The organism is Arthrobacter sp. 01L42, assembly GCF_056400005.1.
Window position 1 is genome coordinate 1 of the sequence record NZ_JBFTSL010000019.1, and the last position, 87,679, is coordinate 87,679.

General features: G+C 67.3%; 75 protein-coding genes and 1 pseudogene. 49 read left to right on the top strand and 27 right to left on the bottom strand.

Features of this window, described 5'->3' with window-relative positions:
* Together AC1DN2_RS16515 and AC1DN2_RS16520 are read left to right on the top strand one after the other, a co-directional pair.
* On the top strand, positions 1–117 hold a 117-nt coding region (locus AC1DN2_RS16515), incomplete at its 5' end, for a transposase (protein ID WP_476851258.1).
* Between the two features lie 675 nt (positions 118–792).
* Positions 793–1,209: an IS110 family transposase gene (locus AC1DN2_RS16520; RefSeq protein ID WP_476851198.1), complete on the top strand. Its 417-nt coding sequence runs from the start codon at positions 793–795 to the stop codon at positions 1,207–1,209.
* 306 nt (positions 1,210–1,515) lie between these two features.
* Here AC1DN2_RS16520 and AC1DN2_RS16525 read toward each other — a convergent pair whose 3' ends face one another.
* Positions 1,516–2,991, bottom strand: coding sequence for a tyrosine-protein kinase domain-containing protein (locus AC1DN2_RS16525; RefSeq protein WP_476851199.1), 1,476 nt, complete (start codon positions 2,989–2,991; stop codon positions 1,516–1,518).
* A 251-nt stretch (positions 2,992–3,242) separates the two neighbouring features.
* Complete coding sequence (locus tag AC1DN2_RS16530) at positions 3,243–3,707, bottom strand: Lrp/AsnC family transcriptional regulator (protein ID WP_018775126.1); 465 nt, start codon at positions 3,705–3,707, stop codon at positions 3,243–3,245.
* A gap of 159 nt (positions 3,708–3,866) precedes the next feature.
* On the opposite strand from AC1DN2_RS16530, the gene pdhA reads away from it, so the two are divergent.
* The 6 genes and pseudogenes from pdhA to AC1DN2_RS16560 all read left to right on the top strand — a co-directional run.
* Entirely contained in the window at positions 3,867–5,090 is a 1,224-nt protein-coding gene (gene pdhA / locus AC1DN2_RS16535; RefSeq protein ID WP_476851200.1) for a pyruvate dehydrogenase (acetyl-transferring) E1 component subunit alpha, read from the top strand.
* Entirely contained in the window at positions 5,087–6,199 is a 1,113-nt protein-coding gene (locus tag AC1DN2_RS16540; RefSeq protein ID WP_476851201.1) for an alpha-ketoacid dehydrogenase subunit beta, read from the top strand. The genes pdhA and AC1DN2_RS16540 overlap by 4 nt, the downstream gene beginning before the upstream one ends.
* A 2-nt stretch (positions 6,200–6,201) precedes the next feature.
* On the top strand, positions 6,202–7,719 hold the full coding sequence (locus AC1DN2_RS16545) for a dihydrolipoamide acetyltransferase family protein (RefSeq protein ID WP_476851202.1): 1,518 nt from the start codon (positions 6,202–6,204) through the stop codon (positions 7,717–7,719).
* 401 nt (positions 7,720–8,120) lie between these two features.
* Positions 8,121–8,609, top strand: a complete 489-nt coding sequence (locus AC1DN2_RS16550; protein WP_476851203.1) for a transposase family protein — start codon at positions 8,121–8,123, stop codon at positions 8,607–8,609.
* 177 nt (positions 8,610–8,786) lie between these two features.
* Complete coding sequence (locus tag AC1DN2_RS16555; RefSeq protein ID WP_476851204.1) at positions 8,787–9,833, top strand: acyltransferase family protein; 1,047 nt, start codon at positions 8,787–8,789, stop codon at positions 9,831–9,833.
* 527 nt (positions 9,834–10,360) lie between these two features.
* Positions 10,361–10,646, top strand: a pseudogene (locus AC1DN2_RS16560) (2-oxo acid dehydrogenase subunit E2); the annotation flags it as partial.
* Positions 10,647–11,006: 360 nt separating this feature from the next.
* Here AC1DN2_RS16560 and AC1DN2_RS16565 read toward each other — a convergent pair.
* Complete coding sequence (locus AC1DN2_RS16565; RefSeq protein WP_476851205.1) at positions 11,007–11,639, bottom strand: TMEM175 family protein; 633 nt, start codon at positions 11,637–11,639, stop codon at positions 11,007–11,009.
* Between the two features lie 222 nt (positions 11,640–11,861).
* Here AC1DN2_RS16565 and AC1DN2_RS16570 point away from each other — a divergent pair, with 222 nt between their 5' ends.
* The 5 genes from AC1DN2_RS16570 (at position 11,862) to AC1DN2_RS16590 (ending at position 16,821) form a co-directional block, all read left to right on the top strand.
* Positions 11,862–12,677, top strand: a complete 816-nt coding sequence (locus AC1DN2_RS16570) for an MBL fold metallo-hydrolase (RefSeq protein WP_476851206.1) — start codon at positions 11,862–11,864, stop codon at positions 12,675–12,677.
* 553 nt (positions 12,678–13,230) lie between these two features.
* Entirely contained in the window at positions 13,231–13,374 is a 144-nt protein-coding gene (locus tag AC1DN2_RS16575) for a hypothetical protein (RefSeq protein ID WP_476851207.1), read from the top strand.
* A 145-nt stretch (positions 13,375–13,519) separates the two neighbouring features.
* Complete coding sequence (locus AC1DN2_RS16580) at positions 13,520–14,794, top strand: MinD/ParA family ATP-binding protein (protein ID WP_476851208.1); 1,275 nt, start codon at positions 13,520–13,522, stop codon at positions 14,792–14,794.
* A 36-nt stretch (positions 14,795–14,830) separates the two neighbouring features.
* A complete protein-coding gene (locus AC1DN2_RS16585; protein WP_476851209.1) occupies positions 14,831–15,568 on the top strand; it encodes a GAF and ANTAR domain-containing protein in 738 nt (245 codons plus the stop codon).
* Between the two features lie 38 nt (positions 15,569–15,606).
* Positions 15,607–16,821: an MFS transporter gene (locus AC1DN2_RS16590; RefSeq protein WP_476851210.1), complete on the top strand. Its 1,215-nt coding sequence runs from the start codon at positions 15,607–15,609 to the stop codon at positions 16,819–16,821.
* Between the two features lie 46 nt (positions 16,822–16,867).
* Here AC1DN2_RS16590 and AC1DN2_RS16595 read toward each other — a convergent pair whose 3' ends face one another.
* Positions 16,868–17,983 carry a phosphatase PAP2 family protein gene (locus AC1DN2_RS16595; RefSeq protein WP_476851211.1) on the bottom strand — a complete coding sequence of 372 codons (1,116 nt, stop codon included), beginning with the start codon at positions 17,981–17,983 and terminating at the stop codon, positions 16,868–16,870.
* Positions 17,984–18,353: 370 nt separating this feature from the next.
* On the opposite strand from AC1DN2_RS16595, the gene AC1DN2_RS16600 reads away from it, so the two are divergent.
* From AC1DN2_RS16600 to AC1DN2_RS16610, 3 genes are all read left to right on the top strand, one after another.
* The gene (locus tag AC1DN2_RS16600; protein WP_476851212.1) at positions 18,354–19,388 is read left to right on the top strand and encodes an o-succinylbenzoate synthase; all 1,035 of its coding nucleotides are present in this window, start codon (positions 18,354–18,356) and stop codon (positions 19,386–19,388) included.
* A gap of 305 nt (positions 19,389–19,693) precedes the next feature.
* Positions 19,694–19,966, top strand: coding sequence for a DUF6993 domain-containing protein (locus tag AC1DN2_RS16605; RefSeq protein ID WP_476851213.1), 273 nt, complete (start codon positions 19,694–19,696; stop codon positions 19,964–19,966).
* Between the two features lie 92 nt (positions 19,967–20,058).
* Positions 20,059–20,862 carry a class E sortase gene (locus tag AC1DN2_RS16610; protein WP_476851214.1) on the top strand — a complete coding sequence of 268 codons (804 nt, stop codon included), beginning with the start codon at positions 20,059–20,061 and terminating at the stop codon, positions 20,860–20,862.
* A 279-nt stretch (positions 20,863–21,141) separates the two neighbouring features.
* Here AC1DN2_RS16610 and AC1DN2_RS16615 read toward each other — a convergent pair whose 3' ends face one another.
* Both AC1DN2_RS16615 and AC1DN2_RS16620 read right to left on the bottom strand, forming a co-directional pair.
* Positions 21,142–22,668 (bottom strand): LamG-like jellyroll fold domain-containing protein, encoded by a 1,527-nt coding sequence (locus AC1DN2_RS16615; RefSeq protein WP_476851215.1) that lies wholly within the window; start codon positions 22,666–22,668, stop codon positions 21,142–21,144.
* Between the two features lie 211 nt (positions 22,669–22,879).
* The gene (locus AC1DN2_RS16620; protein ID WP_476851216.1) at positions 22,880–23,497 is read right to left on the bottom strand and encodes a hypothetical protein; all 618 of its coding nucleotides are present in this window, start codon (positions 23,495–23,497) and stop codon (positions 22,880–22,882) included.
* 297 nt (positions 23,498–23,794) lie between these two features.
* Here AC1DN2_RS16620 and AC1DN2_RS16625 point away from each other — a divergent pair, with 297 nt between their 5' ends.
* The 4 genes from AC1DN2_RS16625 to menD all read left to right on the top strand — a co-directional run bounded on the left by AC1DN2_RS16625 (position 23,795) and on the right by menD (position 30,259).
* The gene (locus tag AC1DN2_RS16625) at positions 23,795–24,268 is read left to right on the top strand and encodes a MarR family winged helix-turn-helix transcriptional regulator (protein ID WP_476851217.1); all 474 of its coding nucleotides are present in this window, start codon (positions 23,795–23,797) and stop codon (positions 24,266–24,268) included.
* A gap of 111 nt (positions 24,269–24,379) precedes the next feature.
* On the top strand, positions 24,380–26,476 hold the full coding sequence (locus tag AC1DN2_RS16630; protein WP_476851218.1) for a PhoX family protein: 2,097 nt from the start codon (positions 24,380–24,382) through the stop codon (positions 26,474–26,476).
* Positions 26,477–26,693: 217 nt separating this feature from the next.
* A complete protein-coding gene (argS, locus tag AC1DN2_RS16635; RefSeq protein WP_476851219.1) occupies positions 26,694–28,529 on the top strand; it encodes an arginine--tRNA ligase in 1,836 nt (611 codons plus the stop codon).
* Positions 28,526–30,259: a 2-succinyl-5-enolpyruvyl-6-hydroxy-3-cyclohexene-1-carboxylic-acid synthase gene (gene menD / locus AC1DN2_RS16640; RefSeq protein ID WP_476851220.1), complete on the top strand. Its 1,734-nt coding sequence runs from the start codon at positions 28,526–28,528 to the stop codon at positions 30,257–30,259. The genes argS and menD overlap by 4 nt, the downstream gene beginning before the upstream one ends.
* An 81-nt stretch (positions 30,260–30,340) precedes the next feature.
* Here menD and AC1DN2_RS16645 read toward each other — a convergent pair whose 3' ends face one another.
* From AC1DN2_RS16645 to AC1DN2_RS16660, 4 genes are all read right to left on the bottom strand, one after another.
* Positions 30,341–31,117 carry an amino acid ABC transporter ATP-binding protein gene (locus AC1DN2_RS16645; protein ID WP_476851221.1) on the bottom strand — a complete coding sequence of 259 codons (777 nt, stop codon included), beginning with the start codon at positions 31,115–31,117 and terminating at the stop codon, positions 30,341–30,343.
* Positions 31,114–32,085 carry an amino acid ABC transporter permease gene (locus AC1DN2_RS16650; RefSeq protein WP_476851222.1) on the bottom strand — a complete coding sequence of 324 codons (972 nt, stop codon included), beginning with the start codon at positions 32,083–32,085 and terminating at the stop codon, positions 31,114–31,116. Before AC1DN2_RS16650 ends, AC1DN2_RS16645 begins: the two co-directional genes overlap by 4 nt.
* 35 nt (positions 32,086–32,120) lie before the next feature.
* Positions 32,121–33,074, bottom strand: a complete 954-nt coding sequence (locus tag AC1DN2_RS16655) for an ABC transporter substrate-binding protein (RefSeq protein WP_476851223.1) — start codon at positions 33,072–33,074, stop codon at positions 32,121–32,123.
* A 268-nt stretch (positions 33,075–33,342) separates the two neighbouring features.
* A complete protein-coding gene (locus AC1DN2_RS16660) occupies positions 33,343–34,749 on the bottom strand; it encodes an isochorismate synthase (protein ID WP_476851224.1) in 1,407 nt (468 codons plus the stop codon).
* A 153-nt stretch (positions 34,750–34,902) separates the two neighbouring features.
* On the opposite strand from AC1DN2_RS16660, the gene AC1DN2_RS16665 reads away from it, so the two are divergent.
* The 4 genes from AC1DN2_RS16665 to AC1DN2_RS16680 all read left to right on the top strand — a co-directional run bounded on the left by AC1DN2_RS16665 (position 34,903) and on the right by AC1DN2_RS16680 (position 39,560).
* Positions 34,903–35,694 carry a demethylmenaquinone methyltransferase gene (locus AC1DN2_RS16665; protein ID WP_084476083.1) on the top strand — a complete coding sequence of 264 codons (792 nt, stop codon included), beginning with the start codon at positions 34,903–34,905 and terminating at the stop codon, positions 35,692–35,694.
* A gap of 12 nt (positions 35,695–35,706) precedes the next feature.
* Positions 35,707–37,086 (top strand): geranylgeranyl reductase family protein, encoded by a 1,380-nt coding sequence (locus AC1DN2_RS16670; protein ID WP_476851225.1) that lies wholly within the window; start codon positions 35,707–35,709, stop codon positions 37,084–37,086.
* A 9-nt stretch (positions 37,087–37,095) separates the two neighbouring features.
* The gene (locus AC1DN2_RS16675; RefSeq protein ID WP_476851226.1) at positions 37,096–38,196 is read left to right on the top strand and encodes a polyprenyl synthetase family protein; all 1,101 of its coding nucleotides are present in this window, start codon (positions 37,096–37,098) and stop codon (positions 38,194–38,196) included.
* A 527-nt stretch (positions 38,197–38,723) separates the two neighbouring features.
* On the top strand, positions 38,724–39,560 hold the full coding sequence (locus AC1DN2_RS16680; protein ID WP_476851227.1) for a DUF559 domain-containing protein: 837 nt from the start codon (positions 38,724–38,726) through the stop codon (positions 39,558–39,560).
* A 130-nt stretch (positions 39,561–39,690) separates the two neighbouring features.
* Here AC1DN2_RS16680 and AC1DN2_RS16685 read toward each other — a convergent pair whose 3' ends face one another.
* On the bottom strand, positions 39,691–40,119 hold the full coding sequence (locus tag AC1DN2_RS16685) for a hypothetical protein (protein WP_243181967.1): 429 nt from the start codon (positions 40,117–40,119) through the stop codon (positions 39,691–39,693).
* A gap of 20 nt (positions 40,120–40,139) precedes the next feature.
* On the bottom strand, positions 40,140–40,805 hold the full coding sequence (locus tag AC1DN2_RS16690) for a trimeric intracellular cation channel family protein (protein WP_476851228.1): 666 nt from the start codon (positions 40,803–40,805) through the stop codon (positions 40,140–40,142).
* Positions 40,806–40,865: 60 nt separating this feature from the next.
* On the opposite strand from AC1DN2_RS16690, the gene AC1DN2_RS16695 reads away from it, so the two are divergent.
* From AC1DN2_RS16695 to AC1DN2_RS16750, 12 genes are all read left to right on the top strand, one after another.
* The gene (locus tag AC1DN2_RS16695) at positions 40,866–41,612 is read left to right on the top strand and encodes a sirohydrochlorin chelatase (protein ID WP_476851229.1); all 747 of its coding nucleotides are present in this window, start codon (positions 40,866–40,868) and stop codon (positions 41,610–41,612) included.
* Between the two features lie 131 nt (positions 41,613–41,743).
* Complete coding sequence (locus AC1DN2_RS16700; RefSeq protein WP_476851230.1) at positions 41,744–43,489, top strand: nitrite/sulfite reductase; 1,746 nt, start codon at positions 41,744–41,746, stop codon at positions 43,487–43,489.
* On the top strand, positions 43,486–44,196 hold the full coding sequence (locus AC1DN2_RS16705) for a phosphoadenylyl-sulfate reductase (RefSeq protein WP_476851231.1): 711 nt from the start codon (positions 43,486–43,488) through the stop codon (positions 44,194–44,196). The genes AC1DN2_RS16700 and AC1DN2_RS16705 overlap by 4 nt, the downstream gene beginning before the upstream one ends.
* Positions 44,193–45,248 carry a sulfate adenylyltransferase subunit CysD gene (cysD, locus tag AC1DN2_RS16710; RefSeq protein ID WP_476851232.1) on the top strand — a complete coding sequence of 352 codons (1,056 nt, stop codon included), beginning with the start codon at positions 44,193–44,195 and terminating at the stop codon, positions 45,246–45,248. Before AC1DN2_RS16705 ends, cysD begins: the two co-directional genes overlap by 4 nt.
* Positions 45,248–46,687: a sulfate adenylyltransferase subunit 1 gene (locus tag AC1DN2_RS16715; protein WP_476851233.1), complete on the top strand. Its 1,440-nt coding sequence runs from the start codon at positions 45,248–45,250 to the stop codon at positions 46,685–46,687. The genes cysD and AC1DN2_RS16715 overlap by 1 nt, the downstream gene beginning before the upstream one ends.
* Before the next feature lie 283 nt (positions 46,688–46,970).
* Positions 46,971–48,146 carry an ABC transporter substrate-binding protein gene (locus AC1DN2_RS16720; RefSeq protein WP_476851234.1) on the top strand — a complete coding sequence of 392 codons (1,176 nt, stop codon included), beginning with the start codon at positions 46,971–46,973 and terminating at the stop codon, positions 48,144–48,146.
* Between the two features lie 44 nt (positions 48,147–48,190).
* Positions 48,191–48,916, top strand: coding sequence for an ABC transporter ATP-binding protein (locus AC1DN2_RS16725; RefSeq protein WP_018775157.1), 726 nt, complete (start codon positions 48,191–48,193; stop codon positions 48,914–48,916).
* Positions 48,906–49,844, top strand: coding sequence for an ABC transporter permease (locus AC1DN2_RS16730; protein ID WP_143264635.1), 939 nt, complete (start codon positions 48,906–48,908; stop codon positions 49,842–49,844). Before AC1DN2_RS16725 ends, AC1DN2_RS16730 begins: the two co-directional genes overlap by 11 nt.
* A gap of 199 nt (positions 49,845–50,043) precedes the next feature.
* Positions 50,044–50,340 (top strand): putative quinol monooxygenase, encoded by a 297-nt coding sequence (locus AC1DN2_RS16735; RefSeq protein WP_476851235.1) that lies wholly within the window; start codon positions 50,044–50,046, stop codon positions 50,338–50,340.
* Between the two features lie 123 nt (positions 50,341–50,463).
* The gene (gene cobA, locus AC1DN2_RS16740; RefSeq protein ID WP_476851236.1) at positions 50,464–51,750 is read left to right on the top strand and encodes a uroporphyrinogen-III C-methyltransferase; all 1,287 of its coding nucleotides are present in this window, start codon (positions 50,464–50,466) and stop codon (positions 51,748–51,750) included.
* Positions 51,751–51,846: 96 nt separating this feature from the next.
* Positions 51,847–53,322: an FAD-dependent oxidoreductase gene (locus AC1DN2_RS16745; RefSeq protein WP_476851237.1), complete on the top strand. Its 1,476-nt coding sequence runs from the start codon at positions 51,847–51,849 to the stop codon at positions 53,320–53,322.
* 194 nt (positions 53,323–53,516) lie between these two features.
* Positions 53,517–54,518 carry a DNA topoisomerase IB gene (locus AC1DN2_RS16750; protein ID WP_476851238.1) on the top strand — a complete coding sequence of 334 codons (1,002 nt, stop codon included), beginning with the start codon at positions 53,517–53,519 and terminating at the stop codon, positions 54,516–54,518.
* Positions 54,519–54,543: 25 nt separating this feature from the next.
* Here the strand turns inward: AC1DN2_RS16750 and AC1DN2_RS16755 are convergent, their stop codons facing one another.
* Positions 54,544–55,125 (bottom strand): hypothetical protein, encoded by a 582-nt coding sequence (locus AC1DN2_RS16755; protein WP_476851239.1) that lies wholly within the window; start codon positions 55,123–55,125, stop codon positions 54,544–54,546.
* Between the two features lie 113 nt (positions 55,126–55,238).
* On the bottom strand, positions 55,239–56,078 hold the full coding sequence (locus AC1DN2_RS16760) for a DUF1206 domain-containing protein (protein ID WP_476851240.1): 840 nt from the start codon (positions 56,076–56,078) through the stop codon (positions 55,239–55,241).
* A gap of 257 nt (positions 56,079–56,335) precedes the next feature.
* On the opposite strand from AC1DN2_RS16760, the gene AC1DN2_RS16765 reads away from it, so the two are divergent.
* On the top strand, positions 56,336–56,872 hold the full coding sequence (locus tag AC1DN2_RS16765) for a hypothetical protein (protein ID WP_476851241.1): 537 nt from the start codon (positions 56,336–56,338) through the stop codon (positions 56,870–56,872).
* A 94-nt stretch (positions 56,873–56,966) separates the two neighbouring features.
* Here the strand turns inward: AC1DN2_RS16765 and AC1DN2_RS16770 are convergent, their stop codons facing one another.
* From AC1DN2_RS16770 to AC1DN2_RS16790, 5 genes are all read right to left on the bottom strand, one after another.
* Positions 56,967–59,735, bottom strand: a complete 2,769-nt coding sequence (locus tag AC1DN2_RS16770) for a cation-translocating P-type ATPase (protein ID WP_476851242.1) — start codon at positions 59,733–59,735, stop codon at positions 56,967–56,969.
* 28 nt (positions 59,736–59,763) lie between these two features.
* Positions 59,764–60,633 carry a polyphosphate kinase 2 gene (ppk2, locus tag AC1DN2_RS16775; protein ID WP_476851243.1) on the bottom strand — a complete coding sequence of 290 codons (870 nt, stop codon included), beginning with the start codon at positions 60,631–60,633 and terminating at the stop codon, positions 59,764–59,766.
* 341 nt (positions 60,634–60,974) lie between these two features.
* Positions 60,975–61,655 (bottom strand): FadR/GntR family transcriptional regulator, encoded by a 681-nt coding sequence (locus AC1DN2_RS16780; protein ID WP_476851244.1) that lies wholly within the window; start codon positions 61,653–61,655, stop codon positions 60,975–60,977.
* On the bottom strand, positions 61,652–62,944 hold the full coding sequence (locus tag AC1DN2_RS16785) for an MFS transporter (RefSeq protein ID WP_476851245.1): 1,293 nt from the start codon (positions 62,942–62,944) through the stop codon (positions 61,652–61,654). Before AC1DN2_RS16785 ends, AC1DN2_RS16780 begins: the two co-directional genes overlap by 4 nt.
* A 168-nt stretch (positions 62,945–63,112) precedes the next feature.
* Entirely contained in the window at positions 63,113–64,555 is a 1,443-nt protein-coding gene (locus AC1DN2_RS16790) for a PucR family transcriptional regulator (protein WP_079550035.1), read from the bottom strand.
* Between the two features lie 146 nt (positions 64,556–64,701).
* Between AC1DN2_RS16790 and AC1DN2_RS16795 the strand changes: the two genes are divergently transcribed.
* Both AC1DN2_RS16795 and gabT read left to right on the top strand, forming a co-directional pair.
* On the top strand, positions 64,702–66,132 hold the full coding sequence (locus AC1DN2_RS16795) for a gamma-aminobutyraldehyde dehydrogenase (RefSeq protein WP_476851246.1): 1,431 nt from the start codon (positions 64,702–64,704) through the stop codon (positions 66,130–66,132).
* Positions 66,133–66,222: 90 nt separating this feature from the next.
* A complete protein-coding gene (gene gabT, locus AC1DN2_RS16800) occupies positions 66,223–67,587 on the top strand; it encodes a 4-aminobutyrate--2-oxoglutarate transaminase (RefSeq protein ID WP_476851247.1) in 1,365 nt (454 codons plus the stop codon).
* A gap of 190 nt (positions 67,588–67,777) precedes the next feature.
* Here the strand turns inward: gabT and AC1DN2_RS16805 are convergent, their stop codons facing one another.
* Complete coding sequence (locus tag AC1DN2_RS16805; RefSeq protein ID WP_476851248.1) at positions 67,778–68,554, bottom strand: AMIN-like domain-containing (lipo)protein; 777 nt, start codon at positions 68,552–68,554, stop codon at positions 67,778–67,780.
* A 192-nt stretch (positions 68,555–68,746) separates the two neighbouring features.
* Here AC1DN2_RS16805 and AC1DN2_RS16810 point away from each other — a divergent pair, with 192 nt between their 5' ends.
* Complete coding sequence (locus AC1DN2_RS16810; RefSeq protein WP_223913727.1) at positions 68,747–69,619, top strand: universal stress protein; 873 nt, start codon at positions 68,747–68,749, stop codon at positions 69,617–69,619.
* On the opposite strand, the gene AC1DN2_RS16815 is transcribed toward AC1DN2_RS16810, so the two are convergent.
* The 4 genes from AC1DN2_RS16815 to rarD all read right to left on the bottom strand — a co-directional run bounded on the left by AC1DN2_RS16815 (position 69,586) and on the right by rarD (position 73,503).
* Positions 69,586–70,407: a class I SAM-dependent methyltransferase gene (locus tag AC1DN2_RS16815; RefSeq protein WP_476851249.1), complete on the bottom strand. Its 822-nt coding sequence runs from the start codon at positions 70,405–70,407 to the stop codon at positions 69,586–69,588. The two genes, AC1DN2_RS16810 and AC1DN2_RS16815, sit on opposite strands and share 34 nt — an antisense overlap.
* A gap of 59 nt (positions 70,408–70,466) precedes the next feature.
* Positions 70,467–71,999 (bottom strand): putative bifunctional diguanylate cyclase/phosphodiesterase, encoded by a 1,533-nt coding sequence (locus tag AC1DN2_RS16820; RefSeq protein ID WP_476851250.1) that lies wholly within the window; start codon positions 71,997–71,999, stop codon positions 70,467–70,469.
* On the bottom strand, positions 71,986–72,390 hold the full coding sequence (locus AC1DN2_RS16825; RefSeq protein WP_223913730.1) for a DUF7793 family protein: 405 nt from the start codon (positions 72,388–72,390) through the stop codon (positions 71,986–71,988). Before AC1DN2_RS16825 ends, AC1DN2_RS16820 begins: the two co-directional genes overlap by 14 nt.
* 93 nt (positions 72,391–72,483) lie before the next feature.
* Positions 72,484–73,503, bottom strand: coding sequence for an EamA family transporter RarD (gene rarD / locus AC1DN2_RS16830; protein WP_476851251.1), 1,020 nt, complete (start codon positions 73,501–73,503; stop codon positions 72,484–72,486).
* A 130-nt stretch (positions 73,504–73,633) separates the two neighbouring features.
* Between rarD and AC1DN2_RS16835 the strand changes: the two genes are divergently transcribed.
* The 7 genes from AC1DN2_RS16835 (at position 73,634) to AC1DN2_RS16865 (ending at position 82,320) form a co-directional block, all read left to right on the top strand.
* Positions 73,634–75,079, top strand: a complete 1,446-nt coding sequence (locus tag AC1DN2_RS16835) for an FAD-dependent oxidoreductase (RefSeq protein WP_476851252.1) — start codon at positions 73,634–73,636, stop codon at positions 75,077–75,079.
* Between the two features lie 115 nt (positions 75,080–75,194).
* Positions 75,195–76,574 carry a GAF domain-containing protein gene (locus AC1DN2_RS16840; RefSeq protein ID WP_476851253.1) on the top strand — a complete coding sequence of 460 codons (1,380 nt, stop codon included), beginning with the start codon at positions 75,195–75,197 and terminating at the stop codon, positions 76,572–76,574.
* 144 nt (positions 76,575–76,718) lie between these two features.
* The gene (gene exaC / locus AC1DN2_RS16845; protein ID WP_230008636.1) at positions 76,719–78,242 is read left to right on the top strand and encodes an acetaldehyde dehydrogenase ExaC; all 1,524 of its coding nucleotides are present in this window, start codon (positions 76,719–76,721) and stop codon (positions 78,240–78,242) included.
* A 163-nt stretch (positions 78,243–78,405) separates the two neighbouring features.
* Entirely contained in the window at positions 78,406–79,416 is a 1,011-nt protein-coding gene (adhP, locus tag AC1DN2_RS16850; protein ID WP_476851259.1) for an alcohol dehydrogenase AdhP, read from the top strand.
* Positions 79,417–79,432: 16 nt separating this feature from the next.
* A complete protein-coding gene (locus tag AC1DN2_RS16855; protein ID WP_223913736.1) occupies positions 79,433–79,843 on the top strand; it encodes a DUF779 domain-containing protein in 411 nt (136 codons plus the stop codon).
* A 174-nt stretch (positions 79,844–80,017) separates the two neighbouring features.
* Positions 80,018–81,574 (top strand): amino acid permease, encoded by a 1,557-nt coding sequence (locus AC1DN2_RS16860; RefSeq protein ID WP_476851254.1) that lies wholly within the window; start codon positions 80,018–80,020, stop codon positions 81,572–81,574.
* A 140-nt stretch (positions 81,575–81,714) separates the two neighbouring features.
* Positions 81,715–82,320, top strand: coding sequence for a TetR/AcrR family transcriptional regulator (locus tag AC1DN2_RS16865; protein ID WP_028276965.1), 606 nt, complete (start codon positions 81,715–81,717; stop codon positions 82,318–82,320).
* Between the two features lie 8 nt (positions 82,321–82,328).
* On the opposite strand, the gene AC1DN2_RS16870 is transcribed toward AC1DN2_RS16865, so the two are convergent.
* The 3 genes from AC1DN2_RS16870 to AC1DN2_RS16880 form a co-directional block, all read right to left on the bottom strand.
* On the bottom strand, positions 82,329–82,979 hold the full coding sequence (locus AC1DN2_RS16870; RefSeq protein WP_476851255.1) for a DUF2461 domain-containing protein: 651 nt from the start codon (positions 82,977–82,979) through the stop codon (positions 82,329–82,331).
* Between the two features lie 189 nt (positions 82,980–83,168).
* A complete protein-coding gene (locus tag AC1DN2_RS16875) occupies positions 83,169–84,668 on the bottom strand; it encodes a catalase (RefSeq protein WP_223913739.1) in 1,500 nt (499 codons plus the stop codon).
* A 22-nt stretch (positions 84,669–84,690) separates the two neighbouring features.
* Positions 84,691–85,158, bottom strand: a complete 468-nt coding sequence (locus AC1DN2_RS16880; protein ID WP_026537503.1) for a Fur family transcriptional regulator — start codon at positions 85,156–85,158, stop codon at positions 84,691–84,693.
* 102 nt (positions 85,159–85,260) lie between these two features.
* Here AC1DN2_RS16880 and AC1DN2_RS16885 point away from each other — a divergent pair, with 102 nt between their 5' ends.
* Positions 85,261–86,532, top strand: a complete 1,272-nt coding sequence (locus AC1DN2_RS16885) for an MFS transporter (protein ID WP_476851256.1) — start codon at positions 85,261–85,263, stop codon at positions 86,530–86,532.
* 70 nt (positions 86,533–86,602) lie between these two features.
* Entirely contained in the window at positions 86,603–87,469 is an 867-nt protein-coding gene (htpX, locus tag AC1DN2_RS16890; RefSeq protein ID WP_476851257.1) for a zinc metalloprotease HtpX, read from the top strand.
* Positions 87,470–87,679 lie beyond the last annotated feature (210 nt).

Consider the following 87,679-nt stretch of genomic DNA (forward strand, 5'->3'; position numbering starts at 1 on the left):
GTCGAAGCCAACAACACCGGAATCAAGCACATCAAACGAACCGCCCGCGGCTACCGCAACCCAGTGAACTACAAATCGATTATTCTCATGAGAAGTGCCGTCCGGACGGCGGCATGACACTCATCCGGGAATCAATTTCCCCATGAACCTTGAAGAGCCGGTTAACCCAGTCCTTGTCGATGCCGCGGCCTTCGCGGACCTGGACGGATCAACTTGTAGCGTGGTGTGTCCTTCAAATGAAGGGGTTCGTAGCCCTGCGGGCAAAGGTGTGTCGTGACACCTATTGCTGAGCGAGGATAATGAGCCTTGTTACAGATTGCGCAGACATGCGATGCCGCGTCGATTCTGTTCAATTTGGAGGGGCACCTTGTGCTCTCCGCCGAGCGTGCCGGCGACGGCCGGATGTGCTTGTCGAGCAGGGAGGGGCCCGCCCTGACTGCGGCGTGTTGTCGGCCCGGATCCAGGCCCGTCCGTCCGTGATCGGGATGTCCGTGCGGCGGAGAGCCCGTGGAAGCTATGGTCCTGAAGCGGCGGCTGGCGCGTCTGGAACGCAATGCCCGCTGCGGCCCTTCGTGCAGACCACCGATGAGGTTCCGTTGCATTCCGGTCTGACAAGCTGGCTGGTGGCTGGCGTTGTCACAGACCTGTCCGCGCAGCTTCCTGCCTTCTCTCGGATTGGCGCCGCCTCGGGTGTGTGATGGACGACCGCCATGGGCGGTCTGGACCGGCGCCTGGTATGGAAATTGGGCGTGGACGAGCATCGCTTCCGGTGGGTCCGGTAGCCGAAAAACGATGCCGGCAGAGTCACCCGAGTGGAACCTTGGTCGATCGGGACACCGGGGCGATCCTGGGCATTGTGGTCTTTCCCGGAAGCAGGTGCTCGGTGCCTGCACGGCAACCGAGCCCTTGCCCACCACGGCAACTGCCATCGGCCGGGCCGTTGCCTGGATGAATCGGGAAACGCACGGGAACGTGCCCGCCGCGATTGAGGGGACCTCCTCCTACGCCGCCAGGCTGAGCCGTGCCCTGAGGACGGCCGGTATCCCCGTGGCGGAGGTGAAGCCACCGCACCGGCAGGTCCGTGCCGCCGTCGGCAAGTCCGATCCGATAGATGCATGGGAGGCCGCCCGGCAGGTTCTGCACAGGGACGTGGATCGTCTCGCAGTGTCCGCGCCGACGGGCTCCGGGCCGCCCTTCGCGTACTGTTGACCGACCGCAGGGGACTGGCTATCGGCGCACCCCAGACCGCAACGCGCTGGTACGTACCACCGACCTCGGCGCGTTACCCCCAAGGCCCTGACCCTCACCGGTGCCCAGGCCACGATGATCGCCGGCCGGGCAGAGCGCGCCTCCGCAGCGGTAGACCGGCAGATCGCCCGACAGGAAGCCACCCCGGGCTTGCAGCCGCGGTCAAGGCCGCCCATCTGGAAATCCCGATCTGCCCGCATCGTGCCGTCCGTCGGTTGCCAACGGGGATTAATGGACCAGTTGCCACGATGAAGGTGCTGCTTCTAACTATTTGCTGCTGAGTTCAGACTTCGGAAAATGAGTCGGAGGGCGGTGCTGCTCTTCGACGGTGGGCTGTCGCGGCGCCCACCTCCCTTCGAGGCCATATTCGCTGGACTCACCTGCACTAGATTGATCAACCTCGTTGGAGGTCTTGGAGGTAGCCCGAGGGGAATCGTCGGCTTGCTTGTAATAGCCGTACGAATATGAGTCTGGCCCCTTCGCCGGAAGCCTGTTAAGCACAACGCCGAGAACTTTGGCACCCACCAAACGAAGAGCATCCAACGATTTTTCAAGATCGTGGTGCTTCACCTTTTGCGTTCCAACAACTACTACGACGCCCCCAACGTGTTGAGAAAGGACAGCTGCGTCAGTGACGGGGAGAAGCGGCGGGGCATCTATCACGACGGTGTCAAACGCTTCCTCAAGCCGTGAGATTAGGTTCCGCATTTCATTGGATCCCAATAGTTCGCTCGGATTAGGTGGGATCTGCCCGGTCGTCAGGACGAAGAGACTATCTTCACCCCAGGGCTGCAGTAGATCGTTGACGTCTATTTCTCCCAATAGAGCAGTCGTGAGCCCGGCGCTGCGATCCAAACCCAGATATTCGTTGACCATGGGGCGACGTAGGTSAGCATCGATCAGGCAGACTGTTTGGCCGGTTTGTGCCAACGCGATGGAAAGGTTCGTCGCAGTGGTGCTCTTTCCCTCACCCGGAAGTGACGACGTAACAAGAACTGTTCGCGCATGTCCTGACACGTTGGCGAACTGAAGGTTGGTTCGAAGTTGGCGAAAGGACTCGGCTCGAGGGCTTTGAGTCTCCCTCTGCGTAAGCAGGGGCTTCCTGACAGCGTCTTGATCGAATGATATGGCTCCGAGGACTGGGGCATCGGTCACGCGTCGAAGATCTGCTTCTCCTCGGATCCGACTATCCAAGGTCGATCGCAACATGGCGCCGCCGAGGCCAAGGCCTAGTCCTAAGATTCCAGCTATCAGCAAATTAACGCGAGTGTTTGGGCCTGAAGGTGCAGAGGGAGCGATCGCTGGTTTGATTACCGACAGTTTGACAGGCGAGGTTCCACCAGTCTGAGGTTTCTCTAAGTTGTCAACTGCCAGGATCAAGCTGTTAGCAACAGCTTGTGCTATCCCGGCTGCTTGAACGGCGGAGAAATCGGTGACGGTGATGTTGATGAGGACGGTGTTCAATTCGGTCGTGGCCTGAACCTTGCTCGCCAATTCTTGTGCGGTCACGGAAAGACCTAGGGCGTCGATAGCAGGTTGCAAAACAGCCGGGGAACTGACCGTCTTGACGTACGATTGGACTCTTGCTTGGCTGAAATTATTGCCTTGCTGAAGTTCCTGAACGGAGCCAGAGCTCTGGATGGCCACGAACAATTGAGTCTCTGCCGTGTACGTTGGCTTGGCCAACGCCGAGGCGGCGCCCCCTGCTAGCAGGCCCGCCAAAGCCGTGGCAATGATTAACATCCAGTTACGCCGAAGGATGCGCATGTAGTCGCGTAGGTCCAAGCCGGGGTCCCCCTGGGTCGATTGCAGCGGGCCGAAATGCGACAAGCCCCCAACACTGCTATTTTAATGCGGTCTGGCCAATCATACCCGGCTGGCGGAGCTCCTGATTCCGGATGCCGGTGTGGTGGGAATCAGTCAATAGCGACCGCGATCACCCAGATGGCAGCTGCGTCGAGCGGCCGGGGCATGCCGCGGTCGGAGTGGATCCACTAGCGCGTGTCCACGTCCTCAAACACCAGGAACGTCTGCGTATCCAGCACCCCGGGCATGGACTGCAGCTGGTCGAAGATCACCCGGCGAAGGTCGATGTTGTCCACGGCGCGCACCAGCAGGATGACATCGAAGTCCCCGCCGACCAGAGCGATGTGATGGACCTCGGGGATCGCGCGCAGGAGTTCGCGCAACTCGCGCCAGGAATGCTGGCGCACTTTCAGCGTGACGTAGGCAGAAGACTTCAGGCCGGCTTTGATGGGATCCACCAGGGCGGTGAACTTGGTCAGGACGCCTTCGCCCGTGAGCCGGGCGATCCGGGTGTAGGCGTGGGCGCGGGAAATGTGGACGTTCTCGGCCACCTGTGTCACCGACATCCGGCCGTCCCGGGTCAGCTCCGCGATGATGTTCCGGTCCACATCGTCCAGCGGTACCGCCACCTGCTCTGATTCGAGCTCTGCCATTCGTCTACGACTCCCGCCGGTAATCCAGCTCACACTTACGATTTGTCTTCCAGATTAGGGCAAATTTGTGGACATCTCCACGATTTGCCGCGGGGCTGGATACGAAACATCGGCTGGAGGCATACTGGGAAAGATTAGTGGCTACAGAAGGACGGACCAATGACGATCTCCGCAGACCACGCTGCGCAGCCAGCTGCGCAGCAGGCCGCGCAACAAGATCCAGCCGGTGATGCCGTGAGCAAGTTCGGTATCACCGTTGAGGACTACATGCTGCCCGCACGCCACCAGATCCAGATGGTGGGCCCGGACGGAACCCTGAATCCCCACACGGAACAGGGCACCCAGCCGGGGCACGAGTACAGCCTGCCCAGCGAGACCGAACTGATGGCCGCCTACGAGCAGCTCGTCGTCGGCCGCCGGGTCAATGACCAGAACTCCGCGCTGGTCCGGCAGGGCCGCATGGCCGTCTACCCCTCCAGCCACGGCCAGGAGGCGTGCCAGGTCGCCGCCGCACTGTGCCTTGCCGAGGGTGACTGGCTGTTCCCCACCTACCGCGACTCGGTGGCCGTCATGGCCCGCGGCGTGGATCCCGTCCAGACGATGACGCTGTTCCGCGGCGACTGGCACGGCGGCTACGACCCCGCCAAGAACAAGGTCGGCATCCAGTGCACCCCGCTGACCACCCAGCTGCTGCACGGCGTCGGCGTGGCCCACGCCGCCAAGCTGCGCGGCGAGGACACCGTGGTCCTGGCCATGTGCGGCGACGGCGCCACGAGCGAAGGCGACTTCCACGAGGCCCTGAACTTCGCCGCCGTCTTCCACTTGCCCGTGGTCTTCTTCGTCCAGAACAACCAGTACGCGATCTCCGTCCCGCTCGCGCACCAGTCCGTTGCGCCCTCGCTCGCCCACAAGGCCGTGGGCTACGGCATGGCCGGCGAACGCGTTGACGGCAACGACATCGTGGCCCTGCTCGCCGTCCTCGGCCGGGCCGTCAAGCTCGCCCGGGAAGGTTCCGGCCCGCTGCTCGTGGAGGCACACACCTACCGGATGCAGGCGCACACCAACGCCGACGACGCCACCCGCTACCGGCAGGACAGCGAAGTCGCCGAATGGGTGGCCAAGGACCCGCTGAGCCGGATGCAGACCTACCTGACGGACCGCGGCCTGCTGGACGATGACCGCGCCGCCAGGATCACCGAAAAGGCGGAGGCGGTAGCCACGCAGTTGCGCGAAGGCCTCAGCGAAGAGGTCCCGGTGGAACCGCAGGACCTCTTCAAATACGTCTTCTCCACCCCCACCCCGCAGCTGAAGGAACAGTCCGCCATGCTCGCCGACGAACTGGCCCGCGACGCCGCATCCACCGCAACGGAGGCCGGCAAATGAGCCCCACCATCACCACGTCCTCCGAGGCGAACGGCAACGTCAGCGCCGCCACGGCGCGCGCCGCCGCGAAGGCTGCTGTTGAGGCCGAAAAGACCGGGCCGCAGACCATCACCCTGGCCAAGGCCCTGAACACCGCGATGGCGGACGCCATGCACGCGGACCCCTCGGTCCTGGTCTTCGGCGAGGACGTCGGCATGCTCGGCGGCGTCTTCCGCATCACGGACGGTCTCACCAAGACCTTCGGCAAGAGCCGCTGCTTCGACACCCCGCTGGCCGAATCCGGGATCGTCGGCATGGCCGTCGGCATGGCGATGAACGGCATGCGCCCGGTCATCGAGATGCAGTTCGACGCGTTCGCCTACCCGGCCTTCGAACAGATCGTCAGCCACGTCGCCAAAATGCACAACCGCACCAAGGGGGCCGTTAAGCTGCCCATGGTCATCCGGGTCCCGTACGCCGGCGGCATCGGGGGAGTGGAGCACCACTGCGACTCCTCCGAGGCCTACTACGCGCACACCGCCGGCCTGAAGGTCTTCACCCCGGCCACCGTGGCCGACGGCTACCGGATGCTCCGCGAAGCCATCGACTCCGACGACCCCGTCATGTTCATGGAGCCCAAGAAGCTCTACTGGTCCAAGGACCAGGTGGACCTGGACGCGCTGCGCGCCGAGCACGCCGCGAACACCGAGCGCGGCACCTCCTCCGAGGGCCGGGCCGCCGTCGCCCGCCCCGGCACCGACGCCACGCTGATCGCCTACGGTCCGTCCGTCCCGACGGCGCTCGCCGCCGCGGCCGCCGCCGCCGAGGAAGGCCGCTCGCTCGAAGTGATCGACGTCCGCTCGATCGTGCCGTTCGACGACGAGACCGTCTGCGCCTCGGTCCGCAAGACCGGCCGCGCCGTGGTCATCGCCGAGGCCCACGGCTTCGCGTCCGTGGCCTCCGAAATCGTCGCCCGGGTCCAGGAACGCTGCTTCCACCACCTGGCCGCACCGATCCGCCGCGTCACCGGCTTCGACGTGCCCTACCCGGCGCCGAAGCTCGAGCACTACTACCTGCCCGGCGTGGACCGCATCCTCGACGCCGTTGACGACCTCCAGTGGGAAGACTGACCATGAGCGAACCGAAAGTATTCCTCCTGCCGGACCTCGGCGAAGGCCTCACCGAAGCCGAGCTCGTGAACTGGCTCGTGGCCGTGGGCGACGAGATCCGCGTCGATCAGCCGATCGCCGAGGTGGAGACCGCCAAGTCCATGGTGGAGGTGCCCTCGCCGTACGCCGGCACCGTGGCCGTGCTGCACGGCGAACCCGGCCAGACGCTCGACGTCGGCAAGCCGCTGATCTCTGTGATGCCGGTTGGTGCCGCCACAGCCAATGCCGCCCCCGCCCCTTCGCCGGAGAGCATTCGTCCTGCGGACGATGCTGCCGGCTCCGACAGGCCCGATGCCACTCCCGGGGCGGCATTGCCTGCGTCGGCTGTTGTCCTTGCTGACTCGCCTGCTGCGGTTGCCGCGGAGGCGTACCGCGAGGAGGAGAAGGCTGGGTCCGGGAATGTCTTGATCGGTTACGGGACGCCGGGCGGGCATGGGGTTGCCCGCCGGACCCGGGCTCCCAAGCGGGCCGGGATGGCTGACGCTGTCAGCGGGGTATCTGCTGCCGAGAAGGCTGCCGATGACCTGGTGCTGATGAGCACCCGGGTTCCCGGGAAGCTGGGGGCGGTTATTTCTCCGCTGGTTCGCCGGATGGCGCGCGATCATGGGGTTGATTTGGGGGAACTCCAAGGGTCGGGGGCCAGCGGGCTCATCATGCGGCGCGATGTCGAGGCCGTCATCAAGCCGTCGCCGGTGGTTGAGCGCCCGGCGGCGGAGCCTGCAGCGCCGGCCGCGGCTTCCGGCACCGACGCGCGCACCGGGCTGGGCATTTCCGGGCGCACAGCGGTCCGGGGCGTGCGGAAGGCGGTCGCGGCGAACATGACGCGCAGCCGCTCCGAGATCCCGGAAGCCACGGTGTGGGTGGACGTGGACGCCACGGCGCTCGTGGAGATGCGTGCGGCGCTGAAGAAGACGGACCCGCACAACACCCCGGGCCTGCTGGCTTTCATCGCCCGGTTCGTCACGGCGGGGCTGAAGAAGTTCCCGGAGCTGAACACCAGGATCGTGACCACCGAGGATGCTGCGGGCGGGGCGATGCAGGAGATTGTGGCGTTCGACGGCGTCAACCTCGGTTTCGCGGCGCAGACCGACCGCGGACTGATGGTGCCCTCGGTGCGGAACGCGGACAAGCTCAGCGCCCGCGAACTGGACGCCGAGATCCGCCGCCTCACCGCCGTCGTGCGCGAAGGCAAGGCGACCCCGGCGGAACTGGGCAGCGGCACGTTCACGCTGAACAACTACGGTGTGTTCGGTGTGGACGGGTCCGCCGCGATCATCAACCACCCCGAAGTGGGGATCCTGGGCGTCGGGCGGATTATCGACAAGCCCTGGGTGGTCAGCGGCGAGCTCGCGGTCCGCAAGGTCACCGAGCTGACCCTCACGTTCGACCACCGGGTGTGCGACGGCGGCGCGGCCGGCGGTTTCCTGCGCTATGTGGCTGACGCGATCGAGAACCCGGGGTCTGCGCTCGCGGACATGTGATCTGCAGTGGGGCCGGCACCAGCGTGTGTTGCTAACCGTGACGATCTACCGTAATGCTCGTATGACTCCTGCCGGTAGAGGCATCCTTGTGCAGCATGTTCTTGAGGGCCGGTCAGTGGCCCATATGGCCAAGGACATGGGGATGTCGCGCACCTGCGCCGTCCGCAAGGTCAAACGCTATGTCGAAGACGCGTGAGCCGGGATGGAAGACGGTCTCCACGTCCGAATTAATGCTTGAACGCCACCTTCGGGGGAGACGGTTGACGCGATCATTGCTGCGCATGAGAAGTACAGCGAATGCCCGGTCGAGTGCGGATAACGTGCCAGGTCCCGCCCGCGGGGTCTCCCCGACCAACGCGACGGTCCTGGGGGAACCCCTGCACGTCGATGTGAAGAAGCGCGTGAAAATCCCCCCGAGGGGACGGCGTGTCCACGGCCGCAGCGAAGCCGTAAAAGGCCGCGGCATCGGCTTCGGACACGTCCATGTCGTTGTTGATGACCACTCCCAACTGGCTTATGTCGAAGTCGTCCCGGACGAGAAGGGCCCGTCCTGCGCCGGGTTCTTGGCCAACGCCGCGGTACTCATGGCCTCGAGCAGGGCACCTGCGCAAGAGCTCAAGATCGACAAGACGCCGACCTACGTCCGATCCGTGGACGTTGCCAAAGCCGCCGCGGATCTTAGTGGCAGAAACCGACGCACGAAATCGCGCAGCCGGTGGCTGAACGGCAAGGTCGAGCAGTTCAACCGCACACTGCATGAATCCTGGGCCTTACAAAGAATGCCTACGACTTCAGCGACCACCGGGCTCGAGCCCTGCGCAGCTGGGCAGACTTTTACAACCTCCGAAGAAATCACAGCGCTTAGGTCGACCACCCATCAGCCGATTTAACCAACTTGGTGGCTGAGTGCACCCATCTCCGTCAAATGTGTGGTGGCCCTCGGGCCGCCTTCCGGGGGCCAAGTAAAGAGCCGCCGTGGCGAGGTTGGTCATTCGGAGGCGCACCTTCCGCCCCGAAGCTGCCATTAGACTTGCAGGATTCATGTCGTGCAACATTCTGGGGGAACTATGGACACGATTAGCGGTCGCTTAGACCCACGGAACAATGCTCTTAACTTCTTGCGGCTGGTATTGGCGGCGCTAGTAATTGTGTCCCACGCAGCCCCCATCGGCGGTTATGGTGAAGCTCTCCGCTTCGGAGGCGTGCAGTTTGGAACCCTAGCGGTCGGCGGGTTCTTTGGGATCAGCGGATATCTGATTACGAGAAGCGGGGTAAATAGTGCGCTCCTGCCATACCTTTGGCGAAGGTTTCTACGAATTTTCCCCGGATACTGGGGCTGCTTGATTGTTGTTGGGCTGGGGTTCTCTGCCCTGGCAGGGGTTTCCCGAGGAGGGTGGTCTCCTGCCATTGGCATGGAGTACGTTCTTTCTAACGTGACGATGGTCTTCGTTGGCGATCCGCTGTCCGGGACTCTCGTTGGAGCTCCGTTCCCCGCGACGTGGAACGGGTCCTTGTGGACACTTCGGTACGAGTTGCTCTGCTATATCGCCGTCGGTTTCGCGTTGCTAATTCCGCGGATTCGCCGGATACGTCTGGTTGTACCCCTCGCGTTCGCCGCTCTGACTGCTGTCAGCGTGTGCGTACAGTTCTTTGGTGGTCCCCTGGCCGTTAGGGATATTGCTTTGCTGGTCCCGTTTTTCCTCGCTGGCGCGACCCTCTACCGTTGTTCGCACCGTATTCTTATCAATTGGAAGCTCGCATCTGGTGCCGCGGCCTTGCTGCTGGTGGTCATGATGTTCGGTTTCGGAAAGAGCCTTGCGGCCCTCCCTGTCGCCTATCTTTGCATCTGGATGGGAGTCGTCCTGCCACCGTCCTTCAGGCGAATCGGGTCACGCAACGACCTGTCTTATGGCATGTACCTTTACGGCTTCCCGGCCCAGCAGATGCTGGTCCTTGCAGGCGCTCACCATTTGGGGCTGCTGGCCTTCATGGTCTTGGGGCTTGCAGCATCGGTCCCGTTGGCGGCTGCAAGCTGGATCTTGATCGAGCGCCCGGCGATGCGGCTCAAAGACCTGGCAGGTATCGCCAAGTCCAAACTTTCCGTTCGGGCCTGACTCCGTCGCGCCACTAACGAGCGATGTTCCCTTCGGCGCAGCGAGGTGTCATGCTGACGCTTTACCGTATATGACCCCCGGAGAGCGGCTTCGATGAGCGCTCGGGTCCCGGCCGGCCCACGCATGGTTGCTTTGGCGAAGTTGCCGAGTATCTGAACGGTGCCGCGGAGCATGGTCTACGGGTAGAAGCCGGCGGGCGTGTTGCAATGTCCCGTTAGCCGTTTTGGAAGCGATCTGGCCTCCGGTCAACGGTGGCGGACGTCGCCGCCGGTCGTAAGGGCTTCAACGAGTTTGGCATCGACAAAGACGCGCAGACTAAGTCGGCTGTGCGCCGGGGGCCGGGGATGCTCAGGTGGAACGTATCCGCCATTGTCAGCGAGAACGGGCCGGCGCCGGACGTGAGCGAATCCATGGAATGGACCCGAAATCTCAAGGCGCGCCCGCACCTAAGAGGTGATCTTTGAGACTGGGCGAACAGACCGTTGGGCCGACAACGCGCGAGTCACTTGAACCCCAGGCTTCAGCCCAACGCGGGCAAGTTCAGCGCCCGCGAACTGAACGCCGAGATCCGCCGCCTCCCCGCCGTCGTGCGCGACGGCCGCGATGATCAACCACCCCGAGGTCGGGATCCTCGGTGTCGGGCGGATTATCGACAAGCCCTGGGTGGTCAGCGGCGAGCTCGCGGTCCGCAAGGTCACCGAGCTGACCCTCACGTTCGACCACCGGGTGTGCGACTGCGGCGCGGCCGGCGGCTTCCTGCGCTACGTCGCGGACGCGATCGAGAACCCGGGGTCTGCGCTCGCGGACATGTGAGCGGGAGAAGCCGGCACCGGAGAACTCCCGCCGGCGTCGACTTCGGATATCGAACAACTCGGGCACGCGGTCCGCCGAACCAAGCAAGTAGTCCGGTGGTGCGAAGACGAGTACTCTCCACTCTGTTTAAGAACGGTCCCAATCTCGCAGGCTTAGTCGCGTGGGTGAGATGCCGGCGCCGTTGGCGACGGCTTCGGGACTGAGTGGGGGAGACGAGATGAGCACTGGCTACAACATTCATGCGCGGGAGGAGAGGCGTGCCTCGAGGCGACGTGCCTGGCGATTCGCGCAGCTTTCCGGGCTCGCTGTCCTGGCGGCCACCACACTGACAGTTGTTTTCCTCGCTCTCTCGCGTCACTACTAGGTCCCCTCTCTGGTCCCAGCGCTTTTCTCCGCCTGTACGGAAAGCCACCGTGCCAGCCAAGACGCTGGTAGGAGCAGCAGCCACATGAACGGCGTGTGGGCGTTGAGGACGAACGCCGCGGGTATCGAGAGCAGGAAGACCAGCGCCACGGCAATCCGCGCATAAAAGATGCGGCGGTGGACGTGGGCGGCCATCTCGCGGTCCATCAGCCCCGCGTGCTTCGCGTAGCCCCAAATGGCCGCCAGCATCAGATAGACCGCGGCAATGTTGGCGGCGTACAAGACGCTGGGCCACGGGGTGGGGTCATCCCCGTAGTCGCTGAGGATCGACGTCGGACCCGGCAGCATGGCGATGAAGAACAAGAGGGCCAGATTTAGCCAGGCCAGGTTCGCATTGAATCGGCGGATGAGGGCAAAGTCGGAGTGGTGGGACATCCACGTCTTGGCGATGATGACAAAGGACAAGGCGTACGCCAGCAGCTGCGGCAGGGCAGCAACCAAGGCGTCGTCCACCTGGTCCGCGGGAAGTCCTTCAGGCAGTTTCAGGTCCAGGGCCAGGAGGGTCAGGGCGATGGCGAAGACGGCATCGCTGAAGAACACCATCCGCTCCAGGGACGTGCCGGATTTCAACGGGAGCCACCCCCATTCGTTCGGTGGAGCACCTGGCTCATCGAGGGAAGTAGCCCACAGGCTACACCCGTGACACTTGCGACGGCGACGGCTTCCGGATACATCCTGCCGGACTTGCACCGATGGGCATGCCCTCCGGGAATTGCCAGCCGGCGCGGGTAGAATCGAGGCCTGCACAGCGCACCAACAACGCCGGAAAAGCGTCGGAAATACGGAGATTCAATGTCACGATGGCTCGAAGTCGGTCCGGACAACTACGTACTGACAACTCAAGGTTCCCTGCTCAACACGGGTCTGGTGGTCGGCACCGAGCGCGCCATGGTGATCGACACCGGCGGCGGGCCCCTCCAGGGCCGCGAGATCCTGGCTGCCGTGCGGGAAAAAACCGGGCTGCCGCTCGTCGTGGTCAACACGCACGCCCACTATGACCACTTCTTCGGCAACGCCGTCTTCGCCAGTGACGGCGTCACGGAATTCTGGGCCCACGAGAACTGCGCTGCGGAGATCGAGGAGAACGGTGACGAGCAGCGCCGGCTGGTGGCCTCCGCGGAACCCGAAATGGCGGCCGGTCAGGGCCCCGACGCTGAGCTGGTGGTTCCGAACGCCATCGTGAAGGACCAGCCGGTTCTGGTGGATCTTGGCGGACAGACCGCCACCATGTTCTACCTGGGCCGTGGCCATACCGACGGCGACCTCTTGGTCGGCACCGCGAGCACCCTCTTCGCCGGCGACCTCGTTGAACAAGGTTCCCACCCGTCCTTCGAGGACTCATTCCCGGAAGACTGGGCCGATGCCCTCCGGCACCTCTCCGCGCTACGGCACCGCTACGAATTCCTGATTCCCGGCCATGGCGAACCGTGCTCGGACCAGTTCGTCAAGACCATGGCCAACACCATGACCACCGCGGTCCGGCAGGCGATCCAGGCCACCCGGGAAACCCCGGACGACGCAACCAAGGCCATCCCGATCCTGCCGTACGGCCCCGAACAGTCGCGCTGGTTCATCAAGCGCCTGCAGGACACGCGGGCCCACCGGTAGGATTTGCGGGTTCTGGCGCGCCGGTTGGCGAGGCTAGGCCCGCCGGTTGGACAACGCCGGTAGCCTGTGAGTAATCTCATCCCGGGCCCCTTTCCGTGGGCCCGCTCTCGCTAGCGACCTGCTAGTCCAGGGGATGGGGATCCCGGGGCCCGCGCCAATGGTGTCGCTGCTCTCAGGAGGTCTCACCTGTGACGTTGCCCGGCTATGTCTTTGCGCTGTGCATTTTGTTGGGGAGCCTCTTGATTCTCTCCGCCGTGTTCTACGTGCTGCTCCGCGCCCGGCGCCGCAGGCACGGGCTCACTTCCGTCACTCACCGCCAGGAGCCTTGACAGTGCCGTACATCGACATCAACCCCCACCGGTCCCGCCCCAAGTGGCGCGCCTACGTGGGCCTGGCGCTCCTGACGCTGGCCACCGGTTGCGTCGTTTTCGTGGCGCTTTCGTCTTTGTAGCTGAGTTTGCGCTGAGGGCTGCCGGCGGCGCAGCTGCCTCGATTTCCGAAATATTCCCTTGACGTGCCCTAACTGGCACAGCGTGCAGGTAGCATCGCCCACATGGGGGCAAACACGGGTGGGTACTACGCCAAGGATTCCAAGCGCGAGGCGCGGAGGAAGCGCCTGCGGGCGCTGGCATATGTGGGGCTGGGGGTTCTGGCCATCGCGACAGCTGTAGTGGTGGTGTTGGCGTTGCAGCGGTAATTCCGCAGCGCTAATTCCGTCAAGAAACGCGGGCGCGCCTTGCCCGCTGGTCCGCCACTGGGCACCTCTGGGCCTAGACTTGCTGTTTGGACGAATTCAAACAAGCAACGCAGCGGCCTGCGCTGAGAGTCCTAGGGGAATAAACATGTCCGAACCGGTGGACACCAAAACAGCCAACGACACGGTGGACGAAGAGCAGCCGGACCTCCGGCGCCGGCGTGACCGCCGCGGCGACGGCTCCGATGCCTGGACGGGAACCATGCCCATCATCACGCCCAACGAAGCGGACCTCCAACCGGTTCGTACCGCCCCCAGCAGTTCGTGGGCAGAAGCGGCCGCCGCGGCCGACGCGCCCGCGGCCCCCACACGCGCACCCGCCGGCGCGGCGGCGCCGTCGCCCGTGCCCGGGGCCCCCGAGGCCGCTCCTGCCGTGCCCGCCCAGCCCACCCGTTCCACCCGGTCGGCCAGCAAAGCGGCGGCCTTGGCCGACGGCCCGGTGCCTGACTTCATCAGTTCCCCGGGCCTCTTTGTCCGCGAGCAAAAGCCGCGGCCCATCGGCGGGTTCCGCGGCGCCCTTTACAAAATGACCGGGCTGAATCTGGGCCCGAGTGCCCGGCAGCGTGAGGAAGACGAGCTGGCCCGGCGCATCTCCCGCCAGCTCCAGGGCAGCTACAACACGGCCGTCCTGAGTCTCAAGGGCGGCATCGGCAAGACCTCCACCACGGTGGGAGTCGGGCTGACCCTGGCCGAGTTCCGTGGCGATCCGCCGTGCGCGATCGACGCCAACCCTGATTCCGGCGACCTCGTGGAGCGCGCCCTCGGCGAGGGGATCTACCAGCAGCAGAGCCCGCGCACCATCACCGACCTGCTCAAGAACATCGAGTCCGTCGATTCCCTCACCGCCCTGGCCCGCTACATGCACCATGCCGGCAGGCTGCACCTCATTGCCGGTGAACAGGACCCCGAGGTATCGGATTCTCTAACGGCCGAGGAATACCTGCGGATCCGCAAGCTCATCTCCGCCTACTACTCCGTGGCACTGATCGACTGCGGCACGGGCGTGACGCACAATGCCATGAGCGGCATCCTGCAATCGGCGGACAACCTGATCATCGCCGCCGGCTACGCGGTCAGCGGCGCCAAGCGGGCCCGCAGCACGCTTCACTGGCTGGCCAGCCACGGCTACGAGGACCTGGCCCGCAACGCCGTCGTGGTCATCACCGACAAGGACGAGGTGTCCACCCGGGTGGACAAGGACGCCATCGAGGAACACCTGTCCGGCATCTGCCGCCAGCTGATCGCGGTTCCGCACGACCGCGGGGTGGCCGACGGCGACCTCGTCACCCTTGATGTGCTTCGCCCCGAAACGCGGCGCGCGTACCGGGAGATCGCCGCGGCAATCGTCGACGGATACGTCTAAGCGGGACCCGTGCCGACCTCCGCGGTACATTTGAGCATGGCCAACAACTCACTCGGGGTCGACGCCGCCCGCCACCTCCAGGACCTGCTTCTGGGGACCGACAACGTCGAGGACTTCCTGGGCCGCCTCGCGGAGTTCTCGGCCGCCACGCTGAGCAGTACGACCGGCGCCGAGATTGAGTGCGGCGTGACCCTGCAGCGTCGGAAGCGGACCATGACGGTCGCGGGCAGCAGCCCGCGGGCGGTCACCCTGGACCGCATTGAGCAGACCCTCGGGAACGGCCCCTGCATCGAGGCGCTGCGGACCAGGTCCGTGGTCCTGCTGGCGGATGTCGACGCCGATCCCCGCTGGCCCGACTACCAGCGGCAACTTGCCGCCAACGGGTGCCGCAGCACCCTGGGCGTTCCGCTGGAAATCGGCGACGACGCCGCCGCGGCCCTGAACTTCTTCGGCGCGGACACCGGGCTGTTCACGGAGGACATCATTGCGGAGGCGGCCGGATTCGCCGACCTCGCCGGCCGCGCCCTCCGGCTGGCCCTGCGGCTCGGAACCTTCCAGTCCCGGGCCGAAGATCTGCAGGCGGCCATGGAACACCGCACGTCCATTGATCTTGCCTGCGGCGTGATCATGGCCCAGAACCGCTGCTCCCAGGACCAGGCAATGGCCATCCTCACCCGGGTCTCCAGCAACCGGAACCAAAAGCTCCGGGAAGTCGCGGCGGACGTGCTCCGGCACCTCACCAGCCAGGAAGTCCACACCCACTTCGACGCGTAGGACAGGGACGGCCGCGGCGCATGCCTAGGATGAAGGGGATGACCACCACACGCCTCGCGCCCTTCAGCCTCCGCAGCATCGCCGTTCCCGCGTTCGGACCGGCCCTCATGTTCAGTCTGGGCGAGGGGGCGATCCTGCCCGTGGTTGCCCTGTCCGCCCGTGATCTTGGCGCCTCCGTGGCCGGGGCCGCGCTGATTGTCACGCTGATCGGCCTCGGATCGTGGTTTTTCAACCTGCCGGCGTCACTGATCACCCTGAAATTCGGGGAACGCTGGGCGATCGTGGGGGCCGCGGCCGCCAGCGCGTTCGCCCTCGCCGCGGCGGCGGTCGCGCCGCTGTTTTCCGGAGGCCTCTGGGTGCTGGCGGCGGCTATGGTGGTGGTCGGCATGGCCGCCAGCGTATTCAGCCTGGCCCGTCAGAAATACCTGACCGAGGCCGTGCCGGTCATGCTCCGGGCCCGGGCCCTGTCCACGCTCGGCGGCGTCAACAGGATCGGGATCTTCATCGGCCCGTTCGTTGGCGCCGCCGTGATGCAGTTTGCCGGCATCAGCGGGGCCTACTGGGCCGGCGTCGTGGCGATGGCCGCCGCGGCGGCGGTGTCGATCACCATCCCGGACCTCGAGGCGAAGCCGCTACCGGCCGACGGCGTTCCGGTGCAACAGCCCACCCTGCGCAGCGTCGCGGTGTCCCACGCCGGCGTCTTCCTGAGCGTGGGGGCCGGGGTGCTGCTGCTGAGCGGGCTGCGCGCCTCGCGCCAGGTAGTCATCCCGCTGTGGGCCGATCACCTGGGCCTGGACCCCACCCAGGCCTCGCTGATCTACGGGATCTCCGGGGCGATCGACATGCTGGTGTTCTATCCGGCAGGAAAGCTGATGGACCGCAAGGGCCGGCAGTGGGTGGCCGTGCCGTCCACGCTGATCATGGGGGTGGCCATGGTGCTGATCCCGCTCAGCACGGGCTTCGTCTCGCTCATGCTGGCGGCGCTCCTGATTGGCTTCGGGAACGGGATTAGCTCCGGCCTGAACATGACGCTCGGGGCCGACTTCTCGCCGGACAACGGTCGCGGCCAGTTCCTGGGCATCTGGCGCTTCATGGCCGACGCCGGCGCCACCGGCGGGCCCGTGCTGCTCTCCGCCGTCACCGCCGCCGCGTCGCTGGGGGCCGGCGTGGCCGCGACCGGTGTGATCGGCTTCGCCGCCGCCGCAGTGTTCGCCGTGACCATCCCGCGGCTCAAGCACCGCCGGAACTACTGACCACCTGAACTCCCGACTGGCCGGGCTGCCGGCGCGGGCTGCGCCGCTACCGGTCCCGCCGTCGTGCGTCCCGCCGTCGTGCGTCCCGCCGTCGTGCGTCCGGCTGCCGGGCGGCCAGGCCGAACAGCCACACGCCGGCCACCGTTGCGAGGTAGCCGGCAATGACGATCAGCGACGAGCCGGCCCAAAAGTAGCTGGTGGTGCTGACCTCCTGGCCGCCCGGGCTGATGCTCAGCAAGACGACGGCCGCCACCCCGGCCGCGGCAAGACCGGTGAGGACGGGAAGCGCCACCCACACCCTGGCCGAGGCCCAGTGTTCGTTGTAGCCGTTCCAGACGTTCCAGCCCGGGCCCCGGCGGATGATCAGCCAGCCGGCCGGGATCATGAAGGACCCGACCACCAGGAAGGCCGCCACCACATCGGCGGGCCGGTGCCACTGGTTGATCAGCGTGGATACCCCGGTGGCGACGGCGAAGCTGCCGCCCAGATATCCGGCCAGCGGCCGCCAGCGCGGCGAAACCATGAGGAACACGGCGGCGGCGGCCGAGGCCGCCATGGTGGTGTGGCCCGAGGGCAGCGAATTCAGTTCCAGCGTCTCCACACCGCGGTACGGCCGGACCGGAAGCCAGTCCTTCAGGATCTGGGTGGCAAGGTTGGCGCCCACGCACGCCGCAATCGCAATCACCGCCGCCGACCAGCGGCGCCGCAGGATGGTGACGAACACGACCACAACCGACGCGATCGCCACGGAGAGCGCCGGCAGCCAGTCCAACAGCTTGGTGGCGGCCTTGCCCGCGGTACCGCTGAGCTCCACGGCTTCCACAAGGGCCGATTCGTCAATGAACTGGCCCGTGGTGGTACGGACAAAGAAGACATAGGTGACGGCCAGCGCGGCGATGCAGGCAACCGTGGCCAGCACGAACAAGGCGGCGGTGGCCCTGCCGGGGGACCACTGCGCCTGCGGATCCGGCGTGGCGCGGTCCCGCGTGCTGCGCTCCGGCCTTTCGGGCGCACTCGCCGGGAGGACTTGTGTTTCCGCGGCCTGTGTTTCCTGGACCGGTATCTCCTGGGCTGGTGTCTCCCGGACCTGGGTTTTTTTAACCTCTGTTTCATAGACCGGGGCAGACGGGTCCCAAGGGGTGCGTTCCTGCCGAAAAGTCATGCCATTAAGAGTCCCATAGAACCCTGCGCGCCAGCTGAAGGGCACGGCACGGCCAGAGAGTAGTGCCCGGTCGAGAAAACGAGTACTCACTACTAGTGCGCCGCCGGACCGGAATTTGTAGAGTCGTGTTTGTGCCGGCGCGGCTTGTCCCCGGCACGGCGCTCCTTGAGCGGGGCCGGCGGAGACGAGTTTCCTGGACCAGGGACTCACCCCCAGTCGACGCCGGCCCAATCAAGGATCCTGCCCGGCTCCCGGTGCCGCGTTCGTGTGCCCCGCGTCCGAGACCGGTGTCCGGGAAAACTCCGCAGTACATTCCCTGTACGTTCTCCTGGGTGCATTCCCCGTAGTGCATTCCCAGTACAGTGGCTCCATGCCTGCCCTCCCCATGGACCCCCCGGAACGTCCCGCCGCGCCCCTGCCCGGCCTCGACGAACTCCTGGCCGGCGCCCACGTGGTGAGCCTGCCGATGCGCGTGAAATTCCGGGGCATCCTGCAGCGGGAGGCCCTGCTGCTCCGCGGGCCGCTGGGCTGGGGCGAATTCTGTCCCTTTCCCGAGTACGGCGACCCCGAGGCCTCCCGCTGGCTTACGGCCGCCATCGAGGCCGGCTGGGCAGGGTTCCCGGCGCCCCTGCGGGACAGCATCCCGGTCAACGCCACGGTCCCTGCCGTACCGGCGCACCGGGTGCCCGAGATCCTGGCCCGCTTCGGCCGGGTGGACGCGGTCAAAGTCAAGGTCGCGGAGCGCGGCCAGAGCCTGGACGACGACGCCGCCCGGGTGGCGGCCGTCCGGGCTGCGCTGCCGGACGCCGCAATCAGGGTGGACGCGAACGGCGGCTGGGATGTGCCGGAGGCCGTCGCGGCACTGACGCGGCTCGCCGCCGTCGGACTTGAATATGCCGAACAGCCCGTACCCGAGATCGCGGGCCTCGCCGAGGTCAGGCGGCTGCTCCGGGCCGCCGGCGTTCCCGTGCTGATCGCCGCGGATGAGAGCGTGCGCAAGGAGGACGACCCCCTCAAAGTGGCGCGGGCAGGCGCCGCCGACCTGATCGTGGTCAAGGTGGCCCCGCTCGGGGGAGTGCGGCGCGCCCTGCGGATCGTGGCGCAGGCCGGGCTGCCCGCCGTCGTGAGTTCGGCGCTGGACACCTCGGTGGGGATCCGGGCCGGGCTGGCCCTCGCTGCCGCCCTGCCCGAGCTGCCCTACGCCTGCGGCCTGGGGACAGTGTCCCTGCTCGCCGCCGACGTCACGGAAGATTCCCTGGTCCCCGACGACGGCGCGATCGCCCTGCGCGACGTCCGCCCGTCGCCCGAGCTGCTGGCAGCGCACGCCGCCTCGCCGGAACGCCGGGACTGGTGGCTGGACCGGCTGCGGCGAGTGCACGCGGTGCTGGCCGCGCGACGCGCTTAACGCAGGGGCCCGGCTGGGGCAGCGGAGCTCCCGCATGGCAGGATGATTCCATGACTCCCCACCCACCTGCACAGGTACGCGCACGCCCGGGCCGTTGGGTGCCTGGAATGCTGGGAGTGGTTTTGCCGGCCATGATCAGCGCCGCCGCGTGTTCGGCTCCGCCTGGACCGGCCACGCCCGCCACCGCTCCCATCCCGGGGGCGAGCCAGCCGGCGCGGGCCGGGGCTTCCGGCTCAGCGGCCCCGAGCGCAGCGCCAACGGCTGCGGGATCCCAGCCGGCTGCCCTGCCTGGCAACGGCAATTCGGTGCGGAGCGCACTGGAAGCCCTGGTCCGATCCTCACCGCAACCGGGCCGGGACCAGGTGCGCTCGGCCCTTGCCGCCGCGGACATTGACCCCGCCAGTGTGGAGGTGTCTGCCTCGCGCACGCCGACGGGACTGGGCGTGGAAGCCGTGGAAGCCGCGGTGCTGACCGCCGGCCAATGTTCAGTGGCGCAGATCCGGTCCGGAACCGTGCAGGTGACCGTGCTGCCGGTTCTTTCGAACGGACGGTGCTTCCTTGGCACTAACGACAAGTAACGGCCGGACCGGGCGGGCGAGCACAATGGACTGCTTCCGTGCGGGATCGGCCTTGACCCCGGCGGCCAGGAAAACCCGGGATGAGGAGGGGTATGTCTGAGGTGCTGACCGGCACGCGTAGGGGGTCCCGCAACACGAAACCCGTACGGCGGAGCCGCGTGCTGATCGTGGTGCAGGTCCTGGGTGAACTGCTGATGACTCTCGGGGTGATAGCCCTTCTCTTCGTCGCCTGGCAGTTGTGGTGGACAAACGTCGAAGCTGACGCCACCCAGGGCGCCGCCGTGAAGCAGTTCGTGCAGGAGCACCCGGTGCCCGGCGCGGCGGCAGCCCCGGCAGCTCCCGCGGCCGGCGCCGGCCAGGGCACAGGATCGCAGGACATACCGGTGGGCAAGGCGCCGGGTCACGGCCAGGCAATCGGCGTCATCTACGTCCCCCGGCTTGGCGCCGACTACAGCCGGCCTGTTGTTGACGGCACCAGCCAGGAGGTCCTGGACACACTGGGTCTGGGCCACTACGAAGCCACTGCCATGCCTGGTGAGGTGGGAAACTTTGTGGTTGCCGGGCACCGCCAAACTCACGGTGCCGTGCTCGATAACATCCACACCCTGGTGCCGGGGGACAAGATCTATGTCCAGACTGCTGACGGTTTCTACACCTATGTGTACCGGAACCAGGAAATCGTCCTGCCGGACCGGACGGACGTCCTGTTGCCGGTGCCCGGCGAACCGGGGGCGAAGCCTCAACAAAGAATCCTCACGATGACCAGCTGCAATCCGCGGTTTGGGTCGCAGGAACGCATCATCGCCTACTCCGTGTTTGAGTCATGGCAGCCGCTCAGCGCCGGGCCGCCGGCCGCCATCGCGAAACAACTGGCACAGCTGCAAGGAAAGGGCTAACACATGTACGTCTGGTTGTTCCGGCAACTTCCCGGCCCCTGGTGGGTCCGGACGCTCATCTCCCTGGCATTGCTCGCAGCCGTGCTGTGGGTACTGGTGGGGTATGGGTTTCCCTGGTTTGCTGACGTAACGCATTTGACCGACGCAACCGTCGGGTAAGACTGGGGACGGTGTACTCAGGCGGGTTCGGCGTCAGCGGCCTCAGCGGCGTGCACTCAGGCGGGTACGGCGTCAGCGGCCTCAGCCGCGTGCACTCAGGCGGGTTCGGCGTCGGCGGCCTCAGCGGCCGGCGTTGAAGTGCGCCTGGACCTGGGCTGCGGTGAGGGCCGTGGGGTAGACCGCCGCGTTGTCGACGCTGCCGGCGAAGAACGAGCTGGTGGCGGCTCCGGGCCAGTCCCTGTTCTTGTCGAAATCCATGCTGTCGTAGCCGACGCGCCAGTAACCGCTGTAGGCGCGCTCTGCAACGAGGCCCTTGTTGGCAGCTACCTGCACACCGTCCACGTACAGGACCGACCCGGCAGGAGTCATGGTGGCCGTGGCCAGATGCCATTGGCCGTCGGTATATGCGGCCGGACTTGTGATGGCGGTGGCTTTGTACTGCTCGCTGTTGCCGTTGCGGGTAGCCGCGCCGAAGCTGATTCCGCCGGTATCCGTCATGTATAGGTGGCGGTCTGAGAGCGTGGACTCTCCGGTCCGGGCGTCCCCGAATCCTAGAAGCCGTCCGCCGGTGGACCCCGGCATGGCTTTGAACCAGATTTCCACGGTGAAGGTATCCGGAGCGCTGATGAGTTGGGGGGTGCTGACGTACCCGGCGGCGTCGCTAAGGGTCAGGGCCGGACTTTGGCCAGCGGCGCAGGATCCGGAGACGCGTGCGGTGGCACCGCGCAAGGTGCCGTTCCTACCGTTTCCGGATGCGTCCTCGGCCACAGTCCCGGCAGCCTCGTTAAACGCATAAAACACGGACGGGTTGTCCTGCACCGTGGGGGACAGGCAAGGGTAGCTGCTCAGTGCCGCAAAGCTGCTGGCCGGGGTGGGGGCGGCGGCCGAGAAGGCTGCATGTGCCGGCGCAGCCATCAACAGCTCAGGGGCCACCAGGATGGGAAGCGCGGCCAAGCACAGCAAGGCGCGGATGGCCCGGGCCCTCCGCGTCGTTGCCCGGGCACGCCGCCGGAGGGCGGGGCGAGCGGTGTGGGCGGTGTCGGCCCGTGGCGACGGCTGCGGGCCGCGCGTCGTTCCCGTCTTGGCGGGGTCCTGGGTCTTGGCAGAGTCCTGGGCGCCGCGGGAAGCTGCGCTGGAACCGGAGGCCGCGGCAAGGGTCAGGGCTGAAACCGCGACGAACACCGCGGCGAGATTGCCCCAGTTCTTTTCGGCCAGCCACACAACAGGAAGTCCCACATAGGGGACGCGAAGTACAGCCACGCCGTGAACTGCCTCCGGCGTGACCGGGGACGAATCGTTGGCCGAGTTCGCATCGCCGCGCAGGATGAGGTTGCCGCCGGGGGCGTCCTCTACATAGCGGTGCAGGCGCAGCTTGTTGGCATGATCCGGGTCATCTACCAGCAGGATGTGGCCCAGTGAGGCCGTTCCGGTGGGGATTGGCCGGGCGATAACCACATCGCCGGCAGAGATCCGGGGCTCCATGGAACCGGTCATCACGGTGGTTGGTTGCCATCCCAGAGCGAAGGGGAGCAAGGCCCACGCCAGCATCCCGAGGAGGGCGAACAAGACTGCCCGTGCCACGAGGGACACGGCCAGCCGGACGGCTCCTACGCCAGCGAGCTCCGGGCCGCCGTCGTGAAGTTCCACGGCGGTTCCGGCAGCTTCCGCGGCCCGGTGGGTACCGGAAGTGGTTGCTGCGGCGCCGTGGTCACGGCGGAACCGTGGGTGCACCCCGGTTCGCCGGAGACCCGGCCTGTGGGTCGTGTTGCTGTCCGGGGTCCCTCCGACGTTTCCGCGGGGCGTCCGGGCATCACGGTGCCCGGACGTCGCGGGCAGTCGGCTCGGTCCGGGCATCGGCTTAGCTGTTCTGTGCTTCCCAGGTGAAGCCCATGGAGGCGGTGCCACCCATGGTGGTGTTCGGTGCAGTTGATTTGACCGTGTACGTGATCTTGTACGTGCGGGTTTCCGTGGCAGTGCCGGTCGGGGCCCAGGAGCCCCAGCCCGTCGCGAAGCCGGTCTTGTCAGTGCCGAAGGCCATGAGAGTGCCGGTGTATGGCGTTGTTGCGGGGGCCAAAACCTTGAAGTCGCCGCAGGTGCTGTCTGCGCCGGTGCCCTCGGTGATGGTCAGGTCGATGTTGGAGCTGAGGTCCTTGGTGGTGCTCGCCGTCGTGGCGTAGAGCTTCACGGTGGAGGCCAGAGAGCCGCTGGAGGTCACCGTGATGCACTTGGCGCCGGTCGAGCCGGGCTTCAGGCCTGTTGCGGTAAACATTGCGGTCGAGGCGTTTGCGCCGGCCCCGCTCGAGACGTTGCCGTCGAGTGCGACGGTTCCCGCCGTCCAGTTGCTGGAGGAGCTCTCTACTTTGGCGCTGAAGGCCGAGTAGGAGGCCTGGGAGACGGCGACGCCGCTCACCAGGAGTGCTGCCGGGACAACTGCCCATTTGGCCCAAGTGGCCGTGCGTGCTGAAATCTTTGCCATGACGTGCTCCTGGTGATGAGGTGGGGCCCCTGCCCCGTATGAGACCTAGCGCCGGCTCCCTGAGCGGAGCCTGCAGAAGTAAACCTACACACGATTGACTTGAAAATCAAGCAAAAAGTTTTTCCCTCTAGTTTTACGGGGGCTGCACCCCCTGCTTCTAGGGGTTTTCAAGGTAATTAGCTTGAGAGTAAAGTAGATCAGGAAACGGATTGAGGTTCGATCCGCAGCACGGTTTGAAGCAGGGCGCCTATGATGGGTTGGCCGCAGAGAGCTGGGCACAGAAACAAGGAGCTGGACATGTCAGACCACGCTGAGGGGTCACCGGGGGACAAAGACGCGCTGCTGCGCATCACTCAGGGCCTGCGGCGCGTTGACGTCGGAACGTACGCCCTCAGAATCCGGCTGGCCGAGAAGCTGGGCATCGGCACCATCGACATCAACGCGATGGCTTTTGTGGGCGAGGTCGACGGCATGACCCCGAAGGCCCTCGGCAATCTGCTGAATATCACCACCGGATCCGTGACCGCCATGGTGGACCGCCTGGAATCCAAGGGCTTCATGATCCGCAAGCCCAACCCCACGGACCGGCGCAGTGTGCTCTTGCACCTGAGCCCGGCCGGGACCCACGCGATGCAGTGGGCCACGGAGCACTTCGCTGAAGCCGCCGCGGCAGTCCTCGAGGGATCGCGCGAAGACAGCATTTCCGACGTCGCCAGCTTCCTTGAAGGAATCGGGCAGCGGCTGCTTGCCGCCGCGAGCACGCCGGAGTAGACGCGGAGCTGTCCGGGGAGTTCACCGGACCTTAACCCGGGAGACGGGCCCGCGTCGTCAGCGGCTGGAAGGGTGGGCGCGACCGCAACTCACCCCATGGAAGGTCTCTCCATGTCTGTCTCCTCCGGACGCACGTTTTCCCTGCTCCCCGTGCTTGGCCACACCAAAGGCAAGCGAAGCCCCGTCACCTGCGCGCTGAAGTGTGACAACGCCTGCTCGGGCGAGGTCTGCAACACCAGCACCAACAGCTACTTCCGGGACATCGCCTCCGCCACCATGTCCCGCCGCGCCGCGCTGGGCTTCGGCGCCGCCGGCGCGCTCGCCGTCGTCCTCGGCAACGCCGTGACGTCCGCCGATACGGCAGTGGCCGACGGCGGCCCGGGCCTCGCCGCCGCGGCCAAGGACGGATTTGGAAAATCCAAGCTGCAGTTCACCGCCATCGCTCCGGTGGACGCCAGCGTGGACAAGCTGACCGTCCCGGCCGGGTTCATCTGGCAGCCGGTCATCCGCTGGGGCGACCCGCTCTTCAACGACTCGCCGGCCTTCGACCTGGACCACCAGAGCGCGGCGGCGCAGACCCGCCAGTTCGGCTACAACAACGACTACACCGACATCCTGCCGATCGATGGCTCCAAGGACCGCCGGGCCGTGCTCTTCACCAACCATGAATACACCAACGAGTCCATCATGCTGCCGGCCGGATTCGACGCCGCCGAGGCCCGCGCGATCGGCCGTGCGGCCCACGGCCTCACCGTGGTCGAGTTGGAGCGTGCGAACAAGAACAAGCCCTGGAGCTACGTCCGGGGCGCCGGGCTGAACCGCCGTTTCCTGACCGACACCATCTACGAGCTCGACGGCCCCGCCGCCGGGTCCCCGCTGCTGAAGACCGCCGCCGATCCCTCCGGCCGGGCCATCCAGGGCACCCTGGGCAACTGCTCCGGCGGCACCACCCCGTGGGGCACGATCCTCTCCGGCGAGGAAAACTTCAACGGCTACTTCGCCGCGCCCGGAACCTCCGACGCCGACAAGCGCTACGGCCTGACCAGCAAGCCCACCGCCCGCCAGTGGGAACTCGATGACCCGCGCTTCGACACCCGCAACCCCGGATATCAGAACGAGGCCAACCGCTTCGGCTGGATCGTGGAAGTGGATCCCTTCGATCCCTCCTCCACGCCCCGCAAGCACTCCGCGATGGGCCGCTTCAAGCACGAGGGCGCCAACGTGATCGTCGCCAAGTCCGGTCACGTGGTGGCCTACATGGGCGACGACGAGCGCTTCGACTACCTGTACAAGTTCGTTTCGGCCGGCACGTACCGGCCCGGAAAGACGGCGGAGGACCGCAGGAACAACCTCACGCTGCTCTCGGAAGGCGACCTGTACGTCGCGAAGTTCACCGGCAATTCCCCGGCCGACGGGTTCGACGGAGCGGGCAAGCTTCCGGCCGACGGCGCCTTCGACGGCGCCGGTGTTTGGCTGCCCCTCGTGGTGGGCGGACAGTCCAAGGTGGCCGGGATGTCCGTGGAAGAGGTACTGGTGTACACCCGCCTCGCCGCCGACAAGGTGGGCCCCACCAAGATGGACCGCTGCGAGGACGTCCAGCCCAGCCCGCACACCGGCAAGGTCTATGTGGTCTGCACCAACAACGCGGACCGCGGCAAGCCCGGCAAGGAAGGTGCCACCGAGGTCAACCCCCGTACCCTCAACCGCGACGGCCACATCGTCGAAATCACCGAGACCGGTGACCAGAGCTCCACAACGTTTGGCTGGAACCTGCTGATGGTCTGCGGCGATCCGGCCAAGAACTCCGCCACCTACTTCGCCGGGTTCCCCGCGAACCAGGTCTCACCGATCTCCTGCCCGGACAACGTGGCCTTCGACTCCGTGGGTAACCTCTGGATCTCCACCGACGGTGCGCCCTCCAGCATCGGCTACGCCGACGGGCTCTTCAAGGTGACCCTGGACGGTGCCGAACGCGGGAAGGTGGAGCAGTTCCTCGCCGTCCCGCGCGACGCCGAAACCTGCGGCCCGGTCATCCACGACGACGAGCGCACCGTCTTCGTTGCCGTCCAGCACCCGGGCGAGGAAGGCACCTTCGCCGAACAGCACTCGTACTTCCCGGACTACGTCGCGGCCGGCTCCACACCGAAGCCCGGCCAGGTGCGCGCCCCGCGTCCGTCCGTGGTCCAGGTGTTCCGCACCGGCGGCTAGCTTCCTCCCGCCACGCTCCCTCACGTTTGGCAGGTTTCCTTCCCACGCTCCCTCACTTCCCTTATTTTGGCGGCGGGAGGTGAGGGAGCGTCGGGTTTTTGGCGGCAGGAGGTGAGGGAGCGCCGGGTTTTTGGCGGCGGGACGTGAGGGAGCGTCGGGTTTTTGGCGCGGGACGTGAGGGAGCGTCGGGTTTTTGCCGAACTGATAATTTGGGACTGTGAATAATCCGGCCGAATTGGTTGTCCCCAGAGTCCAGGCTGCAATTGCCACCGCGTTTGGCGAAGAGTTCCGGCAGACGGATCCGGTGGTCAGGCCCTCCCAGTTCGCCGACATCCAGATCAACGCCGCCATGGCCCTGGCCAAAAAGGCCGGTCTGCCGCCGCGGGACGCCGCCGCCCGGATCGTGGACGCCCTGAACCTGGACGGCATCTGCACCAGTGTGGAAATCTCGGGGCCCGGCTTCATCAACCTGAGCTTTGACGGCACCTGGATCGAGGAGCTGCTCAATGCGGAGTCGGTCCAGGCCGCGTCCCCGGCCACGGCCGTCACGCCCGCCGCGACACCGCAGCGCGTCGTCGTCGACTATTCCTCCCCGAATGTCGCCAAGGAAATGCACGTCGGCCACCTGCGCACCACCGTGGTGGGGGACAGCCTCGTCAAGGTGCTCGAAGCCCTCGGCGACACCGTGATCCGGCAGAACCATATCGGTGACTGGGGCACCCCGTTCGGGATGCTGATCGAACACTGGCTGGAGATCGGCGAGGACTCCCCGGAGGCGGCGCTGCTGGTGGAGGACCCCAGCGCGTTCTACCAGGCCGCCCGGGCCAAGTTCGATGCCTCCGCCACCGACGAGGACGGCTTCGCCACCCGGGCCCGGCTCCGCGTCGTTGCCCTGCAGGGCGGCGACCAGGAGACCTTCGCCGTCTGGCAGCGGCTGGTCGCCCAGTCCAAGCGCTACTTCAACGCCATCTACTCCACCCTCGGCATCAGCCTTACCGATGACCACATCGCCGGAGAAAGCTCCTACGACGCGCATCTGGCACAGCTGTGCCAGGAACTCGAGGAACGCGGCCTGGCCCGGATCAGCGACGGCGCCCTGTGCACCTTCCCCGCAGGATTTACCGGCCGCGACGGGCAGCCGCTGCCGCTGATTATCCGCAAGTCCGACGGCGGCTACGGCTACGGCACCACGGACCTCGCCACCATCCGCTACCGGGTCCGCGACCTGGCGGCCAACCGGATCCTCTACGTCGTGGGCGCCCCGCAGAACGTCCACCTGCGCATGGTCATGGCCAGTGCCCGGGACGCCGGCTGGCTTCCGGAGACGGTCGAGGCCGTGCACGTGCAGATCGGCAACGTGCTCGGCGAGGACGGAAAGATCCTCAAATCCCGTTCCGGCGCACCGGTGAAGCTCATGGCCCTGCTCGAAGAGGCCGTGGACCGTGCCCGCGCCGTCATCGACGCGAGCCGGCCCGAGCTCAGCGAGGCGGAGCGCGCCGTGACCGCCCGCCAGGTGGGCATCGGCGCCGTCAAGTACGCCGACCTCTCCACCGGCCACGACACCGAGTATGTCTTCGACTTCGACCGCATGCTCGCCCTCAGCGGCAACACCGGACCCTACGTGCAGTACGCAGCGGCGCGGATCCGCTCCATCCTGCGCAAAGCCGGGGTACTGGAAGAAATCACCGACGACGGCGGCTCGCCGTCAGCCGGCGCCGCGGGAACTCCGGCGGCCGGCACTCCGGCAGCCGAAGCATCCGGCGGCCCCGCCACGGCGATCGCTGTCGTCGAACCCGCAGAACGCGCGCTGGCCCTGCACCTGCTGGAGTTCGACGCAACGCTGAACAAGGTGCGGGACGCGCTGGAGCCGCACCGGCTCTGCGGCTACCTCTTTGAGCTCGCACAGCTCTTCACCACGTTCTACGACCAGTGCCCGGTGCTCAAGGCCGAGGAATCCGTCCGGGACTCGCGGCTGGCCCTGTGCGCGCTGGCTCTGCGCCGCCTCTCCGGCGGCCTGGAACTGCTGGGCATCGAAACGCCGGAGAACATGTGAGTCCGGCGGATTCCGCTGCCGGCTCATCCGCTCCTGGCGGCCTGACCGCGGTGGAGGCTGCACGCATCGCCGTCGACACGTTGCTCGCCGCCGGTGTGCGCCAGGTGGTGGTGTCCCCGGGATCGCGCTCGGCGCCCATGGCCTACGCCCTGGCCGAGGCCGAAGCCGCCGGACGGGTGGAGCTGCTGGTCCGGATCGACGAAAGGTCCGCCGGCTTCACCGCCCTGGGCCTGGCCCTGTCCGCCGGTGCGCCCGCCGCCGTCCTGACCACGTCCGGGACCGCCGTCGGCAACCTCCTCCCGGCCGTCATGGAGGCCAACCATGCCGCGGTGCCGCTCGTGGTCATCTCCGCCGACCGGCCCGAGGAGCTGCGGGGGACCGGCGCCAACCAGACCACCGTGCAGCTGGACCTCTTTGGCGACCACGTCCGCTTCGCCGTCGACGTGCCCGCGGGCAGCGATCCGCAGCGCGCCGTCGAAACGGCCCTCAGTGCCGCCACCGGAGCTTTCGAGGACGCCCCGCCCGGGCCGGTGCAGCTGAACCTCGCCTTCCGCGACCCACTGGTCCCGGCCGTGGGCGACGGGCTGCCCGCGGCCGCCGGAGGCGGCATCTACCGGGCCGCCCGGAACCCCCTGGCCCTGGACTTTCCGGCCGCGTCGACGGCGCTGCCGGAACGGCGCACCGTGGTGCTGGCCGGGCACGACGCCGGCCCGGTCGCCGAGGCTTTCGCCCGCGCGCACCGCCTGCCGCTGCTGGCCGAGCCGTCTTCCAACGCCCGCTTCGGCCCCAACGCGGTGGGCCCCTACCGGCTGCTGATCGAGCACTTCGGCGCGGACGCGGCACAGCCGATCGAACGCGTGGTCCTCTTCGGCCGGCCGACGCTTTCCCGGCCGGTGAGCGCGCTGCTGGAGCGGGCCGATGTCCCGTCGGCCCTGTACCAGCCGGTTCCGGTGGCCTGGTACGAACCCGGCCGCCGCACCGAACTGCCGCTGGAAACCCTGGCGGACCTGGCGGACTTCGCCGGCCGCGGATCTGCCGCCTGGCTCGATGCCTGGCTGCTGGCCGGAGCTGCCGCGCAGCATGCCGTGGACCTGATCCTGGCCGCATCCCCGGCCGCGACCGGTCCGTCGGTGGGCGCCGAAGTCTGGAAACATGCCCGCGGGCAGCTGGTCCTGGGCTCCTCGAACGGGATCCGCGACGTCGACCTCGCCGGGGCGCCGCCCGCGGAACCCCAGGCCACAATGTTCGCCAACCGGGGCCTGGCCGGGATCGACGGCACCACGTCCACCGCCACCGGGATCGCGCTTGGCGGCGGCCAGGAAACCACCGTGCTCATGGGGGACGTGACGTTCCTGCACGACGCCGGGGGACTCCTGCTCGGCGCCGGCGAGGCCGAACCGCAGCTGCGGATCGTGGTGCTCAATGACGCCGGCGGTGCCATCTTCGGGCTCCTGGAGCACGGCACCGTCGCCGCGGCGGGGCGCTACGGCGACGCCGTCGAACGCCTCTTCGCCACCCCGCAGCGGGTGGACCTCGCCGCGCTGGCCGCGGCATACGGCGTCCCGCACCGCCTGGTCGGCACGACGGCGGAACTCGCCGAGGCGCTGTCCGGACCGCCGGAGGGCCGCAGCATCATCGAGGTGCGCACGGACCGGCACCGGCTCGGGGAACTGCACCGCGCCATCCGGGCCGCGGTGGCCACGGCCGTGGAGGGCCTCCCGCAGACGTAGCGCACGTTTCCGCGACGAAAAGGGACAGCCGCCACGTGGATCCACGTAGCGGCTGTCCGAAATCGGTGCGGAATGCCGGAATTACAGCACGCGGCTGAGGAACTCCTTGGTGCGGGGGTGCTGGGGATTGGCCAGGACCTCCCGTGGGTCGCCCGACTCCACGACGATGCCGCCGTCCATGAAGGTCAGGCGGTCGCCGACCTCCCGGGCAAAGCCGATCTCGTGGGTCACCACAATCATGGTCATGCCCGACTTGGCGAGGTCCTTCATCACGTTCAGGACATCGCCCACGAGCTCGGGGTCAAGCGCGGACGTGGGCTCATCGAACAGCATGAGCTCGGGGTCCATGGCCAGGGCCCGGGCAATCGCAACGCGCTGCTGCTGGCCGCCGGAGAGCTGGGAGGGGTAGTGGCCGGCGCGGTCGCCGAGCCCCACCCGGTCCAGCAGTTCCAGGGCGCGTTTGCGCGCCACGGCCTTTGACTGGCCCTTGACCTGTACCGGAGCTTCCATGATGTTCGCCAGCGCCGTTTTGTGCGGGAACAGGTTGAAGCGCTGGAAGACCATGCCGATCTCGCGGCGCTGGGCGGCGATTTCCTTGGTCTTCAGGTCATGGAGCCTGCCTTTGACCTCGCGGTAGCCGATCAGGTCGCCGCCCACCGAAATGCGCCCGGCACTGATGGTCTCCAGCAGGTTCACGCAGCGCAGCATGGTGGACTTGCCCGAACCGGACGGGCCGATCACAACCGACACCTCGCCCTGGTTGACGGTCAGGTCGATGCCGCGCAGCACGTGGTGTGTGCCGTAGTACTTGTGAAGGCCCTCGATCTTGACCAGGGGCTGCTCTGTGGTGATCGTCATTTCGCCTCCTCCTCGGGGAAGTCCATCTTGAGGTCCGGCTCGGCCCCGGCGCTGGGGGCCACGGCTGCGGACGCCTTGGCGGCGGCGGGGTTGATCGCTGCCGGAACCCGGTTGTCCACGCCCTTGCCGTAGTGCGCCTCAATGAAGTGCTGGCCCACCATCAGGATGCTGGTGATGACGAGGTACCAGAATGCGGCGACAATCAGGAGCGGAATGGGAAGGTAAATCCGGTTGGCCAGGGCGTTCGTCGCGAAGGTCAGGTCCAGTGTGAACGGCACCGCCAGGACCAGCGACGTGGTCTTCAGCATGCCGATTGTCTCGTTGCCGGTGGGCGGCACGATGACGCGCATGGCCTGCGGCAGGATGATCCGCCGCATGATCTTGCCCTTCGTCATGCCCAGGGCCTCGGCAGCCTCACTTTGGCCCTGGTCCACGGACTTCAGGCCGGCCCGGAAAATCTCTGCGAGATACGCGGACTCATTCAGGCCCAGGCCCAGGATGGCCGGGATCAGGCCGTGGGTGGGGTCCGAGGTCACCCAGGTGAAGGTTGCAGGACCAAACGGGATGCCGAGGACGATCGTCGGATAGAGAACCGTGGCGAGCCCCCAGAACAGCAGCTGGGTGTAGATCGGGGTGCCGCGGAAGAACCAGACCCAGGTCCAGCTGGACCAGCGGAACACCGGGTTGTCGGACTGCCGCATGAACGCCAGGAGGATGGCCAGGACGATGGCCAGGACCATGGACGCAAATGTCAGGAACAGGGTCCAGACGACGCCCTGGACCACCTTGGTGTCCAGGATGTAGGTGCCGACGACGTCCCAGCGGAAGTTGGGGTTCGTGAACAGGCTCTGCAGGAAGGCAAGCAGGAAGCCGACGATGATGATGGCGCTGATCCAGCGGCCGGGGTGCCGTACCGGTACTGCATTGTTCAGTACCGGTGCGGCGTGAGGGTCCTGATGGCTGTCCATCTCTGCCCCTGCTGCGGATCCGGTTGTGGGGAGGCTCAAGACGCGACCGCCGGGTTGACCTCGGACTTGGTGATGGCGCCGTCGGTGACGCCCCAGCCCTCAAGGATCTTCTTGTAGGAACCGTCTTCCATCAGTTTGGTCATGGTCTTCTGGACGACGTCCGCCAGGGCCGTGTCCGACTTGGCGACGGCGATGCCCTGGGGAGCAGAATCGTAGACTTCGCCGAGCTTCTCGAGCTGGCCGTTGGTCTGGGTCAGTGCGTAGCCGATGATGGGGGAGTCGGCGGCCATGGCATCGATGCTGCCGTTGACCAGTCGGGTGGTGATGTCCGTCTGGGTCTTGAGGGTCACGATGTTAATGGGCTGCTTGCCCTCGGCGGTGCACTTCTTGTTGCGGTCCGAGAGGTCCGGATCTTCCTGGATGGTGCCGGTCTGCACGCCGATGGACTTGCCGCAGAGGTCATCGAGGGAGATCTTCTTGGGGTTGCCCTTCTGAACGGCCCAGCCGGTACCTGCCTGGTAGTAGCTGACCATGTTCACCGCGGCAAGCCGCTCCGGGTTGATCGTGAAGGAAGAGACCCCGAGGTCGTACTTCGGGCCGAGAGCCGGAAGGATGCCGGTGAATTCGGCCGTCTGGACCTGGACCTTCAGGCCCAGCGCCGCGCCGATCGCCTTGGCGATGTCGACGTCGTAGCCCACGGGGGTCTGGCCGTCGGTGCCGAGGAATTCCGCGGGGGCGTAGGAGGTATCCGAGCCCACGGTCAGGGTGCCCTTTGACTTGATCGACTCGGGCAACATGGCCGCCAGGGCATCGTCCTTCTGGACCGTGCTGGGGTCAAAGCTGGCCGCGGCGCTGCCCGAAGCGGAAGCCGCGCCGGAGGGGCCGGTCTCGGAGGCGTTCGTGCAGGCCGTCAAGGCCAATGCGCCGACGGCGAGCACCGTGGCGACCTTCATTGCGGGGTTGCTCAGGAGCGAAGGGGAGATCTGCATTTTCTTACCTTTTGTTGCCGGAGGGATGCGTAACGAGGCCGATTTATAGTGTATCGCCGAACAAGAGATGTACGTCACAGAAAACTAAGTTTCACTATTGGATAACTAAACCAGACCCGAATGCAATATCTTTAATGCCCGATCTGTCTGTGATCCCGGATTCCTGTCCGTTTCGCCAGTTCCTGCGGTGCAAGTCCGACGGCCGATTCGCCGGCCCGGCCGGCGTCACGGGCCCCACCCGCATCTTGGGCCTCGCGAGCCCCGCACACTAGTTGCTGATGCCGAGCGACTCCAGCATCGGCCGGAACTTCGCCCACGTCTCGGCGAGCTCAGTCTCGGGAACCGAGCCGTCCACCACGCCGCAGCCCGCATAGAGCCGGACCGTGTGCGGGGATTCGATGACGGCGCCACGCAGGGCGATGCCCCACTCGCCGTTGCCGGCCGCGTCGAGCCAGCCGACCGGCCCGGCGTACGGGCCGCGGTCCAGGTGCTCGAGCTTGCGGATGAGCGCCCCGGCCACGGTGGTGGGGGTACCGCAGACGGCGGCGGTCGGATGCAGCGCGTTGATCAGGGCCAGGCACGTGGGGACGTGGCCTTCCACCTCAGCCAGCTCAGCCTTGACGTCCGAGGCCAGATGCCACACATTGGGCAGTTCGAGGATGAAGGGCTCGCTGTGCGCGTTCATGGCCTCGGAAAACGGGGCCAGCTGCGTGGTCAGGGACTGGATTGCGATGTCGTGTTCGTGCCGTTGCTTCTCGGAGCCGGCCAGCACCCGTTCGGCGAATTCCAGCGGCGAGCCCGCCATGCCATCGGCGTCGCGGCGGTCCAGGGTGCCGGCCAGGACGCGCGCCTGCGCGGTGCGGCCCTCCACCTGGATCAGCATTTCCGGAGTGGCCCCCACCAGCCCGTCCACCCCATACGTCCAGCATTCGCGGTACCGGGCCGACAGTTCGCGCAGCACCTCGGCGGCCTTGACGCCGGTGGGGACGGTGGCCACGACGTCCCGCGCCAGCACCAGCTTTTCCAGGGCGCCGGTCCGGATCTCCGCGACGCCGGCGGCAACGGCGGCCATCCAGTCTTCCTCGCTGAGCGAGCCGGTGTGCAACGTTGCCCCTGCGGCCAATGGCAAAGGACGTACGACGGCGCCACCGGCCTGCGCGGGTGCCTGCACCCGGTCATCCACCACGGTCACGCTGGTCCCGGGATTGGCGCTGGCTCGGGGATTTGAGCCGGGATTGGTGCTGGTGCTGTGAAGCCAGCGGTCCAGGGCGGCGCGGGCACCGGATTCGGTGAGGTCGCCGTCGTCGAACGTGAGCTGGGTCAGCCATGCCTGGCCGTCACGGAGCCCGACAACGATTTCCGGGACCAGCAGCCGGGACTCATGGGCGGAGGCCTTGGAGAAGGCGAAGGAGCCGAAGGCGACCGGGCCGGTGCCGGGGCAGCCCACACTGTCCTGGATGTCTGCCTCCAGGACCTGGTGGCGCCACCAGATGTCCGCTTCCAGGAACCGCTCGGGTCCGGTGGCAGTGAAACGGGCTATCTCGCCGAAGCCCACGAGACCGGCCTCGCGGCGGGTCCAGCAGAGGACATCGTCCCGGACCAGAAACGACGGCAGGCCCCCGGGGAAAGTTTCGGCATCGAGGGGGACTGTCAAGGTGCGGAACGTGCTCGTCATGATGGCATAACACTAGCCCGTGATCGCCCATTGGGTGGATATACACGGGCCGGCCGGGCCTGTGCGGGGCCGCCGCGGCCGTTGCCGCAGGTGAAAGCCGCGTCAATTGGCGGCCCGTTCGTGGGAGCGCCGATCATTTGAGACAATGTCAGGGTGAACCGAGCATCCTTGGATAAGCGTCCGGACGAAGTAGCCACGATGTTTGACGACGTCGCCCCCAAATACGACGTCGTCAACGATGTCCTGTCCTTGGGGCAGACGCGGCGTTGGCGCAAGGTGGTGGTGGAGGCGATGGGCGTATCGGCCGGCCAGCACGTCCTGGACCTCGCCGCCGGCACCGGCACCTCCAGCGAGCCGTACGCCGACGCGGGCATCAACGTCATCGCCTGCGATTTCTCCCTCGGCATGCTCAAGGTCGGCAAGCGCCGCCGCCCGGACATCGACTTCATCGCCGGGGATGCCACCCGCCTGCCGTTCGCGGACAACACCTTCGACGCCAGCACGATCTCCTTTGGCCTGCGCAACGTCAACGAGCCGAAGAAGGCCCTGGCCGAGATGCTGCGGGTCACCAAGCCCGGCGGCCGGCTGGTCATCGCGGAGTTCTCCCAGCCAGTGGTGCCGCTGTGGCGCACCATGTACACCGAATACCTCATGCGGGCCCTGCCGGCCATCGCCGTCAAGGCCTCCTCCAACCCCGACGCCTACGTCTACCTCGCCGAGTCCATCCGCGCCTGGCCGGACCAGGACCACCTTGCGGCCTGGCTGCAGGAGGCCGGCTGGGAATCCGTCACCTACCGCAACCTCAGCGGCGGCATCGTCGCCGTGCACCGGGCCCAGAAGCCGGCAGACCCCTCAACCGGCCCTGCCGCAGGCGCTGCGGCGCTGGCCGCCCACACCGGACCCGTGGCCAAGCTGCGCCGCAACATCACCCGGCCCGGCCGGTAGCCGATCCCTGCTGTGAATGTACTGATCGTCGGGGCGGGCCCGGCCGGATCCACCGCCGCCTACTACCTTGCCAAAGCCGGCATTGACGTCACGGTGCTGGAGAAAACCAGCTTTCCCCGCGAGAAGGTCTGCGGCGACGGACTCACCCCGCGCGCGGTCCGCGAGATCCAGAAGCTGGGCCTCGCCCACCCCGAAGCCGACGGCTGGCGGCGGAACAGGGGCCTGCGCCTGATCGCCGGCGGCCGCACGATCGAACTGCCCTGGCCGGAGGTTGCCGACTTCCCGCAGTACGGGCTGATCCGGACCCGGCTCGGCTTCGACGAACAGCTCGCCCGGCATGCCCAGTCCGCGGGCGCCGTCGTGCTGGAACGCCACAGCGTCACCGAGGCGCTGCGCTCCGAGGATGGCCGGGTCACCGGCGTGCGCGCAGCGCTGCTGGACAACTCCGGGCGCAAGACCGGCGAGACGCGCGACTTCAGCGCCGACGTCGTCCTCGCCGCCGACGGAAATTCGACGCGCACCGCCGTCTCGCTGGGCATCGGCAAGCGCGACGACCGGCCGCTCGGCGTGGCTGTGCGGACCTACTTCACCTCGCCGCGGCACGACGACGACTGGATGGAAGGCTGGCTCGAGCTTCCCGGCCGCGACGGCAAGCTCCTGCCCGGCTACGGCTGGGTGTTCGGCGTCGGCGACGGCACCTCCAACGTGGGCCTGGGCATCCTGAACTCCTCGAAGGACTTCGGCAAGCTGGACTACAAACAGGTGCTGCGCGAATGGACCGCCGGCATGCCCGCCGACTGGGGCTTCACCCCGGACAACCAGGTGGGCGAAATCCGTGGCGCCGCGCTGCCGATGGGCTTCAACCGCACCCCGCACTATTCTCCGGGCCTGCTGCTCCTCGGCGACGCCGGCGGCATGGTCTCCCCGTTCAACGGCGAGGGCATCTCCTACGCCATGGAGTCCGCCCGCTTCGCGGCCGAATTCATCGCCGACGCGGCTGCCCGGTCGGCGTCCGCCGGCTGGGGGACCGGGACGGAGGCTTCCAGGGCCGCCGACGCGCACCTTGCCCGGTACGCCGACTACGTGCGCCAGCAGTGGGGCTCACACTTCACACTGGGACGGGCGTTCGCCGCCCTGATCGGCAAGCCGGCCGTCATGAAACTGGCCCTCCGGACCGGTATGCCTGTCCCCGTGCTCATGCGTTTCGTGGTGCGGATGCTGGCCAACCTCACCGATCCCGCCGCCAAGGGCTTCGAGGACCGGGTCATCCGGGTCCTGGAATCCCTGGTTCCCGCCACGTCCAATCAGGCAACGTCCAACAAGGCCGCGTCCACCACGGACAGCGTTCCGCACTCCGGCGCCAACTCCGCGGTTTCCGCAACAAAAAGTTAGGGTTAACCCGTGACCAACTCTGCAGACCAAAGCTGGACGCACGCCGGACACGGCCTGCCGAGCGCTGAACCCAGCCTCAACACCACCGCGATCGCCACCGGCCTCCAACTGCCGGCAGGCTTCTCGGCCATCGCGGGTGACCCCGAGCTGGGCCCGGCGCTCACCACCAACCTGGCGCGCGTCGAGAAGAGGCTGCGCGAAGCCATTGCCAACTCCGATCCCCTGGCTGACGCAACGTCGCGCCACCTCGTGGAAGCCGGCGGCAAGCGGATCCGCCCGCTGCTGACCCTGCTGTGCGCCCACCTTGGCGACGCCTCCCTGCCCGCAGTGGTGCAGGCCGCCGTCGTCGTCGAACTGACGCACCTCGCCACCCTCTACCACGACGACGTCATGGACTCCGCGCCGTTCCGCCGGGGGGCGCCGACGGCCCACGAGGTCTGGGGCAACTCCGTCGCGGTCCTGACCGGCGACCTCATCTTTGCGCGCGCCTCCATCCTGGTCTCGGAGCTCGGGTCCCGGGCGCTTGGCATCCAGGCCCGCACCTTTGAACGGCTCTGCCTGGGCCAGCTGCACGAGACCGTGGGACCGCGCCCGGACGAGGACCCCTTGGCGCACTACCTCTCTGTCATCGCGGACAAGACCGGCTCGCTCGTGGCCGCCTCCGGGCAGCTGGGTGCGATCTTCTCCGGCGCCGACGAAGCCTACGAGCCGATCCTGGTCGAGTACGGCGAGAAGGTGGGCGTTGCCTTCCAGCTCGCCGACGACGTCATCGACGTCACCGGGATCAAGGTCAAGTCCGGCAAGTCGCCGGGAACCGACCTGCGCGAAGGCGTGCCCACCCTGCCCGTGCTGCTGCTGCGCAACGCGGCCCGCGACGGCGACCAGGCCGCCGTCGAACTGCTGACTCTGATAGACGGTGACCTCAGCTCGGATGAGGCCCTGGCCGCCGCCGTGGCCGGACTCCGGGAGCACCCCGTCACTGCACAGTCCTGGGTGGTGGCACGCACCTGGGCCGATGAGGCCATTGCCGCCCTTGCCCCGCTGCCCGAAGGCGTCGTAAAGGCCTCGCTGACCAGCTTCGCCCACGCCGTAGTGGACCGCAGCAGCTAGGTCCCCGGCCTCCAGCCGCTGGGCCCGCCTCCGGCCACACCAGCTAGGCCGGGCCCGGCGGTACAGCCGGGCCGGAGTCACTCCCCGGCCGGTTCTTCCGGCTGGGTGCAGCCTGACGATTAACCTGGCTTCCGGCTTAAACGGAATGGCCCCGGTTCCTCACAACGTCCGAGTCTTCCGTTGTGCCGAACCGGGGCCATTTCTCCGTTCGCATCAGATCCACCGGAGGCATTTGGTGAACCCAAGAAAGAGCATATGACAACTTTGTAATGCTGTCTAGCGGTTTTGTAATTTGATTGTCACAGGTTTCGTCGGCGGCTTGGCGGAGGCGGGGCACATGAGGCGGCCGCTCGCGTGACTGCGGCCCAGCGGGGCCACTTTGCAGCGCTGCGGTCTGCTTCCAGGCTGGTTTCTCGGCGTGTTGGAGTCAAAGTGCCCCACGGCGGGTGTGGATGTCCGGGCTGAGGTTTTCCACATGGCGCAGCCGGGCCGGTCCCTAAGTATCCCCGGCAGGGCACATTGGCGGAATGGACGTTGCCACTTATCTTGCTTCACGGGGCGGAACGGCCGCCACGGCGGACCTTGGCCGGGCCGGATTCAGCCGCCACCGGCTTGCCACGGCCGTGTCCCTGGGCACCATAGTGCGGATCCGCCGCGGGCACTATGGGCTTCCGCAGGATTCCGGCGCCTACCGGGCGGCGCGCGAACTGAAGGGGTTGCTGACGTGCGTGTCGGCCGCTCCGTGCTACGGCTTGTGGACCTTGGCTCCGGCCCACTCCATGCATTTGTGTCTTGGGCACCGGTCGGCACCGCCCGGCACTGTGGCCCATGGCCGCTGCAGGCACCTCCGGCACCCGTGGCTGCCCGTGGCCGGACTCGCCGACGTCCTGATCCATGCACTCCACTGTCTGCCTGAATTGGAGGCCCTTGTCATAGTCCAGTGTGCGGTGGGCCGGGGGGACATCACCCTGGCCTTCCTCCGCAGCAAACTCGAGGGTAACCGCAACGGCCGCGCCAGATCGGTGCTGGACCTTGTCATTCCGCGGGCCGATTCGCCGCTGGAAGTTCTCGCCAACACCGCGTTCCGCAGGGCCGGGCTGCACGTGCGCCGGCATGTGGAGATTCCCGGGGTAGGGGAGGTGGACTTCCTTGTTGAGGACTGCATCGTCGTGGAGACCGACGGTGCCTCGCACCTGGAGCCGCTGCAAGTCAAGAAGGACCGGCGGCGGAACAACGCAAGCCTCATCGGTGGTTACCTTGTGCTCAGGTTCGGGTACGACGACGTCGTCCATCACCCGGAGCGGATGGTTGCGGAGGTTCTGGCGGTGCTGGAGTTGCGGCGCAGTGGGGCCTTCCGGCCGTGATGGGCAGGTCGCGGCTGCCGTCCGGGGCTACATTGGCGCCTCAGCAGGGGATCACCGGACCCGACGACGGCGGGTCCGTGTCAAAGTGCCCCCGGACCGCCGGGCCCGGCCCCAGGGGAGGCCGTGGAGCCTAGTCTTCGTCCTCGTCGTTGAAGGCCCACTCGAACATGTCGAAGACGAACTCGGAGAAGGTCCCTTCCTCGCTCTTCCACTGGCCGCGGGCGTTGTTGCGGCGGTACACGATGGGATCCGGGATGCTGAGGTCCCCGACGCGGAAGCCCCAGGTGAACTGCTCTTCCTCGTCCTCGAGGAACATGAGGAAGCCCTCGTCATCGACTTCGAGCTCTTCGGGGTCCCAGAAGTAGTGGTAGGCCTCCATGATGTCCTCGCAGCCGCCGACTGCCAGGTAGAACTCGCGCAGGACCATCGGGACCTGGAACTGGTGTTCGGCGAGGGCGGCGTCGAGCTCCTCGGCCGGGAGGCCATCTTCTTCCTGCCATTCGTCTTCGAGATACTTCGGGACAAGCGCGCGGAATTTCTCGAGGAACATGTCAGTCATGGTCTTATCCTAGCTAATCCTCAGCGGTCGTTTTCCGCGGTGTCCAGGCCCAGCCGGTGCCAGCCGCGGACCGCCAGCGGAACGTACCAGTGGCGCCGCCAGGCCGTGACCCGGAAGGCGAAGACCACCCCGGCGACGGCGCAGGCGCTCACCGCGGTGAAGGTCCCCGTGAGGGACAGGATCACGGTCGACGCCGACCCGGCGAACGCCGGCAGCGCGTACAGATCCCTGGGGTCGAAGAGCTGCGGGACCTCGTTGGCGGTGATATCCCGCAGCAGGCCGCCACCCACCGCCGTCGTGACACCCAGCAGGACGGCGGCCACAGGATTCATCCCGGCGGCCAGGGCCTTCAGTGTGCCGGTGATGCAGAACAGGGCCAGCCCGCCGGCGTCGAACAGGATCAGCAGCGACGTGAAGCGCTGGACGCTGGAAAACAGGAAATACACCAGCACCGTGGCAAACAGGGGCGGTGCCAGATACGCCGGGTTGGTGAACGCGGCGGGCGGGCCCGCGTTGATGATGATGTCGCGGATGACGCCGCCGCCCAGGCTCACCACCGAGGCCAGGAGCAGCGAGCCGATGATGTCGAACTGCTTCCGCGCCGCGAGCAATGAGCCGGAGACCGCAAAGAAGAACACGCCGGCGAGGTCAAGCCAGACCAGGACAAGGCTGAAGGAGAAGGTCATGAAGCGTCCCGGTCGATTGCAAGGGGCGGATAGGGCGGCTCCAAGGTTACGCTAACGGCTATGAATACCCCCATCCTGATCGCCTGCGCCCACGGCACGTCCAGCCCGCACGGGGCCGCGGAGGTCAACGCGCTCCGGGACGGCATCGCGGGGCTCCGTCCCGGGCTGGACGTCCGCGAGGCCTATGTCGACGTGCAGGACCCGGACCTGCCGGCCGTCGTGGCCGGCCTCCCGGCGGGGGTAACCGCCGTCGTGGTTCCGCTGCTGCTCAGCGTCGGATACCACGTCAAGGTGGACATCGCCCGCGCCGTGAAGAGCCGGCCGGACACCCTGGCCGCGGCGCCGCTGGGGCCGGATCCGCGGCTCGCGGCGCTGCTCGATGCGCGGCTGCGCGAGGCCGGGGTAACGGACAACGACGCCGTGGTCCTCGCCGCCGCCGGGTCCTCCGATCCCAGCGCCGCACAGAATGTCGAGGAACTCACGGACCAGCTCCGTGCCCTGCGTTCCAACCGGATCGTGGCCGCCTACGGCGCCTCCGCCAAACCCTCGGTTCCCGACGCCGTCGCCATGCTCCGCGAGGAGGCCGCCGGCGGTGCCGGCGCGGGGGAGTCGGCCGGAGCGGTGGACCTTGGCGGTCGCGTCGTCATCGCCTCGTATCTCCTGGCGCCCGGTTTCTTCCATGACCAGCTGGCCAAGGCCGGCGCGGACCTGGTGACGGCGCCGCTGCTGCCCTCCCCAGTCCTCGCCGAAATTGCCCTGGAACGCTACGACGCGGCGCTGGCCGGGGCCCCGCAGCCCCGGCCCTGACGGTCCGCGCAGATGCACAGCCGCAGGGCGACTTCAAGGGTTTCCGGCGGTTCGTGACGAAATGTTGCCCTAGGTGACTCCCCGTTTCTGACCCTTTGTGACGGGATTACGGCCGCCCCTACAGTCGATGCATGACTGATACAGCTCTAGCCGGAGCGTCCACGGACGAGGCTGCCGCCGGCCGCACCAAGCGCCCTCCCCGCCCGGCCGCAAAGCCGCACGGCCAGTGGAAAGTGGACGGCACCACGCCGCTGAACGCCAACGAGACCTGGAAACAGGAAGACAACGGACTCAACGTCCGCGAGCGTATTGAGTCCGTCTACTCCAAGCACGGCTTCGACTCGATCGATGGCACCGACCTGCACGGCCGATTCCGCTGGTGGGGGCTTTACACCCAGCGCAAACCCGGGATCGACGGCGGCAAGACCGCCACGCTTGAGCCGCACGAGCTAGAAGACAAATACTTCATGCTCCGCGTCAGGATCGACGGCGGTGCGCTCACCACCGCGCAGCTGCGCGTCATCGGCCAGATCTCCGTGGACCTCGCCCGCGACTCGGCCGACCTCACGGACCGCCAGAACATCCAGCTGCACTGGATCCGGGTCGAAGACATGCCCGAAATCTGGCGCCGGCTCGAAGGCGTGGGGCTGTCCACCACGGAAGCCTGCGGCGACGTGCCCCGCGTCATCCTCGGCTCCCCGGTGGCGGGCATCGCCAAGGACGAGATCATCGATCCCACACCGCTGATCCAGGAACTCGCCGAGCGGTTCATCGGCGACCCGGAACTGGCCAACCTGCCGCGCAAATTCAAGACCGCCATCACCGGCCACCCCAGCCAGGACGTGGTGCACGAGATCAACGACGTCGCCCTGGTGGGCCTGGTCCACCCCGAACTCGGCATCGGCTACGACCTCTGGGTGGGCGGCGCGCTCTCCACCAACCCCATGCTGGGCAAGCGCCTCGGCGCCTTCGTCCGGCCGGACCAGGCCGCCGACGTGTGGCTCGGCGTCACCAGCATCTTCCGCGATTACGGCTACCGGCGCATGCGCACCAAGGCCCGGCTGAAGTTCCTGCTGGCCGACTGGGGGCCGGTGAAGTTCCGCCAGGTCCTCGAAGACGAATACCTCGGCTACAAGCTCGCCGACGGCCCGGCCGCCCCGAAGCCCTCCACGCCCGGCGACCACATTGGCGTGCACGAACAAAAGGACGGCAAGTTCTTCATCGGCGCCACCCCGCTGGCCGGCCGCCTCTCCGGCAGCCAGCTGGTCAAGCTCGCGGACACCCTGGAGGCCCGCGGCTCGCAGCGCCTGCGCACCACCCCGCACCAGAAGCTCGTGGTCCTCGACGTGCCCAAGGATGAGGTGGACCCGCTCGTGGCCGAGCTCGACGCGCTGGGCCTGTCCGCCCGCCCGTCCGTGTTCCGGCGCGGCACCATCGCCTGCACCGGCATCGAGTTCTGCAAGCTCGCCATCGTGGAAACGAAGGTGACCGCGGCGACGGCGGTCGCCGAGCTGGAGCGACGGCTCGCCGACCTCGCCGAGAGCAAGCAGCTGCCCCAGGCGCTGTCCCTGCACATCAACGGCTGCCCCAACTCCTGCGCCCGGATCCAGACGGCGGACATCGGCCTCAAAGGCATGATGCTGCCAACGCCCGACGGCGACCCCACCCCGGGCTTCCAGGTCCACCTCGGCGGCGGGCTCGCGTCCGACAGCCGCGAGGAGGCAGGCCTGGGCCGCACCGTCCGCGGCCTCAAGGTCACGGCCGGGGAACTGCCCGACTACGTGGAACGCGTGGTCCGCAAGTTCGTCGCCGACCGCTCCGAGGGCCAGAGCTTCGCCGAGTGGGCCTTCGCCGCGGAAGAGGGTGATCTCCAGTGACCGTCGCACTCCGCTCCCACGACGAGCTCAAGGCCCTCGCCGAGGCCGGCGCCGCCGAGCTCGGCTGGGACGCCCCGGCCCGCGACGTCATTGCCTGGGTGGCCCGCAATTTCGAGCTGCCGACTGTCGCCGTCGCCTGCTCCATGGCGGATGCGGTCCTCCCGGCGCTGGTCGCGGACCAGCTCCCCGGCGTCGACGTCCTGTTCCTGGAGACCGGCTACCACTTCCCGGAGACGCACGCGACGCGCGCCGAGGTCGCGGCCAACCTGCGCGTCAACGTCGTGGACGTGCTGCCGGAGAACACCGTGGAGCAGCAGGACCGGCTCCTGGGCAAGGACCTCTTCGCCCGCGACCCCGCGCAGTGCTGCGCCCTGCGCAAAGTGGCGCCGCTGCGCCGCACCCTGGCCGGCTACGAGCTCTGGTTCACCGGAGTCCGCCGCGACGAGGCGCCCACCCGCACCAACACGCCGCTGGTCACCTGGGACGAAGCCAACGGCCTGGTCAAGGTCAACCCGGTGGCGGCCTGGACTTTCGACCAGCTGGTGCAGTACTCCGACGACAACCTTCTTCCCGTCAACCCGCTGCTTTCACAGGGCTACCCGTCCATTGGCTGCCAGCCCTGCACCCGCAAGGTAGCGCCCGGCGACGACCCCCGCGCCGGACGCTGGGCAGGAACCGACAAGACAGAATGCGGACTACACGTATGAGCAATGTTGAGACTTTCGTGGCCGTCGACCCCGATGCCGCCCCCGCCCCTTCGCGGGACGGCGATGCTGCAAGCAGCATCGCGTCCCGCTCCGACAGGCCCGATGCCACTCCCTGGGCGGCATCGGGGCCGACGGCGGAGGCCCGCCTGAGCTTTCCGGCTCGCCTGTCGTCTTTGGACACTTTGGAATCGGAAGCGATTCACATCATCCGCGAGGTCGTCGCCGAGTTCGAGAAGCCTGCGCTGCTCTTCTCCGGCGGCAAGGATTCCGTGGTGATGCTGCATCTGGCCACGAAGGCCTTCTGGCCCGGCAAAGTGCCCTTCCCGGTGCTGCACGTGGATACCGGTCACAACTTTCCCGAGGTCATCGACTTCCGCGACCGCACTGTGGAACGGCTGGGCCTGAAGCTCGTTGTTGGCTCCGTCCAGGAGTTCATCGACTCCGGCGAGCTGGCCGAGCGTGCGGACGGAACCCGGAACCCGCTGCAGACCGTACCGCTGCTGGACGCGATCCAGCGCAACAAGTTCGACGCCGTCTTCGGTGGCGGCCGCCGCGACGAGGACAAGGCCCGGGCCAAGGAGCGGATCCTGAGCCTGCGCGACGAGTTCGGCCAGTGGGACCCCCGCAACCAGCGGCCCGAGCTGTGGAACCTCTACAACGGCCGGCACACGGTGGGCCAGCACGTCCGCGCGTTCCCCATCAGCAACTGGACCGAACTGGACGTGTGGCGCTACATCGAGCGCGAGAACATCGAGCTGCCGGGCCTGTACTACGCCCACGACCGCGAGGTCTTCGCCCGCGACGGCATGTGGCGCGCCGTCGGCGAGGTCTCCCAGCCGCGCGATCACGAGGAAGTCATCACCAAGACCGTCCGCTACCGGACCGTCGGCGACATGTCCTGCACCGGCGCCGTGGAATCGGCCGCCGCCACGGTGCGCGACGTAGTCATTGAGGTTGCCGCCTCGACCATCACCGAACGTGGCGCCACCCGGGCCGATGACCGCATCTCCGAGGCCGCCATGGAAGACCGCAAGAAGGACGGCTATTTCTAATGAGCACGGAAACGTTTCTCCCGGGCCAGGACCTCGTTGCCGCGGCGCTGCCCACCACGCTGTTCCGCTTCGCCACCGCAGGCTCCGTCGACGACGGCAAGTCCACACTGGTGGGCCGGCTCCTGCACGACTCGAAGGCGATCCTCGCCGACCAGCTCGACGCCGTCGCCCGCACCTCGGCGGACCGCGGGTTCGGCGGTGAAGGGGCCACCGGCACAAAGGCGATCGACCTCGCCCTGCTGACCGACGGCCTGCGCGCGGAGCGCGAGCAGGGCATCACGATCGATGTCGCCTACCGCTACTTCGCCACGGACCGGCGCAGCTTCATTCTCGCGGACTGCCCCGGGCACGTGCAGTACACCAAGAACACGGTGACCGGCGCGTCCACCGCGGACGCCGTCGTCGTGCTCATCGACGCCCGCAAGGGTGTCCTCGAGCAGACCCGCCGGCACCTGTCCGTGCTGCAGCTGCTGCGCGTGGCACACGTGATCGTCGCCGTGAACAAGATCGACCTTGTGGATTTCAGCGAGGACGTGTTCCGCGGGATCGAGGCGGACGTCCAGCAGGTCGGGCGCGAACTCGGGCTCGGCCGTGACGATTCAAATGCAGGCGGTGTCTCCGATCTCTTCGTCGTCCCCGTCTCCGCCCTCGACGGCGACAACGTGGTGGACCGCTCGGAGCGGACCCCGTGGTACGACGGCCCCGCGCTCCTGGAGGTCCTGGAGACGCTGCCGGCCGCCGACGAACTCGAAAGCCACCTCGAAAGCTTCCGTTTCCCGGTCCAGCTGGTGATCCGGCCGCAGGGCGCGCTGGCTCCGGACGCCATCGCCGGCGGCCTCGATCCTGAGGCCTACCGCGACTACCGTGCCTACGCCGGCCAGATCACCGAAGGCTCCGTGAAACTGGGGGACCAGGTCAGCATCCTGACCCCGGGCCAGGCCCCGCGCACCACCACCATCACCGGGATCGACTTCGCGGGCCGCGAGCTCGCCGAGGCGGCCGCACCGCAGTCCGTGGCGCTGCGCCTGGCCGATGAGTTCGACGTCGCCCGCGGTGACACGATCGCGGCGGCCGGGACGGTGCGCGAGGCATCGGCAGACCTCTACGCCGCCCTGTGCTGGCTCTCGCCCAAGCCGCTCCGGGAGGGCTCCAAGGTCCTGGTCAAGCACGGCACCCGCACGGTCCAGGCCCTGGTGCGGAACGTGACAGGCAGGCTCGACCTCGCCAGCTTCGGCCTGGAGCCGACCACCACCCTGGAGCTCAACGACATCGGGCACGCGCAGCTCCGGCTCGCCGCGCCGCTGCCGCTGGAGAACTACCTGCACCACCGCCGCACCGGGGCGTTCCTCGTGATCGACCCGCTCGACGGCAACACCCTCGCCGCAGGCCTGGTCAACGACCACCCCGGCGACCACGAGGACGAGCGCTACTCGATCTAGGCCACGTGTCACATGGGCGCAGCTTGTTCCCCGGTCGGTCGCCATGGGCGGCAATCCGGGAAACAAGCTGCCGTCTTTTGGGGCCGAATGTGACGCTGCGTGAACCCGCGTGACCCCCGGTTTCCGGGCCGTTGAACCCCGAATATGACACTCCCTATGGTGAACGAATGAAGACACAGGAACGGTTCCCCGGCCTCCCCCGCAGGGACTTCCAGGGGCGATGTCGCCGGCGCTGACCATCCGCCCGGCCCTTCCGCACACACCCCAGAACAGGACTTCACCCATGTCACACACCCCCGAAAACCCCGGGCCCGGCACACAGCCCGGCACCACCCGGATCGTCGCCGGCGAGACCGGCAAACCCAAACGCAAGCGCACCTTGGAGATCGCCCTGGTCGCGGGCCTCGTGCTCCTGATCGGCGCAGGCGCAGCAGTTGCATCCTCGCTGTCCCGCAGCCCCGAAACCGCCCCCGCAGCGGCAACGGCGGACGCCGGCCCGGCCACGGAACTCAGGCTAGGCTACTTCGGCAACATCACCCACGCTCCGGCCCTGGTGGGTGTCAACAAGGGGTTCATCGCCAAGGACCTCGGGGCGACCAAGCTCAGCACGCAGGTGTTCAACGCCGGCCCGGCCGCGATCGAGGCCCTGAACGCCGGCGCCATCGACGCCACCTACATCGGCCCCAACCCGGCCATCAACTCCTACGTCAAGAGCAACGGCCAGTCCATCAGCATCATCGCCGGCGCCGCGGCCGGCGGAGCGCAGCTGGTGGTCAAGCCCGGCATCAACTCGGCGGCCGACCTCAAGGGCAAGACGCTCGCATCGCCGCAGCTCGGCGGCACCCAGGACGTGGCCCTCCGCGCCTGGCTCGGCAAGCAGGGGTTCAAGACCTCCACGGACGGCAGCGGCGACGTCTCGATCAACCCGACCGAGAACGCCCAGACCCTCAAGTTGTTCCAGGACGGCAAGCTCGACGGCGCGTGGCTGCCTGAGCCCTGGGCCTCCCGCCTGGTGCTCCAGGCCGGCGCGAAGGTCCTGGTCGACGAGAAGGACCTGTGGGAGAAGGGCGAGTTCGTCACCACCGTCCTGATCGTCAACAAGACGTTCGCGGCCGAGCACCCTGCCACGGTGCAGGCGTTGCTGAAGGGCCATGTCGAATCCGTGGACTGGCTCAACGCGGCGCCCGCCGCCGAGAAAGCCACCGTCCTCAACGACGGACTCAAGGCTGCCGCAGGCAAGGCGTTGTCGGCCGACGTCATCGACCGGTCCCTGAAGAACATTCTCTTCACCACCGACCCGCTCGCTGGGACGTACAAGAAGCTGCTCCAGGACGGCGTCGACGCCGGCACCACGAAGCAGGCCGACATCAACGGCATCTTCGACCTCACGGCGCTCAACAGCGTTCTGAGCGAGAGTGCCGGCAAGAAGATCTCCGCCGAGGGGCTCGGCAAGGACTAGCGCCCGGGCCCCCAGCCATCCGCCACAACAGTAAGGACCAGACCATGCCAGTCGTACTGGAACACCTGGGCAAGCGCTTCGGCGCCGGCGCCCCGGTGCTGGACGACGTCAACGCCACCATCGGGCAGGGCGAGTTTGTCGCCCTGCTCGGTGCCTCCGGCTGCGGCAAGTCCACCCTGCTCAACATCATGGCGGGACTGGAGGCCCCGACGTCGGGCGCCCTGGAAGTGCCCAGCGACGGCGCCGCCTTCATGTTCCAGGACGCGGCACTGTTTCCCTGGCTGACCGCGCGGGAGAACATCGAGCTGGCCCTGAAGCTGCGCGGCGTCGGGAAAGCCGACCGCCGGGTCCGGGCGGGGGAGCTGCTGGACCTGGTGCACCTGGGCGGTGCGGGGGACAAACGGCCCCACGAGCTCTCCGGCGGGATGCGCCAGCGCGTCTCCCTCGCCCGGTCGCTGGCCCAGGACCGCCAGCTGCTGCTCATGGACGAGCCGTTCGCGGCCTTGGACGCGATTACACGGGACCTGCTCCATGACGAGCTGGAACGGATCTGGAAGGAAACCGGCCGGACCATCGTCTTTGTCACCCACAACGTCCGCGAGGCCGTCCGGCTGGGCCAGCGCGTCCTGCTGCTCTCCTCCCGGCCCGGCCGCGTGGTGCGGGAATGGCACGTCAGCGAAGAGCACCGCACCGACGCCGGACTGGCCGGCCAGCTCACCGGCGAAATCACCGCCCGGCTACGCGAGGAGATCCGCCGCCATGCCAAGTAACCAGCTTCCCGTGGCGGAAGCGCCGGTGGAGACCCGCAAGGTCCACGCGGCCCTGACCCGTTCCTCCACCGGCAAGGAAGACCTCCGCGAGCTCGAAGCGGGCCTCGACTCCCTGCAGTCAGACTCCATCCGCAAGGTCCGCATCGACTGGAGCCGGATCCTGCTGCCGGTGGCCGCGCTCGCGGTGCTGATCATCCTCTGGCAGTTGTACGTCTCCCTCGGCTTCAAGCGGCGCGACGTCGTGCCCGGCCCCCTGGATGTCATCGGCCAGGTCGGAACCCTGTGGGGGGAGGGCAAGCTTCAAGAGGCCGTCTGGACCTCGCTGCAGCGCGGCGTCGTGGGCTTCCTGATCAGCGTGGTGATCGCGACGCCGGTGGGTCTCGTGCTGGCCCAGGTGGCACCGCTGCGGCGCGCTTTCGGGCCGCTGATCTCCGGGCTGCAGGTCCTGCCGTCGGTGGCCTGGGTGCCGGCCGCTATTCTCTGGTTTGGGATCACGGATGCCACCGTGTATTTCGTGGTGTTCATGGGTGCGATTCCCTCGATCATCAACGGCCTGATCTCCGGTGTGGACCAGATTCCGCCGCAGTACCGCAGCGTCGGAAAGGTCCTGGGTGCGTCCCGGCTCCAGCTGGCCTTGCAGATCATCCTGCCGGCGGCCCTGCCCGGGTACCTCGGCGGTCTCAAACAGGGCTGGGCGTTCTCCTGGCGCTCGCTCATGGCGGCGGAAATCATCGCAGTCGGCGGCACCATCGGCTTCGGTCTGGGCTCCATGCTGGACCAGGGCCGCGTCCTGTCCGACATGACCATCGTCATGTCCGCCATCCTGCTGATCCTCGCCGTCGGAATCCTGATCGAGCTGCTCGTGTTCGCACCGATTGAAAAGCGGCTGCTCCGCCGCCGCGGCCTCCTGGCCGGCAGCACCCGCTAGGCAAGCCCCCCAGCTCCTCCAAAGCAACGCGGGGTCACTTACGGCCCATAATCCATTGGTTTATGGGCCGTAAGTGACTCCGCGTTGCTTTTTCGATGGCTCCTTGCCCGGGTACAGGCACGGGCCTACACTCACGCCTAGAGGCCGGGTTGCGGCCCCTTCCACGGCTGATGCAAAGCCCGATTCCTAGGAGGTCGCTGTGGCGGCAAAATTTGGCGTGCTGGCCCTGGTCGAAGCCAAAGCGGGGAAGGAACAGGACGTCTGGGACTTCCTGAACGGAGGGCGCGAAATCGTGCTCAACGAGCCCGGAACGCGCACCTGGTATGCCTTCCGGGTCAACGAGAACACCTTCGGCATCTTCGACACCTTCGACACCGAGGAGGACCGGCAGGCCCACCTCAGCGGCGCCATCCCCGCCGCCCTCGGCGAACACGGTCCCGCCATGCTCGCCAAGGATCCCGACATCAAGCTGATCGAACTCATCGCCGTGAAATAGGGGTGCCCCCGGCCGCCGCAGATCAGGAGCGGCGATTGCCATTATGTGACGCGGCGTTACCTTGCGTGAACTGGTGTTGCCGCACCGTTGTTCCGCTATGTGACGCCGCCCTATCGTCGATGCATGGCAATTCAGGACATTTACCCCACGGCCCTGCGCCTCCTCGGCCGTCCCGTGCTGGTGGTCGGCGCCGGCCCGGTGGCCGCCCGGCGCACCAAGGGGCTGCTCGACGCCGGAGCCCGCGTCACCGTCGTGGCACCGGCCGCCTGCCCGGCGCTCGCTGAACTTGCCGACGCCGGCCTCCTGAACTGGGAGCCCCGCCCGTACCGGCGGTCCGACGTCGACGGCGTCTGGTTCGTCCAGACCGCCACCGGCGACGCCGCCGTGGACGCGCAGGTCTCCGCCGACGCCGAGTCGCAGCGCATCTGGTGCGTCAACGCCTCCGACCACGAAGCCTCCGCCGCCTGGACGCCCGCCGTCGCCGTGGTGGACGACGTCAAGATCGCCGTCAACGCCGGCGGAGACCCGCGCCGCGCCATGGCCCTGCGCGACGCCGTCGCCACCGCCCTGGCCACCGGAGACCTGCCGCTGCGCCGGCACCGAGTTTCCGGCACGGGGGCAACTCCCGGATCCGTGGCCCTCGTCGGCGGCGGTCCCGGCGACACCGGACTCATCACCGTCCGCGGCCGCCGGCTCCTTGGCCAGGCCGACGTCGTGGTGGCGGACCGGCTCGGCCCGCGTGAACTCCTGGCCGAACTGGCCCCCGACGTCCGCATTGTGGAGGTCGGCAAGACCCCCGGCCACCACCCGGTGCCGCAATCCGAAATCAACCGGATCCTGGTCGAGGAAGCCCTGCAGGGCCACCGCGTGGTCCGGCTCAAGGGCGGCGACCCCTACGTCCTGGGCCGCGGCGGCGAGGAAGCCGAATTCTGCCGGCAGCACGGCGTCGAGGTCGAAGTGGTTTCCGGCGTCACGTCGGCCATTTCCGTCCCCGCCGCCGCCGGCATCCCGGTCACGCACCGCGGGCTGGCCAAAGGCTTCAGTGTGGTCACCGGCCATGAGGAACTCTCGGAAGTCCCGGCCCGTGCCGACCACACTGTGATCCTGCTCATGGGTGTGGGCCAGCTGCGCGATTCCGCAGCCTCCCTGGCCCGCGCCGGTTTGCCTCTTCAGACGCCTGTTGGCATCGTAGAGAATGGATACCTGCCAAACCAGCGGGTGACCATCGGAACCCTCGGGACCATCGCGGACCAGGCGGAGGCCGCAGGCGTAGCGAATCCCGCCGTGATCGTGATCGGCGACGTGGTCCGCGTCAGCCCGTTCGCGCCGTCGCACTTCAAGACCGCGGACTACAGCACCACCTCCCCGAACGCTCCCCGCACCACCAAGACCCGCGTACTGACCCCGTAGCCCCACCCAACTAGCTCGCAGCAGAAGCCGTTTTGAGCCCTCATAACGGCCTTAGCTGCGAGTCAGTTGGGCCGTGACAGAAAAAGGAACACAGCCGTGTCAACTAGCACCCCCGTAGGAACCGCCGCCCGCCCGCTGCGCGTCGCCGTCGTCGGCTCCGGTCCCGCCGGCGTCTACGCCGCGGACATCCTGACCAAGAGCGAGGCCGTCAAGAGCGGCGAACTCACCGTCAGCATCGACCTCTTCGACCGCTACCCGGCACCCTACGGTCTGATCCGCTACGGCGTGGCCCCCGACCACCCCCGCATCAAGGGCATCGTCAACGCCCTGCACAAGGTCCTGGACCGCGGCGACATCCGGTTCTTCGGCAACGTGGACTACGGCACGGACTTGTCCATCGATGACCTCCGCACCCACTACGACGCCGTCATCTTCGCCACCGGCGCCATCAAGGATGCGGACCTCAACATCCCCGGCATCGAGCTCGAGGGCTCCTACGGCGGCGCCGACTTCGTGTCCTGGTACGACGGGCACCCCGATGTGTCCCGCGAATGGCCGCTGGAGGCCAAGGAAATCGCCGTGATCGGCAACGGCAACGTGGCCCTCGACGTGGCCCGCATGCTCTCCAAGCACGCCGACGATCTCCTGGTCTCCGAAATCCCGGACAACGTCTACGCCGGGCTGAAGTCCTCGCCGGTCACGGACGTGCACGTGTTCGGCCGGCGCGGGCCCGCCCAGGTCAAGTTCACGCCCCTGGAACTGCGCGAACTCTCCCACTCCAAGGACGTGGACATCATCCTCTACGCCGAGGACTTCGAGTTCGACGCCGAATCGGACCGGCAGATCCAGAGCAACAACCAGACCAAGACCATGGTGGGCACGCTCACCAACTGGATCGCCGAACAGCCCGAGGACCTCTCCGAGCTCACCGCGTCCCGCCGGCTGCACCTGCACTTCCTGCACAGCCCGGTCGAGATCTACGGAGAAGAAACCGACGGCGCCGACGCGCCCGGCCGCGTCGCCGGGATAAAGTTCGAGCGCACCGAACTGGACGGCACCGGCAACGCCCGCGGCACGGGCGAGTTTGTCGAGTACCCGGTCCAGGCCGTGTACCGCGCCATCGGCTACTTCGGTTCCGCCCTCCCCGAGGTCGAGTTCGACCACAGCAAGGGAGTCGTCCCGAACGACGGCGGCCGGGTCCTGGACGCCGCCGGCACCCACGTGCCGGGGATCTACGCGACCGGCTGGATCAAGCGCGGTCCGGTGGGACTGATCGGCCACACCAAGGGTGACGCCCTCGAAACCGTGACCTACCTGCTTGAGGACCGCGAAAACCTGCCGCTGGCCGCGGCGCCCGCCCCCGAGGCGATCGTCGAGCTCCTGGCGGGCCGCGGCGTCGAGTACACCAGCTGGGAAGGCTGGCTGGCCCTGGACGAGCACGAGCGCGCCCTGGGTGAAAAGGCCACCGCTGCCGGCGGGTCGCACGGCGTCGCCGTCCAGCGCGAGCGCATCAAGGTTGTGCCCCGCGAGGACATGGTGGAGATCTCCCGCGGCGCCGCCGTCGAGGTCTAGCCTCAACACAGAGCAACACAGAGCAACACATAGCAACACAGAGCAACGACGCAGACCAGCGCGGGGTCACTTCCCGCCCATCCCGGAAGGGATTATGGGCGCTAAGTGACCCCGCGTTGTTTGATTTACGTGGAAACCTGGGCGGTAGTCAGTAGGCTTACCGTCATGGATGAACACTCGCCCAGGGCCGGCCAATGAGGCTCCGCCACAGCAACGCGTCCGGCCGCGGATACCGCAGGGTCCCCGCCGGGACCGGGTTCAGTTACAAGGACCTGGACGGCTCCACCCTGCCGCCGGGCCCCGTGCGGGAACGGCTCGAGGGCATCGGGATCCCGCCGGCTTGGACCGACGTCTGGATTGCCCCGTACGACAACGGGCACATCCAGGCCACGGGAGTGGACGCGGTGGGCCGGCGGCAGTACATCTACCATCCGAGCTGGCGGGAACGGAAGGACCGGCTGAAGTTCGACCGTTCGCTCCAGCTGGCTGAGACCCTGCCGACCGCACGCCGCCTGGTGACCATGGACCTGCGCTCCGAGGGGCTGACGCGGGAACGCGTGCTGGCGGCCGCCTTTCGGATGCTCGACAGCGGATCATTGCGCGTCGGCTCGGAGCGCTACACCAATGAAAACGGCAGCCATGGCCTCGCCACCCTGCTCTGCGCCCACGTCAAGGTGCGCAAGGACGAACTCCGGCTCAGCTTCCCGGCCAAGAGCGGCAAGACCTGGGAGTCGCGGATTGACGACGCCGACCTCGCCGCCGTCGTGCGCCAGCTCAAGCGCCGCGGCGGCAACGCCCGCCTGCTGGCCTACAAGGATGGCCGCAGCTGGCATCCGGTGTCGAGCGCGGACATCAACGAGTACGTCAAGGAGCGCACGGGGGAGGACTTCACCGCGAAGGATTTCCGCACCCTGCGGGGGACGGTGGCGGCAGCGGTCAGCCTGGCGCAGAGCGGCCCGCAGACGAAGGTCTCGGCCCGGAAGAGCGCGGTGAGCCAGGCCATGCAGGACGCGGCCGCGGTCCTGGGCAACACACCGTCGATCGCCCGGAAAAGCTACGTGGATCCCCGGCTGCTGGACCACTTCGCGGCCGGGGAAACGATCGACCCGAGGCGGCTGGATTCCGCCGAGTCCGAGATCCGCGCCCTGCTGTACCAGGAAGGCGACGTGGTGCCGCTGCGGAAGGCCGCCGGCTAGTTCCCGGGCGCGGCCCGGCGGCACCTCAGAACTCGGCGTTGATGAACCCGATGACAATCGCCGTCCACCAGCACAGCTGCGAGATCACCAGGCACAGCAGCAGATGGACCCGTTGCCCGGCGGTCAGGTCCTTGAACGAGGCATCGGGCGTCAGCCTGGCCAGCCGCCGCATGAGCGGAATGAGCATGATCCCGTTAAGGCTGAGCACAAGCACGGCGGCGAGCTTGAGGTCCGTCATCGGGTTGCTCAGGTGCGGGTTCAGGAACACGCCCGTGGCCAGCATGCCGGCCAGGCCGCCCCAGATCAGCGGTGTCGCCGCGCCGTCGAGCCTGATGGTTTCGGCCAGGTCGCGTCTGCCGATCAGCCACAGGAAGCCGTGCCAGTCCATCAGGACGACGGCGCCAAAGGCCACCACCATCGACAGCACGTGCAGCACGACGGCGATGTGGTGGACATAGGTGTCGACGTGGACCGCAGTGGACAACGTGACCGAGAGCAGCCAGGCCGCGGCGGCCGCGGCGGACAGGGCGGCTACGAGCCGCCGCGTGGACCGCTCAGATTCACGGTGCCGTCGGAGGGTGCGTCTGCTCACCGGAACGTAGCTCATGCCATACCTCTGCGAGACCTGGCGCCGGTGGCCGTCCCAGCCCGACCCGGGGTAGCTCCACGATAGTCCCGCGGGCAGATGCCAAACAAGAAAATCCCCACCCAGGGCGGCGGCTACATCCGGCCGAAACGCGCCCGGACCAGCGCGAACACGCCGTAGGCAATGAACCCGGCCCCGATTGCCAGGAGCAGGTACGGGCCGAAGGGGTGGTCCCGGAGCGCCTTGAGGCTGCCGTCCAGGCCGGTGGAGGAACCGGGATTGTTGGTCGCCGCGGCCACGACGAAGAGCAGCCCGGTCAGGATCAGCGCCAGCCCTTTGGAGACGTGGCCGGTGACGCCAAGCACGCTGATCAGTTTGCCGCGGCGGGTCCCTTCGAAATGCTGCAATTCCTCCTTGAACTTCTTCCCGAAGCCCTTGACGATGAAATACACGCCGATTCCCATGATGGTGAGCCCGAGGCCGACCAGGGCCGGAACCCCCAACGGTGACTGGATCAGGGCCGTGCTGAAATCCCGGGTCGAGTCGCCCGAATCGCCGCGCTGGCCGAGCCCGAAGCCCGCGAAGCTCAGCCCGACGCTCCCGTACGCTATGGCAAGGAAGCCGGAGGAAATGAGTTTGCCCAGCTGCTCCCGGCGCGGCAGGTGGCGGCCCCGGAGCGTCGCCTCGCTCAGCTGCCAGAGCGCGAGGCCCGCGCAGGCGATGCAGGCCGCCCACATCACCGCCGGACCCCAGGGGTTGGCAGCGAGTTGTTCGATGGCGCCGGTGGGTTCGGCCTGGCCCGGCGCGCCCAGGACCAGAGCGACGGCGATGGCCCCGATCACGATATGAAGCAGTGCCATCACCGCGAATCCGGAACGGGCGACGACGTCGAGCGCGGTGCTGTTCGACGCCGCCTCCGCGGTGTCGAACGCGTCGCCGATGGCGGCTTCGATCCCGGACTCTTCTTCTGCCATGGTGATGCGGCTATTCCTCATCTGGTCCGGTGGAACGGTGCCGTGCCTACGGCGGTGTGCCGGTGTTGTGCCTTACGGCGGTGTGCCTATGGCGCCGATTCTACGCGCGGCGAAGTGACATCCGCTTGGACTACCGCGTTTTTGGTAAGTGTGCTTACCATAGCCGGGTCATGGCCCCGCTCGTGGACATGCCGCGGACCGGCAGCCTTGCTGCCCCCTGCGATTCGGATTCGAAGACAGATGATAGGAAGCTCAACATGGCAGGTAATCTTGTTGCCCGATCCATTCACGACCTGACGGCAGCCGCCTGGTTCGGCGGTTCCCTGATGGGTGCCATTGGGCTCAACGGTGCCACGGCTGCTGCCAAGGACCCTGCGGAACGTACCCGCCTCTCAAGCCTGGGCTGGAAGAAGTGGGCGCCGTACCAGGCGGCGGCGTTTGGGGCGCATTTTCTTTCGGGCCTCGCCGTGATGTGGGAGAACAAGGGGCGGATGGCCAAGCAGGACGGCGTCACGCGCCTGAGCGTCTACAAGTCCGTCGTCACCCTCGCCGGTGCCGCTGTGACCCTGTACGCGGGCCTGCAGGGAGCCAAGGTGGACAAGCTGGCCGCCGAGGGCGCCAAGGGTGCCACCGAGCCGAAGCCGGGTGCCTCCGAGGAACTCCGTTCCGCGCAGCAGCAGCTGAAGATCCTGCAGTGGACCATCCCCGTGTTCGCCGGCTGGGTGATCGTGCTCGGCGCCAAGCACGGCGAGATGCAGCGGCCCAAGAACGTACTGAAGGGCCTCGTCCGCTAGCCCCGGCACAGCCGGTATGCGCCACTGTTGAGGGCCGGAACTTCGCGTTCCGGCCCTCAACAGTGGCAGTCGCACTCTCGCCGGAACAGCACTCTCACGCCGGAACGGGGGGAGCCGGGACTGCGGTCCGGCCCTTCGATTGCCGGGCCCGCAGGATGATCTTGAAGATTTCACCGAGGAACAGCAGCACCACGCCCGGCACCAGGCAGAGCAGCCACTGCTGGCCGGAAAGCGGCAGCGTGCCGAACAGGTCCTGCATCACCTTCATCTGGGTGATCAGCATCGAGCCGAGGACGGCCCACGCGAACGCCCAGAGCAGCTTCGGGTTGGACACCGTGGCGGGCCCGAAGGCGCTCTCGGTCGGGTAACGCAGATTGAGCGCCACGAAGATGTTCATCAGCCCCAGCCCCACCACGGCCATGGTCTGGCCGACCTCCAGTGATCCGTAGGTGGTTTTGCCGATCTGCACGAGGATCAGCGTCGCGGCCGCCATGAAAAGCCCGACGACGAACAGGCGCACCATCATCGACCGGACGAGGATCGGCTGGTTGAAGGGCCGTGGTTTGCGGTCCATGATGCCCGGCGTCGCGAGATCCAGGCCCATCACCGCCCCAATCGGGGCGACGATCGCCATGTGGATCCACAGCACCTGGGCCGGGCTGAGCAGGGCCGTGCCGGCTATGGCGAAGGCCGAGGATCCGATGAACGCCAGAATGAACATGAACAGGTTGGCGACCTGGATCCGGATGAACTTCTGCAGGTTGTCGTACACGAGCCGGCCCTCTTCGACCGCCGCCACGATGGTGGCAAAGTTGTCGTCGGCCAGGATCATCTTGGCCGCGCCCTTGGCGACGTCGGTGCCGGTGATGCCCATCGCGATCCCGATGTCGGCGGCCGCGATGGCCGGCGCGTCGTTCACGCCGTCGCCGGTCATGGCCACGATGTTGCCCTTGCGCTTGAGCACCTCGACCAGCCTGACCTTGTGTTCGGGGGCGACACGGGCGATCACGCCGATCCCGTCCACCTGGCTGTCGGCCTCCGCGTCGCTCATCGCCGCGAACTCGGCCCCGGTCACCGCGCGGCCTCTGATGCCCAGTTCGTCGGCGATCGCCGCAGCGGTGACGGCGTGGTCGCCGGTGATCATCCGGACCCGGATGCCGGCGTGCTTTGCCTTGGCGATGGCGGCCACCGCCTCGGCGCGCGGCGGGTCAACCTCGCCGATCAGCGCCGAAATCTCCAGACCCTGCATCAGCGCCATCAGGTCGCCCGAAGGCTGGAACGTCGCCGGGTCGAACTCGCGCTGCGCCAGGGCGAGCACCCGCCTGCCCTGGCTGGCGATGCGTTCGTTCTCGGCAAGCACCTTGCCCCGCATTTCGTCAGTGAGGCGCTCGGCGTGGCCGCCCGGCATCCGGCCGAACGAGGACCTGCTCAGGAGGACGTCGGGTGCCCCTTTCACGTAGGCCCGGATCACGGGCCTGCCATCGGCCCCCGGCATACGGTGGAACGTGGCCATGAACTTGTAGTCGGAATCGAACGGCACCGACGCCACGCGTGGGTTGTTCCGGCGGAATTCCCTGACGTCCACGCCGCCTTTCTGCGCGAGCACGTAGAGCGCCGCCTCGGTGGGGTCCCCGACCACCTCGCCGTCGTTGATATCGGAGTCGTTGCACAAGGCGCAGGAGAACATCACGTAGTCCAGGTCCCGCTCGGCGTCCCCGGTGGTCCGTTGGATCTGGCCGTCGAAACTGTAGCCCTCACCGCTGACGGTGTAGTGGTGCTGCACTGTGGTGATCTCGCGGACCGTCATCTGGTTCAGGGTCAGGGTGCCGGTCTTGTCCGAATTGATGGCCGAGGTGGAGCCCAGAGTCTCGACCGCAGGGAGGACCTTCATGATGGCGTTCTTCTTGGCCATATTGACCGACCCGACGGACAGGATGGTGGTGACGACGGCGGGCAGCGCGTCCGGGATGGAGCCGACTGCCAGCGCCACACCGATTCCGAAGAGCACCGCGAAGGACTCGCCGGAGGCCAGGCCCATCACGACGATGGCGATAAACGCGAAGAGGGCCGCGATAATGATGAAGATGGTGAGCCGGTCCACCTGCTTGGTGAGCGGGGTCTTCTCCACTTTCTGCCCGGACAGCATGTGGGCGATGTGGCCGACCTCCGAGCCCATGCCGGTGGTGGTGACGAGGATTTCGCCGTGGCCCCGCGTCACGTTCGTGTTCATGAACGCCATGTTCAGGCGGTCGCCGATGCCGACGTCGTGCCGGCCGATGGTCTCGGTGTCCTTCTCGACGGCGACGCTCTCCCCGGTCAGGGCGCCCTCCTCGATCTGGAGGGTTGCCGCCAGGATGATCCGGCCGTCGGCGGGGACGCGGTCACCGGCATCGACCACCACGATGTCGCCGGGGACGATCTGTTCGGCGGGGAGCTCCACAACGTCACCGTCGCGGCGCACCTTGGCCATAGCCTTCATCATCTGCCCCAGGGAGGCGGCGGCTTCTTCGGCCTTGCCCTCCTGGTGGTACCCCAGCCACGCGTTGAACAGCGTCAGCAGGGCAAGCCCAATGGCGGTTCCGTATTCCGCAATCAGCAAGCTGACCAGGGCGGCGACCACAAGGACGATCTGCATGTAGTCCTGATAGTGCTTGAAGAACCGTTTCCATACCGGCTCCTGCTTAGCGGCGGCCAGGGCGTTCGGGCCGTACTCCTGCAGCCGCTGCTGCGCCTCTCCCGTGCTCAACCCGCCAGCCGGATCCACCTTCAGCTCGGCCGCCACTTCAGCCGGTGCCAGCGCGTACCAGCTCGCGTCAGCCTCCGCCGGGGCCACCCCAGCTACTGCTCCGGGATCGTCGCTCATGACTTCCTCCTCATCGCCGGGGCGCTGCTTAGAACGGGGTGGGGATGTGCCGCACGGCCAGTGCCGGTTCGGTGTAATCGCCGGCCTTCTGGCGCTTGGGGAGCTCGACGTCGAGCCCCGGGTACGGCTCGTAGGGCACCTGGCTGAGAATATGGCTGATGACGTTGAGCCGGCCGCGCTTCTTGATGTCATTGTGCGCGACGTACCACGGTGCCCAGGCGGTGTCGGTCGCCTCGAACATGGCGTCCCGGGCCCGGGAATAGTCGTACCACCGTTTGTAGGACTTCAGGTCCATCGGAGAGAGTTTCCAGGTCTTGCGGGGGTCGTCCATGCGGCTCTCGAGCCGCCTGGTCTGCTCGTCAGCACTGACCTCGAGCCAGTACTTGAGCAGGATGATCCCGGAGTCGACCATCGCCTTCTCCACCATCGGGGTCATGTCGAGGAACCTCTGGGTCTGGTCCGGTGTGCAGAAACCCATCACCCGCTCGACGCCCGCACGGTTGTACCAGCTGCGATCGAAGATGACCACCTCGCCCGCCGCCGGGAAGTGAGACATGTAGCGCTGGAGGTACATCTGCGACTTCTCCCGCTCGGTCGGTGTGGGGAGCGCGACCACGCGGAACACCCGGGGGCTCACCCTTTCGACGATGCGCTTGATCGTGCCGCCCTTGCCGGCCGTGTCGCGGCCTTCGAAGACGATGCAGATTTTGGCTCCGGTGGACTTCACCCACTCCTGCATGGCGACCAGTTCACCCTGCAGGACCTCCATCTCCGCTTCGTACTTCTTGCGCGGCATCTTCTTTCCGGCGCGCTCGTCCTCTGCGTCGGAGCCCTTGGACTTTTTCTTCTTCTTGCCCACCATCGACCTCCTCGCGACGTACTTGCTGAGGTAAACCACAACACTGCGACACCGGCGAGACTGTCATCCAACGAGACCGGCACCCCGGCCCGGGACTGGGGCGCAGCTGCACTTGTCGCGGGCACCCTCGTGCGGCGTCCTGCCATTCTTAGTGTTGACCGCGGCTCGGGTCCGGTCTACGGCACTAAGACCCTAATGGGCGGCGGCGGAACCGGGTGTCTCGGCCGAGCCGGCCCCTGCTGCTGGGCGCAGGGGCCGGCCGTCCGGGCTCGGCGCTGCCGCCGATGATGACGGAAACCCGCCTGGCCGCGAGGCCGGTGCGCGGGTGGCGGCCGCCACTGAGACAGAGCATCTTCCGCGCACCTTGGGAAAGCCTTGGGTTAATCCTGGAGCCATTCCGCGCAGGAATTCAGATTCCGGGTGACGCTTTCGACGGCGGCCGCCTCGTCGCGGGCGGCAATTGCGGCCACGAGTTCGTCGTGGCCCTCGTGCGGCAGGCCGTTGAAGCCTCCCCGACGCTGCTGGCGGAGCAGGTCGTTGTGGAATACGCTGCCGAAACTGACATACAGCTCATGCAGCAGCGGGTTGGCGGACGCCTCCGCCACGCGCGCATGGAAGTCCCAGTCTGCCCGGGCCCACGCGGCGTAGTCCTCGGCGAGCCAGGCGGTACGGCGGGCGGTGAGCAAACCGCGCAGGGCGGTGAGGTCGTCGGCTGTCGCATGGCGTGCAGCGAGCCTGGCCGCCTGGGTGTCCAGCCCGACCCGGACCTCGAGGATGTGCTCCTGGGAGTGGTCCTCATACATCCGCTGCGTGGCGCCTGCGATCTCGCTCGTGGCGCGGACATACGTGCCGTCCCCGCGGCGGACGTCGAGCATTCCGCTGTGGGCCAGCGCTTTGATGGCCTCACGCAGAGTGCCACGGGAGACCCCAAAGGCGGCCATCAGCTCAGGTTCGGCCGGAATGCGCTGCTGCAGCGGCCACTCGCCCGAGTGGATCAGGGCCCGCAGCTTGGCAGTGATTTCCTCCGCCAGCGGTGGCCGGTGCGAAGTTGTGAGTGTCATCGCCGGGTTCCTTCCGGGGCGTGCGGGGCGGTGGGCCGCAGCTTTTTGGCTGCCAGTTCCTTGGCCCGCAGCTCCTTCGGTCCGGCCGAGAGCAGGTGGCCCACCGCGATCTGGCCGAGGGCCACGGCCAGCAGCAGGGCCAACGGCAGCGTCCAGGAATTGGTGGCGCTGTGCAACAGGCCCATGCCGAACGGGCCGAGCGTCGCCAGCAGATACCCGGCGGACTGGGCCACAGTGGACAGTGCGGTGGTCTCGGCCGTGGTGCGGCCGCTGCGGCTGATCATCACCATGACCAGCGGGAAAATGCCGAGTCCGAATCCCAGCAGCACCGCGGTCAGAGGAGCCCAGTCCGTCGGCACGACCAGCATCGAGAGGACCCCGAGGGCCATGGTCACGGTGGCCAGATAGAACGCGGTCCGCAGCATCCGGGGGCGTGAGCCGATGGCCACCAGCACCATGCCGGCGGGGACGGAGACGAGCTGCATGAGTCCGAACATGAGCCCGCTGTCGGAGGCGGTGAGGCCCATGGTGGCCAGCATGTAGGGGAACCAGCTGAGCACGGCATAGGCCAGGAGTGCCTGCACTGTGAAGCCCAGCGTGATCATCGCGCCGGTGCGGGTCCGCAGCAGGGGCCATGGCGAGACCCGGGCGGCCTTGCCGGGGGACGCGTTGCGGTGGGCGTGCACCGCGATCGGGAGGAAGCCGAGGCACGCCCCCAGGGCCAGGAATCCGATCGCGCCGACGCCCGCCGACGGCGAGCCCAGGGCTTGGGCCACCGGAACGATCAGCACGGCGGTGGCAGTGGCGCCTGTGGTCATGGTCAGCGTGTAGACGGCGGTCATGAGGGACGTGCGGTCCGCGAAGTGCACGCGGATGAAAGAGGGCATGGCCACGTTGCAGATGGCCAGCCCGGACATCCCCGCCACGGTGCCGGCCAGGAGCATCCCGGTGGACGGGACGCCGCGGAGCAGCAGACCGGCCGCCAGCATCACGAGGGAGAGCAGGATGGCCTTTTCCAGCCCCAGCTGCCGGGTGAGCCAGGACGTGGCAGCGCCGGCCACCGCGAAGCACAGCGTGGGGATCGAGGGGAGCAGCGCTGCGATCAGCGGGCCGTAGCCCAGGACAGCCTGCAGGTCGTGGAAAAGCGCGGCGGCGCCGGTGATGCCGGCACGCAGGTTGAGCCCAATGAGCACGAGCGCCACGACGCCGGCCACGATCACGCCCCGCGGGCGGACCGCGCCGGGTGGAGCTGTCTGGGAAAGTGCGGAAACCGCCGTGCTGCTAGCCATAGCTAAAGGTTAGACGTTTGATGTTTGAGACTCAGCCTTTAGTGGCGAATATCTCTGCAGGTGACAGAAAGCAACGCGGGGTCACTTAGCGCCCATCCCGGGCCGCTCAATGGGCGCTAAGTGACCCCGCGTTGCCTGCGGGCCGGACTGGAAGCGCGGTCAGCGCGGTCAGCGCGGGTGCCGGGCGCTGAGCCGCTGCACCGCGAGCGCGAGCCAGAGCTGCACCCGGTCCGCTGTCTGCGCGGGGTCGTATCCGGTGAGTTCGGTGATCTGCGCCAGCCGGTAGCGGACCGTATTGCGGTGCAGCGTCAGTTCCTCGGCGACGGCCGCCACCGAGCCGTTGTTGCCGAGGTAGCTTTCCAGCGTGGCCATGAGTTCGGCGCCGTGCGCCGCGTCGAAGGCCCGCAGCGGGTTCAGTGATTCGTTGGCCATGTCCGCCAGCGGAACGTCCTCGCTCGCGAGCAGCAGCGAGGTCAGGCTCAGCCGCTCGGGCTCGTTGACCGGCAGCCCGTGGCTGGCCGCGTCGCGGGCCTCGAAATAGCTCCAGCGCAGGCCGTTGGGCTTGGTGTACGCCCCGCCTATGCCGATCGTGGCATGGATCCCGGCCTCGGCGAGGTGGTCGCTGAGGCTGCGGGCAAGGGCGCTCGCGCCACTGCCGTCGTCGGCCACCACCACCACGAGGTCCTTCCCGACGACGGAGCCGACCGCCGCAGCCAGCGGCTGGGGCAGCGACGAGCTTCCCAGCTGTTTCTGGTGGGCGGCCGATTCGGCGAGCAGGACCACGTTCTTGCGGGTGCTGTTGATGCCGACGCCGGCCAGACGGCGGGTGGCTTCGGACGCCTCCAGCGTCCCGTGGATAACGTCGTCGAGGACCTGGCCCGCCAGCGCCCGCTGCGCCTGCCGTTGCTTGACCATGTTGTTGAGCTCAACGCTGATCAGGTTTTGGGCGTAACCCACGATGCCCGTGTCCTCGAACGGCTGCTTCACCCACAGGGTGCAGGCATCGCGGCGTCCCGTGGGGATGGGATAGGACGCCCAGCCCTCGGCCTTGGGCGCCGGGTGGCCCGCAACGCTGTTGTACAGCTGGGCGGTGAACTGGGTCAGGACGATCTCGGTGCGCAGCATCGACCCCAGGTGTTTCAGGAGCTCGGCCAGGCCGCCGCCCGTCAGCAGGGCGCGGGCCAGGATCTGGTGCCCGGCGATGAGCCGCTCAAGCTTGACCAGGTGGTCCGCGGACTGGGCGTCGGCCACGAGCTTTCCGATCGCGATGAACGGTGTCTCGTAGGGCACTTCCACCACGGGCAGGCCCCACCGGTTGGCTTCGGCGATCAGGGCCGGCGGAACGGCGTCGTGCGTCAGGCCGACCCCGAACCCGATGCCCACCGCGCCTGCCCGCTGGACCTGACGCACAAACCGGCGCTGCTCCGCGGCACTTTTGAGCCGCATACCGGTCGTCAGGATCAGTTCGCCGCCATTGAGGAACCGCTGCGGATCCTCCTGTTCGGTGACGGCCACCCAAAGAATGTCCTGGTGCCAGGTGGTTTCGGCGAGTCCGGCCTTGGTGAGATTCAGGGACGGAACTCCCAGTAGGGCTGCGAGTGAAATGGCCATGGATTCAGGATAGCCGGGTGCTGGTCAAGCGCACTAAAGTTCTGCGGGGATGGTGTGCAGGTGCCTATTCCCTGCCTTGGCCTGCTGGCATAGGCTCGTGACCAGTCACACATCCGTCATTGGCAGTAAGAAAGAGGTTGTACACCGTGGTTCAAACCTTGCAGAACTTCATCAACGGCGAGTTTGTCACGCCCGCCGGCACAGGATTGCTGCCCATAGTGAACCCCACCAACGGTGACGTGGTGGCGCAGGCGCCGATCTCGGTGCAGGCCGACGTCGACGCCGCCATGACGGCAGCCAAGAACGCGTTCAAGACCTGGAAGCACACCACGCCCGGGCAGCGGCAGCTCATGCTGCTCAAGCTGGCGGATGCCGTCGAGGCCAACAGTGACGAGCTCGTGGAGGCCCAGCACCGCAACACCGGCCAGGTCCGCTCCCTGATCGCCTCTGAGGAAGTGGCCGCGGGCGCCGACCAGCTGCGCTTCTTCGCAGGCGCCGCCCGCATCATGGAAGGCAAGTCCGCCGGCGAGTACTTCGAAGGCCACACCTCCTACGTGCGGCGCGAGCCGATCGGCGTCGTTGCGCAGGTGGCCCCCTGGAACTACCCGTTCCTCATGGCCATCTGGAAGATCGGGCCCGCCCTGGCCGCCGGCAACACCGTGGTCCTCAAGCCCTCGGACACCACCCCCGAATCCACCCTGGTGCTGGCCCGGCTCGCCGGTGAGATCTTCCCGGCCGGCGTCCTGAACGTTGTCCTGGGCACCGGCGAAACCGGCGCGATGATGGTCGAGCACAAGGTCCCCGGCCTGGTCTCCATCACCGGTTCCGTCCGCGCCGGCATCGCTGTCGCCTCGGGTGCCGCCAAGGGACTCAAGCGCGCCCACCTGGAACTCGGCGGCAAGGCCCCGGCCATTGTGTTCGCCGACGCCGACATCAAGAAGAGCGCCGCGGCGATCGCCGAGTTCGCCTTCTTCAACGCCGGCCAGGACTGCACGGCCATTACGCGCGTCCTGGTCCAGGATTCGGTGCACGACGACGTCGTCGCCGCCATGGTGGAGCACACCAAGACCCTGCACACCGGCTCGCAGAACGACGAAGACAACTACTTCGGCCCGCTGAACAACGTCAACCACTTCAACGCTGTCACCTCAGTTGTCGAGCACCTGCCGGCCAACTGCAGGATCGAGACCGGCGGCCACCGCGCGGGCGAGAAGGGCTTCTTCTTCGAGCCCACCATCGTCACCGGCGCCAAGCAGAGCGATGACATCGTCCAAAAGGAAACGTTCGGCCCGGTCATCACGGTGCAGAAGTTCAGCACCGAGGACGAGGCCGTGGAACTGGCCAACGACGTCGACTACGCCCTGGCCTCGAGCGTCTGGACGACGAACCACGGTACCGCCATGCGCCTGAGCCGCGACCTCGACTTCGGCGCAGTCTGGATCAACACCCACATTCTCCTCACCGCCGAAATGCCGCACGGTGGCTTCAAGCAGTCCGGCTACGGCAAGGACCTGTCCATGTACGGCGTGGAGGACTACACCCGCATCAAGCACGTCATGAGTGCGCTCGACGCATAACGCGGATGCATAACGCCGTCGCATAACGCTGCTACCTCAACCTGACGCATAACTCGCGCGCCTCAACCGCACGCTTAGGAAGGCCTTCCCATGACCACCACCGCACATGACATCACCTACCGGCTCGAGCAGAAGCGCCGCGTCCAGGCCGACTTCCCGGGCCCCAAGTCCGTTGCCCTGACCGAACGCCGCAAGGCGGTCGTCGCCGCTGGCGTCGCGTCCAGCGTCCCGGTCTTCGTGGCCGACGCCGACGGCGGCATCATCCACGACGTCGACGGCAACTCCTTCATTGACCTCGGCTCCGGCATCGCCGTGACGAGCGTCGGCGCCTCGGACCCCGCCGTCGTCGGCGCCGTGAAGGAAGCCGTGGAGCACTTCACCCACACCTGCTTCATGGTCACGCCGTACGAGGGCTATGTCGCCGTTGCCGAGCAGCTGAACCGCCTCACCCCGGGCGACCACGAAAAGCGCACGGTGCTGTTCAACTCCGGCGCCGAGGCGGTCGAAAACGCCGTCAAGGTGGCCCGCCTGGCCACCGGCCGGGACGCCGTCGTCGCGTTCGACCACGCCTACCACGGCCGCACCAACCTGACCATGGCGCTGACCGCCAAGGCCATGCCGTACAAGACCAACTTCGGCCCGTTCGCGCCCGAGGTCTACCGCATGCCGATGAGCTACCCGTTCCGCGAGGAAAACCCGGAGATCACCGGTGCCGAGGCTGCCAAGCGCGCCATCACCATGATCGAGAAGCAGATTGGCGGCGAGCAGGTTGCCGCGATCATCATCGAACCGATCCAGGGCGAGGGCGGCTTCATTGTCCCCGCCGACGGGTTCCTGCCCGCGCTGGCGGACTGGGCCAAGGACAAGGGCATCGTGTTCATCGCCGATGAGGTCCAGTCCGGCTTCTGCCGCACCGGTGAATGGTTCGCCGTGAACCACGAAGGTGTTGTCCCGGACATCATCACCATGGCCAAGGGCATCGCCGGCGGCATGCCGCTCTCCGCCATCACCGGCCGCGCCGATCTCCTCGACGCCGTCCACCCGGGCGGCCTCGGCGGCACCTACGGCGGCAACCCGGTGGCGTGCGCAGCAGCGCTGGCGGCGATCGGCTCGATGGAGCAGTACGACCTCAACGGCCGCGCCAAGCACATTGAAGAGATCGCCCTCGGCAAGCTGCGCGAACTCGCCGCTGAGCTTGCTGACGGTTCGGTGATCGGTGACGTCCGCGGCCGCGGCGCCATGCTGGCCATTGAACTCGTCCAGGCCGGTTCCAAGGAGCCGAACCCGGAGCTGACCAAGGCCGTCGCCGCAGCCTGCCTCAAGGAGGGTGTCATCATCCTCACCTGCGGCACCTACGGCAACGTCATCCGGCTGCTGCCGCCGCTGGTCATCAGCGACGAGCTGCTGCTGGACGGCCTCGGGGTCCTGGCCGCGGCCATTAAGGCCAACGCCTAGCCCAAGGCCCAATGAGCTGCCGGGAAGGCGATCCTTTCCCGGCGAGCCGGCGCTACCCGAAAACGGGCGACACAGCGGAGGAGCCGCGGACACCATGTCCGTGGCTCCTCCGCTGTTTCCGGCCTGGCTTTTCCGACCCTGCATCCGGGCCTTGGTTCTCCGGCCCTACATCCGGGCCCTGCATCCGGTCCTACTTCCAGGCGGTCGCGTCCAGCTGGATCGCCACCACGTACAGGTGCTGGCCCTGCTCGATCTTCTCCACCTCAGTGACCCGCACCTTCGTTTCCGGAATCGTGCCCATCGGACGGCCGACGCCGATCCCGTAGCTCAGCACGCCCTCGAAGTCCCCGGCCGGCGCGTAGCTGGTGAGCGCCTGGTATCCGATTGCCGGCGGCGGCGCACTGGTCACGGTGCTGGCCGTGCCGTCCGCGGTGTGTGACTGGGCCCCGCGGAAGGTCACCTCGAGGAGGGTTCCCGTGCCGGGCATCGGGATGGGCAGGCCGCTGCCGTCGTCGACGAGTTCGGGGACCATTTCGACGTCGTAGCTGGGGAAGCCACCGGTGAACCGGAAGCTCAACTGGTCGTACGGCGGCGCGTCGGAGGGGTGCTGGCCCGCGCCGATGGCGGCCAGCGTCGGCAGCGGTGCCGCCGGCGGGGGCGCGATCGGCACAGGGTTCTTGTGGTCCGTATGGAACGGGGTGGTTGGCCCCGGCACGGACCAGTCGTGAGTGACCGTGGAGGAGATCACCTTGTCGCCTGGTTGCGGCGGTGCCGTTTCGTCGGCATCCCCGGTTGCCGACGGCGACGGGCTGGCGGTCGGGCCGGCGGAGGCGGTCGGGGACTGCGACGGCGGCTGGCTGCCGGCGGAGGGCTGCGGGGCCGGCGGCGTGCAGGCAGTCAGGACCAGCAGGAGCGTCAGGGTTCCCAGTCCCGCGGCCCGCGTCCGTCCGTTGCGAATGGCGTCCATGGTGCGCTCCCCTCGACCATTCCAGCGTAGGTCCGGAAGATTGTGCTGGTCAGGGTAATAAGTCACCACCTTTTTGAGGTTCCGCTGGACTAGAGTCGTTCCTATCCACTGCAGGAACGCAGACCGGCCGACGTCGCCCGGAACCCCCGGGGCGCAGCTGGCATCTGCCCCAGACCCAAAAGGGGTTCATACATGCGATACGTAGTCGGCTATACACCCACCGAACGTGGTGCGGACGCCGTTGCCCTGGCCTCAGCCATGGCCCGCGCGCAGGGAGCGCATCTCGACCTGGTCTATGTGGTGGATCGGCACACGCCCTATGTGGCGATGAATCCGGAAGGAAACCAGGTCAGCGCCGCGGAGCAGCAGATCCGCTCAGCGGAACGCCAGGGAATGGAACTGGTCCCTGAGGGGCTGGAGGCGCACTTCCATGTCCGACAGGCCGAATCGTTCGCGGCCGGCCTCATTGAGGCCGCACTCGAGTACAGGGCAGGCTTGATCGTTGTGGGTGCCGCCAGCAGCGGCCTGTTCAAGCGCCATACCGTGGGCAACGTGGCCAACGCCCTGCTGCACGCTGCCCCGGTTCCGGTGGCACTGGCGCCGCGCGGCTACCGCCATACCGAAGCCATCACGCGTCTGACCCTCGCGGTGGGCCAGCGCGTCGGAGCGGAGGCGGCGATCGACGTCGCGATCGAATCCGCCGAGCGCCGCGGGGTGCCGCTTCGGCTGGTTTCCCTCGTGGAACTGGACGTCGAGGGGGACGGCGGGGAGAACGTCAACGCCGCCCACATCCACGCCAACACCGTCCTCGCTGCCGCCGCGCACCGTCTGCCGGAGGGCCACCACGTCAGCGTGGAGGTCGCCCACGGCCGCACGATCGAGGAAGCGATCGATGACCTGGAATGGGACGACGGCGAGGTCATGATCGTCGGGTCCTCCCGCCTGGCGGAGAAGCACAAACTGTTCATTGGCAGCACGGCTTTCAAGGTGCTGCGGGCGCTCCCCGTTCCCATGGTCGTGGTCCCGCGCGACTACCAGCGGGTGGATGCCTTCCCGGAGGTCTGAGGCCCCGGGGCCAGGACCGCCCAATACGCGGGAATGTTGCTGGGCGGTCCACCGGCCTCCATCGGCACCGTCTTCAGGACGGTGGGTCCCTCCGCGATGAGGGTCCAGCGGTCCGGGGGAAACACGCGGGAGCGTTGCCCGGCACCGAAGTGGCCCGGTTTCGGCAACGAGCCTATGGCCTGGCGGAGCGGTCCCGGGATCCGCTTGCCGGTGGCGCCGAGTTCCCTCAGGTAGCTCAGGGCGCCGCCCGGGACGTTCGTTTCGACGAGGTAGATCCTGCCCCGGGTGCCCAGGAGCGCTTCGATGGAGCCTGCGAGGCATGCCTGCCGACGCCGGCTGAGGACATGGAGCACGCCGCGGACAAAGACGTTGGCGTCGCCGAGTTCGCGCGCCAGCGCAGCCGCCGCGGCCGGCTGCGTGGCATCCAGGCTCCGGAAACTGAGGCCCGCGACCTGCGGCTGCGCGGAATGCGCGGCTGCCACGGCCTGGGGTGAGACGTCGACGCCGAGGACCGAGGCGAAGATGGCGGTGAGCCGCCGTGTGATGGTGCCGTTCCCGCAGCCGAGATCGATCACCGGAAGGCTGGTGTCCATCGCGCCGGCCATCACCTGCAGGTGGTGCCGGATCTCTTCGTTCCCGGCGCCCGGGGCTGCGTCCCAAATGACCGGTTCCCGGAGGGACCCCTGGGACACGCCGCGCCAGAAGGCATCCCAGCGCCGGTCCGGGCGGCTCGGACGGTGCAGGGAGAGCACGGCAACCCTGGCCGCGAGCCGGACAGTGTCTGCCACCCTGTGCACGCGTTTTCCTGTCTTGCGTGTTCCTGTCTTGCGTCTGCCCGCCGGAACGCTCACGCGACGGCGCCGTCTCTGTGCCCGAGCAGGTCCGTCATGTCCGCCACCGGGAGCGGGCGGCTGAAGAAATAGCCCTGGCCGAATTCGCAGTTCAGCTGCCGCAGCCTGTTGGCTTGCTCCCTGTCCTCGATGCCTTCGGCGACGGCGCCCAGCCCGGCCGAATGGATCAGCTGCAGGATGGCGGCGACGAAGGTTTCCTGCTGCCGGTCCGTGGTCAGCCCGTCGAGCAGGGACTTATCGATCTTCGCCTGTGCGGCGGGGAGCGTGCGCAGGTAGCTGATGGAGGAATAGCCGGTGCCGAAGTCGTCGATCTCGATCCGGACGCCGAGGTCATTGAGTGACTGCATGGTGGCGGCCACCTCGGGGCCGCCGCGCATGATCGCGGTTTCGGTGATTTCGATCGAGATATGGCGGGGATCGACGCCGTGCTGGGCCAGCAGGCCTTCGACGTAGGGTGCCAGATCGACGTGGTGCAGGTCCGCGGGGGAGAGGTTGATGTGCGTGCTGAAGTCCGCGGAAAGCCCCGGATCTGACTTCCAGCGGCCGGTTTGTGCGATGGCGTTCCGGAGCACCCAGTGGCCGATTTCCACGGTGAGCCCGGCCTCGTCGGCGGCGTCGAGGAAGGTATCCGGCCCCAGCAGGCCCAAGGCGGGGTGGCGCCAGCGGATCAGGGCCTCGGCGCCGGCGATCGCTCCGGTGCGCAGGTCCATGATGGGCTGGTACTCCAGCTCGAGCTGGTCCATCGCCAGTGCCGTCCGCAGCTCCGCCACCTGGTGGACCCGCTGCTTGGCGGCCTCGTGCATGGCCGCGGAAAACACCAGGAGGGTGTCCCTGCCGCGTTTCTTGGCCTCGTGCATGGCGATGTCGGCATCGCGGATGAGTTCCTCGCTTCGCAGGCCCGGTTCCCCCAGCCGGACACCGGTGCCGGCCGTGAGGGCGACCGCCACACCGCCGGCAACGATTCTGTCCTTCAGTGATTCGCCGAGCCGGGCAGCGGTCTGCAGCACGGACTCCGTGTCCTGGTCCGCGACGAGCACCGCGAATTCATCGCCGCTGAGGCGCGCGATCAAGTGGCCCGGTCCGGCCGCGGCGCTAAGCCGCAGGGCCGTCTCGCGCAGCACGGCGTCCCCGGCGGCGTGGCCGAGGCTGTCGTTGATGAGCCGGAAGGAGTCAAGGTCCATCAGGATCAGGGCCGGCTGGCGTCCCGTGCCGGCCCCGGCAACGGCTTCGGCCACTTTTTCCTGCAGCAGCGAGCGGCTGGCCAGGCCGGTCAGCTCATCGGTGTTGATGACGCGCCGGAGTTCGGCTTTGGCCGCCTCCAGGAGCGCGGTCCGCTCGGCGACCCGGACTTCCAGGTCCTCGTACATGCTCTGAAGCTCTTCGGCCAGGAGGTTGATGCCGGTGGTGACTGCGTCTATCCCATCCCGGGCCGGTGAGACCGGCAGCCGGTTCGACAGATCGCCCGAGGACAGTACGACGATGCCGTCCACGAGGTCCTCGAGGCGGCGGTCATCATCACGCCCCGTCATGGCCCTGCGAGGTCAGCCAGCGGACCGCCTCTTCACCGTTGGTGAAAAAGCGTGTCGGAACCGGCGCGGAATTGACGCCGAGGAAGAAGTTGGCGAGGACCCGGTCCACGGCGGAGGAGCCGAGGAGCGCGATTGCCGAGGCGTCGCAGTGCTTGGCGAACACGGCCCGGGCGGCCCGGCTGACGGACTCCGTGGTGGCCATGTCGATCAGCAGCGGCGTGGGCCGGCCGCCGCACAACTCATTGACACGATCCATGGCCAGCTGGGCGTTGGGGGCATCAATCACGACGCCGCGGGCCCACTGAAGGCGCAAGATGCCGTTGCTGTCGAAGTCCAGGGACGAGATGTCGCGCCCGCCCTGAGTTTCACGATCCTCTTGTGGCACCAGCAATCCTCAATTTCGCCCCGACATGTCCCCTTCATGATGACACTAACGCACGGCGGCAGGGGCAAGCGGGCCGCCAACCCGCCGGGGCCGGTAGTGCTAGGCGGCGGCGCGGGCCCGTTTCCGGGTCACGGAGTTCTTCCGGGCCGTGTGCAGCATGTCCACGGTCAGTACCAGCAGCGCCAGCCAGACGACGCCGAAACCGGCCCACCGGTCAGGTGTCATGGTTTCCTTGAACACGACGAGCGCCACGATGAACTGCAGGACGGGCGCGAAGTACTGCAGCAGCCCGATCGTGGTCATCGGCAGACGGCGGGCGGACGCGCCGAAGAACAGCAGGGGCACCGCGGTGATGACGCCCGACGCCACCAGCAGCCAGAAATGGCCGGCACCGTTTCCGGCCAGAGTTGCCGACCCGCTGACCGCGAGGAAGATCATGGTGGCCGCAGCTACGGGCGCCAGGACGATCGTCTCCACGGTGAGGCTTGTGATCGCCTCCGCCCGCGGGCCCACGCGCTTCTTGACGAATCCGTACAGGCCAAAGCTCAGCGCGAGTGTCAGTGCTATCCAGGGGAGTTTGCCGTAGGAGACCGTCAGCACCCCGACGGCCACGAAGCCGATGCCGACGGCGGCCCACTGCAGCGGCCGCAGCTTCTCCTTCAGGACGAAGACCCCCAGCAATACGGAGACCAGCGGGTTGATGAAGTAGCCCAGGGAGGCCTCGACGGCCTGGCCGGTGGTCACGCCGTAGGTGTACGTCAGCCAGTTCACCGCGATCAGGGCAGCGGCGATGGACAGCGGCCCAATCACCGTGCGGTCCCGGAAAGCAGCAGCCAGCACCTGCCAGGACCGTGTGACGGTGATGAGCAGGACGCAGAACAGGAGGGACCAGACCACCCGGTTGGCGACGATTTCGACCGCGCCGGCCGGATGCAGGACGTAGAAGTACAGGGGCAGCAGCCCCCAGAGCCCGTAGGCGCCGATACCGAACAGGATTCCCGCCGTCGTGTCCTTGTCCACCGGTGCCGGTCCGCCCGGCCGGGCCGGCGCCGGCCCAGCGGCCGGGCCGGCCGGCGCTGTCAATGGGGCGGGGGACAAGGATCCTTCGGGCTTAGACACAAGACCAATAACACCACCTGCGCGGCGCCTATTCCTGCCAATCGGAGCGCGAGCGGGCCGGTCACATTTAGAATGGGGGCCTGTGCGCTGTATCTACTGGCGCTGTCCCTAAGACTCAGAAGGGCTCCCGGTGTCCAACTCGGCCGAATCCACATCCTCTCGTCCCCTCCGTGTCGCGATTGTTGGCGCCGGCCCGGCCGGTGTCTACGCCGCGGACATCCTGACGAAGTCCAATGAGGTTAAGGACGGCGACTTCCAGGTCAGCATCGACCTCTTTGAGGCGTATCCGGCGCCCTACGGCCTCATCCGCTACGGAGTGGCTCCCGACCATCCGCGGATCAAGGGCATTGTCAACGCGCTCCACAAGGTCCTGGACCGCGGCGACATCCGGTTCCTCGGCAACGTCACCTATGGCAGGGACCTGACGCTGCATGACTTCCGCGCGTTCTACGACGCCGTCATCTTCTCCACCGGCGCCATCAAGGACGCCGACCTGGATATTCCCGGGATCGGCCTGGAGGGATCCTTCGGCGGGGCCGACTTCGTCTCCTGGTACGACGGCCACCCGGACGTGCCGCGGGACTGGCCGCTGGAGGCCAAGGAGATTGCGGTGATCGGCAACGGGAATGTGGCCCTCGACGTGGCCCGCATGCTGGTCAAGCACGCCGATGAACTCCTGGTCACCGAAATCCCGGACAACGTCTACCGGGCGCTCAAGGATTCGCCGGTCACGGACGTCCACGTGTTTGGCCGCCGCGGCCCGGCCCAGGTGAAGTTCACGCCGCTGGAGCTGCGCGAACTCAGCCACGCCAGGGACGTGGACATCGTCCTGTATCCAGAGGACTTCGAATTCGACGAGGCTTCGGACGAGGCCATTCGCAGCAACAACCAGATCCGGACCATGGTCAACACCCTCACGAACTGGCTCGTCGAGGAGCACGCCGAGGCCGAGGAACCGTCCTCGCGCCGGCTGCACCTGCACTTCCTGCACAGCCCCGTCGAAATCTATGGAACAACAGACGACGCCGCGAACCCCGGCAAGGTCGCCGGCATCAAGTTCGAACGCATGCAGCTGGACGGCACCGGGAACGTCAAGGGCACCGGTGAGTTCCTCGACTACCCGGTCCAGGCCGTCTACCGCGCGATCGGCTACCACGGTTCGCCGCTGGATGAGCTGGAATACGATGCCCGCCGCGGCGTCGTCCCGAACGAAGGCGGCCGCGTGCTCGACGCCGAGGGCAACCCCGTGCCCGGAATCTACGCCACGGGCTGGATCAAGCGCGGCCCCGTCGGGCTGATCGGCCACACCAAGGGCGACGCGCTGGAGACCATCGGCTTCCTGCTGGAGGACCGGCTGACGCTGCCGCCGGCGCAGAACCCGGACCCGCAGGCCATCATCGACCTGCTCCAGGAGCGCGGCATCGAGTACACCACGTGGGAAGGGTGGATCAAGCTCGATGCCCACGAGCTCGCCCTCGGCGCCGAGTGGTCCGCGGCGGAGTCCGCCAACGGCATCGAACGGGAGCGCATCAAGGTGGTGCCGCGCGAGGACATGATCGAGATTTCCCGCGGCTAGGCTGTGACAGCCTGAGGCGGCAGGCCGGTGCGTTTCCAAACGCCCCGCGCGGAACTAGACTGGGCCGGACGAGGCGGCCTTCGGCACGCCGTCGAGCCCGTCCGGTGGGAGTTCAATGAGGAAACTGGTCCATCCCGCAGCACTGTTGCCGCCGGCAGGCGGAGTCACCGCAGCGCTGCGCCAGCAATATGCCAGCGCGGGCCATGAGCAGCTGGATTCCCGTGGAATGGCGTTCTCCGAGGGCCTGCAGTTGCCCGGGATCAGCACCCTGATTCAGGAATCGTGGCAGCGCTCCGTCCGGCTGCAGGCCAACCCGGACAACCCCGAGGCGCCGCTGGCCATGGACCGCGAGGAACTCGAAGAATACCGCCGCCAGCACCCCCTGGCCGCCATCATGCCCGTGATCCACAAGCTCCTGGTCCTGCCCAGCCACGACAGCGGAATGCTGGTAGCCGTGGGTGACGAGGTCGGCAGGCTCCTCTGGGTGGAAGGGGACGCCGCCCTGCAGCGCCGGGCCGAGGGCATGATGTTCGTCCCGGGCGCCGACTGGTCCGAGGCGACGGTCGGCACCAGCGCCCCCGGCACCGCGCTGGCCCTGGGCCGGGGAATCCAGATCTCCGGCGCCGAGCACTACAAGCGCTCCGTGCATCCGTGGAGCTGTACGGCGGTGCCGTTCCACGATCCGGATTCCGGCGCCCTGCTGGGGGTCGTGGACATCACCGGCACGGAGTCGGCCGTGGCCCCGCATACGTTGTCGCTGGTAGAGGCGACGGTCGCCGCGGCCCAGGCGCATCTGCGGGTCGAGCGGCTGCAGCTGGCCGCCGCCGGCCAGTCCTCGCCGTCCAGGCGGCGGAACTCGACGCCGAAAACGGCCGGGGGACCGGGCGCCAGCAGCCTCTACCGCAACAGCCTCCAGTTGCTCGGCCGCGACCAGGCCCTGCTCAGCATTGACGGCCGCACCGTGGCCATGTCCGCCCGGCACAGCGAGATCCTGGCCCTGCTCAGCACCCACCCGGCGGGGCTGAATGCCGAGGAGCTTTGCGCCCTCCTGTACCCCGGGGACGCCTCCACCATGACGCTGCGCGCCGAGATGGTGCGGCTGCGCAAGGTACTTCAGCAGCTCAACCCCGATGCCGTGCCGCAATCACGCCCCTACCGGCTGCCGCTGGACCTGGTCCCCGACGCCGGACAGGTGCTGGACTGCCTGCAGCGCGGCGCCCACCGGATAGCGCTGGAAATCTACCGCGGCGCCGTGCTGCCCCGCTCCGAGGCCCCCGGCATCGTGGAGCTGCGGGCCAGGGTCTCCGCGCTGATGCGCGAGGCCCTGTTGACGGACGGCAGCGCGGAATCGCTCCTGAAATACGCCGCGCTGCCCGAAGCAAAGGACGACGTCGACGTCCGCATCGCCGCGCTGAAGCTGCTGGCGCCGCGCTCGCCCAAGCGCGCCGCCGTCGTCGCCGATCTGGAACGGCTGGACCGCGAGCTAAGCGCCTGACCGTCGCGGACCGCCGGAATGCCCCGCAGTGACCTGGCTCACTCCGGTTGCAACCTGACTGCAACCTTCACGCGCCTACGCTGGGTGCAACGGGGGCCGGAAGCGCCTTGCAGCCCCCCATCTTGCACAGCAAAGGAGCTAGCAATGACTGTTTACGCCCAGCCCGGAACCGAGGGCTCGAAGGTCACCTTCAAGGACCGCTACGAAAACTGGATCGGCGGCGAGTGGGTTGCGCCGGTCAAGGGACAGTACTTCGAGAACATCACCCCGGTGACCGGCAAGGCTTTCTGCGAGGTGGCCCGCGGCACCGCCGAGGACATCGAACTGGCGCTGGATGCCGCCCACAAGATTGCACCGTCCTGGGGCAAGACCTCCGTGGCCGAGCGTGCCGCGATCCTGAACAAGATTGCCGACCGGATCGATGAGAACACCGAGATGCTCGCCGTCGCCGAGTCCTGGGACAACGGCAAGCCGATCCGCGAGACCCTCAACGCCGACATTCCGCTCGCCGCCGACCATTTCCGCTACTTCGCCTCCGCCGTCCGCGCCCAGGAGGGCCGGCTGTCCCAGCTCGACGACGACACCACCGCTTACCACTACCACGAGCCGCTCGGCGTCGTCGGCCAGATCATCCCCTGGAACTTCCCGATCCTCATGGCCGTCTGGAAGCTCGCCCCGGCCCTCGCCGCCGGCAACGCCGTCGTCCTGAAGCCGGCCGAGCAGACGCCGTCTTCGATCCTGGTGCTGATGGAACTCATCGGCGACCTGCTGCCGGCCGGTGTCCTCAATGTGGTCAACGGCTTCGGCGTCGAGGCCGGCAAGCCACTGGCCTCCAGCCCCCGCATCCGCAAGATCGCCTTCACCGGCGAAACCTCCACGGGCCGCCTGATCAGCCAGTACGCCAGCCAGAACCTGATTCCGGTCACGCTGGAGCTTGGCGGCAAGAGCCCGAACATCTTCTTCAACGACGTCGCGGACACCAATGACGCGTTCTACGACAAGGCCCAGGAGGGCTTCACGCTCTTCGCCTTCAACCAGGGTGAAGTCTGCACCTGCCCGTCGCGCGCCCTGATCCAGGAAGACATCTACGAATCCTTCATGGCCGACGCCGTGGCCCGGGTGGAGAAAATCATCCAGGGCAACCCGCTGGACACCGAAACCCAGCTCGGTGCCCAGGCCTCCAACGACCAGCTGGAAAAGATCCTCTCCTACATTGACATCGGAAAGCAGGAGGGCGCCAAGGTGCTCACCGGCGGTGCCCGGGCCGAAATGCCCGGAGACCTGGCCGGCGGCTACTACGTCCAGCCCACCATTTTCGAGGGCCACAACAAGATGCGGATCTTCCAGGAGGAAATCTTCGGCCCGGTTGTCTCCGTGACCCGCTTCAGCGACTACAACGACGCCATGGGCATCGCCAACGACACCCTGTACGGCCTGGGCGCCGGCGTCTGGTCCCGCAATGGCAACGTCGCCTACCGCGCCGGCCGCGAGATCCAGGCCGGCCGCGTGTGGGTCAACAACTACCACGCCTACCCGGCAGGGGCCGCGTTCGGCGGGTACAAGTCTTCCGGCATCGGCCGCGAGAACCACTCGATGATGCTGGACCACTACCAGCAGACCAAGAACCTCCTGGTCAGCTACAACGAGAACAAGCTCGGCTTCTTCTAAGCCGCACTGACCCGGGCGGGGCGGATCGCGCATGATCCGCCCCGCCCGCACCACTTGTGCACCTACACGGAGGGACGCCGGCTCACTGCACACGCCCTTTAGCCACACCCAAGTTTGATGACGCAAGGATTTCGCCATGACGACGACAATGACGACGACGACAATGCAAGCCGCGGTAGTTACCGAATTCGGCAGGGACCTCCAGATCCAGACCCTCCCCGTTCCCGTGCCGGGCCGCGGTGAGGCACTGGTCAAGGTGCTGACCACCGGGGTCTGCCACACCGACCTGCACGCCGCGGAGGGAGACTGGCCGGTCAAGCCGTCCCCGCCGTTCATTCCCGGCCACGAAGGCGTCGGCGAGGTCGTCGCCCTCGGCGAGGGCGTCACGGACCTTGCCATCGGCGATTTGGTCGGCAATGCGTGGCTCTGGTCCGCCTGCGGCGACTGCCAGTACTGCCGCACGGGCTGGGAGACCCTGTGCGAGGCCCAGCAGAACGCCGGCTACAGCGTGGACGGTTCCTTTGGCGAGTACATGCTGGTCGACAGCCGCTTCGCGGCCAGGATCCCGGCCGGCTCAGACCCCGTCGAGGTGGCTCCGGTGCTTTGCGCCGGCGTGACCGTCTACAAGGGCCTGAAGATGACCGAAGCCCGGCCCGGCCAGTGGGTCACCATCTCCGGCATCGGCGGCCTCGGCCACATCGCCGTCCAGTACGCCGTAGCGATGGGCCTGCGGGTCGCGGCTGTGGACATCGCCGATGACAAGCTGGCCCTGGCCAAGAAGCACGGCGCCGAGCTGACGGTCAATGCCCTGCACGAGGATCCGGCCGAAGTTATTCAGCGCGAAACCGGAGGTTGCCATGGAGTCCTGGTCACGGCAGTGCACCCGTCAGCATTCGGGCAGGCCATCGGGATGGCGCGGCGCGGCGGAACGATCGTGTTCAATGGGCTGCCGCCGGGGGACTTCCCGGCGCCGATCTTCGAGATTGTGCTCAAGGGCCTGACGGTCCGCGGCTCCATCGTGGGCACCCGGCAGGACCTGGAGGAGGCGCTCGAGTTCTACGCCCAGGGCAAGATCCACCCCACGGTCTCCACGAGGGAACTCTCCGAGGTCAATGCCGTTCTTGACGAGATGAAGCACGCCAAGATCGACGGCCGAGTGGTCATCAAGTACTGATGAAGGACGGACTCTGATGCCAGCGACAAAGCTCGACGCCGCCGTGACCCTCCCCGGGGAGGACTTCTCCCGGGTGGCTCTCACCCCGGAGGCGGTGGAACTGCTGCTCAAAATGTGGGTGCAGCACGGACCGCTGATGTTCCATCAGTCCGGCGGCTGCTGCGACGGTTCGTCGCCAATGTGCTATCCCGCCGGGGAGTTCATCACGGGGGACTCGGACGTATTGCTCGGCCTGTTCGACATTTCCGACGGCCTGCGGCCCCAGCCGCTGGAATTCTGGATGTCGCGGGAGCAGTTCAACTACTGGAGCCACACGCACCTGACTGTCGACGTCGTTCCTGGCCGGGGGAGTGGTTTCTCGGTAGAAGCGCCGGAAGGCAAGCGGTTCCTGATCCGCTCGACGCTGATGGAAAACTGGCCGGTCTAGGCGGCCTGGGTGGTCTGAAACGGAGCAGCTGCGCGCAAGCGGGCCGTGCAGGATAAACCTGCACGGCCCGCTTTTGCGTCTCACTATGTGGGATAAAAATGGCCGTCCAGTGGATGGACTCTAAGATGGATAGGTCTGTTTCCACCCCAGTTATCGAGATTGCGGACTTTCCTAATGAACCTTTTCCGGACCAAATCCATCGAGCAGTCCATGTCCGACGCCGATGAACCCGGACGCAAGCTGAAGCGCACGCTAAGCACGTGGGACCTCATGATCATGGGGGTCGCGGTTGCCGTAGGCGCCGGGATCTTCTCGGTCGGCGCCAAGGCCGCCGCGAACTTTGCCGGCCCCGCCGTCACCATCTCCTTCGCGATCGCCGCCGTCACCTGCGCGCTCGCCATCATGTGCTATGCCGAGTTCGCCACGGCCATCCCGGTGGCAGGCTCCGCCTACGTCTTCACCTACGCGACCATGGGTGAGATCCTGGCGTGGATCATCGGCTGGAACCTGATCCTCGAACTCTTCACTGCCGGCGCCGTGATTGCGAAGTACTGGGGCATCTACCTCAGCAAAGTCTTTGCGCTCATGGGCGTGGACATTCCGCCGTCGATCTCCCTGGGCGGCGTCGACCTCTACTGGGGCGCCTTCCTGATCGTTGCCATCTTCACCGTGCTGCTGGTCCTCGGGACCAAGCTCTCCGCCCGCGTCGGCAACATCTTCACGCTCATCAAGATCGCGGTGGTCCTCTTCGTGATCGTCGTCGGCTTCACGTACGTGAAGTTCGAGAACTACGCCCCGTTCGTCCCGGCCTCCGAGCCGACCGGAGGCACCGGAACCGCGGATGTCCTCAAGCAGTCGTTCTTCGGCTTCCTGACCGGCGCCGCCCCGGCCCAGTACGGAACCCTCGGTATCTTCGCCGGCGCAGCCCTGGTCTTCTTCGCCTTCATCGGCTTCGACGTCGTCGCCACCTCGGCCGAAGAGGTCAAGAACCCGCAGAAGACGCTGCCCCGCGGCATCTTCGGCGGCCTGGCAATCGTTACCGTGCTGTACATCCTGGTGTCGCTGGCGTTGACCGGCATGGTCTCCTACACCCAGCTGGCTGAGGCCAAGAACCCGACGCTCACCACCGCCTTCGAGGCGGTCGGCAACACCGACGCCGCCAAGGTCATTGCCTTTGGCTCCCTCGTGGGCCTGACCACCGTGATCATGGTGCTGCTCATGGGCCTCTCGCGCGTGGTGCTCGCGATGAGCCGCGACGGCCTGCTTCCGCGCTCCCTGTCCAAGACCAGCTCGGTGCGGGGGACGCCGGCCCGCCTGCAGATCATCTGCGGCGCCGGAGTGGCGCTCGTCGCCGGCCTGACCAACGTGGACCTGCTCGAGGAAATGATCAACATCGGGACCCTGTCCGCCTTCGTGATGGTGAGCCTTGGCATCCTGGTGTTGCGCAAGAAGCGCCCGGACCTGAAGCCGGCCTTCCGTGTCCCGTTCGGCAAGGTGCTCCCGGTCGTCTCTGCGGTCCTGTGCCTGTATCTCATGACGAACCTGGCCGTGGAAACCTGGATCTTCTTCGCCATCTGGCTCGTGATCGGTATTGCGATCTACTTCGCCTACGGCCAGCGCCACTCCCGGCTGAATGAAAAGTTCGCGGAGGCCCGCGCCTCGGTGAACGGCACGGCCAGCGCGGCGGGAGCGCCCGCGGAGGACAACGAGGACGCGCTCACCCGCTCCTGAGAAGGGAGCGATCGGCCCCCCGCATCGAAGTCGCCGGAGCCGTGCGAATACGCTGGAAATTTCCGGCGTATCCGCACGGCTCCGGCGACTTCGGCGTTCGGGCGCCGCTCCGTCTGGGCGGCGCTCCCTAAGATGGACACATGGCCCGCCCAGCAAGACCGGAACGCAAATCAGAGTTGCTGTCGGCAATTCTCGACTACCTCATGGACAAGACCCTGGCGGAGCTGACGTTTCGCGGCCTGGCCGACGGGCTGGGTGTCAGCAGCTACGTCCTGGTCTACCACTTCGGGCACCGCGAACAGCTGATCAACGAGATCATCCGCGGCATCGAATCCCGGCTGGACAGCATCCGCGCCACCGACGTCAGGGACATCGACCGGGACGCGTGGCGGGCCTTCCTGCTTGAGTCCTGGCAGTGGACCATGGCGCAGCGCAACCGGCACCTGGCCCGGCTTGAATTTGAGGCCACGGCGCAGGACATTGTGGCGGCGGTGCCGCGCGGCACAGCGCAGGAGCACTTCCGGATGTTGCACGAGAAGGCCCGGGACTGGCTGGTTATCCAGGGCATCCAGCCGGAATTCGCCGACACCGACGCCCGCCTGTTCACGGCCGCGTTCTACGGGCTGCAGTTCGATTTCGTCGTCAACAACCAGCCAGAGGAAGCCACCAAGGCCTTTGAGCTGATGATGCTGGTCTTCTTCAACAACCTCGACAGGCGCCTCGCCACCGACGGCCAGCACATCTGAGCAGAACCTCAGGGAGCAGCGTAGCGGCCCTCCCACTCCACGAGGGGGCGCAGTTGCTCCCAGCGCTGTGCCACTTCCTCCACCGCCCCGGGACCGGCAAGCCAGCCGGGCTGGCCCACGTTGACGCCGGCCGTGAGGGATTTGTGCTTGAGCAGCTCCCCCCGGGGATGGTCCTTGTCGAAGCCCCGCGGCACCGTCTTTAGCCGTTCGCCCTCCACCGCGAACCCTGCCGTCTCGACCTTCCGCACGATTGCCTGCAGGGCATCGCCGCTGGCGGGATCGTCCACGGCACCGCGAAAGCGTGCCAGCTGGGCCGGAGTGTGGGTGTGGCAGCCGCCGCCGATCAGGAGGCCGTCGGCGCTGAGCTGGATATAGAAGCCCACGCCTTCGTCCACCGCCGCGAAGGCCCCCTGCGCGGTCTTATAGGGTGATTTGTCCGGCGAGAACCGGACATCCCGGTTCGGGCGAAAGAGCTTGGCCGGTCCGAAGCGTGGCTCGAGCTCGGCCAGCAGCTGGGTCAGCGGCCCCTTCACCGCGGCCTCGTAGACCGGCTTGTGCTCGAGCCACCAGTCCCGGTTGTTGTTCTGTTCAAGATTGGCGTAGAACCGGAAGGCGTCACTTGGAATGCCTGCGAATGGAGTGCCAGCGAATGCGGTCATGCCCAAATCCTACGGAGCCGCGGCACGCGGTGGCGAGGGGCACGCGCACCCATGTGGATAACCGCAAAACGCCCCGCCACGGGAGTCCGTGGCGGGGCGTTTTGTTGGCTCCAGCGGTCACCGAATGCCGGTCACCGGCCGCCCAGGCGGCCGTCAAGGCCGGCCGTCAGGCAACGTTCGATGCAACCATCAGACCTTGTTGGCGGCCTCGGCGTCGGACTCAACCTGGCCGGCACCGAGGTTGGCGCGCAGCTTGGCGCCGAATTCGGCGTCGACGTTGGTCCAGTACGCGATGGCGCGTTCCTTGATGCTGGCGTTCTTGACGCCGCTGACGGCGCCGGTGACGGTCTCCAGCAGGCGGGCCTTCTCGCCGTCGTTGTACACCTCGCGGTACAGCGTGCCGGCCTGGCCGAAGTCGCCGTCCTCTGCGTGCAGGGAGTGCGCGGAGAGCGTGAGCTCGCCGTCGTTCTCCCAGCCGCCGCCCGCAACGCCGGGCTCAACGGCAGCCGGGCCGCCCACGGAGTTCGGTGCGTACACCGGAACGGACGGGGCGTTGAAGTGGTAACGCCCGGCGCCGTCCTGGCTGTAGTTGTTGACCTGGCTCTTGGGCAGGTTCACCGGGAGCTGGGCGTGGTTGGTGCCGACGCGGTAGCGGTGCGCGTCCGCGTAGGAGAAGATGCGGGCCTGCAGCATCTTGTCCGGGGAGGCGGCGATGCCCGGCACGAAGTTCGACGGCGCGAAGGTGGCCTGCTCGATCTGCGCGAAGTAGTTCTCCGGGTTCTTGTTCAGCTCCATGGTGCCGACCTTGACCAGCGGGTAGTCCGCGTGCGGCCACACCTTGGTGAGGTCGAAGGGGTTGAAGCGGTACGTCTTGGCGTCCTCGTACGGCATGACCTGGACGTGGAGGTCCCAGGAGGGGAAGTTGCCGGCGGCGATGTTTTCCTGGAGGTCGCGGATGTAGAAGTCGCCGTCGGCGCCGGCAAGGGCCTCGGCCTCGTCGCCGGTCATGGACTTGACGCCCTGGTTGGACTTGAAGTGGTACTTGACCCAGAAGCGCTCGCCCTCGGCGTTGATCCACTGGTAGGTGTGCGAGCCGTAGCCCTGCATTTCACGCCAGGAGGCCGGCAGCCCGCGGTCACCCATGAGCCAGGTGACCTGGTGGGCGGACTCGGGGGAGAGGGTCCAGAAGTCCCACTGCATGTCGGCGTCGCGCAGGTGGGTGCCGGGGAGGCGCTTCTGGGAGTGGATGAAGTCCGGGAACTTGATCCCGTCGCGGATGAAGAACACCGGAGTGTTGTTGCCGACGAGGTCGTAGTTGCCCTCGGTGGTGTAGAACTTCACGGCGAAACCGCGGGGGTCGCGCCAGGTGTCGGGGGAGCCGGCCTCGCCGGCAACGGAGGAGAAGCGGATGAGCATGTCCGTCTCAACACCGGGCTGGAACAGTGCGGCCTTGGTGAACTTCGAGACGTCCTCGGTGGTCTTGAAGGTACCGAAGGCGCCGCCGCCCTTGGCGTGCACGACGCGCTCCGGGACGCGCTCGCGGTTGAACTGCGCGAGCTTCTCGATCAGATAGTGATCGGTCAGGATGATCGCGCCGTCGGCGCCGACGGACTTGGAGTGGGCGTCGGAAGTGACGGGAGCCCCGGACTGTGTCGTGGACACGGCGGGCGCAGAGATGATCTCAGTCATAGTTCTCCTTGGGTTGGGTTTCTTAGTTTCGTTCGGAGGGAAGCTGTTGGGTGCGCTGGCAGTCCTGGCAGATGCCCTGGTACAGCACGTCCGCGATCTGGATGGTCATCGGCTTGGCGTCCGCGTTCCAGTGCGGGGTCAGGCAGGGCGCGTGGCCCACGGCGCATTCGACGTCCTCCACCCGGCCGCAGCTGATGCACACAGCATGGTGGTGGTTGTCCCCGACCCGCGTCTCGTACAGCGCGGGGGAGTGCGGGGGCTCAAAACGGCGCAGCATGTGCAGATCCGTGAGGTCCCCGAGGACCACGTATACGGACTGGGCGGTCAGGTCCGGCAATTCCTGCCGGGCGGCGGCAAGGATTGCCTCTGCCGGCGAATGCGGGTGATGTTCGACGGCGGCCAGCACGGCCAGGCGCTGTTTGGTCACCCGGCGGCCGTGGGCACGCAGGGCGGCTGCCCATGCGTCGTGGGTGCCCGAGGAATCCGTCATACCCTCATTCAAGCACTTATTATGACTGCCTCACAATAAGGCGTGGCTAATATTGTCCGGCCGTGTCACAGGGCACTCCCGGTTCGCCACTAGAGTTGCCCGGTGGAGAAATTGTTGGCGGACATCACGCCGTTGCGTGAAAGTCCGGCCTTCCGCCGTCTGTGGCTTGGGTCCGCCGTCTCCGCCCTGGGCAGCCAACTGACCCTGGTGGCGGTCAGCCTGGAGGTCTACCGGCTGACCCAGGACAGCCTCTACGTGGGCCTGCTGAGTCTCTTCGCCCTCGTGCCGCTGGTCTTTGGGGGCCTCCTGGGCGGCTCGATCGCCGACGCCCATGACCGCCGCACCGTAGCACTCCTGGCCTCGTCCGTCCTCTGGCTGACCACCGCCGCGCTGGCCCTCCAGGCGTGGCTGGAAGTGGGCAACGTGTGGCTGCTCTATGCGCTCGTGGCGGTGCAGAGCGGTGCCCAGGCCATCAACCAGCCGGCCCGCAGCGCCATCATCCCGGTGCTGGTGCGCAAGGAGTTGCTGCCGGCCGCAAATGCCCTGAGCATGATGATTTTCGGGCTGACCATGACCGCCGGCCCGCTGCTGGCCGGCGTGCTCGTGGCGTGGGTCGGGTTCGGCTGGACGTACACGATCGACGTCATCAGCTTTGCGTTTGCGTTCTGGGCCCTCCTGAAACTGCCTTCCATGCCGCCGGGCGAGCACGCCAGGCCGGCCGGGCTGCGTTCCGTGGTGGAGGGGTTCCGTTTCCTTGGCACCCGGCCCAACCTCCGCATGACGTTCGTGATCGATCTCGTGGCCATGATCTTTGCCCAGCCCCGGGCGCTCCTGCCGGCCATCGGCGCTCTGATGATCGGCGGCGGTGAGGCCACAGTGGGGATCCTGTTGGCCTCGATGGCCGTGGGGGCGTTCCTGGCCGGCCTGTTCTCGGGGCCGCTGGGCGGCGTCCGCCGGCAGGGGGCCGCGGTGGTGTGGTCCGTGATGGGCTGGGGCGGCTCGGTGGCGGCCTTCGGCCTGGTGGTGGTCCTGGCCGGTCATTCCGGCGACGACGGCGTGGGCATGTGGCTGCTGCCCGCCGCCCTGTGCTGCGCGCTGGCCGGCATCGCGGATTCCGTGAGCGCAGTCTTCCGGACCACCATCCTGCAGGCCTCCACCCCCGACCATCTGCGCGGGCGTCTGCAGGGCGTCTTTGTGGTGGTGGTCGCCGGCGGACCCCGGATCGGGGACATGCTGGCCGGCGGCGCGACTAAACTTTTGAACGAGGGGTGGGTCCTGCTTCTCGGCGGCGTGCTGTGCATTGCTGTGGCCTGGATATTGGCCCGCCAGCAGGTCGGATTCCTGCGGTACGACGCGCGGAACCCGGTGCCGTAGCGGTTCGTTTTCCTTGGTAGGTCAGTGAATTACAGGGCATCAGCTTGCAGTACACGTATCAGGAGGACCAGTGCACAAGCATCACAACGGACTGAAGACCGCGGCGCTGTTCGGAGTGCTGTGGGCGGTCCTGCTGGGCCTGGGGGCGTTCATCGCCGCGGGGACCCGCAGTGCGGCGCCGATCTGGATCATGGCCCTGATCGGGATCGGCACCACGGCCTACGGGTACTGGAACAGCGACAAGCTCGCCATCCGTGCCATGCAGGCCTATCCCGTCACGGAGGCCGAGGCGCCCCAGCTGTACCAGATCGTCCGGGAGCTGTCCGGCCGGGCCAACCAGCCGATGCCGCGCATCTACGTCTCGCCCACCATGGCGCCAAATGCCTTCGCCACCGGCCGGAACCCGCAGAACGCGGCGGTATGCTGCACCGAGGGCATCATGCGGATGCTGGACGCCCGCGAACTGCGCGGCGTCCTGGGGCATGAACTGATGCACGTCTACAACCGGGACATCCTGACGGCGTCGGTTGCGGCCGCCGTCGCCGGCGTCATCACTTCGGTGGCGCAGATGATGTTGCTGTTCGGCGGCGGGGACCGCCGCAATGCGAACCCGTTCGCCGCGATCGCCATGGCCCTGCTGGCCCCGTTCGCCGCGTCTCTGATCCAGATGGCCATCTCCCGTACACGGGAGTACGACGCCGACGAGGACGGCTCGTCGCTGACCGGAGATCCGCTGGCGCTCGCCTCCGCCCTGCGCAAGATCGAGCAGGGCGTGCAGCTGGCGCCGTTGCCGCAGGACCAGCGGCTGGTCAACGCCTCGCACATGATGATCGCCAACCCGTTCAACGGCGGAGGCGTGGCCAAGATGTTCTCCACCCACCCGCCGATGGCCGAGCGGATCGGCCGGCTGGAGCGGATGGCCGGGCGGCTTAACTGAAGCAGGCTGCGGGTCTGGCGACGCGCGAGTAGTTCCGCGACACGCAAAAGGGCTGGCGACACTTGGGTTCTAGCGGTCGTTGCAACACCCAGAATTTTTGGGAGTTGCAACGACCGTGTCGTCTTTAACGGGTGAACCACGAACCAGCAGGAAATACACGCAGGAGCAGAAGGAAGAGTTCTTCCTCGTGTTTGACCGGCTCAAGAGCAC

Bases quoted from the DNA above. Each gene is read 5' to 3' on its own strand.
- AC1DN2_RS16695 (WP_476851229.1), top strand. From the start codon at position 40,866: ATGAATACCCCCATCCTGATCGCCTGCGCCCACGGCACGTCCAGCCCG.
- AC1DN2_RS16750 (WP_476851238.1), top strand. From the start codon at position 53,517: ATGAGGCTCCGCCACAGCAACGCGTCCGGCCGCGGATACCGCAGGGTC.
- AC1DN2_RS16580 (WP_476851208.1), top strand. From the start codon at position 13,520: ATGTCCGAACCGGTGGACACCAAAACAGCCAACGACACGGTGGACGAA.
- AC1DN2_RS16575 (WP_476851207.1), top strand. From the start codon at position 13,231: ATGGGGGCAAACACGGGTGGGTACTACGCCAAGGATTCCAAGCGCGAG.
- AC1DN2_RS16590 (WP_476851210.1), top strand. From the start codon at position 15,607: ATGACCACCACACGCCTCGCGCCCTTCAGCCTCCGCAGCATCGCCGTT.
- AC1DN2_RS16540 (WP_476851201.1), top strand. From the start codon at position 5,087: ATGAGCCCCACCATCACCACGTCCTCCGAGGCGAACGGCAACGTCAGC.
- AC1DN2_RS16725 (WP_018775157.1), top strand. From the start codon at position 48,191: ATGCCAGTCGTACTGGAACACCTGGGCAAGCGCTTCGGCGCCGGCGCC.
- AC1DN2_RS16520 (WP_476851198.1), top strand. From the start codon at position 793: ATGCCGGCAGAGTCACCCGAGTGGAACCTTGGTCGATCGGGACACCGG.
- AC1DN2_RS16790 (WP_079550035.1), bottom strand. From the start codon at position 64,555: ATGGCCATTTCACTCGCAGCCCTACTGGGAGTTCCGTCCCTGAATCTC.
- AC1DN2_RS16840 (WP_476851253.1), top strand. From the start codon at position 75,195: ATGAGGAAACTGGTCCATCCCGCAGCACTGTTGCCGCCGGCAGGCGGA.
- AC1DN2_RS16690 (WP_476851228.1), bottom strand. From the start codon at position 40,805: ATGACCTTCTCCTTCAGCCTTGTCCTGGTCTGGCTTGACCTCGCCGGC.
- AC1DN2_RS16620 (WP_476851216.1), bottom strand. From the start codon at position 23,497: ATGGCAAAGATTTCAGCACGCACGGCCACTTGGGCCAAATGGGCAGTT.
- AC1DN2_RS16770 (WP_476851242.1), bottom strand. From the start codon at position 59,735: ATGAGCGACGATCCCGGAGCAGTAGCTGGGGTGGCCCCGGCGGAGGCT.
- AC1DN2_RS16880 (WP_026537503.1), bottom strand. From the start codon at position 85,158: ATGACGGATTCCTCGGGCACCCACGACGCATGGGCAGCCGCCCTGCGT.
- AC1DN2_RS16655 (WP_476851223.1), bottom strand. From the start codon at position 33,074: ATGCAGATCTCCCCTTCGCTCCTGAGCAACCCCGCAATGAAGGTCGCC.
- AC1DN2_RS16645 (WP_476851221.1), bottom strand. From the start codon at position 31,117: ATGACGATCACCACAGAGCAGCCCCTGGTCAAGATCGAGGGCCTTCAC.
- pdhA (WP_476851200.1), top strand. From the start codon at position 3,867: ATGACGATCTCCGCAGACCACGCTGCGCAGCCAGCTGCGCAGCAGGCC.
- AC1DN2_RS16660 (WP_476851224.1), bottom strand. From the start codon at position 34,749: ATGACGAGCACGTTCCGCACCTTGACAGTCCCCCTCGATGCCGAAACT.
- gabT (WP_476851247.1), top strand. From the start codon at position 66,223: ATGACCACCACCGCACATGACATCACCTACCGGCTCGAGCAGAAGCGC.
- AC1DN2_RS16720 (WP_476851234.1), top strand. From the start codon at position 46,971: ATGTCACACACCCCCGAAAACCCCGGGCCCGGCACACAGCCCGGCACC.
- AC1DN2_RS16625 (WP_476851217.1), top strand. From the start codon at position 23,795: ATGTCAGACCACGCTGAGGGGTCACCGGGGGACAAAGACGCGCTGCTG.
- AC1DN2_RS16855 (WP_223913736.1), top strand. From the start codon at position 79,433: ATGCCAGCGACAAAGCTCGACGCCGCCGTGACCCTCCCCGGGGAGGAC.
- AC1DN2_RS16555 (WP_476851204.1), top strand. From the start codon at position 8,787: ATGGACACGATTAGCGGTCGCTTAGACCCACGGAACAATGCTCTTAAC.
- cobA (WP_476851236.1), top strand. From the start codon at position 50,464: ATGGCAATTCAGGACATTTACCCCACGGCCCTGCGCCTCCTCGGCCGT.
- AC1DN2_RS16860 (WP_476851254.1), top strand. From the start codon at position 80,018: ATGAACCTTTTCCGGACCAAATCCATCGAGCAGTCCATGTCCGACGCC.
- AC1DN2_RS16630 (WP_476851218.1), top strand. From the start codon at position 24,380: ATGTCTGTCTCCTCCGGACGCACGTTTTCCCTGCTCCCCGTGCTTGGC.
- AC1DN2_RS16610 (WP_476851214.1), top strand. From the start codon at position 20,059: ATGTCTGAGGTGCTGACCGGCACGCGTAGGGGGTCCCGCAACACGAAA.
- AC1DN2_RS16715 (WP_476851233.1), top strand. From the start codon at position 45,248: ATGAGCACGGAAACGTTTCTCCCGGGCCAGGACCTCGTTGCCGCGGCG.
- AC1DN2_RS16765 (WP_476851241.1), top strand. From the start codon at position 56,336: ATGGCAGGTAATCTTGTTGCCCGATCCATTCACGACCTGACGGCAGCC.
- AC1DN2_RS16680 (WP_476851227.1), top strand. From the start codon at position 38,724: ATGGACGTTGCCACTTATCTTGCTTCACGGGGCGGAACGGCCGCCACG.
- AC1DN2_RS16585 (WP_476851209.1), top strand. From the start codon at position 14,831: ATGGCCAACAACTCACTCGGGGTCGACGCCGCCCGCCACCTCCAGGAC.
- AC1DN2_RS16875 (WP_223913739.1), bottom strand. From the start codon at position 84,668: ATGACTGAGATCATCTCTGCGCCCGCCGTGTCCACGACACAGTCCGGG.
- adhP (WP_476851259.1), top strand. From the start codon at position 78,406: ATGCAAGCCGCGGTAGTTACCGAATTCGGCAGGGACCTCCAGATCCAG.
- AC1DN2_RS16570 (WP_476851206.1), top strand. From the start codon at position 11,862: ATGTCACGATGGCTCGAAGTCGGTCCGGACAACTACGTACTGACAACT.
- AC1DN2_RS16595 (WP_476851211.1), bottom strand. From the start codon at position 17,983: ATGACTTTTCGGCAGGAACGCACCCCTTGGGACCCGTCTGCCCCGGTC.
- AC1DN2_RS16700 (WP_476851230.1), top strand. From the start codon at position 41,744: ATGACTGATACAGCTCTAGCCGGAGCGTCCACGGACGAGGCTGCCGCC.
- AC1DN2_RS16530 (WP_018775126.1), bottom strand. From the start codon at position 3,707: ATGGCAGAGCTCGAATCAGAGCAGGTGGCGGTACCGCTGGACGATGTG.
- AC1DN2_RS16810 (WP_223913727.1), top strand. From the start codon at position 68,747: ATGCGATACGTAGTCGGCTATACACCCACCGAACGTGGTGCGGACGCC.
- AC1DN2_RS16780 (WP_476851244.1), bottom strand. From the start codon at position 61,655: ATGACACTCACAACTTCGCACCGGCCACCGCTGGCGGAGGAAATCACT.
- AC1DN2_RS16755 (WP_476851239.1), bottom strand. From the start codon at position 55,125: ATGAGCTACGTTCCGGTGAGCAGACGCACCCTCCGACGGCACCGTGAA.
- AC1DN2_RS16805 (WP_476851248.1), bottom strand. From the start codon at position 68,554: ATGGACGCCATTCGCAACGGACGGACGCGGGCCGCGGGACTGGGAACC.
- AC1DN2_RS16760 (WP_476851240.1), bottom strand. From the start codon at position 56,078: ATGGCAGAAGAAGAGTCCGGGATCGAAGCCGCCATCGGCGACGCGTTC.
- cysD (WP_476851232.1), top strand. From the start codon at position 44,193: ATGAGCAATGTTGAGACTTTCGTGGCCGTCGACCCCGATGCCGCCCCC.
- AC1DN2_RS16785 (WP_476851245.1), bottom strand. From the start codon at position 62,944: ATGGCTAGCAGCACGGCGGTTTCCGCACTTTCCCAGACAGCTCCACCC.
- AC1DN2_RS16820 (WP_476851250.1), bottom strand. From the start codon at position 71,999: ATGACGGGGCGTGATGATGACCGCCGCCTCGAGGACCTCGTGGACGGC.
- AC1DN2_RS16685 (WP_243181967.1), bottom strand. From the start codon at position 40,119: ATGACTGACATGTTCCTCGAGAAATTCCGCGCGCTTGTCCCGAAGTAT.
- AC1DN2_RS16545 (WP_476851202.1), top strand. From the start codon at position 6,202: ATGAGCGAACCGAAAGTATTCCTCCTGCCGGACCTCGGCGAAGGCCTC.
- AC1DN2_RS16600 (WP_476851212.1), top strand. From the start codon at position 18,354: ATGCCTGCCCTCCCCATGGACCCCCCGGAACGTCCCGCCGCGCCCCTG.
- AC1DN2_RS16865 (WP_028276965.1), top strand. From the start codon at position 81,715: ATGGCCCGCCCAGCAAGACCGGAACGCAAATCAGAGTTGCTGTCGGCA.
- AC1DN2_RS16730 (WP_143264635.1), top strand. From the start codon at position 48,906: ATGCCAAGTAACCAGCTTCCCGTGGCGGAAGCGCCGGTGGAGACCCGC.
- AC1DN2_RS16650 (WP_476851222.1), bottom strand. From the start codon at position 32,085: ATGGACAGCCATCAGGACCCTCACGCCGCACCGGTACTGAACAATGCA.
- AC1DN2_RS16870 (WP_476851255.1), bottom strand. From the start codon at position 82,979: ATGACCGCATTCGCTGGCACTCCATTCGCAGGCATTCCAAGTGACGCC.
- exaC (WP_230008636.1), top strand. From the start codon at position 76,719: ATGACTGTTTACGCCCAGCCCGGAACCGAGGGCTCGAAGGTCACCTTC.